Source organism: Alcaligenes sp. YSL9, assembly GCF_030515105.1.
Lineage (GTDB): Bacteria > Pseudomonadota > Gammaproteobacteria > Burkholderiales > Burkholderiaceae_B > Alcaligenes > Alcaligenes phenolicus.
The window spans coordinates 1-113,456 of record NZ_JALXJU010000004.1; the positions used below are offsets into that span (position 1 = coordinate 1).

Here is a 113,456-nt window from a genome sequence, read left to right on the forward strand (position 1 = left end):
CGTTTGTGAGCACTTGATACAAACTTGTGGCGATCCCCGAAGGGTTCGACTCGCTCATTCCAAGCGCCCACACTTATCGGCTGTTAATTGTTAAAGAGCAGTGACAGTTGCCTGTCGTTCTACTGACTAACCCGGCTGGCTCGTCGCGCTTGGCGCTTCGTGCCTTGCTGTGTTAGCAGCAGAGAAACGAGATTATGAAGCAGATCAGGCAGTGTGTCAAGCGTTTTTTTGAAGAAGTTAGAAAGTTTCAAAACCGTCCAACTTGTCCCGCTTCAACCAGAACTTTCGTTCTGTCCTACCTAGCGAACAATCAACCGTGAGGCTAACCATCCAACTTCACAAACAAGGGTAAATTCTCAAAACCGTTTCAACCTGCAAAACCGCTTAAAAACTTAACATTGCGTTCTCTGGAGCAGAACCTAGAACTTTAACACAGAATTTTCTGATTTGTCAAGCTCCGGGTTTTACACCCTGTCAGTTTCCTGACCAGTCATTCAAACTTCGGTGCGGGCCTCTTGGCCAAGGCGGTGAAACTTGTCTAACTGCTCTCTGCGGCGCTTTGAGGGAAAACCCTGTGTGCTGCAGCGAGAAAAGAACTATAGCACGAGGATTTTCCGCTTTGCAAGTTTTTTACCTGAATATTTCATGTAAAAGAGGCGGTTTACAGTAGCTTTCCACTTAGATCATTGTTATATATGATAAAACTTAAATGAAACTAAATGATACTAAAATGACTATATCTCGTTCATAGCTGGAGAGACACCAGAACTGGCAGATGAAACGCCAGGATGCCCCATCGCAGAACAGGTCGATTCCAGGCTTTTTCTCTCCAGCTCAGCATCGATTCTCTTGTTTCACGCTGAATTCCCGCCCCAAACGTATTTTCGCGGACAGACAGACAGACAGACAGACAGACAGACAGACAGACAGACAGACAGACAGACAGACAGACAGACAGACAGACAGAAAAGATAAGAATGCAGTTGCGATCCTGGGGAAGACTGCACAAAGACCCGGCTATCACCATGGGCCGCTAATCTAGAACCTGGTCTACAACACTCTATATATAGAGCGCCGGTCATCCCTCTATATATAGAGGCATACCAATCGCCCTACTTTTGACCCACAAACCCCTCTCTATATAGAGACACCCCATCCAGGCAGATAGGTAAGCCACATCTCCCCTATTACAATAGGCGGACAAATAACTCTGTATGCAGACTATGGCCCGCTCATCTTCTCAAGCCCCTGCGGCACAGCTCAGCCTGATTGGCGAAGAAATACTCTCCGGCAATCTCCTGACCGAGAACATCCTGACGCAAGCTGCCCGCCTTCCCAGCGACTGGCGTGCCACATTGGATCGCCCGGAACTGCAAGACATACTGGCAACTCTGGCCAAGTGGTTGGACAAGGAGTGCCAGGATGGTGCCTCTATTTACCCGGCCGCCCCTTTCCGCGCACTGGAACTGCTGCCATTGCAAAAAGTCAGCGTAGTGATTCTGGGCCAGGATCCTTATCACGGGCCCAATCAGGCGCAGGGATTGTCATTTTCCGTACCTGACACTTGCCCGGCCCCACCCAGTCTGCGCAATATCTTTAAAGAGCTGGAGCTGGAATATCCCGACACCACCTTGCCAAGCAGTCATGATCTGAGCAACTGGGGTCGACAAGGAGTCTTGCTATTGAATACATCGCTGACTGTAGAAGATGGTTTGCCTGCCTCTCACGCCAAGAAAGGTTGGGAGCAGATTACTGACTCCCTGCTGATGAACCTGGCCCAGCAGACTACACGCCCTATTGTTTATATGTTGTGGGGTGCTCACGCCCAAGCCAAAGAAGCACTGATTCAGCAGCACTCCCAGCATCCTTACCTGATTTTGAAGGCCAATCACCCTTCCCCCTTGGCTGCTCGCCGCCCCCCTGTTCCTTTTATTGGCTGTGGTCATTTCCAGCAAGCCAATGAGTGGCTCAAAGAGCAAGGCGTCACTCCCATACAATGGTTTGCCACCGGCGCTTGACCATCCGTTCCCCTTACCTGATCCAGAACCATGCCTTTAAGCCCTGCCAATCCAGAATTAAGCTCTCAAGAACAACATGCTCTTTGGTCGAACGAACTGCTCGAACAATATGGCTGGCAATTTCAGGGAGAAACGCCATTTGCCGTCCCCTTAAGCAGCCTGCCCTTGCTGGATGAATTGTTCAAGTTTGTGAACGAGACCATCAAGGACTCTTTTGATCGCTCTTTATTCTGCTGGACTGATCTTAAACAAGACAGCAAAGGTCTGACGGCCTGGTATCTGGGCGTCGAAGATTACGACGAAGTGCTGGAGCCTTATATAGAGAGCTTGTCTGCCAAGGCCCTGGCCCAGAGTGATGCAGTAGAAAGTCCACCGTCCGAATAAAAAGACACCGGCAAGCATTGATACAGGCAGTCAGGGATACATGCCCCAAAAACCGCTAACGACTCTCCGGCTTGCTGGCTGCCCTGGAACCTGTAAAAAAAACAGGCAGACGCGGATCAACAACACCGGAAAACCCGGAAGTCATAAAAAAACCCGGCGCCAAGGCCGGGTTCTTCAAATAAAAGCCAAGTCTTACAAAGACCTGTTCTCTTATCTTTAAGGTTGCACACCTGCTGCGTGCGCCTGCTGGTCTGCGTGATAGGACGAACGCACCATGGCACCAACCGCCGCATGGGTAAAGCCCATTGCATAGGCCTCGCGCTCAAACATCAAGAATTCATCAGGCGTCACGTAGCGCATCACGGGCAAGTGGTGGCCGGATGGCTGCAAATACTGGCCAATGGTCAGCATATCAATATCGTGAGCACGCATATCGCGCATCACTTCCAGAATCTCTTCGTTGGTCTCACCCAAGCCAACCATCAAACCAGATTTGGTTGGAATGTTTGGATGCAACTTCTTGAACTCTTGCAGCAGTTTCAAGGAGTGGTGGTAATCCGAACCAGGACGCGCCTGCTTGTACAAGCGAGGTACCGTTTCCAGGTTGTGGTTCATCACATCTGGAGGGCAGGCATTCAGGATGCCCAACGCACGGTCCAGACGTGCACGGAAGTCCGGCACCAGCACTTCAATGGTCGTAGTTGGCGAATGCTCGCGCACCTGACGGATACATTCCACAAAGTGGGCAGCGCCACCATCACGCAAATCGTCACGGTCTACGGAGGTAATAACCACGTAGGACAATTTCATGGCACCAATGGCCTTGGCCAGGTTGGCGGGTTCATTCTCGTCCAGCGGGTCAGGACGGCCATGGCCCACATCACAGAATGGGCAACGACGTGTGCACTTGTCGCCCATGATCATGAAGGTGGCCGTGCCCTTGCCAAAACACTCCCCGATATTGGGACAGGAGGCTTCTTCGCACACCGAGAACAGCTTGTGCTCGCGCAGAGTTTCCTTGATCTCGTAGAAACGGGAGTTCGGTGCAGCCGCCTTCACCCGAATCCAATCAGGCTTTTTCAAACGCTCTGCCTGCACGACCTTAATGGGAATGCGCGAGGTCTTGGCCTCGGCCTTCTGCTTTTGCGTTGCGTCGTATTCGACAACGCGAGGGCGCACAGTAGGTTTGGAATCGACGGACGTATCTGTAGGGGTGGTCATAGGCGTCTAAATAGAAAAACAGCGTGCGGGCAACATCACTAAACGATGGGCGCAGTGGTCAATTGTAGCCCCTTCGCTTTACAAGCGCCTAGAACAAGGGCGATAGTTTGTACCAGACCCCTCTAATATAGAGGCCGACTTAACGATGCAGCAACACCCGAAAATAAAACCTGCACATACTATAAGTACGGAGACTTGCATGTCACAAGAGCACCTCGCCGATCCCGTCCTGCTGGAACAGCATCAGGGACTGGCCCGCATCACCTTGAACCGGCCCGCCAAGTACAACGCGCTGTCTGAAGAAGTGTTGGACTCTTTACAACACATTCTGGACAAGCTGGCCCAGGACCCCAGCTTGCAGTGCGTCATCATTCAGGCGGAAGGCAAGGCCTTTTGTGCCGGGCACGATCTGAAACAGATGCGCTCCAAACCTGAACATGACTACTACCGGGATCTGTTCAGCCGCTGCAGCCGGGTCATGCAAGCTGTGCTAGCCTTGCCCGTGCCGGTGATTGCTCGTGTGCAAGGGCTGGCCACCGCAGCGGGCTGTCAGCTGGTTGCTACCTGCGATATGGCTGTTGCCACCGAGTCCACTCGCTTTGCAGTATCCGGCATTAATGTTGGCCTGTTCTGCTCCACCCCTGCTGTTGCCCTGTCACGCTGCGTGCCCCCAAAAGCCGCCATGGAAATGTTGATGACGGGCGAATTCATCAGCGCCCAACGAGCTCAAGAGCTGGGGCTGATCAATTACGCGGTAGCCGAAGACCAGCTGGATCAAACCGTACAGAAACTGGCCGACAGCATCATGGCCAAGAGTCCGGTTGCCGTCCGTGCGGGCAAAGCCATGTTCTACCGCCAGCGCAGCCTGGCTATTGAACAAGCCTACGACTACGCCGGTCAGGTCATGGCTGACAATATGATGAGCAATGATGCCTGCGAAGGTATTGATGCTTTTATCGAGAAACGCGCGCCGCACTGGAGCGGAACCTGAGGCGGCACTTGACGAATAAATAACAATATAAAGATGAGCGCCGCCACATGCGGCGCTTTATCGCTGCGCTATTTAAGCTACCGCTGCCTGTAGGCGCAGAGCCATCGCTTGCGATAGATAATTAGACAAATACTGTGCAACCTCGTCCATGGGGACCACGACGCCTTGCGAACGCATATCCGTTGTTTGCAGCCCTTCATAGCCACAGGGATTGATGCCGCTAAATGGGCTTAGATCCATGCCTATATTCAAGGCCAGTCCATGGTAAGAGCGGCCATTGCGAATCTTGATCCCCAATGCGGAAATCTTGGCCAACTCCTGCCTTGCCACCCCTTGCGGTACATAGACACCCGGTGCCCCCGGCTTGCAGCAAGCCCCTTCGACACCAAAATGCGTCAGACAGGCAATAACAGCCTCTTCCAAAAGGCGTACGTATTCTTTGACGTATAAGCCTACCCGGCGCAGATCAAACAGGCAGTACACCATTAACTGCCCAGGGCCGTGATAGGTAATCTGCCCGCCCCGGTCGGTTTGCACCACGGGGATGCCACCGGGATTCAGTAGATGTTCCGGCTTGCCGGCCTGTCCTTGCGTATAGACAGGCGTGTGCTCGACAAGCCAGATTTCATCAGGAGTCTCCGGCTCGCGCTGCTCGGTAAAGTCGCGCATTGCCTGCCAGATAGGTTCATAGGCGCTAGGCCGCTCAAACCACTTGATACGAACTGAGTCGGACATGAACGCCTGATCCCTGCTTTACATCACCACACGCACCAGATGATGCGCATGCAGGGCACGGTAAAGATTATCCAGTTGCTCACGCGAAACAGCGCGCACCGTGAAAGTCAGGCCCGTGTAGTTGCCTGCCTTGCTGGGACGCACCTCGATAGTGGCAGCGTCAAAGCCTGGATCATGTTCCAGCACGATAGCCAGCAATTCGTCTTGCAGGGTTTCGTGAGTCTGGCCCATGACTTTGATAGGAAAGTCACTGGGGTATTCGATCAACGATTCTTCGGGGGAAATTGTCATGCTTGCTCCGCAGCCTTGATGGCCTCGTCATAGCCTTCACGTAATTTGGCAAAGACAGGGCCGGGTCGTCCGTCGCCGACGGGCTGACCGTTAAATACAACGATGGGCAGCACCTCTTTGGTGGCTGACGTCATCATAATTTCATCGGCAGTGTCGACCTCTTCACGAGAGATCTGACGCGCCTGAAAAGCTATACCCGCCTGGGCGGCCAGCTCCTCCATCAAACTGTAGCGAATCCCTTCCAGGATCAAATTGTTGCGCATGGGTGCCAGCAAAGTACCGTCGCGCACAATCCAGATATTGCAGGAGGCCCCTTCGGTCAGAAAACTGTCTCTGAACTGAATGACCTCATCCACGCCGGCTTCAAGAGCCTGTTGCTTGGCCAAAACATTGCCCAGCAAGGAAATGGATTTTATATCGCAACGCAGCCAACGCTCATCTTCAATGGCCACCGCCTTCAAACCCGTTTCGCGCTCTTGCTGCACTCGCTTGAAGGGCGAGACCATGATGAAGATGCTGGGCGGCACATTGCTGGGGAAGGCGTGGTCGCGCTTGGCAACACCGCGGGTTACCTGAATGTAGACCATGCAGTCGGCACCCCGGCCCGAACGGGCCAGCATATCCAGCACCAGCTTTTCCCATTCACGGCGAGTGAAAGGGTTGGTGATGCCCACTTTTGCCAGACTGCGCTCCAAGCGCCCCAGGTGCCCATCAATACGAAAAGGTTTCCCGTGATAAGCAGGCACGACATCGTAAATGCCGTCGCCAAAGATAAAGCCACGATCCAGTACCGAGATCTTCGCTTCACCCAAGCGCACGAAGTCGCCGTTCAAATAAACAATGCTGTCGGGGTCAATGCCTGCAATCATAGGATTTAGCCTCGCACCAAGGAATTACTCAAACATCAAGCGCACTTTGTCGGCCATACGACCAAAAAAGCCGGCCTCGGGCACATCTTGCAGCACCAGCAAAGGCTGCTCTGCCAAAACCTTGCCATCCAGGGACAAAGTCAGTGTACCGACCTTGTCACCCTTGCTCAACGGAGCCAGCAAAGGCTGGGTATAGTTGGCAACAGGCTTGATTTCCGAGGACTTGCCACGAGGAACCGTCAACCACAAGGCTCCTTCTGTACCCAGGCCTACATTCTCGACCTCACCTTCCCAAACGCGGGCGGTGACAGCAGGATTGCTGGCGTCGTACAGTTTGACCGTTTCAAAGTTCTGGAAGCTCCAGTTCAGAAGCTTCAGGCTGTTTTCTGTACGGGCGGCGTCATTTGCCGTGCCCACCACAACCGACACTACGCGACGGCCATCGCGCAAGGCGGTCGACACCAGGCAGTAACCGGCCGATTGGGTGTGGCCGGTTTTCAGACCATCAACTGTATTGTCCAGCCACAGCAGGCGGTTACGGTTGGGCTGCTTGATATTGTTGTAGGTGTACTCTTTTTGGCTGTAGTAGTGCAGATACTGGGGGAAGCGGGCAACCAGTGCCGCGGACAACACGCCCAGATCACGTACCGAGGTCAGATGCTCGGGATCAGGCAAGCCGGTGGAGTTCTTGAAATGCGTAGCCGTCAAACCCAGCTTGGCGGCTTCTTCGTTCATCAAGGCGGCAAAAGCACCCTCGCTACCCGCAACGGCTTCGGCCAAGGCAACAGAGGCATCATTGCCCGATTGCACGATCACACCTTGCAGCAGATCATTCACGGCCACTTGCGAATTAACTTTCACGAACATGCGCGAACCTTCGGTGCGCCATGCCTTGTCCGAAATCACAACGGTCTGATCCAGCTTCAGGCGACCGGATTCCAGAGCATCAAAGACCAGATAGGCCGTCATCAGCTTGGTCAGGGAGGCAGGCTCGACCTGTTCGTTCAGCCCTTCTGCCGCGATGATCTGGCCACTATTAACGTCCATGGACAACCAGGCACGGGCCGTCAGGCTAGGTGCGGGTACAACGGACAAATCACCTGGCAAGGCAGGCGTCTGAGCGCCAAGCACTTGAGCCGATTCTGTCGGGGTAGGGGTTTGAGTCTGTGCCTGAGCCACCATAGGCAGCGCCAGGGCAAGAGCCACCACACAACGAGAGAGGACTGGAGATGCAAATTTTTGAATAGAAGTCATGGAAAAAATCGATTGCTTTGACAGTGGCGGAAAGAACCCATTATGGCAGAGCCATCTGGGCCTGTGAGGGGCAAGGCCCCTGAGTCTGAACAGGAAAACGCAACGATTTGAAAGCAAAACCCGGCTTAGGTTCCAAGCCCGGCCAAATGACGGCTGACCAACTCACGCAGCTGAATCAGCTTGCCATGAAAAAAGTGGCCGGCCTCGGGCAGCACAACCATGGGCAACTGATGCTCACGCGCAAAGTCCATGCCTTCCGACAAGGGAACGACATCGTCGGTTTCACCATGCACTAGCAAGGTATCGGCAGGAGGGCTGACATCCCGGAAGCGGAAACGATTGACCGCAGTACCAGTCAGGATGAAGGCGCCGGGCAAAGGTGCCTGGGCTTCCTGCAGGCTGGCATACACTTGAGCAGCGACTGCAGTGCCAAATGAAAACCCGGCCAACATGGATGGGCCGGAACTCCACTGCGGGAAATGTGATGGGAATTGCTCAATCAAAGCCAGCATATCGGCAGTTTCGCCGCGGCTGCTATCGAACTCCCCGGCAGACTTTCCGACACCACGGAAATCCGGGCGTACTGCCAGCAAACCATGTTGAGTGGCACTGCGCGACAAGGTTGTCACCACTTTGTTGTTACGTGCCCCACCATGCAAAGGGTGAGGATGCAGCAACAAGGCCCAACCCTTGAGCTCGCCCGCTGGCCAGTCCAGAGCACAGTCAATAACACCGGCCTGGCCGGAAAATTGGATTGTATCTACGCGTTCAGACATGCTCAGATCAAATATCACATAAGATTACGTTTAACTCATCCAGTGTACCGGATTGTCATGAATACCTCTTCTGCATTCACCCTACCCAGCCCGCGCGATATGGTGGCAGAGCTGCGTACGCGCTTGCCACATTTTCCCCAGATACGCTGGGTAGACTCGACCGAATCGACCAACGCCGATTTGCTTGCCCTGGCTCGTCAGGAATCCGGGCCGCGTGTGCGTCCCTGGTTGCTGGGCGCACATCTGCAAAGTCGTGGTCGTGGGCGTGCCGGACGCACATGGGAAAACAGCGTCGGTGCAAACCTGATGTTTTCCTGTGCCTTTGATATTTTTCTGCCTGCGCGGCAGCTGCCTACTCTTTCGCCGCTGTCCGGTCTGGCAACGACGGAAGCGCTGCGCCAGTTTCTGGAACCGGCAGTGCGTAATCGTCTGGCCATGAAATGGCCGAATGACGTGCTATGGGATCAGGCCAAGCTGTCCGGCATTCTGGTTGAGGCGACCCGCGCCAGTGCAGCGCCCAGCTCCAGTGACCATCATGTGGTGATTATCGGCATAGGCCTGAACCTGCGTGAAGCAGAGACCATCAGCCAGAACACGCAACGCGCCATTGCAGACTGGACCAGCATTGCTGAACACTCCCAGCAAGCGTCTCTGGCACGCTGTTCGGACCTTGTGGCCAAAGTCGCGCAAAGCCTGTACCTGAGCCTGAATCATGTCACAGCCCACGGTTTTGCTGATCTGCCTACACGCTACGCGCAAGTTGACGCGCTAATTGGCCAGCAAGTCCATATCATTGACAATGGCCAAGTCCTGCATACAGGCATCGTGACGGGCATCAATACCTCGGGGCAATTATTATTGCGCCACCCCGATGGTTCCGAACGCGCGGTCACAGTGGGCGAAGTTTCCGTTCGCGCTCACCGCTGATCGCTATACTGCACTCTTTTTAGCTCTGACGATCCGGCATGACCCTGCTCATCGACTCTGGCAACACCCGTATCAAACTAGGGTGGTGTCATCCTTTAAGCGGCGCGCGCGAAAGCCAGCCGGTTAGCGTGCATGCCGACCAATTGGATCAATTGGCGGTTTGGCTGGAGGCAAGCCAGGCCCCGCTGCAGGAATTCGCCCAACAAAAAGGTGTACAAGCACTAGGAGTGAATGTGGCCGGGCCACAGGTCCAAGCGCAAATTGATGCGGCCGTCAGCCGTCTGGGCTTGGGCCCGGTACGCTGGTTGCAGGCCCAAGAGCAGGCTTTTGGGCTGCACAACGATTATGAACAGGCGGGCCAATTGGGTGCCGACCGCTGGGCTTCCTTATTAGGCTTAAGCGATTTGCTAACCCAGGAATACCCGGTCGACCAAGGCGCCTTGCTGATCAGCTTTGGTACTGCTACCACGATTGACTTGCTGGGACCTGCACAAAATGGAGTGCGTCACTTTTTAGGTGGCTCCATTCTGCCCGGTCCCAGCTTGATGCTGGCTTCACTCAAGCAAAATACGGCGCAGCTCCCTGAGGCGCATGGGCAAACTGCGGCGTTCCCACGCAATACTCAAGAAGCTATCAGTACCGGGGTTGCTGCCGCACAGGCCGGAGCCGTGTTGCGACAATGGGAGAAAGGCCGTCAGTATCTGGGACACAGCCCATTGGTCTTTTTGGCGGGCGGTGGCCGCGCACTGGCGCAGCAAGAACTGTTAGAACAATTAAGTCATCATTGCCGTTTGCTCAATATAGAGCCCCCCCATCTACACGAGCTGGAAACTCCTGCCTTGCGGGGTCTGTCGCTGTTTGCGGCGCACCCGTAAGTCGATTCGAGCTTATAACCGTCCCTCTGCCCCCTCTTGCCTGTGAACTGCCGGTGACCCATAGATACGATTGGCATTAAAACGGATGAACTTAAACTCCCCTACCCGTACAATCTTGGGTTGAACTGTATTTTTCAGGGCATTTGCGATGCGACTGCTTTTCATACTGATCCTGGTGGCAAACCTGGCCTTGCTGGCTTTTGGACAAGGCTTTTTTGGCACGCCCCCCAGCGAACAAGGCCGTGAGCCTAGACAGTTTTCGCAGCGTAACCAAGATGCCATTCAACTTGGAACCCCGGCCCATCCGACGCCAGCTTCCCCTTGATCCTCGATTGACGACACTATGAAACCCATACGCAAAGCAGTTTTCCCCGTCGCCGGTCTAGGCACACGTTTTCTGCCCGCCACCAAGGCCATGCCCAAGGAAATGTTGCCAATTGTCGACAAACCACTGATTCAGTACGCTGTCGAAGAGGCTGTCGCCGCTGGAGTCACAGAACTGATCTTTATCACTGGCCGCAACAAGCGAGCCATTGAAGATCACTTTGACAGCATCCCGGAACTGGAACACGAACTGGAAGGCAAGAACAAGCTGGAGTTGCTGGATGCCGTTCAAAACATCATTCCCAGCCATGTCAGCTGTATTTACACCCGCCAGCCGCGCGCGCTGGGTCTGGGCCATGCCGTGCTGTGCGCTGCACCCATCGTGGGCAACGAGCCCTTCCTGGTCCTGCTGGCGGACGACCTGATCGACGCCACCACACCTGTATCGCGGCAACTGGTTGAGGCTGCGCATCAATACAACGGAAGTATTGTGGCAACTCAAAATGTAAATAGAAATGAAACAAATAAATATGGAATTGTTTCGGGTAATTTAGTCGACTCAAAAGCAACCCGACTTAATGGAATTGTTGAAAAGCCTGCACCCGAAGTAGCCCCTTCTACACAAGCCGTTGTAGGCCGTTATGTATTGGAAGCGGAAATATTTGACCACCTGCGACGCACTCAAGCAGGGGTAGGTGGAGAGATTCAATTAACGGATGGAATTGCCAGTCTTTTGGAAAGTCGTGCGGTATATGCATATGAATATGAAGGCACACGTTACGACTGTGGTAGCAAGTCCGGTTTCTTTCATGCTACGCTTGAATTTGGTCGTAAATACCACGGACTTTAACGAGGGGCGCAGAGGGGTCCGTTACGATAACAAGCTTGGTTGCAATTGTTGATCAAACACTGCCTTAAAACCACGCAGAGGGTCGATTTAGCTTGACTTACAGGTTAAATACCCCCTACGATTGGCGGTGCAGGATTTCAAGTTCGTCGAAGTTTGTTCAATACGGTATTGTTTCTAATACTCATTGCCCTGATTTTTACATCTTGACAATCTTTTTTGAGCAGATTGCTCGTCATTTTTAGGGAATGCAGGAAATGCAAACAGAAACCGGTATCGTGAAATGGTTCAATAACGAAAAAGGCTACGGCTTTATCTCCCCCGACAACGGTGGCAAAGATCTTTTCGTTCACCATTCCGACATCTTGGGCACGGGCTTTAAATCCTTGGAAGAAAACCAGCGCGTTTCGTACGTGTCGGCTGAAGGCCAAAAGGGTCCACAAGCTAAGAGCATCCAAAAACTGTAAATCGATCTCGATTAGTTTTTAGATCTCAAAAAAGCCCGCTAAATGCGGGCTTTTTTATTTAACTTGATTCAAATCAAGACGAGTTGTCCTCAAATCGCCACAAATTCCAAAACACGTAAAACTAAATACTTATTAGCTAATAAACAGCCACGTATTTAATCGCGGATTTGTGCCAATCCAGAAAGTACACGCTGCACTGCGCCCTCGTGCATTTGAACCCAATGCAAACCCGCATCAGCCATTTTGTGATGGCGTGCTGGATCATCTACTAGCTCCAGTGCCTGCTGCAACGCCAAGGCTGGCGTACCCGCACGTATCGCAGCGCCGGCCTGCATGGCATCTTGCATGGCTTGGGCAAAATTATGAGTATGCGGGCCCACAATCACAGGGACACCCACTGCGCAGGCCTCGATAAAGTTCTGCCCGCCCAAAGGCTGGAAGCTGCCCGCCACAATGGCGACTCGTGCCAGGCCGTAATACCAGTGCATTTCACCTAGGGTGTCGCCCAGCAGCACATCCACTTCACGACAAGCCTTGATCGCACTGGTGCTGGTATCGCCCTGCTCCAGCAACTCGCTACGCCGCACGGAACGCAAACCTAGCTGATTCAGATAATCTGCCGCTTCTTCAAACCGCTCCGGGTGACGTGGAATCACAACAAACAGGACTGGGCTATGCAGCTCGCTACCATGCTCTCGTTCACGGCGCAGGTAATGGGCAATGGCATCAATGAAATCGACATGCTCAGTCTCGCGCGTACTGGCGATCACCACCACACGCCGTCCCAAGTCACTGGCAAAGCCACGGCCACGTGCAATCTTGTCCTGTGGCAAAACTACATCAAACTTCAGATTCCCTGACACGCGCACGCCTTGTGCGCCCGCCAACTCCAGCCGCTGTGCATCAGCCAGGCTTTGTGCATAGATCAACTTGAAGGAGCGGTAGGCCTCTCGCATGACCGAACCTGCTTTCAGGCTGGTACGCAATGCACTTTCCGAGAACCGGGCACTGGCCAACATCATGGGAACACCTTGCCGGCGTGCCGCAGCCAACAGATTGGGCCACACCTCGCGTTCAATCAGCACCCCGGCACATGGCCGGTAATGGGCGAAAAAACGTCGTACCGAGCCCGGAAAGTCGTAGGGTAGCCATTGTTGCAGCAATTGCCCGCTGGCAATCTCAGCCGCAAACGCAGTCGCACCTTCTGTACGGCCCGTAACTGTCATATGGGTTAACAGGACCGTCTCACCCTGATCCAGCAAAGCACGAATCAAAGGCTGCGCCGCACGCGTTTCACCCAGGCTGACCGCATGCACCCACACCGGGGCTTTCCTGGGCGCAGGCAGCGAACCATAAAAACCAAAGCGGGGACCCGATAACACCTGCCATTCGCCACCAGCTCGACGGGCACGCAAGCCCATCCAGGCCATCAAGGCTGGAGCCAATATGCGAATAGAGGCGGTATAGAAGAATCGGTTCACCCGCTTAGCCTCAGTACGAAATCAGCAGCAGCCAAGCCACGCTCGGCGCTACCAGGAAGACGAATAGAAAATAATGTCAGGCAGACAAAGGGCCTGCACCCAGGCGGGGCTGCAGGCCCCTTAGCATCGCGTATTGTAAGCACAAAGCCGGCTGACAAAAAAAACGAATTGGCGATCAGACCCGAACTAGCCTTTTGGCGCGCCCAACAAGGCCGCCTCCGGCACTACTGTCCGCCCCAGCGCCTGATCGATGGCACAGAGCACCGTTTCCGCTGAAGGAGGATGCCCACGCTCGCCCAGGCTGGCGGTGTAGGCGGAACCTTCCAGGGGGGTACGCACTGGGGTCGAGGCTTTATAGATACCAATAGTAGGACGGCCCAAACCGGCTGACAAATGCGTCAGACCACTGTCCAGACCCACCATGACTTGCGCTCCAGCCAATTGCAAAGCGATAGGCGTCAAATCCATTCTTGGCATCACCTGAGCCTGGCTGCGACCAATAATCAGCGCCTCGGCACGGGCGGACTCGGCAGGGCTGCCCGCCAACAAGCGCAATGCCATCCCTTCCCCTTGCAGGCGATCAAAGACCTGTTGCCAGTTCTCCGGCTCCCAGAGCTTATCATCGCGGCTGGCCGACGGCATGATGATGGCGTAAGGATCCTCGTCCTTGGGGGCTTGCGCGGCCAAACCCTGCAAACCAAAATCAGGAGCGCCTTCAAACTGATAGCCAAAGGCAGACGCGGCCAAGCTGCGCTGACGGAACACAGCAGGCTGCCAGAAACCGACGCGATGACGCACATCGTAGAACAGCGAGGCCAGCGGTTCACGCGCCGACTTCCAATCCAGCCCATGACGACGGCCTTTAGTCTGCCGTACCAGCCAGATGGATTTCATCAGCGCCTGCATATCCAGCACAACATCGTATTGGCGTGATTGCAGTTGTTCGCGCAAGGCGGCGCGTTCCTGGCGTGTCTGGGCAGACCACCACTGTTTGCGCCAGCGCCGATGCGCCACCGGGATCACTTCATTTACTGCCGGATGCCAGCCCGGAATCTGAGCAAAGCTCTCTTCTACGAGCCAATCAATTTGTGCACCGGGCACATGGCGTGCAATGTCCGAGATTGCTGGCAGCATATGCACCAGATCTCCCAAAGAGGACGTACGCACAATCAGTATCTTGCAAGTCATGGGCGAATTATAGTGGTGGCCGCGTCCAATCAAACAAAGATGCAGAAAAATATCCGCCTGCTCTACTTATGCCCGCCAATTGCCATCAGGCATAATAAGACTGCCTATTTTCTGGACCGGAAACATGATTGATCTCAAACAGATCGAAGCCTTTGTATGGGTTGCCGAGCTTGGCGGTTTCCGGGCAGCTGCCGAAAAACTCAACACGACCCAACCGTCTATTTCTCAGCGTATCGCCGGACTGGAATCCAGTCTGGAGCTGCGCTTGTTTGATCGGGGTGCCCGGGGCATCAAGCTGACCGATAAAGGCCAGGAGTTGTTGTCGCACGCACAGCGCATGCTGGATCTGCGTACCGAGATGCTGCGCGCCGCCAAAGAGCAGAACGCCATCCGCGGCCTGCTGCGTCTGGGGGTGGCTGAAACCATTGTGCAGACCTGGCTGCATGAGCTGATCGACAAGCTGCATCAGGAATACCCGGCTTTGGTCATCGAGATTCATGTCGACACCACCAGCGTGCTGCGCCAGCAACTGGCCAGCTTCCAGATTGATATGGCCATGATTGTGGGCGTAGGCCAGGATCCCAAAGAACAATGCATTCGACTGTGCGCTTATCAGTTAGGCTGGGTCGCCAGTCCCGAATTGAAGTTGCATGGTCGTAAAGTCAGCGTTTCCGAGCTAGGGGTTTACCCTGTAATCACCTATCCATCCGGTAGCGTTCCCTACCTCGCCACACGCGAAGCTTTGCTGCGTGCCGGCGTCAAATCCCCACGTATTTTTGGCAGTGCATCGCTAAGCACAATCGTGCAAATGACGCGTCATGCCATGGGCCCCAGCGTGCTGGCTCCCGAGGTCATAAAAGACGAGCTTTCCGAGGGAAAACTGCGCCTTTTGAAGGTGGATCAACCCCTGCCGGCCATCGAATTTTTTGCCTGCTGGATGGATTCTCCGGACAGTCATATTGCCCGCGTCGTGGCCAATCACGCCCAAGAAATCGCCCAACAATACGTGCAGTCCGATAAGTAATCGTTATGGCCTAGGATTCAAACATACGATTGGACACAAATTATCTGATCGGTTGCAATCCGAGGCTGTGATCAACCCCCTTTGTGCGAGTGGTCATCATGAACCTGCAAACCCTGCCTGTGCTGGCGCCCGAGGCTGAAAAATGCCGCGAGCTGATCCGTCAAGAAACTCATACTGGTCCTACCGCAGGACTGGCCGCAGGCTATGTGCAGGCCAACCTGATGATTCTGCCCAAAGACTGGGCCGATGAGTTCCTGCTGTTTTGTCAGCGCAACCCCAAACCCTGCCCTTTATTGGCCGTGACGGAACCCGGTCAGTTTCAGGTGCCAACCTTGGGTGGCTCGATTGATCTGCGCACGGATTTCCCTCGTTACCGTGTCTGGCAGAACGGCGAGCTCAGCGCCGAGCCACTGAACATCGAAGATGTCTGGCGCGATGATCTGGTGTCCTTTCTGATTGGCTGCTCCTTCTCCTTTGAAGAAGCGCTGCTGGCCGACGGGATTGATGTGCGCCATATCAGCGCGGGTGTGAATGTGCCCATGTATCGCAGCTCTATCCAGACCCAGGGCACACAGCGCCTGTCTGGCCCGCTGGTGGTATCGATGCGCCCCATGCGTGCGGCCGATGCCATTCGTGCCATTCAGATCACCTCGCGCTTTCCGTCCGTGCACGGTGCCCCGGTTCATATCGGCGACCCGTCCCTGATTGGAATCAGCGACCTGCAACAACCCGACTATGGCGATGCAGTGCCAGTCGGCCCCGACGAATTACCCGTTTTCTGGGCTTGCGGCGTTACCCCTCAAGCCGTCGCCGCCCAGGCCAAGCCGCAGTTTTGTATCACGCATGCCCCTGGCCATATGTTGATTACCGATCTGCCCAACACACGGCTGGCCGCGCTTTAAGCAAGTTTTGACCGACACAAAACCGGTCACCCCTTTGGTTTCAATATGCAGCCCCTGCAAACAGGGAGCGCACTCTATCAACCATACAGCTGGACCGCTATTAGGAGCACCTTATGAAAAAAATCGTACTGACCTCCCTGGCTTTGGGCTCGCTGGCCCTGGGCTCTGCTGCCATGGCCCAGGAACTGCCCAAGACTTCTTTGAAAGTTGTCGGTGGCTTGAGCAACCTGACCGCCTACCAGAACACCGAGCAGCCCTTCTGGACCAAGAAAGTACCTGAGCTGTCCGGCGGCCAGATCACGGCCGATATCAAGGGCTTTAACGACATGGGCCTGAAAGGTCCTGAAATCATGCGCTTGATCAGCCAAGGTGTGATTCCTTTCGGTACCGCCACCCTGGCTTACTTTGCCAGCGACAACTCCATCAACGAAGCGATCGACCTCGCGGGTCTGGCTCCCGATATTGAAGTGGCCAAGAAGCTGACCGACGCGTTCACTCCCGCCTACGAACAGTTCTACGCCAAGAGCAACGTCAAGGTTCTGGGCTTTTCCACCTACCCTGCCCAAGTTCTGTTTTGCAATGGCAACTTCAATGGCCTGAGCGACCTGAAAGGCAAGAAGGTGCGTACCAGCAGCCGTACTCAGGCTGAATTCGTTCAGGCTCTGGGCGGCAACAGCGTAACCATCCCATTTGGTGAAGTGGTTCCTGCCCTGCAAAACGGTGTGGTCGATTGCGCCATTACCGGCTCCATGTCCGGCTACTCGGCCAAGTGGTACGAAGTCAGCTCCAAGCTGTACGAAATGCCCATCAACTGGAACCAGCAGATTCACGCAGCCAACCTGGGCACCTGGAACAAGCTGGACCCCAAAGTTCAAGAGTTCCTGGCCAGCAACATCAAGGCCATGACCGAAGAAATCTGGGTTGCCGCTGCCAAGGAAACACAGGAAGGCTATGACTGCAACACGGGCGCCGACGCTTGCACGCAGCCCGTCAAAGGCAAGATGACTCTGGTCAAGCCTACCGACGCTGACCGTGAACTGCTCAAGAAAGTCATGAGCGAGACCGTGGTTCCCAAGTGGGCCGAGCGTAGCGCCGCCGACACCGTGGCTGCATTCAACACCAGCCTGAGCCCGATCCTGGGCTTCGAAGCCAAGAAGTAAATCTGTACGTCCTGCCTGCCACCAGACTCACGGTGGCAGGCTGCCTGTACCCCAGGCCCCTCCCTCCTAGACCCTGTACGGGGTAGACATCATGGAAAATACCGAAAAATTCGCCATGCTGAACCGTTTGCTGTCCGCCGCCACATCCCTGTCGCGCGTCGCCATCTGGTTCGCAGGCAGCCTGACATTGATCAGCGCCCTCTACATCACCGCGGACGTCCTGTTCCGCAAATTCAGTGGCAGCTCTCTGGGCGGCTCGGATGAACTGTCCGGCTATGCCTTTGCCATCAGCATTTCCTGGGCACTGTCCTTTGCCACCCTGCAACGGGCCAATATCCGTATCGACGCCATCTACCAGCACTTACCTGTTCGTCTGGCTGCCCTGCTGGACTGGATTGCTCTGGTGGCCCTGTCTGTTTTCATTGTCTACCTGACCTTGTACGCCACCGACGTGGCCGGCCTGTCCTGGACCAACCAGTCCACCGCCAACACCGCCATGGGCACTCCCTTGTGGATTCCCCAGTTCCTGTGGGTGGGCGGCCTGATCTGGTTGTGCGTCGTTCTGGCCTTGATGCTGCTGCGCTCCAGCCTGGCCCTGATTACAGGTGACCTGGCCGGTATCCAATCCCTGTGCGGCATCCGCAGCACCCAGGAAGAAGCCTCTGAAGAAGCCGAGGCTGGCAAACGCATGGTGCAAGGAGACGCCAAATGATTACAACCGCACTGACTCTCTTGCTCGTTCTGATCGGACTGAGCATTCCCGTGGGCGCTGCCCTGGGTGTTTTGGGCCTGATTCTGGACCCGCTGTACTCCATGCTGCCCCTGACTGGCGCATTGGGTGAAATTTCCTGGGGCACCAGCAACGAATTCCTGCTGGTGGCCATTCCCCTGTTCATCATGCTGGGCGAGATCCTGCTGCGCTCGGGCATGGCTGAACGGATGTACAACGCCATGAGCCTGTGGCTGTCCTGGCTGCCCGGCGGCCTGATGCACGCCAACATTGGTGCCAGCGCCCTGTTTGCCGCCACCTCCGGCTCCAGCGTGGCCACTGCCGCCACCGTGGGTACCGTGGCCCTGCCGCAAATCAAGAAACAAGGCTATAACGAGCCTCTGTTCCTGGGTAGTCTGGCGGCTGGCGGTACCTTGGGCATTCTGATTCCGCCTTCGATCAACCTGGTGATCTACGGCGTACTGACCAATACTTCTGTGCCCAAGCTGTACCTGGCCGGCATCATCCCCGGTTTGGGCATGGCCTTGCTGTTCATGTTGGCAATTGCTGCTGCATGTATGGTCAAACCCAAATGGGGCGGTGCGAAGATCAAGGCCTCCTGGGGCCAGCGTTTTGCCAGCCTGGTGCACCTGGTTCCACCACTGGGTATTTTCCTGCTGGTCGTGGGCTCGATTTATGCCGGTATTGCCACCCCAACGGAGGCTGCTGCCCTGGGTGTGGTCGGTGCCTTGATTCTGGCTGCCTTCTCGGGCCGCATGAGCTGGAACATGATCAAGGAAGTGCTGGAAGGCACCATGAAAGCCACCGCCATGATCATGCTGATCGTGATCGGTTCGGCCTTCCTGAACTTTGTCATGGCCGCCACCGGCCTGACCAACGCACTGACCGATGCCATCACGGGCCTGGGTGTCTCGCCCATGGTCATGTTGATGATCATTGTGGTGTTCTACCTGGTGCTGGGCTGCTTCATGGAAACCCTGTCCATGATGATCACCACCATCCCTATCGTGGCTCCCATCATGATCGCCCTGGGCTTTGATCCGGTGTGGCTGGGTATTGCCATCATCATTCTGGTGGAAGTGGCGCTGATCACTCCGCCGGTTGGTCTGAACCTGTTTGTGGTCCAGAGCCTGCGCAAGAGCGGCAGCATGAACGACGTCATGATTGGCAGCCTGCCCTTTGTGATCATGCTGCTGGCCATGGTGGGCCTGCTGGCTATCTTCCCGGATCTGGCTTTGTGGCTGCCACGCCTGTTCGGTTAATCCCAATCTGTCTTTGAGTAAACGAGTACTGCTATGCGTTTGACCTTTGAACTGGCCCAGGCCACCCACACTGAAATCATCGAAGCTGATTTGCAGCACTGCATCGTGGCCGGCTGGGCTGGCCGCGATCTGGCTGCCATCGAGCACCACATTGAAGAGCTGGCCGAACTGGGCGTACCACGCCCTAGCTCGGTGCCTTTGTACTACCGCATCGCCGCCAACCAGATGATCCAGGATGCCGACATCCAGGTCGTGGGCTCCGGTTCGTCCGGCGAGACCGAAGTGTTTGTGTTCAACCACCAGGGCCGCCTGCTGGTCAGCCTGGCCTCGGACCACACGGACCGCGTGCTGGAAGCCCACAGCGTGGCCCTGTCCAAGCAGATCTGCGCCAAGCCCGTTGCCCGCGAAGCCTGGTTGTTCAGCGATGTGGCCGACTACTGGGACGAGCTGATCATCCGCGCCTACATTCAGGAAGACGGCAAGGAAGTCCTGTACCAGGATGGCCCCTTGTCCACCCTGAAGAACCCGCTGGAGCTGATCGAAGGCTACTTCCAGTCCACCACCATGCCTGAAGGCTTTGGCATGACCTGCGGTACCGTGGGTGCCATTGGTGGCATTCGCCCTGCTACCCAGTTCACCATGGAACTGTATGACCCCCGCCGCGAACGCAGCATCCGTCATACCTACGTAACCGAAATCCTGCCTGAAGTAGCCTAAACTGGCCCAGCCCGCCCCACCCATTTATTTTGCGAGTGACCCATGCTAGCGACTATTACCGAACTGCAACGTGCTCTTGATCGTGGCGAAACCACCTCGGTCGAACTGACCCAGCAAGCCCTGGACCGTATCCAGGACGAAAGCCGTGACGGCGCTGCCACGTTCATCGAAGTGTTTGCTGAACAGGCTCTGGCCGCCGCCAAAGCCTCCGACATTTTGCGCGCTGCCGGTTTGAGCCGCTCGCTGGTTGAAGGTCTGCCCATGTCGGTCAAGAACCTGCATGACATCGCAGGCTACATCACTCTGGGTGGGTCGGCTGTACTGAAAGACGCCGAACCGGCCGAACAGAACGCCACCATTGTGGAGCGCCTGCTGCGCGCCGGTGCCATTCTGATCGGCTCCACCAATATGACCGAGTTTGCCTTCTCCGGTCTGGGCATCAACCCCCACTACGGTACGCCTCGTTCCGTCTGGGACCGTGACAATGCCCGCATCCCGGGTGGTTCGTCCTCCGGCGCCGGCGTGGCCGTCGCTCAAGGCATGTCGGTTTTCTCCATTGGTACCGACACGGGCGGCTCCATCCGTATTCCTTCGGCCTTTAACGGCCTGACCGGTTTCAAACCCACCGCCGAGCGCGTTCCCAGCGAAGGCACCATGCCTTTGTCGCGCAGCCTGGACTCCAATGGCCCTCTGGCTGCCTCGGTAGAGTGTTGCGCCATTGTGGACTCCATCCTGACCGACCAGCCTTACGTGCCCGTGGCAACGCCTGCCCTGGACACCTTGCGTCTGGCCGTGCCCAAGACCTTTGTGTTTGACGGCATTGATGAAACCGTGCGTGCTGCTTTTGACCGCGCCATCGCCCTGCTGCGTGAGCAAGGTGCTGTGGTTGAGGAAATCAACTTGCCCGAGTTTGACCAACTGCCGCAAATCAACCGCAAAGGCGGCTTTGTCTGCGCCGAAGCCTGGTCCGTGCACCGCGACACCCTGCAAAGCAAGGGCGAGCAATATGACCCACGCGTGGCCTCCCGCATCCTGCGCGGCAAGGACATCGATTGCGCCGACTACATCGAACTGCAAGACACCCGCCAGGCCTGGATCAGCGCGGTGGAAAGCCGTCTGGAGCGCTACGACGCCGTCCTGATGCCTACCGTGCCCGTTGTCGCTCCCCGCATTGCCGATCTGAAAGAGTCGGACGACGTCTACTTCGCCACTAACGGCCTGGTCCTGCGCAACCCCACCCTGATCAACTTCCTGGACGGCTGCGCCCTGTCGCTGCCTTGTCATGCCGCTGATGAAGCCCCTGTGGGCCTGATGGTGGCAGCCCCTGCCTACCACGACGAACATCTGCTGGCAGTAGGTTCAGCAATCGAACGGGTATTACCCCTGCGCAAACGCTAATCCATTAAGATTTACGTTCCTTCCAGGACGGCCATCCGGCCGTCCTTGTGCTTTTCGTCAGGAGCCTGTCATGAGCACACCCCAGTCCTCCTCCTTGCCCCAGACCCTGACACCCACGGTCTTTCCCTTGGCGGGGGTGCTCATTCTGATTCTGTCTTCCTGGGCCCTGTCGGGTCTGGATGCCAGCGGCAAATGGATCATGGGCTTTGGCGTGCCCCTGCTGGTGATGTGCTGGTTTCGCTACGTCATCCATCTGGGATTAGTGCTGGCGCTGGTCTTGCCGGTCAAGGGCCGCAAGATCCTGCGCAGCTCCCGCCCCAAAGCACAAATTTTGCGTGGCACAGTGATGATGCTGTCCACCTTCTCGTTTTTCAACGCCTTGAGCTATCTGCCTCAAGCCGAAGCCACCTCCATCAACTTTCTGGCCCCTTTGCTGGTGCTGTCTGTTGCCCCCTGGATTCTGAAAGAGCCACCGCGCATCAGTCGCTGGGTAGCTGCCGGAGTCGGCTTTCTGGGCGTGCTGATCATCATCCGGCCTACCGCTGGCCTGCACCCAATAGGGGTGATGTTTGGCTTGATGACCGCCTGTCTGTTCGCCACGCAATTTATCGCAACACGTCGCGTGGCCGTGGACAATTCGCTGACCACCCTGATCTGGAGCGGTGCAGTCGGCAGCATCTGCCTGACCATTGCCTTACCCTTTTTACTGCCCGCCGCCCTGCCTGCCTTAAAAGAGCTGAGCTTTTTCCAATGGTTGATTCTGATTTCGACCGGACTGTGGGGCTGTCTGGGCCACCTGCTGCAAATCCAGGCCTATCAACGCGCCTCGGCGTCTTTGCTGGCCCCGTTTGTGTATCTGCAAATTGTGGCCGCAGCCGCGCTGGGATGGCTGATCTGGGGTCAGTTCCCGGATGTCTTTACCTGGATCGGGATTGCCGTGGTGTGTACCAGCGGCATTGTGATTGGGACTCTGGAGTGGCGGCGCCAGAACAGGTCTGGCGCCTGAGTCCAGGCGGCAAGGCTTAGCGAGACTGCCAGCCCTGCACAAAGACGGCGACGGGCTGACGCTTGGAACCGGCTTTTTGCAGCTCCAGCAAACGCAACACACCTTCACCGCAAGCCACGTCAATGCCTTGGGCACTGACGTTCAGAACCTGACCAGGTTCTGCTGAATGCTTCTGTTCTAGCGCCTGAGCGCGCCAAACCTTCACGGGCTGCCCCAAACCGGGCAGGGACAGGGTGGAGCCAGGCACTGGGTCAAACGCGCGAATACGGCGCTCCAGCTCCTTGGCCGGTTGGCCTAAATCCAGCACCGATTCAGCCTTGGACAGTTTCTCGGCGTAGGTCACGCCTTCTTCTGGCTGGGGAGTCGCCTGCAAGGTGCCATCACGCACTTGCTGCAAGGCTTCCAGCAAGGCCTGTGCACCTAGCTGCGCCAAATCGTCATGCAGGGTTGCGGCACTGTGATCATCACGAATCGCCAGCTCGCTGCGCACCAGCATATCGCCGGTATCCAGGCCTTCATCCATCTGCATGATGGTAATGCCCGTGGCCGCATCACCCGCCTGAATCGCACGCTGGATCGGTGCCGCACCGCGCCAACGAGGCAGGAGGCTGGCATGAATATTGAAGCAACCATAGCGCGGCAGCTCCAAAGTCCACTTGGGCAAAATCAGACCGTAGGCTGCCACCACCATCAGATCCGGCTGTAAATCCAGCAAGGTCTGGCGGGCCTGGGCTGCTTCCTCGGGATACTTGCCATCCAGACGCAAGCTGTGCGGCTGCAGCACCGGGATATTAGCGTTCACAGCGGCTTGCTTGACCGGGCTGGGACTGAGCTTCATGCCACGGCCAGCTGGACGGTCTGGCTGCGTCATGACCAAAGGAACATCAAAGCCCTGCGCTAACAGGGCTTCCAGGGCGATACGGGCAAAATCCGGGGTACCGGCAAAAACAATACGCATGGCGACTATTGCCCTGCCTTCAGTGCTTCACGCTGCTGCTTGCGCAGACGGCTGCGGATACGCTCACGCTTGAGCACGGACAGGTACTCCACAAATACCTTGCCATCCAGGTGGTCCAGTTCATGCTGAACACACACGGCCAGCAGGCCATCGGCTTCTTTCTCGTACCACTCGCCTTTTTCATTCTGGGCCTTGAAGCGAATATTGGCGGCGCGCTCAACCTTGTCGTAGGTATCAGGTACAGACAGGCAGCCTTCTTCGTAGACCTTCAGCTCTTCGCTTTTCCAGGTGATCTCAGGGTTGATCAGCACCAGCAATTCATTGCCGCTTTCCGATACGTCAATGACCACCACGCGCTCGTGCACGTCAACCTGCGTCGCGGCCAGCCCTACGCCGGGCGCGTCATACATGGTCTCGGCCATATCCTTGACCAGTTTGCGAATACGGTCGTCGACCTCCTGCACGGGTTTGGCAACCGTGTGCAGACGTGGGTCAGGAAATTTAAGGATAGGAAGCAAAGCCATTGTCATGTCCGAAGAAAAAGCGATAAGTCGATATAATAAAACAAGTTTCAGGGCGGCACCCGATTGCCCCGGCAGCATATGAAGCCCTAGCCCACAAAGCGGCTGTCACACTGGATACAAACGTCCGGGCCACACAGAACAAAGATCGGTTTCGTGCCACACTACCTTATGCCTGATCATTTTAGCTCGGATGAAATCTCGGAAGAATTGCGTGCCTGGTTGCGCCTGTCGCTGGAGCCAGAGCTTGCGCCCGCCCAGGCCCGGCAATTGCTGGCTGCCTGTGGACTGCCACCGCAAATCTATCAAAGCTCGGTTCAAACCCTGTCACGTCATATTCCGGCCGAACTGGCTGTGCAATTAAGCCAGGAACCACTGGACGAGCTGCAGGCGCAGATTGATCAAGCGGTGGCATGGCTCAAGCAAGCCAATCACCATATCGTGACGCTGGCTGACCCCACCTATCCCGCCTCCTTGCTGGACCTGCACGACCCACCTTTGCTGTTGTATGCCAACGGCGATCTGGGAGCCTTGCAACGCAAAGGACTGGCTATTGTGGGCGCCCGCAATGCCACCCAATCCGGCCAGGAAATCGCGACAGATTTTGCAGCTACTCTGGCAGCCAGGGGTTGGTGCATTATCAGCGGCCTGGCCAGCGGCATCGACCAGGCGGCACACAAAGGGGCGTTAAAAGTCGGCCCTTCTGCCGCAGGCACTATTGCCGTTATGGGGACGGGGCTGGACCTGGTCTACCCGGCAGCACACCGCGATCTGGCTCATCAGATCAGCGCTGACGGTCTCTTGCTGAGCGAGTTTCCTTTGGGCACCCGGGCCATGCCCCATCACTTCCCACGCCGTAATCGCATTGTGGCTGCCTTGGCCAAAGGCGTACTGGTGGTTGAAGCGGCCAAACAAAGTGGCTCCCTGATCACGGCCCGTCTGGCCGGAGAATTAGGCCGAGAAGTTTTTGCCATTCCCGGCTCCATTCACTCCCCTTTGGCTCGCGGCTGCCATGCCTTGATACGCCAAGGTGCCAAACTGGTGGAAAGCGCCCAGGACATTCTGGATGAACTGGGCAATGTGCAAGGCGACTTCAATCTGGATACGGCTCCACAAACTGGTTCAAAACCCAATCCTTATGAAGCCTTGCCCGAGGAATTACGCCCTATTCTTGAGCGCATTGACTTTGCGCCCCTCAGCCCCGAACAGCTGATGCGGCGCACAGGCCTGCTGGCGACCGAACTGCCCGCCGTTCTGGCTGAACTGGAGCTGGCAGGCTGCATCGAGCCCCTGGCAGACGGACGCTTTCAACGCTTGAAACCTTAAAGACCATAGGGCAGTTCCTAGGACGCCAGCCCTGGCCTTCAAGAGGTATCATGACGATTACGTAAGGGCCTTCCAGCCCCAGCCATCTACCCCTTCAGGAAACTTCATGTCATACCCATCACGCGTCAAGATTGTGGAGGTCGGCCCTCGGGACGGCCTGCAGAACGAAAAAGAATTCATCCCCACCGACATCAAGGTCGAACTGGTCAACCGCTTGTCCCACGCCGGTTTTGTGAACGTGGAAGCCGCGTCCTTTGTCTCGCCCAAATGGGTGCCGCAAATGGCGGACGGCGCAGATGTAATGGCTGCTATCGACCGACGTCCCGGTACGATTTATTCGGTTCTGACCCCCAATATGCGTGGTTTTGAAGGTGCCCTGGCCGCCAAGGCTGACGAAGTGGTGATCTTTGCCGCCGCCAGTGAGGCATTTTCCCAGCGCAATATCAATTGCAGCATCGAAGAATCGCTGGAGCGCTTTGCCCCGGTTGCCCAGGCTGCCAAAGAAGCCGGTTTGCGTCTGCGCGGCTCCATCAGCTGTTCTTTCGGCTGTCCCTATGAAGGCGCTGTGGCTCCCTCCAATGTGCTGAAAGTGGGCAAACGCCTGATCGAACTGGGCTGTGACGAGATCGATGTGGCCGACACCATCGGCGTAGGCACGGCCCGCCAGGTGTATGACGTCATGCGCATGGTAACCGAGCACATTGACCCGGCTCATGTGTCCGGCCACTTCCACGATACCTACGGCCAGGCCATCGCCAATATCGTTGCCTCCATGCAAGCTGGCATCCATATCTTTCACAGCTCCGTAGCCGGTCTGGGCGGCTGCCCCTACGCCAAGGGGGCAACCGGCAACGTCGCGACCGAAGACGTGCTGTTCCTGATGCAAGGCCTGGATATTGAAACCGGCATTGATCTGAACGCCGTGGTAGACACAGGGCAATGGATTTCGGCTCATTTGAAGCGCAAATCGGCCAGCAACGCCGGTAACGCTCTGGCTGCCCGCAAGCAAGGGGCCGCCGCGTGCTGATGAGCCAAGCCCCCTCGAAAGAGGAAATTGATGCCATGTTGAAGGATCTGGGCTCGCTTCCCATTCAAGGCCGTTCCTGGCCCAAATGGGTAGCAGCCAGCGCCTGGATTGTGCTGGCCCTGATCGGCGTGCGTTTCGCGCTGGTGGCCAGCTCCCCACAAGGGGCCGCCATCAGTCCCGTCCTGGCGGGCTGCCTGGTCCTGCTGTTTACCGGCCTGATTCTGATTGCCTGGCACATGTGGCACGGCGTCACCACGATTGACCAGAATGGCATACGCCAGAACTGGATCATGAAGCGGGAAGTGCACTGGCAAGACATTCACTTTGCCAAGTTTGTGCCGTTGTTCAACTCCAAGCGCCTGATCTGCTTTACCCGGCGTGGCCGCCCTGTGATTTTTCAGGGTGCCACACAGGATCTGCAAGTGGCCTTTGCCAAGATTTCGCTGGTATTGCGGCGCAAGAGCTAAGTCTCTCTGTTTGCCCCATACGGCTAACCATATGGGGATAAACCGAGAACCGTGCGTTGCAGTTAAGCAGCCTATCTATCGCCGTGTTCCAATACACGGCGATACATGCACCAAGGGTACAGGGCAGCCCATATCGCCAGGGGGCAAAAAGCACAAAGCTCATCAACGTCATCTCCCCCAGATCAAACAGTCAATAAAAAAGCAGCTCTCAAAGAGAGCTGCTTTTTGCATATCGCAAATCCCGAAAGAATTAACGAATAGGCAGACCGTAGATCAGGCCACCGTCGATCCACAAGGCGTTCAGGCCACGTTCGATTTGCAACGGGCTACCTTTACCCACATTGCGCTCGAAGGACTCACCGTAGTTACCAACTTGCTTGATGATGTTGTAAGCCCATTTCTCGTCCAGGCCCAGGTTTTTACCAGCACCGGGAGTCACGCCCAGCAAACGCTGGATGTTGGGGTTGTTGCTCTTGAGCTTCTCGTCCACGTTGGCAGCGGTTACACCCAGTTCCTCGGCGTTGAAGCTGGCCTGAATGGACCATTTCACGATATTCAGCCAGGCATCATCACCCTGACGGACGAATGGGCCCAGTGGCTCTTTGGAAATGATTTCAGGCAGTACCAGGTAATCATCGGGGTTCTCCATTTTGGAGATACGGATAGACGCCAGACCGGAAGCGTCGGTAGAGAACACATCACAGCGGCCAGCCACGAAAGCGTTAACCACTTCGTTGAACTGCTCGATCACTACAGGCTTGTATTCAACCTTGTTGGCACGCGCCCAGTCAGCCATGGTGTTTTCGTTAGACGTGCCAGTCTGCATACAAACCGTGGCACCGTTCAATTCCTTGGCGCTGGATACGCCCAGTTTCTTGGACACCAAAAAGCCCTGACCGTCGTAGAAGTTGATACCGGCGTGGATCGCACCGACAGCGGTGTCACGCTGCTGGGTCACGGTGGTGTTACGAGCCAACAGATCAATCTCACCGGACTGCAGAGCCGTAAAGCGCTGCTGCGAGTTCAAGGGCACAGCCTTGAATTTGCTGGCGTCGCCCAGGGTGGCGGCGGCTACCGAGCGACACACGTCGATATCCAGCCCCGTCCACGTGCCCTTGTCATCAGGGGCAGAAAAACCGGCAAATCCGGTGGTCACACCACACAGCACGTGACCGCGCTGTTTGACGTTGTCCAGGGTGTCGGCCTGGGCAGCAGGCATGCTGGCCATCAAGGCCAGGACTACAGCAGAAACTGGCACAAAGCGCATCGGGCTCTCCTCAAAGATATAGGTATTGACTATTTTCCAGCATAGTACCGCAGCCCGACTGCTACTTGTGTGCATATCTACATGGCTAATTAATCGTAGCTGCGTTGGTCCTCGATGACTTTACCATCCCGAGGCAAGGCTCCTGGCTCCATGAACTCCACCTGAGCACGCAATTTGGTAATTTCACGAATCGAGTCGGCCAAAGCGCTTTCCAAGCCCTCAGGCTTGGCGGAGACTTCAACTTGGAACACCATCTGATCCTGGCCGCTGGCACCACGCACCACCAAGCGCGCCTGGCCCAGTTCCTTGTGACGCAGACGAATCTGCTCCACCTGCCCCGGATGCACAAACATGCCGCGCACCTTGGTCGTCTGGTCAGCACGCCCCATCCAGCCGCGAATACGCTGGTTGGTACGACCACAAGGAGACTGGCCGGGCATGACAGCAGACAAGTCGCCTGTGCCAAACCGCACCAGCGGATAGTCGGGGTTAAAGGAGGTCACGACCACCTCGCCCACTTCGCCCGGTGCAACCGGCTGGCCTGTACCAGGACGCACAATTTCCAGAATCAGGTTTTCATTGAGCACCAAGCCTTCGCGGGCCTGGGTTTCGTAGGCAATCATGCCCAGATCGGCACTGCCATAGGCCTGATAGCCTGCCACGCCGTGCTCACTGAACCACTTTTGCAAGGAAGGCGGATAGGCTTCGCCGGAGAACAAGGCCTTGCTCAGCCCTGGCAGAGCAATCTGCATGGACTGGGCTTTTTCCATGATGATCTTCAGGAAACTGGGGGTGCCGGTATAACCATGTGGACGCAAATCGGCCATGGCCTGCACTTGCTGTTCGGTTTGACCCACGCCGCCTGGAAATACCGTGCAGTCCAGGGCATGTGCGGCGGTTTCCATCATGGAGCCAGCCGGAGTGAAATGGTAAGAAAAGCAGTTGAAAATCAGTTCCTCGCGGCGGAAACCAGCCGCGTACAGTGCGCGCGCAAAGCCCCAATAATCCGGGCGACGGCTTTCTGGCTCGTACATGGGACCGGGCGAGGCAAACACCTTGCGGGCCGCACCCCAGGCAATGGAGGAAAAGCCCCCGAATACGGACTGCGCGTAATCAGCCGATGGCCCGCCCGAGCGAGCCTGCTCACGTGCTTCCAGCTGAGCTTTCAGCAGCTCGCTTTTACGAAACACCGGAATGGCCAGCAGATCCTCGCGGCTGCGCACGGCGGCCAGATCAACCGAACCCAGTTGCTTGGCAATCGCAGGGGCCCCTTGCGCGGCCGCTTGCAAGACCTGCGGCAAACGGGACAGTAAATCGGCTTCGCGCTCGTCCGGCTCCAGGGTTTCGCGCTCGTCGTAATATTCGCTCATCTCTCCTCCAGTGGGATGAATTGGCATTCAAACACTCCCGCGCCCAGCCGACGTTCTGTCCGCAGACAGACGGATGTCGATACCAAGCTCTGCTACCACACCCCGTGTAGCCAGAAGCTGCCCAAAACTAAAAACGTCAAAAGGGGTCAGGGCGGCACCTTGTGTGCATCCCGATCGGTGGCCTGCTCCTGTGCTGATCCTGCTGCTTTCAATACAGGCCAGGCCCTGCTGATACATTGGAAATCCTTGGGAGTTACGCCAGCCAGCGCTTGCGTCGTCGATAAAATTTATTGTCGCGAAAGCTCTTGCGCTCGCCCCCGGACACACCCAGATAGAACTCCTTGACGTCTTCGTTCTCGGCCAAGGCCTGGGAGGGTCCATCCATCATGACGCGGCCGTTTTCCAGGATGTAGCCGTAGTCGGCATACTTCAGGGCCACGTTGGTGTTTTGCTCGGCCAGCAAGAAGCTGACGCGCTCGCGCTGATTCAGGTCACGCACGATCTCGAAAATTTCTTCCACCACCTGTGGTGCCAGGCCCATGGAGGGTTCATCCAGCAAGATCATGCCCGGGTCGGCCATCAAGGCACGGCCAATGGCACACATTTGCTGCTCCCCGCCCGAGGTATAGCCGGCCTGACTGGTACGGCGCTGCTTCAGACGCGGAAAATACTGGTACACCTTGTCCAGCTCGGCGCTTAAATCGCCGCGTGACAAGGTACGGGTATAAGCCCCGGTCAGCAGATTCTCTTCAATGCTCAAGTGCGCAAAACAGTGGCGCCCTTCCATCACCTGCACCACGCCGCGCTTGACCAGATCCGCCGGAGTCAGCTGATCAATACGTTCGCCACGCAGATGGATCTGGCCTTTGGTCACATCGCCACGCTCGGCGCGCAGCAAGTTCGATACGGCCCGCAAGGTCGTGGTTTTACCGGCACCGTTGGCGCCCAGCAAGGCAACAATCCGCCCTTCTGGCACACGCAAGGACACGCCCTTGAGCACCAGAATGACGTGGTTGTAAATCACTTCGATGCCATTGACGTCCAACAAGATGGGCGTCTCATCCACTTGGCCTACGGTCTCACTCATAATCTTCCCCACGCAATGCAGTGCCCAGGGCGAACCCTGGGCGCCTGGGTTTAGCCTTCGCAGGTGCGAGGCGTAATTTTCTTCTCGGCGGCGTATTTAGCCGACATTTCCTTGACTAAAGGATCGACAAACTTCTTGTCGGACTGATACCAGTCGGACACGACGTCAAACTTACTGCCGTCCCACTGCACAATACGGGCCCAGTCATCACCCATGTGGTTGTTGCACGAGGTTTTGACGGGACGCATGATGCCTTCAAAGCCCAGTTCTTTCAGGCGTGCTTCGTCCAGATTCAGGTTCTCGAAGCCCCAACGCACTTGCTCGGGGGTCATGTGCTGACCTTTGCCGAACTTCTCTTGTGCGGTGCGGATAGCCTCAACCTGCATCATGGAAATCATCATGCCGCGGGTGTGAGCCAGCGTGCCGACGTACTTGTCACCGTTTTCAGCGCCTTTGCCTTTGGCGTGCATCTCGCGCACAGCGTCATGCACCGGACCGTCCCCAGCACTGTTGTGAATGGTGATGCCCTTGTAGCCCTTGGCGGTCTGGCCCAGATCGACCACATCGCTCTCGGAAGCTGCCCACCAGATGCCGTAGATCTTGTCGCGTGGGTAACCCACAGCCTGAGCTTCACGGATGGCGGTAGGCGTCATGATCCCGGCGCTCCACAGCAGGACGAAGTCAGGACGGTTCTTGCGCACTTGCAGCCAGGTGGATTTCTGTTCCACGCCAGGGGCGGTCACAGGGTACAGATCCAGCTTGAAGCCTTGTTCCTTGGCGCGTGCCTGCAACAGGGCGATAGGCTCCTTGCCGTACGGCGAGTCGTGATAAACCAGAGCAATGCGCTGGTCCTTCAGCTTGTCCTCGCCCACTTGCTTGGCGATGTCCTGGATCATGACGTCAGCCGCAGTCCAGTAGGTACCCAGCAGCGGGAAGTTCCACTCGAATACCGCACCGTTAGCCGAGTGCGACAGGCCGTAGCCCATGGTTTCAATGGTCACGCCATCGACAAAGGCCTTGTCGGTCAGCGCGAAGGTAATGCCCGTGGACTGGGTATCAAAACCCGAAGCGCCCCCGTTCTTGCCTTTCATGCGCTCGTAGCACTCCACGCCACGGTCGGTGGCGTACGCTGTTTCACACTCTTCGTATACCAGCTTGACGCCATTCACACCGCCGTCACGTTCATTAACCAAAGCCAGATAGTCCAGCTTGCCGTCCGCCCATGGAATACCCAGTGGGGCAAAGGAGCCGGTGCGGTAGGTCAGCAAGGGAATGTACTGTTCCTCGGCTGCTACAGCGGCTGTACTCATGGTCAGCATTGCAGCGCAAGCACTCAAACCGAGCACAGCGCGTTTCAGTCGTGTTGTCATCTCCTGGTCCTCCGATAAGTACCATTTGTCTAAGTACCCCGTCCCGATGGCGGGGCTGTTGTTGTAATGAACTGCCTACCTGCTGTTAATGGGGGAAGGGCCACAAGCGCAGCTTTTCCTTACCAATACTCCAGAGTCGAGCCAAACCGTGTGGCTCCACAATCAAGAAAAATACGATCAGGGCACCGAACACCATGTGTTCAATATGCGAGGCTGTATCCACGCCAATGGACACACCAAACCAGTGCGGCACGTTGGTCAGGAACACGGGCAGCAAGACCATGAACGCGGCACCGAAAAAGCTGCCTACGATCGAGCCCAGACCCCCGATGATGACGATGAACAGCAACTGCAAGGAGCGGTTCAGGTCAAAGGCCAGCGGCTCCCAGGAACCCAGGTGCACAAAGGCCCACAAGGCACCGGCCACACCGATGATGAAAGAGCTGACGGCAAAGGCGGTGAGCTTGGCGTAGACCGGACGAATACCAATCACTTCTGCGGCCACGTCCATGTCACGAATAGCCATCCATTGGCGGCCAATCGCACCACGCACCAAATTCTTGGCCAGCAGAGCAAACACCACCACGAAGATCAGCACGAACAGGTACTTCTGCATGGGGGTTTGAACCGGCAAGCCAAAGGCGCTCAAGGCAGGCACCGACACGTTGCCCGAAGGCGAGTAGTTCGTGAAGAAAGCAATACGCAGGAAAGCCCAATCCACAAAGAACTGTGCGGCCAAGGTTGTGACGGCCAGGTACAAGCCACGGATACGCAAGCTGGGAATACCGAAAGCCACGCCTACCAAGGTGGCGAACACGCCGCCCAGCAGGATCTGCAGGACCAGTGGCAGCTCCGGAATACGGACACCAAAGTTCCAGGCGGCATACGCACCCACAGCCATGAAAGCACCCGAACCGATGGAAATCTGGCCGCAATAGCCCACCAGAATGTTCAGGCCAATCGCTGCCAAAGACAGGATCAGAAAGGGGATCAGAATAGCTTGCAGGAAGTAGTTGGATGCCATGGCTGGCACCAGCAGGAATGCCACCAGCAACAAGCCCAACACCACATAGCGATCCTGGCGGATGGGAAAAATCTGCTGGTCAGCCCGATAGCTGCTTTTGAACTGACCATTTTCGCGGTAAATCATATCGACTCCACCTCAGACGCGATCAATAATCTTCTCGCCGAACAGACCTTGTGGTCGGAACAGCAAGAACACCAGGGCCAGCACATAAGCAAACCAGATCTCGATGCCGCCACCTACATAAGGGCCCAGGTACACCTCGGACACCTTCTCGCCCACACCAATAATCAGGCCACCCACAATAGCGCCGGGCACCGAGGTCAGACCACCCAGAATCACCACCGGCAAGGCGCGCAGCGCTGCGGTCGACAAGGTGAACTGCACCCCGTATTTGGAGCCCCAGATAATGCCGGCAACCAGAGCCACCAAACCGGCTACGGTCCAGACCACCACCCAGATACGGTTCAAGGGGATACCAATGGATTGCGCTGCCTGATGATCGTCCGCCACCGCACGCAGGGCGCGGCCCACGCTGGTGTATTGGAAGAAGATGGCCAGGGCCACAACCAGCAAGGCCGCCACCACGGCCGAGCTCAAGTCTTCCAGACTGACCAGAACACCGCCTTCAAACATGGACTCCAGAATGAAAGCCGGGTCTTTGGGCATGCCCACATCAATGGAATACACGGAGCTGCCAAACACGATCTGACCCAGACCGTCGAGCAGATAGCTGATACCGATCGTGGCCATCAGCAAGGTTGTGCCTTCCTGATTCACCAGATAGCGCAGCACCCAGCGCTCAATGACGACGGCCAGCACAAACATCAAGATGGCCGAGACAATGAAAGCCAGCACATTGCCCAGGATGCCCGGCTCCATGCCCAGCAACTGCGGAATCCACTGGGACAGACGGGCCATGGCCAGCGCGGCCACCAGCACCATGGCGCCCTGTGCAAAGTTAAAGACACCCGATGCTTTGAAGATCAGCACAAAGCCCAGCGCGACCAGGGCGTACAACATCCCGCTCATCAGGCCGCCCAGCAAAGTTTCAAGAAAAAATGCCATGTCCGTTCCCCTCAATGGCCAGCGCCAAGATAGGCGCGGATGACATCCGGATTTTGTCGTACTTCGTCCGGTACTCCGTCACCAATTTTCTTGCCATAGTCCAGGACCACCACACGGTCCGAAATATCCATGACCACACCCATATCGTGTTCAATCAAAACAATCGTGGTGCCGTACTCTTCGTTCACATCCAGAATGAAACGGCACATATCCTGCTTTTCTTCGATGTTCATGCCCGCCATGGGCTCATCCAGTAGCAGAATGCTCGGTTGCATCGCCAGTGCCCGCCCCAGGTCAACCCGCTTTTGCAGGCCGTAAGGCAAGCGTCCTACCGGCGTTTTGCGGTAGGCCTGGATTTCCAGAAAGTCGATGATGCCTTCCACATATTCACGGTTGCGAATCTCTTCACGCTCGGCACCGCCCAGTCGGAAAGCCTGGGCAAACACCCCGCTTTTCATGTGCAGATTGCGGCCGGTCATGATGTTGTCCAGCACACTCATGCCCTTGAACAGAGCCAGGTTCTGAAAGGTGCGGGCAATGCCCTGCTCGGCGGTGTGACGCGAGTTCATGCGGGCATAACTCTGGTCACGCAAGACAATCTCGCCTTGTTGTGGTGCATACACGCCATTGATGACGTTCAGCATGGAGCTTTTGCCTGCGCCGTTCGGGCCAATGATGGAGCGGATCTCGTGTTCACGGATGTTGAACGAGATGTCGGTCAGCGCTTTCACACCACCAAAGGACAGCGAAATATTCTTCAAATCCAGTACCACTGGGCCAATGCGACGGCCCGGCATTTGCGCCTCACTCATCATGCGCTCCTTGCTGCTGCGTCTGTCATGCGCTCAATGTGCAGGTCTGCCGAAATGCGACCGCTGCGCCCATCCTCAAACTTCACTTCTGTCTCCACAAACTGCCTGTCCAGGCCATTGAACAGGGCGTCGACCAGAACCTTGTACTTTTGCGCGATAAAGCCGCGACGTACTTTGCGGGTACGGGTCAGTTCATCGTCATCGGGGTCCAGCTCTTTATGCAGAATCAGGAAGGCACTGATGCGCGATCCGGCCAGCTTGGGATCATTAGCCAGATCAGCATTGACCTGAGCCACACAATCCCGAATCAGGGCATAGACCTCGGGTTTGCCGGCCAGATCGGTGTAACCGGCATAGGGCAGGTTGCGACGCTCGGCCCAGTTGCCCACGGCTTCCAGATCAATATTGATAAAGGCACACACTTCCTCCTGGCCATCGCCAAAAGCCACGGCTTCCTTGATGAAGGGGAAAAACTTGAGCTTGTTCTCGATGTACTTGGGTGCAAACAAGGAGCCATCAGCCAGCTTGCCCACGTCCTTGGCACGGTCGATGATCTTTAGCTGACCATCGGTATCCAGATAACCGGCATCACCCGTGTGATACCAACCGTCCTCGGTAAAGGACTCGGCCGTGGACTCGGGATTGCGGTAGTACTCCTTGAACAGGCCGGGGCTGCGCACCTGAATTTCACCGTTATCGGCCACGCGGATTTCCACGCCTTTCACAGGTGGGCCTACGGTGTCGGCACGCACATGGCCGTCTTCCTGGACGCAGACGAATACCGAGGTTTCGGTAGCGCCATAGAGCTGCTTCAGGTTGATGCCAATGGAACGATAAAAGTCGAACAGATCGGGGCCGATGGCTTCACCAGCGGTATAGGCCACACGCACGCGGCTCATGCCCAAGGCATTACGCAAGGGGCCGTAGATCAGGATATTGCCCAGGCCATAGCACAGGCGATCCCACATCCCCACGCCGGGACGCTTGTCCAGAATCTTCACACCCACACGGTGCGCCAGAGACATGAAACGCTTGTACAAGGCGCGCTTCAGGGCACCGGCATCTTCCATGCGGATAGTCACTTGCGTGAGCAAGCCTTCCAGCACGCGGGGAGGCGCAAAGTAATAGGTCGGGCCAATATCATGCAGGTCGATGGACACGGTTTCGGGTGACTCAGGGTGATTCACCGTAAAGCCCGTGACCAGGAACTGCGTGTAGGAAAACATGTTCTGCCCGATCCAGGCGGGAGGCAGATAAGCCAGCACTTCCTCGGCATCGGTCAGCGATTCCAGTTCCTGAATGGCCAGGCCACGATCCACCAGAGCGCCGTGAGTCAGCACCACCCCCTTGGGCTTGCCGGTGGTGCCGGAGGTGTAGAACATGGCGGCAGCATGGTCAGGCGTAATAGCCTTCCAGATACGTCGCACACAGTCCGGATCCCGCGCCAATTGCAGGCGGCCCTGCTCCATGACCTGCTCGATGTATTGCAGCTGCTCTTGCTGATAATTGCGCAGACCGCGTGGGTCGTCATAGATCAGCGCATCCAGATCGGGGCACTGATCCCAGACTTCCAGCAGCTTGTCGACCTGCTCCTGGTCCTCGACCACGGCCACGCGTATGCTGGCATCCAGCAATACGTGCAGCATTTCCTGGGCTACCGCATCCTGATACAAAGGCACGGGCACAGCGCCCAGCATTTGCGCCGCCATCATGGCCAGGTACAGGCGCGGGCGGTTTTCACCGATCACCGCGACGTGCTGACCGTCTTTGACACCCAGCCCGGCCAGGCCCGCAGCCAGTTGCTCGGCCTGTTCGGCCAGCTCCTGCCACGTCCAGGTCTGCCAGATTCCCAGGTCTTTTTCGCGCATGGCAACTTTGTTGCCGCGCACCTGGGCATGGTGTTCTATCCAGGCTGGGAAGGTGCCGGGTAAACCCGCTACCTGCTCTTTATCCATCCGCACAACCATGTCTCCTCCGAATTTTCCCGGCTTGTTATGGTCCAGGAGGCTGCTTATGATTGCGGCAGAAGGCAGATGTTATGCCCTCAAGCTATTTGCAGCCTGTTAATAATCAAGTTATCGGCTGCCCGTCCCGAAGATTGTCACGGACATGACATTCGACCTTTATCGAGGGTTAATCCTCATGCATGTTGTAGATGCTTTATCGGAGCGAGCCGCCTGGTTTCGCTTGTTGACACCCGAGCTGCAAGAGCGTGTCCGCCGCGACACACTGATCACCGCATACGAGGCCGGGGCCATCGTCGAACGCAAGGGAGAACGCGCCACCGCGTGGATTGGCGTGCTCTCGGGTTTGCTCAAAGTGTCGGTGGGAAATTCCGAAGGCAAGATCGCTTCCATGACCGGGGTACCTGCCGGTGGCTGGATAGGCGAAGGCTCCTTACTGAAAAACGAAGAGCGCAAATACGATGTGGTCGCCTTGCGCGACAGCCAGGTGGCCCGCTTGCCCGCCCACAGTTTTAACGATTTGCTGGACCAGAGCATTGCTTTCAACCGCTACCTCCTGCATCAGCTCAATGAACGTGTGGCGCAATTTATCGGCAAGGCGGAATACAACAGCCTGTCTACCCCCGATGCCCGCGTGGCACGCTGTCTGGCAGAGCTGTTCAACCCGCTGCTCTACCCCGGAAAAGGTCTGCGCCTGGACATTACCCAGGAAGAGATCGGCTACCTGGCGCGTGTGTCGCGCCAACGAGCCAACCAGGCCCTGCGCCAACTGGAAAACGAAGGGCTGTTGTTGATCAAGTATGGTGGCGTCCAGGTGCTGGACCTGGACGGCCTGAAACGTTACGGCGATGAATATGCCGCCTGATTATGCGGCCACTGTGGGCCGCATCAAGGTCAATCCATACGGATGCCCGCACGCTCGATAACCGTGGCCCATTCAGCGCGTTCACGCTGGGCGTAAGCCTGGAATTCATCGGGCGTCATGGGCATGGGTTCCACCCCCATCTCGCGAATACGCTGGTCCAGCTCGGGCGTTTTCAGGGCCTGCATCAAGTCCTGGCTCAAGCGTTGACGGGCGCCTTCGTCCATCTTTGGTGGGCCCACCAAACCTTGCCAGGCATAGGCATAGAAGTCGGCAATACCCGCTTCGGCCATGGTTGGCACATCAGGCAACAGACTACTGCGCTCAGGCGTGGCAACCGCCAGCACTCGCAGTTTGCCGGCCTTGATGTTGGATAGCGCTGCGGCGGAATCCACAAAGGACATATCCACCTGGCCGCCCAGCAAATCCTGAATGGCGGGTGCAGCTCCCTTGTAAGGAACGTGCACGATCTTGGTATCCGTGCGCTGCTTGAACATCTCCAGAGCCAAATGGTGTGGAGAGCCACTGCCAGCGGACGAGGACGTCAGCTTTTCAGGTTGTTTACGCGCTGCTTCCAGCAGATCGGCCACGGTTTTATAGGGCGACTCCTGTGGCACTGCCAGCATCAGGGGGAAGCGGGCCAGACCGCCCACATAGGTGAAGGCAGCCGGGTCGTATTGCAGCTTGCTGTACAAAGAGGAGTTAAAGGCCAGCGTGCCTGAATCAGCCGTGCCTACGGTATAGCCATCGGGCTTGGCATTGCTGACGTAGGTTGCGCCAATAATGGTGGCGGCCCCCGGTTTGTTTTCCACAATCAGGGTCTGGCCCAGGCTGCTTTCCAGCTGCTTGGCGACCAGCCGGGCAATCACATCTGAACCGCCACCTGCGGGATAAGGGACTACCCAGGTGACGGCAGACTGGGGCCAGTCTGCTGCCAAGGCCGTTCCTGTCAGGCTGGCGCTTAGCAACAGCACACCGGCTCCAAAGTTCTTCCAATGCATGATGTCTCCTCCATGCGTGTAGACAGCGCTTTTGGCGCTATTTTTTTAAGTTTTAAGCATCCCGTCCGGGATGCGCAGAGACATTATGCGCGGACAGCCCTGCACAGGGCATTAGTAACGATGCGGATATCGATTAGCTGTAATCGCGTGCGCCAAACAGGGCCGAACCCACTCGCACTTCAGTGGAGCCTTCCTGAATCGCCAGCTCGAAGTCGCCGCTCATGCCCATGGACAGGCCTTGCACCTGTTCATGGCCCAACTCCACCAGACGATCGCGCCACTGGCGCAGGCTGGCAAAGCAGGCGCGGACTGCCTGGGGGTCATCGCTATTGACGGCCATGGTCATCAGGCCACGGACCTTCAAGGTATCGAGCGAACGCAGGGACTGCATGAAGGCGGGCAGTTCTTCAGGGACCAAACCAAATTTGCTGGGCTCGGGCGAGGTCTTGACCTGGATCAGCACGTCCAGGCTACGCTGCTCGTTTTGCAGGTGTCGATCCAGGGCCTGAGCCAGGGACAAACGGTCCAAAGACTGTACTTCGCTGGCTAAGCGTGCAATATCTTTAGCCTTATTGCTCTGCAGATGGCCTATCATCACCCACTGCACCGCGCGATCGGCCAGCTCTGCCTGCTTGTCTCGAATCTCCTGAACCTTGTTCTCGCCCATTCGCGACAGGCCCAAATCCAGGGCTTGAGCCAGCACGGGCACAGGAAAGGTTTTGCTTACCGGTAAAAGAGCCACCGCATCAGCAGGGCGGCCGGCCTGCAAGCAAGCCTGTTCGATACGTTGGCGCAATTGCGCCAAGCGACCAGAAAGGGAAGAGTCAGAAGAAGCCATCAATGCACACGCACCCAGATAAAACCATCGCAAACGCTGCAAACACAACAGCGGCCATTTCCGATAGCATAACTGTTGCACACGGCCACCGCTAAGCCCATCCACAGCGTGTTTGCCAGGTTCTGCGTCTGTGCGCAATCACACGTCTTCACTGTGTACTCGTATCCCGTTTCCCCAACCTTATCGAGGAGCTCATGACAGATCGTCCCACCCATGCTTTGCCGTCATACCTGAACGCCGACGACGTCGGCCCGTGGGGTATTTATCTCGAACAAGTGGAGCGAGTCACTCCGTATCTGGGCAAACTGTCCCGATGGGTTGAAACACTCAAGCGCCCCAAGCGCACGCTGATTGTCGACGTACCCATTGAACTGGATAACGGCACCGTGGCCCACTTCGAGGGCTACCGCGTTCAGCACAATACTTCCCGTGGCCCAGGCAAGGGCGGCGTGCGCTACCACCAGGATGTCACCCTGTCCGAAGTGATGGCTCTGGCTGCCTGGATGTCGATCAAATCGGCTGCCGTGAACCTGCCATTTGGCGGTGCCAAGGGCGGTATTCGTATTGACCCGCGCAACCACTCCCAGGCCGAACTGGAGCGCATCACCCGCCGCTACACCAGCGAAATCGGTGTGATTATTGGCCCCAACAAGGACATTCCAGCCCCGGACGTGAACACCAACGCCCAGACCATGGCCTGGATGATGGACACCTACTCCATGAATGTCGGTGGCACCAGCACCGGCGTGGTCACCGGCAAGCCTGTCTCACTGGGCGGTAGCCTGGGCCGTGTGGAAGCCACTGGCCGCGGCGTGTATACCGTGGGTTGTGAAGCGGCCCGCGACGCCGGTATCGACCTGAATGGCGCCCGCGTCATTGTGCAAGGCTTCGGTAACGTGGGTGGCACCGCTGCCCGCCTGTTCCAGGAAGCCGGTGCCAAGGTGCTGGCCGTACAGGATCACACCGGCACGGTATACAACCCCAACGGTCTGGACGTACTGGCCTTGCTGAACCACATGGAACAGCACAAAGGTCTGGCCGGAGCGCCCAATGCCGAGGCCATTTCCAACGAAGACTTCTGGCATATCGAAACCGATCTGCTGATCCCGGCCGCGCTGGAGGGCCAGATCAACAAGAACAATGCCGACCGCATCCGCGCCCGCATTGTGATCGAAGGCGCCAACGGCCCCACCACCCCGGAAGCCGACGACATCCTGAACGACAAGGGCGTGACCATTGTTCCGGACGTGGTGGCCAACGCCGGTGGCGTGACCGTGTCCTACTTCGAGTGGGTCCAGGACTTCTCCAGCTTCTTCTGGACCGAGGACGAGATCAACAACCGTCTGGAAATGATGATGCGCTCGGCCTACACCACGGTGGCGGCGGTTGCCAAAGAGCACAACGTCACCTTGCGTACCGCTGCCTTTATCGTGGGTTGCGCCCGCATTCTGGAATCTCGTCAGGTACGCGGCCTGTATCCATAAGGTCATAAGGCGGCGTACCCGGTTTATGCCGCTTTTTATGAGCAAAATACAGCGCTTGTGCAAAAAAAACAGGGGGAAAGCGGTAGAATCGGGGCATCCAGGATATGACACCCGTATGAAACCCTTACCCCCTTTCTCTTTGACCGCAAGGACGTTGCTGTGAATAACAATGACCTGAACGCGGCGGTCCAGGTACGCGACATCCACAAACGCTTTGGCACCAACGAGGTGCTCAAGGGTATTTCCCTGCAAGCTCACAAGGGCGATGTGCTCTCCATCATTGGAGCTTCCGGCTCGGGCAAGAGTACCCTGCTGCGCTGCATTAACCATCTGGTCGTCCCCGATCAGGGCGAAATCCAGATCGGCAATGACATTTTGCGCAGCCATCGCAATCGCAAGGGCATTTGCCAGACAGACAATCCGCGCCTGCTGGAACAAGTCCGCGCCCGCTTGGGGATGGTGTTTCAGAACTTCAATCTGTGGTCGCACCGCACGGTGCTGCAAAACGTCACCGAAGGCCCCATCCATGTCAAAGGCCGCCCGGCCCGTGAAGCGGCTGAATACGCCCGCGAACTGCTGGGCAAGGTGGGCCTGAGCAACAAATGCGATGCCTACCCGGCCGAACTGTCCGGTGGTCAGCAGCAGCGCGTGGCCATTGCCCGTGCCCTGGCCATGGACCCGGATGTCTTGCTGTTTGACGAACCGACTTCGGCGCTGGACCCGGAAATGGTGGGCGAAGTACTGCGCGTGATTCGCCAACTGGCCCAGGAAGGCCGCACCATGATCCTGGTCACCCACGAAATGAATTTTGCGCGTGACGTCTCTTCCGAGACCATTTTCATGCACAACGGCCTGATTGAAGAACGTGGCCATCCCAAAGATCTGTTCGATAGGCCACAATCCGAGCGTCTACAGCAGTTTCTACAACCAATGCAGTAAGATCATCGCTTCGTGAATACGACACAGGCTGGAAAACCAGCAGGGCCAATACGGCCCTCACCAGCCTTTCCACAAAGGAGAGCCAGACCATGAGTTTCCTCAGCAAGACCCTGATCTGTGCCAGCCTGGCCCTGTTGGGCTCCCAGGCTGCAATGGCAGACACCCTGAAAATCGGTACCGAAGGCGGTTACCCACCATGGAGCATGGTGGACGCAGCCGGTAAAGTCACCGGCTTTGACGCCGACGTGGGCGCTGCCCTGTGCAAGGAGCTGAACAGCGATTGCAAATTCATCGTGCAAGCCTTTGACAGCCTGATTCCTTCGCTGGATGCCAAACGCTTTGACCTGATCATCTCGGGCATGTCCTACACCCCCGAGCGTGCCAAGCGCGTGAATTTCAGTATTCCTTACGCCGTTGAAGACGCCATTTTCGTTCTGCCCAAGAACAGTGAACTGGTCGGCGCCGACAACGAACAAGCTATTTTTGATGGCCTGGCTGGCAAAACCATTGGCGTTCAAGGTGGCACCACTCACGGCGCTTTCCTGTCCAAGAAAGCCCCCAAGACCACCGTCAAGAACTACGAGACCCTGGACCAGATGCAAATCGATCTGGACGCCGGTCGTCTGAACGGCACCTTTGCCGACCTGACCTCCCAGTCCAAGTTCCTGCATAAAGTCGGCGAGGAAAACTTTGCCCTGTCCAAGCTGGTCATCAAAGGCTCTTCCGACCCTGAAACTCTGGGTTATGGCATTGCCGTCGGTATTCACAAAGACAATGCAGAACTGAAAGCCAAGGTTGACGCTGCCCTGTGCAAGCTGATCGACGATGGCACCGTCAAGACCGCCAGCGAAAAGTGGTTTGACATCGACATCGCCAACTACGAGATCTGCAAGAAATAAGTCGAGAAGTACCACTTGATGCTAGAGACCATTTTTAATGTGCTGCGCGAAGGCTGGGGCTGGATGTTCCTTCGCGGAGCAGCAATGACCTTGCTGATCTCCGTTTTGGGCATGGCCCTGGGCGTAGTCATTGGGATTACAGGAGCCAGCATCAAGACCAACGGGCCACGCTGGCTGCGTGGCCCCGTTAGCCTGTACACCACGGTTGTTCGCAGTATCCCCGAGCTGCTCATCATCTACCTGCTGTTTTTTGGCTCGGTCCAAGTCGTCTCCGATCTGGCCGATTTCATGCGCATGGAAGATGTGATGACGCGCTGGTTCCCCGCACTGGTCGGCATTTTGGCCATTGGCCTGATTGCAGGCTCGTACAGCGTGGAGGTGTTTCGCGGTGCCTTGCAAGCCATTCCCGAAGGCCAGATCGAGGCCGCCAAAGCCATTGGCATGTCCCCCTGGCAGCGCCTGCGCCGCATTATCCTGCCGCAAATGTTCTGGTACGCCCTGCCCGGCGCCAATAACGTCTGGCAAACCGCACTGAAAGACACGGCTCTGATCTCCCTGGTGGGTCTGGTCGAGATCATGCGGGCCGCGACCCTGGGAGCTGCCAACACGCGCGAACCCATGGCCATGTACCTGATTGCAGGCGTGCTTTATTTTCTGATTGGTGCCTGTAGTCAGGCCCTGTTTTTGCTGGCCGAACGCTATACCGGCAAAGGCATGAGAGCCCAGGCATGATTGATCTGGAATTATTCAATACCACCGTTGAAACCCTGTTCAAGGGGTTCGGCATGAGCGTCTATATCGGTCTGTGGGGCATTGTGCTGTCGCTGTTCATCGGCCTGTCACTGGCCCTGATGCGCCAGTCCCATAGCCGCATTTTGCGCAGCTTTGCCTTTAGCTACAGCACGGTATTTCGTGGCACCCCATTGCTGGTGCAGTTGTTCCTGCTGTACTACGGTGTGGGCACCCTGAGTTTTGTAAAGGACTCACCCACGTTGTGGTGGCTGTTCAGCGACGGCATGCGCTGCGCGATTCTGGCCATTGGTCTGAACAGTGGCGCCTACGTCAGTGAAGTCTTCCGGGGCGGTTTTCAGGCTGTGCCAGTGGGCCAGATCGAGGCAGCCAAGTCCATCGGCATGTCCGCCTGGATGCGCTTTCGTCGCGTGGCGTTTCCTTTGGCGATTCGCCAGGCCTTGCCCGCATACAGCAATGAAATTGTGCTGGCCATCAAAGGCACCAGTCTGGCCTCGACCATTGCCGTCATGGACCTGACCGGTCATGCCAAACGCTTGATGAACCAGAACTACGCCATCATCGAGACCTTTGTTATTGCGGGTCTGCTGTACCTGCTGATCAACTTTACCCTGCTATCGGTGGTGCACCTGGTCGAGCGCTGGTTGAAAGTGCGCCGTTAAACCGGCGCCACCCCAGGCTCTCCGCACCCCGTAGCGCAACAACTGGACGCGGAGCACCCTCACATGCCGACTCGCCCCAAACTGGCCCTGGTAGGCACCGGCGGCACCATTGCCGCCACAACCCAATCCAATCTTGGTCTGACGGACTACGACATCACCCAGGGCGTAGAAACGCTATTGCAAGCCGTGCCCGGTATCACCGAGCTGGCCGATCTGGAATGCCATCAGATTTTCAACGTGGACAGCCGGGCCATGGGCTCGCTGATGCTGCTGGAGCTGTCCCACAAGCTCAATGCTCTGCTCGCACGACCGGACATCAACGGCGCGGTCATTACCCACGGCACCGATACGCTGGAAGAAAGCGCTTTTTTCCTGCACCTGACCCTGAAAACCGACAAACCCGTGGTTATGGTGGCGGCCATGCGCCCGGCTTCGGCCTTGAGTGCGGACGGGCCACTGAATCTGTATCAGGCCGTGCAAGTGGCCTGCTCTTCGCTGGCACAGGATCAAGGTGTACTGGTACTGCTGAACGACCAGATACACAGCGCCCGTTTCCTGAGCAAGCAACACACCACTCAGACCAGCGCCTTCGGTTCACCCGATGCCGGCCCCTTGGGTCTGGTTGCAGGCGGGCAGCCGCGCTTCATGATGCGTACGCTGCTGCCCCATACGCACAGCAGCCTGTTCGATGTGCGCTCTTTGCACAGCCTTCCTAAAGTGCAGATTTTTTACGATCACCCCGATACTTTGGCCGAACTGTACCGCCACGCCGCACAAAGCGGTGTGCAAGGCATTGTGGTGGCGGCGACTGGCAACGGCAGCCTGACCCCCGGAGCCTTGGAAGGTGTCAGCCGGGCACACCGATTAGGCGTGGTGTGTGTGCGGGCTTCTCGCATCCATGCAGGACCTGTGACAGACAGTGCGTATGACCAGGATCACAACACCATTGCCGCGCATTACTTGCCTGCTCAAAAGGCCCGAATTTTATTAATGCTGTGTCTGGCTGCTCAACTGGAGCACGATGAGATAGAGGCGGCTTTCCGCGACTATTAAGGTTCGGGCTTTCGCCGTCGTCCCTTGGACTAGCTGGCTAGATAAAGGGCACCAGCAGCAAGACTGGCTGTGGCTGTGGCTGTGGCTGTTCGGCAATAGCGTACTCAAGCGCAATGCCAATAGGCTCAAGCCAATTCCAGCTGCCGCTGACTGCTGAGGCGTCTTTGCTCACCCGTTATGGGGTCCACAAAGGCAATGTGCCGAGCCAGCAACTGCAAGGGCTGGCTGAAATCGTCCGCGTCACGCTCCGGCAACAGTTCGGGGTAGAACACATCATTGATAATAGGTGCCCCCAGGCTGCTCAAATGCACGCGTAACTGGTGCTTGCGGCCACTTTTGGGACGCAGGCGGTACAAGGCCAGCTCCTGACCCTGCTCACCCTGCCAGTGGCGTTCGCAAATAATTTCGGTGCTGCTATTGGCCTCGCCCTCAACCTCACACATGACAAACTTGCCGGGCACTTCTTTCATGCAGCTGCTGTACAGCAGCCCATTTGCCAGCTTTTCCTGAAACGGCGCGACCGCTTCATATTCTTTCTCGATCCCGCCCTGCTGAAACAGGGACTGGTAGGCCCCGCGAGCCGCAGGATCACGACAAAACAGCAAGATACCCGCCGTTTCCCTGTCCAGCCTGTGAATGGGGCTGATGCCATCCTCTCCGAAGTCCCGCCGCAGACGAGTCAGCGCGGTTTCGTACAAGTAGCGACCGCCCGGCGTTGTAGCCAGAAAGTGCGGCTTGTCCACAGCAATCAGACGCTCATCTGCGTATAGAACGGGCATATCGAAAGGGACGACCGCTTCGTTTTCCACCATGCGGAAGTACCATAACCAACGATCGGGCTGATAAGGCGAACCAAAATGTTGCGGCACCCCGTCCTGATCCAGAATGTCGCCTCGTGCCAGCCTGTCCAACAGAATCTCGGGGCTGACATGGGGGAAGCGTTCCAGCAAGAACTCCTCCAGCAAGTTCCAGTGCCCGCGCGGGCACCATACTTTGCTGGGGCTGACCCCACCGCGCGAAGGGACAGGCGGCGCACTTGTTGTTGGTGTCATTACAAAAACCAAATAGAAAATGGCCCGCTATTGCAGCGGGCCAGACATCCAGAGCCATCAGTGTACTACCAGCCACCCTCAGGGCGGCTGGCTCGCTCAGCTCTGGACTGCAGTTTGTGGGATGGCATCAAGACGCATCCGCCGGCCTTGCCTTAGCCACAGCCAGAGCAAAATCAGGAACGCGGGAATATAGACCCAAAACTCGGACGGTCGATCTGGATGAGGCACTTTCACCTCCAGAATATCCCAGCCCTGCTCCCACCCGGCTCTAAGCGCTGAACTGCCAAAAGCGACCGATGCCACTTGCGCCGTATCTCCAAAAGCCATCACCGTCAGCCCTGCCTGAGACAAACGCTTGCTGGCCGCTGCCAAGCCGGTCGCCTCATCTCCTTGCGGCAAGCCGGGCAATGATACAGCCACTGTTTTCTGCAAGTCTTTACCCTCCAGATTCATCCCCGCTAGTTGCACCACCAGATTGCCTCCGTCTGGCGTGTTCTGAACAATCTGCATCAACTCTGACGCGGGGCGACTCTGATACTTTTCGCTGATATGGTCCATGAACCAATCGGGTCGGAACAGCATGAACGTCACCAACAAGAGCAAGACTGTCTCCAGCCAGCTTGTTTTGATGCGCAGCCATCCCATGGTTGCCGCTGCAAATGTCAGGGAAGCCACGGTCGCACCCACCACGACCATAATCAACTCCCAGACACTATGTATGCCAATCAACAAGAGCATGGGATTGAAGATGAACATGAAGGGCAGCACGGCTGTACGCATGGCATAGGTCACGCCCTGCACCCCTGTCTTGATCGGGTCCTCCCCTGAAATGGCAGCGGCTGCAAAAGTGGCCAAGCCCACAGGCGGGGTGATGTCCGCCATGATCCCGTAATAAAACACGAACATATGGACGGCAATCAGCGGAATGATCATGCCGCTTTGCGCCCCCAGCTCCACCACTACCGGCGCCATCAAGGTAGCCATCAGAATGTAGTTGGCAGTGGTAGGCATACCCAGGCCCAAAACCAGACACACCGCAGCGGTAAAAAACAGCATGACCAGCACATTGCCCATGGAGACCAGCTCCACAAAGGCTGTCATGCGCAGGCCCAGACCCGTCAAGGTGATAGCACCCACAATCAAGCCGGCCGTCCCGCAAGCAATGCCGATGCCCACCATATTGCGGGCACCTTCCTGCAGCCCCACCCAAACCTCACTGACGCCTTGGCGCAATGGCTGAGCCGTCGCCTGCTTGCGAAACCAGGCAATGATGGGACGCTGGGTGGCCATCTGAAACAACATGGCCACAACAGCCCAGAAGGCCGACAGGCCCGCAGACATCATTTCTACCGTCAGGCACCAGACCAGAATGCCGATAGGGATCAGGAAATACAAACCGGCTCGCACCGTTGGCCAGGGTTCGGGGCGCACCGGTGTGTTCACATTAATATCGGTGGGCAGGTCCTCGTGGTCTGCAGCCACTTTCAGTAGGAACACATACAGAACCAGCAACAGGAACAACAAGATCCAGATAGCGGCAGCACCAGCTACCGCCTGAACCCCTACGCCTATCCAGTACACCAGTCCCATCACAATTAAAGTACCCGCCGTGCCCATGCCCCAGCCGGCCAGCTTCTGCATGAACGTTCTGGGTTTGCCCGATGACATCATCGGCTGTATTCCCAGCTTGAGCGCTTCCAGATGCACGATATAAAACAACGCGATATACGAAATGACCGCGGGCAGCAGCGCATGCCGAATGATGTCGGTATAGGGAATGCCGACATACTCAATCATCAAGAAGGCCGCCGCCCCCATGACAGGCGGCATGATCTGGCCATTGACGGAGGACGCCGTTTCAATAGCCCCGGCCCGAATACCGCCGTAACCGGCTTTTTTCATCAGGGGAATCGTGAAAATACCGCCCGTCACCACATTGGCAACGGAGGACGCAGACACAATGCCATTCACCGCCGAGGACACCACGGCAACCTTGGCAGGCCCCCCACGCAAATGCCCCAGCAAGGCAAACGAGACCTGCATCATGTAATTGCCCGCCCCGCAACGATCCAGCAAAGAGCCCAGCAATACAAAAATAAAGATATAAGAAACCGAAACGCCCAGTGCGACCCCATAAACCCCTTCGGTAGTCAGCCACATATGCGAGACCAGGCGCTGCAATGAAGCACCGCGATGAGACAGCGCATCCGGCAACCAGGGGCCGAGAAAAATATAAGCGATAAAGATCAGTGCCAACACGGCCATCGGCGCGCCCAAAGAGCGACGTGTAGCCTCCAGCAACAACACCAGACCAACACTGGCCACGACCACATCCATTGTGGTCGGGATGCCGGGGCGCATGGCCAGTTCTTTATAGAAAAAGAACAAATATGAGCCGCAAAAAGCAGCGATCAGAGCCAGGACCCAGTCATGAATTGGAATACGATCCCGAGCCGACGTTTTGCGTGCAGGGAAAGCCAGATAGGCCAGAAACATGGCAATGCCCAAATGCAAGGCTCGCGCCTCAGTGTCATTGAAAATGCCCAGATTCAGGGCAAAGGGCAGCGGGGAAACGTACCAAAGCTGGAACAAGGACCAGCCTATGGCCGCCAGAAACAAAACCATGCCCGCTGCGCCCGCAACAGTGCGCCCGCCCCTGTCTACGTCTGCAACCAGCTTTTCCAGTTCTGCCGTTTCATCCTGTGTCAGGGCGACGTCCGGCCCCATTTTCTTCTGTTCTTGTTGTGTCATTTGCATATGTCTCCAGGAAAGCCTGGTTTGAAGCGCCGATGCAGCCGGGTCAAACGACCAAGCACCGATCACCTGGGCCAGGCAGCCCAGGAACTCCAAACCAGAAGCAAGACCACAGCCGGTGCGGTGGCACTTGCGACCAGGCCTGCGTAGCCAGCCTGGTCAATATCAGGCCGCCTTACAGCAGCCCTTTTTCCTTGAAGTACTTTTCAGCCCCTTTGTGCAAAGGAGCAGACAGGCCGTTCTTGACCATGTCTTCTTTTTTCAGGTTTGCCAATGCAGGATGCAAACGCTTGAAATCATCAAAGTTGTCGAACACGGCTTTGACGACGTTATAAACGGACTCTTCAGGGACATCCTCTGACGTCACAAAGGTCGCTAAAACACCATAAGTTTGGACATCGTCTGGGTTGTTGGGGTACAGACCACCCGGAATGACGGCCTTGGCATAGTAAGGATAGGTTTCGACCAGTTTTTCTACAGCAGGCCCCGTCAGAGGAACCAGCTTGGCGCCACAAGATGTGGTCGGGTCCTGAATATTGGCCGAAGGGTGCCCGACTCCATAGATGAACCCATCAATCTTGCCATCACACAGGGCTGGACCATGTTCGTCCGGGCGCAGCTCGGAGGCCAGCGAGAAAAAGCTGTTATCCAGGCCCATTGCCTGCAACAACTGATCCATCGATGCTCGTGTGCCCGAACCCGGATTGCCTACGTTAAACCGTTTGCCCTTGAAGTCGTCAAAGGTACTGATATTGGCTTCTTTGCGCGACAACACCGTAAAGGGTTCGGGATGGATGGAAAACACCGAGCGCAGCTTGGTGTAGGCACCGCCGTCCTTGAACTGCCCTTCGCCGTTATAGGCGTTGTAGCCCACGTCGGACTGCACCACCCCCAGATCCAGTTCGCCCGCCTTGATGGTATTGACGTTAAACACCGAACCGCCGGTAGACTCGACAGAGCATCGCACGCCATCGGTCCCACGGTCTTTATTCACCAACCGGCAAATAGCTCCGCCGGCCGCGTAATACACCCCTGTCACCCCACCCGTTCCGATGCTGACAAATTTTTGCTGGGCACTGGCCGGCAAAGGACTCAATAACATGGCACATAAAGCGGCGGCTGTGCTTGATGCCAACACCAGTTTCTTACCTGTTTTCTTTGCAGTGTGCTTCATCTTTTGTCTCCCTTGGGGTGGACCCCATTTGAATTGCCGGAATGCCCGGTTTACTTTCTATCGTGGTGCTCAAGGCGGATTGGTGACAGCAACATCACCATCCTGCCAATAAATCTCCTGACGGCGAAATGAGGACTCCAGCTGCGCAAGACGCTCTACCACTGTCTTGCCGCCCTGTGCAGCGATACGAGCCAGCAGATGTTCGGCTACGGTCACAGGCCCTACCAAGGAATGAAAAAAGCTGGCCATGGGCTGCTTGCCCGTATGAGGATCAAACAGCAATACATGCTTGGCACCTTGTGCAATGGGTGACAAGACGCTATCGGTCAGGGCCACCACGGTCGTGCCACGCTCCACCGCAGAGCGAACGCTGTTCACGACGGCCTTCACATACGGAGCCTGGCTGATCACAAGCAGCACGCCACCACTTTCCAGGCCAGTCTCCAGCTCCACCAATACATCTGCGGCACGGTTAAGCAACACCCCGTTGCCACACATCAGTTGATAGGCGTAATGCATCTGGAAGGCGCAGGCAAAGCTGGCGCCCGCTCCTAGAAAGCCAACCTTGGGTGCCGCCAGAATGGCTTTGGCACACGCATCCAGGCTACCTGCCGGATTAAGCCGAAGGACAGACTCCACCGCTGCCTCCTGCTGCTGGCCCAAGGCCTGGGTCTGCTGTTCGGCAGCGCGACTACCTTGCAAGGATTGAGCCCGCGAAGCCATGGTGTCGTCATTGCGATGCAAGGCTTGTTGAAACGGCGCCCGGAAACGGTCATAGCTGTCATAACCGGCAGCCCGTGCCAAACGCAGCATCGTGGCGGGAGCCACTGACAAGGCCTGAGCTTGCCTGCGCATGGACCAAAGGCTGACCTCAACAGGATGGCGTTCAACCCACTGGGCAGCCCGAAGCAACTCAGGCGTCAGTTCTGGCAAAATGCGTTGCAGTCGCAGCAAAGGTTCCATTCGGCTTCCATCGACGTTCTGCTGGAAATAAAACGAATGGTAATCTGAACCGACTAAAAAAAAACAAGTGTTTTCCTAGGGTTTGCCCGCAAACTATCCGACACGTAATCACTTGTTTGTCGGTGAAATGCGCCCCACCAGCTTCTGCCGTCAACGCTGCCGCGCTAACGTATATCAAAAAAATCGTAGCGTTTGTCTGTGTAAGAACGCTGGATATCTACCTGCTCGACCTGGGCCTGTTCAGGGCCAATATGCAGCCAGCTAACCATCTGGTCAATCGCATCCGTACTGCCCTGCAACACCAATTCAACCGACCCATTGGCCGCGTTACTGACCCAACCTTTGACGCCGTATAGATGAGCATGGCGCAGCGCACTTGCCCGAAACCCCACCCCCTGCACCCGGCCTTTAACACACACTTCTACCGTTTCACAATCCGCCATTAGCCTGCTCCCTGCTATTTGTGCCCGAAATGTGGCAGCATCCGCCCCGCATCTCAATATTCAGTTAAATTAGTCGCATCATTGTTGCATGACCGCACCCGCCCCCGATTACCTGCTTTGTGCAGCCTCTACCCTATGAATTTGCCCCGCCTTTTTACTCTATCGCTGCGCAGGGCAATGTACGTGCTAGGCATGCTGGCCGCTCTGGGTTTCGTCGCCCCCGCCGCCCATGCTGCACCGTATTCCCAGCAGCATATTGTGCGCGTGGGTATTTACGAAAACCCACCCAAACTGCTGCTGGACAGCCAAGCCAGGCCCGGCGGCATCATGGGCGAACTCCTGCTGGAGATTGCCAAGCGTGAAGGCTGGACTCTGGAAGCCGTGCAATGCGACTGGCAGCAATGCTTGAATGCCCTGCAAAATGACTTGCTGGACATTGTGCCCGGCCTGGCTTATTCCCCTGAGCGCGCCGCCCTGTACAGCTTTCACAGTCGCGCCGTGCTCGAGGACTGGTCTCAGATCTTCACAGGTAAAACCACCCATATCGGTGCTCTGAACGACTTGAATGGCAAGCGCATTGCTGTCATGAGCGGCACCCTGCAACTAACCCAGCTCTACAATATTTTGCAGAAACTGGAGCTGGGTTCCAGGCTGGTCATTACTGACTCCCAATACAATGCCCTGAAACTGGTCCAAAGCAAACAGGCCGACGCCGCCGTAGTCGGCCATTTATTTGGAGTGCGCCATGCGGGCGAGCATGGCCTGAAAACCGCCCCCATCCGGCTGGAGCCAACCAATACCTACTTTGTCACGGCCAAGGACCGCCACCTGGACCTGCTGGCCGCCATTGATACTCACATCAAGCAATGGCAAGACAATAACGACCCGTTTTACACAGAAACACTGAACCAATGGGGCCTGCGCCTGATCGAGAAACCGACCAAGCCCTGGATTATCCCCGCCTTGCTGACACTGGGTGTCTTGCTGACCATTGCCCTGCTGACCGTCACCCTGATGCGCATTGGCCTGCGTCGTCAACGCAAGAAACTGGTCCGTACCGAGCACCATCTGCATACGGTACTGGATGCGATTGATGCGTACGTCTACATCAAGGACGATCAGTTTCGTTATCAGTACGCCAACCGCAAGCTGTGCGAAGACCTGAACTACACGACCGTCAGCATTGTGGGCAAAACCGACCAGGATTTGTACGCCAACAAACAAACTATTAACGAGTTCCGCCATAACGACGAGCAGGTGCTGTACAGCGGTGAACGCCTGGCCGTGGAAGAAGTGGTACGCGACCGGAAAGGCGATATACGCGCCACGTTCTTTTCCATCAAAATGCCGGTCAAAGACCCCGAGACCCGGCAGACCAGTCTGTACTGTATCTCCACGAATATCTCGGCCCTGAAAGCCACGCAGTCAGAGAACTACCGGCTGGCTTTCTATGACCCGCTCACCGAGCTGCCCAACCGCCGCCTGCTGCTGCAGCGTCTGGAACGTCACCTGCAGACCATAGAGCCGTACAAACGACCCGGTGCGCTGTACTTCCTGGATCTGGACCGCTTCAAGCACATTAACGATGCACGAGGGCACGCGATTGGCGATGCCTTGCTGCGCAAAGTCGCGCGCCGCTTGTCCTTGATGATTGATCCCCAGGACATCGTGGCCCGCCTGGGCGGAGACGAATTCGTCATCCTGAAAATCCTGCATCCCGGCACTGTGCGCGACTGCTACAAAGAAGCACTGGAATTTGCTGAACTGGTACGCACCCGTCTGGAAGAGCCCTACAGCATCGAAGGCCACTCCTACCTGAGTAGCAGCAGTATCGGCCTGGCGCTGATCACCGACAGCACCCTGACCTCTGAGGACCTGATGCGTCAGGCCGACACCGCCATGTATCGCTCCAAGGAGAATGGCCGCAACCAGATCACCTTGTACGAACCTGGCATGCAAGAGGCGCTTGAAGAACACCTGAGCCTGCAGCACGACCTGCGATTTGCCATTGGTTCGGATCAGTTGCGCCTGTTTGTCCAATCCCAGTACGACAAGCAAAACCGCATCAGCGGGGCCGAAGTGCTGCTGCGCTGGCTGCACCCGACACGCGGCATGCTGACACCCAACCTGTTCATTCCGCTGGCCGAAAGCACGGACTTGATCACCCCCTTGGGCGACTGGATCATGGCATCCGTCTGTGATCTGCTGCTGCAGACCCAGGAATGCAGCTTCCCCATTTCCATCAACGTCAGCCCGATTCAATTCCGCCGCCCTGACTTTGCCCGCCGTACACGCCAGATCCTGGAAACCAGCGGCGCACCGGCCCATCGCCTGATCTTTGAAATCACCGAGGGCGTGCTGATGGAAGACTTTTCCTCCGCCAACTCCATGATGCGCGAGCTGAAAGACCTGGGTATCCGCTTTTCCATGGACGACTTTGGCACTGGCTATTCCAACCTGGCCGCCATCCGCCGCCTGCCTCTGTATGAGCTGAAAATGGACCGCAGCCTGATCCTGGGCGTACCCATGGAACAGGAAGCCAACGCCATTGTGCGCACGGTGCTGGCAATGGCAAGACAGCTAGGCCTGCATGTCGTGGCCGAGGGCGTGGAGAACGAGCAGCAAAAAGAATTCCTGCTGCGTCGCGGCTGCCATGCACTGCAAGGCTATCTGTTCAGCGCACCGCAATTGGTGGGGCAGTGGCTGGAAGTGATTCAGCAAGACTGCGGACCGGTGGAGCCGCAGTAAGCTCCTGCATCACCCTTCCAACAATCTTGCATTAGTCCCAAAATGGGACTAATATCAGATCATGCGAGTTATAGCCGTCAGCACCCTTCGCCAATTCTGGGAGAAACACCCCGATGCAGAGCAGCCCATCAAAGCATGGGTCGATGAAGCGACTAAGGCGCAATGGACTCAACCCACCGATATCAAGGCTCACTATCGTAGTGCCAGTATCTTGAAGAATCGGCGTGTCGTCTTCAACATCAAAGGCAACAACTACCGCCTGATTGTTGCAGTGGCATTCAAACTAGGCATCGTCTACATAAAATTTGTCGGCACTCACGAGGAGTACGACAAGGTCGACGCCGAAACTATTGAAATGGAGTAAACATGGAAATCCGCCCCGTACACACCGAGGCCGATTACAAGTCGGCTCTGAAAGAAATCTCTCGGCTTATGGAGTCTGACCCAGATCTGGGCACGCCTGATGGCGATCGTCTGGATGTGCTAACCACACTGGTATTGGCCTATGAAGCCAAACACTATCCGATTGATTTGCCAGACCCTGTAGAGGCCATCAAATTCCGTATGGAACAAGGTGGTTTGACGGCCAAAGACTTGGAGCCGATGATCGGTAAGCGCAATCGCGTCTACGAGGTCCTGAATCGCAAACGTGGCCTGACACTGCCAATGATCTGGCGCTTGCACACCACCCTTGGTATCCCAGCCGAAAGCTTGATTCGCCCCCAAACACTGATCTAAACACCATCAGGCATCAGCTTCCTTGTTCTGGCCAGGCACCTCATCCTCCGACAAGACCCAATCCAGCCGTTCGTGCTCTATATCCGTATGCAAGGGCTCAATGCCGGGCTGGGTACGTTTGGCTCTGGCCGATAGCTCGGCAAAGCGGCTGACTTTGCCGTACAAGCCTTGCTGGCCGGCCAGTGCAGTCACCGTGCTGTTGTAGTGTTTGCCCGCCTGCCCCAGGGTTTCGCCCAGCTTTTTCAGGCGCTCGGCCAGGATGGATACCTGGTTGTAGATATCACCTGCGCGCTGACTTAATTCATGGGCTTGCTCGTTGCTGCGCACCATCATCCAGATATTGGCTACGGTACGCAAAATAGGCAGCAAGGTTGTGTGCGAGACCATCAGGACGTTCTTGCCCAGGCCGTAGTCAAACAGGCCATGATGCTGCTGCAAAGCCTGCATATAGGCCGCTTCAATGGGCACGTACATGAACACGAAGCCGGGGCTGCTCAAGCCTGCCAAGGCGCTGTAATCCTTGGAGGCCAGATCATCAATATGATTGCGTAGCGCTTGCACATGCGCTTGCAGGCTTTGTTGACGTTCCTCGTCAGTCTCAGCGCGGATAGCACGGTCGTAATCCACCAGGGACACTTTGCAATCGAGCACCAGATGCTTGTCCTGCGGCAGGTGCACCACGAAGTCGGGGTATCGCAAGCGGCCTTGCTCGTCGCGGGCCTGCCATTGTGTGTCGAAGTGGACACCTCGTACCAAACCGGCCACTTCCAGCGTTTTTTCCAGCTGAGTTTCACCCCAGTTGCCAGTGGTCTTTTTGTCGCCCTTCAGCGCCACCGCCAGGGAGTGAGCCTCGGCACTCATGCGCAGGCCCATTTCCTGCATGCGCTGCAGCTCCAGACTCAAGGCAGTCTGGCCTTTGACGGATTCATCGTGCACTTGATTCACACGCAGCTGGAAGCCTGCCAATTGCTCCCGGAATGGTCGCAGCATTTCATCCAAAGTGCGCTGACTATCCTGACGCAGGGTCTGTCCTTTAGCCTCCAGAATCTGCTGGGCCAAAGACTCGAACTGCAAACGCATCTGCTCGCGGCTATGCTCCAGGTCCTCTTGTATGGCCTGATTGCGCATCTCCTGAGCCTGCAACTGGGCATCGCGGCGTATCAGCTCTTTGTCCAGCTCCACTGCCCTATCCTGCGCATCCTGAGTCTGCTCCTGAGCATGGGCCAGATCTTGTTCCAGACGTGTGCAGCGATCTTCCAGTGCCTGCTCGACAGGCGCACTCATGCGTGCCCGCAGCCACAGCCCGATCAGCAAACCCAGCGCCAAGGCGACCAGGGCAATCAGCACATCCAAGCCCCTCAAATCCAGCTCCATCCACCGTACTCCTGCCCAGCACCGCCCGCTCAGGAATGCCCTGGCGGGTCTGTCTGGCTAAGCCTGCTATTTAACCGTATAACGCTGGTAATTTATACACCCTTTTACAGTCTCTCTCGAAAGGGAGCGGGATGATTTCATCCAATCCGCATTCACATACCACCTTCAGCCATACAGTCACATCCAGATAAAACTGGACGCTAAATCCCGTATTTGGGGGACAAATCAGAAACGTCTGCTCGTTAGGATGGGGAGGTCTCTGATTTTTATGTCTTGTCATGAACTGGATCAGCAATGCACGGATCGTGGCGATTTTCTCTGTCGTCTGCCTGCATATCGCCGCCTATGCCGTCCTGAACGCCGAGTTGGGTACTGCAAACTGGTGGAGTGGCAACTTCTACGATGCTGCCACCCGCTGGTGTGTGCCGGTATTCGTCATGGTCAGCGGCGCACTCTTGCTGGAGCCTCGTCCCCAGGAAGGCATGAAGCTGTTTTATCGGAAGCGAGCATCGCGAGTCTTGCTGCCGCTGCTGTTCTGGACCGCTTTCTATCTGGGCTGGACGGCCTTCAAGCAGCATTGGTGGACGCCGGACGCGGACCCCTATCCCTATCTGGAGCGGCTGCTACAGGGTCGGCCTTATTTCCATCTCTGGTTTCTGTACATGATTGTGTTCCTGTACCTGTTCACGCCCTTTTTGCGTCGCATGGTTCAGAACACCAACTTGAAGCAGCTGGCTGCGCTGACCGGAGCGGCGTTTGTGCTGTCCGCCCTTAGCACCCTCAGTAATCCGGATTTGAACACTCACTCTGCGCCCTTCTTTACCTGGTTTCTGTCCTATCTGCCCTATTTCCTGCTCGGTTACCTGCTGCGCAAAGTGCCGGTGAATGTGCCCCGCTGGCTGACTATCACGGTGCTGCTGGGCAGTATCGTGGCAACGGCCTGGGGCTTTTATGCACTGGCTATCACGCACGATAGACAAACGGGTGCGTACTTTTATGATTACCTGAGCATCACCGTCATCCCCATGTCCATCGCGCTGATTCTGCTGCTGCGTGACTGGGATCAGCCTTTGATCAATTCGCGTATCAGTGCCCATCTGGCGGAGCTGACCTTGGGGGTGTATTTGATCCACCCCTGGCTGATCGACCTGATGTACCGCTACCTGTTCACGGCACTGGATTTCAATGCGCTGTGGTCGATTCCGGTGCTGGCGGTAGCTATTTATGGGCTATCCCTGTTGCTGACGGCGGGCTTCAAAGCGACGCCAGTTTTGCGGGCAACCGTCTAAAAACAAATACGTCAAAAAAAATGGGCAAGCTTCCAAGGGAAAACTTGCCCATCTCCATCTACTGGTACGCAATCATCGCTACTGATTACTAGCGGCCAATTACCCAGCGCCAAACGTTCAATACCACGCCCTGCTACCGTAAACCCATGACCGGCCACGGACAATTGATTGCCACGTACCCATCATCCGCTTCAAGGTCTAAGGACGAAATGGAGCATCATCAATAGGCGAAGCCTCGCCCGTCAGGTGAGCCGCCAGAATCGCCGCGCTGCCGCAAGCCAAGGTGAAGCCCAATGCGCCGTGGCCTGCATTCACCCACAAGCGACCTGCCAGCTTGCTGGCCCCCACAACCGGCTTGCCCGAAGGCGTAGCAGGGCGCAAACCGGCCCAGGTCTGCGCCTGCTCCAGCGGCAGGCCAGGGAATAGATCCTTCACCTGTTGCTTCAAAGTTGCCATACGGGCAGCGGGAATATCCAGGCCATCAAAACCAATATCTACCATCGCTGCCATACGCAGCACTTCACCCAGACGGGCGTACACAATGCGCTGTTCGTAGTCGGTCACGCTGATAGCCGGCACGGCCTGATTCAAGCCTTCCAGAGGCAGGCTCAAGCTATAACCCTTCAAGGGGTAGATCAGGGGACGGCCACCCAGCTGACGCAGCAAAGGCACCGTGCCCATACCGCTGGCCACAACAAACTGATCCGCCTGTATCTCGCCTTCAGCGGTTTGCACCGCACGAATATCACGCCCTTCCATCACGAAGCGCTGCACCGGCGTGTTCAACTTCAACTGGTAGTCGCTATCGTTTTGCATGCGCTCATGCAAGGCCACGGAAAACAGATAAGCATCGCCCGCTTCTTCGCTAGGTGTGTATATCGCCCCCTGCAAGCGCGAGCCCAACGCCTGCAAAGAAGGTTCCAGCTCCAGCACTTGGGCTGCTTCCAGCACTTGTTGTGACGATCCCATATCCGCCTGCAATTGCGCCTGTTCACGCGCATGCTGGAACGGGCCGGGACTGCGGAACACAATCAATTTGCCATTGTTTTGATGGGCAAACTCCAGATTGAAGCGCTCTTGCCAGTCGTGCAGGATATCGCGGCTCAGATAGGACAAGGTCAGCATCTGCGCGGTGGTACGGCGCACCACATCGCCTCGGCAGGCTTTCAGAAAATGCAGCAACCAGCGCCACTGCTGCGGGCTCAACGCAGGCTTGAAGCGCAGGGGCGAGTCTTTATTCAATAACCAGCGTGGCAAATCCTTGAACACACCGGGATCGGCCAGGGGGGCCACATAGCTGTAGCTCAGTTGTCCGCCGTTGGCAAAGCTGGTCTGTCCGGCTACTTGCGAACCGGCTTCCAGTACCGTGACCTTCACCCCTTTCTGGCGCAACATGAACGCGGTGCTCATTCCAATGACACCGGCGCCGATAATACATACATGCATGGAAATACCCCCTATAACTGGCCTCTATTGTCTTGGGGGTCGCTGCAGAGCGCCAATGAATAGTTGGCGCACTCCATAACCCTGGGTTATGGAATCAGCGTTCTACTCAATCCGGAAAACGGCATTCCAGCAGAGCCTGCCGGATGTGGTCCAACACACGTTCACGCGAACCAGAACCGGCATCGTCGTGAGCCGTCAAAATGCTGACTGGAATTGGCAAAGGCTCGGGCAGGCGGTGTATGGCAAGGCCTCGGCCCTGCATGGCACGGGCCGTAACCAGATCCACCAGAGCCTCGCCCACCTGTTGTAAAACCAGACCACAAGCCACGTAATGGGTCTGCACACGCATGAAGGGCGCAACATCGGGGACATAGCTTTGCAGCAGATCTTCCACCATCGCGCCAACGGGATCGTCAGCGTCCAAAGCGATGAAAGCACGCTCGGCCATCTCCTCCCAATGGCGTAAGGGTGCAACGCCCGGCAAGGTAACGTGCACCAGTTCGGTATGGGCCAGCACCTGCTGTTGCACACCGGAAGACTCGCCCTGATCAAAGCTCATCACCATATCCAGGTCGCGCGTCTCCAGAGCTTGCAAGAGCTCCCCGCTGTGGTGTGTGCGCAGCTCGAAACTCATGGCCGGGTGAGCCCGACGACAACGGCTCAAGGCCACCGGCAATAGCTCCAGACCAAAAGCCGGGCTGCTGCCAATACGCCACAAGCCTTCATGGTGGGAGCGCAGATTACGAGCCAAGCGGCTGACGTCATCCAGATTCTGATGCAGACGCGCAACGTAGGAAGCCAGAATGCTGGCCTCACGCGTCGGGATCAGGCGACCGCGCACACGGTCGAACAATCGAAAGCCCAGCTGCATTTCTGCAGTCGCCAACATTTTGCTGGCCGCAGGCTGAGAGATATGCAACAGTTGCGCGGCCTGCGTCAACGAGCCGCCACGGCAAATCGCATCAAAAATTTCCACATGCCGCCACCGCATCGACTGGCCCTCCTGCTGCGTGCTGGTCTGAAAACAAGGTATTATCCTGCAACTTGGCCTGACATAAAACGCGTCAGCCCCCGGTGCTTACTTGGTATCCTATAGCCCTTTGAGTCTTTTGCCGTGCGCCAGGCGCCGGGCGAGCTTATGGCTGCCAATCCTTATAAAAAACGCGAACCCAATATCCGTGAACAAGTCTACGGCATGCTGCGCCAGGACATTGCCTTGGGCAAAATCGGTTTTGATGTGCGGCTGGTGGATAACGAAATTGCCGCCAGCCTGAATGTCTCACGCATGCCGGTGCGCGAAGCCTTGCTGCAACTGAAAAACGAAGGGGTGCTGGAAGGAACTTCGCGCGGTTTTGTATTGCGGGTCTACACCGCCCAGGATATTGAAGATATTTTCTCGGTGCGCCTGTTGCTGGAACCGCCTGCCGCCAAGCTGGCTTGCGTCAATCAAAGCAGAGTGGGCATGCAGGCCATGGAACAGGCCTTGAACCGTATTGAAGCTACTCATCAGCAAGGCGACCCTATCGACAATATTCAGGCCAACTGGGCGTTCCGCAGCGCCTGGATCAGCATGGTGCCCAACAAGCAACTAGTCGATACGATGGCGCGCCTGCATGATCAGGCTGATCAGGCCCGGATTGCCTGCTTGCAAGACCCTCAATTCCGTCTGGAAACCATGCAGCGGGCCAAGGGGATTTGTCAGGCCTTCAGTGAGCGTCAGGAAGAGCAGGCAGCTCATCTGATTATGGAAAATCTGGTCATTTGCTGCTCGGCTTACTGCCTCAAGCAGGCGGAGCTGCTGGCTTAATGATTCAGCATAAGCAGGAAGCTGCAAGGCAGGCGGTGATTGCCGCCGCCGATGCTTCCTGCTCAATCACCGGCAATATAAAACCCCGGCTGTAACCCATATACAAGGTTTAGCCCGTCAGCCCAAGCAACTGTCTAGTGTGCTGAAGACAGTGTCCCCTCTTGGTTCCGGAACAGCCCACGCACAACAAAAAAAGGCGCCGTAGCGCCTTTTTTCTTCAAGCCGTCACGTCTTAGTCCAGCGTGATTTCCAGGGCCTTGATGGTTGGTCCCATGGCCTGAGCATCGTGCTCGATCAGATCAGCAAACTCTTTGGGAGTGGAAGGCTCGATCTGGATTCCGAAGTCCACGAATTTCTTGACCACTGCATCCTCTTTCAGGACAGCCGTCAGTTGCTCGGTCAGGCGGGCCACGTCTTCATCAGGCGTACCAGCTTTGGCCGAAATACCCCACCAGATGGTGAATGCCACATTGGGGATACCGGCTTCGGCAATGGTAGGCACATCTGGACGCAGAGGGCTGCGCTCCGTTGTCGCTGCGGCAATCGCGCGCAGGCGGCCATCTTCCAGGAAGCCACGGCTGCCCGTCAGCACGTCAAAGATAAAGTCGATCTGGCCGCTGACGGCATCAATCAAAGCGGGGCCTGCGCCCTTGTAAGGCACGTGCACCAGACGAGCGCCGGTTTCTTTACGCAGCATCTCGCCCAAAAGATGAGTGCCCGTACCCATACCAGGCGAACCGTATGTCAGCTCCTGCTTCTGGCCAGCTGCAACCAGATCCTGAACCGTCTTGAAGGGGCTGTCTTTATTGACCAGCAGGAACACCGGCGCCTTGGCAGCCAGCGTCATGGGGATCAGGTCGGTAGCCACGTCGTAATTCAGACGTTGGTACAGGTGGCGGTTCAAGGAGTAAGCACCGCTATCGGCCAGGAACAACACCGTACCCAAGGAGCTGGGGTTGGCGTTTTTCACCACGTTCATGGCAACCTGGGCACCCGCACCCGGGCGGTTTTCCACAATGACTTTCTGATCAAAGCGTGTGCCCATTTCCTGAGAAATCACCCGCGCCAACTGGTCAGCCGCACCGCCCGGTGGGTAAGGCACAACCAGCGTCACATTCTTGTTTTGAGCATGGGCCTGTGCACCCAACATCAGCGCACAACACGTTGCCAATTTAAGCCATACCTTCATTGTTCTATCCCCGTTGCCCCTGTGGGCTTATTCAAAGTCATTGTGAAGCACATTGGCTCAAACACGTGAGCCTGGCCTGCTTGTTGCTGATCGACTGTCGTCCATAAACCTGATCAACCGTCTTGCTGGCTATCCTGCTCCGGCCTGCAAAACGCCCCCTTTTCTGTCCTTGCTCCGCCCCTGGTTTGCGCGAAATACCACTGCCTGGTGAGCTCTGCTACTTCGGGTTTTTCCGGTGAAGGACAGGAATTTCAAAATAATATATTGCAGTATACTGTTTGCAGGATATTAGTAATTTCACCCATGCATATCGGCTTGCCGCCTTGATCGCGCGTTGGCCGGGAGACAGATAGATCATGCACGCCCATTCCATTCCTGCTTCTGAATTGCCGCTGTTTTCAATACCTGCCACGCAACGCACGGTACCCGCCCTGTTGCGCCTGCGCGCAGAGCGCATGGGTGATGCTCCGCTGTTTTCAGACCGCAACACTCACTACACCGGCCAGCAAACCTTGCACAGGGCCGCTGCCAGTGCCAGCCGATTGAGCCGTGCCGGTATCAAACGTGGCGACCGTGTTGCCTTGCTGTGCACCAACCGCCACGAATTCCTGGATATGGTTCTGGGTTGCGGCTGGCTGGGCGCGATTGTGGTGCCTATCAATACGGCCTCGCGCGGGGCGCAGTTGCAGCACATCTTGTGCAATAGCCAAGCCAGTTTGCTGGTAGTGGAAACGGATCTGACGCCGCTGCTGGCCGATGTGGACCTTGGCGCTACCGCCGTCCAGCAAGCCTGGTTGATTCAAGGCCAGGAAGCGGCACAAACACTGGCGGTGAGCACCTGCGATCTGCCTGCTTTGGGCGATTACTGCGAGCCTGCCGATATAGGCCCCGGCGATACGCTGGCCATTCTGTACACCTCCGGCACCTCGGGCCCTTCCAAAGGCGTTCAGTGCCCGCACGCCCAGTTCTACTGGTGGGGCATTTACACTGCCAGCAAGCTGGGCATGAAGCCTGATGATGTGCTGTACACCTGCCTGCCCATGTTCCACACCAATGCCTTGAACACATTTTTCCAGGCTCTGGTCAGCGACGCCTGCATGGTGGTGGACAAGCGTTTCTCGGCCAGCCGTTTCTTCGACAATCTGTATGAAACCGGTGCCACGATTACCTATCTGCTAGGCGCAATGGTGCCTATCTTGCTGTCCAAACCTGAGACGGCGGCAGAGAAGCTGCACAGGACGCGCATTGCCCTGGGCCCAGGTGTTCCCGAGCAGTTTCATAGCCAGTTTCTGGAGCGCTGCCACATGCATCTGCTGGATGGCTTTGGCTCTACCGAAACCAACTATGTGATGGGCCGTGGCATTCAGGAACAGCGCAATGGCTATATGGGCCGTGTGTCGGAAGGTTTTGAGGCTCTGGTCGTGGATGAGCACGACAATCCCTTGCCAGACGGTGAAGTGGGCGAACTGTTACTGCGCGCCGATGAACCCTACGCCTTCGCGCTGGGATACTACGGTCAACCGGACAAGACAGTCGAAACCTGGAAAAACCTGTGGTTCCACACGGGTGACCGCGTCGTGCGCGATGCGGATGGTTACTACCGCTTTGTGGACCGCCTGAAGGACATGATTCGCCGTCGTGGTGAGAACATTTCCTCCTACGAAGTCGAGCAGGCTTTGGCCAGCCATCCTGCGGTCCATACGGTTGCTGTCTATGCCGCCAAGTCCGAGCTGGCCGAAGACGAGGTCATGGCCATGATTGTGTTGCGTCCGGATTGCACGGTCAGCTGCGAGGAGCTGCTGCAGCATTGCGAGCGCCGTCTGCCCTACTTTGCGGTGCCGCGCTTTATTGAGTTTGCCCAGGTCTTGCCCACCACGGAAAATGGCAAGATTCAGAAGTTTGCCCTGCGTGATCGCGGCATTGGTCCCGACACCTGGGATAGAGAAAAAGCAGGCTATCAGGTTCGCCGCTGATGGCTGCCACAGGAATTCAATATGACGCCTAATTTCAATCTGGACACGGTGCGCCTGCTGGGCGCGACCGAGGTCACCTACACCCGGCGTGGTCAGTTGGGCACGTCCGAGCTGCTGGCCCAGGCTTTCAAGCAGTCTCTTGCCGCAGCAGGTCTGAAGGCCAGCGACATTGATGGTCTGGGGGTAGCCTCCTTCACCCACGCACCGGATCGGGCTATTGATCTGGCCTGGAAGCTGGGCTTGAAGGTAGGCTGGATCATGGATGACAGCAATGGCGGCGCCAGTGGTCTGAATATTCTGCAACACGCTATTCGTGCGGTTCAGGCGGGTGATGCCCGCTGTATTGCGATTGTGGCCGGGGATCATTTTCAGGCCAAGGACTTCCAGCAACTGGTCGAAAACTATAACCAGACAACTTACGATCATTTGCGCCCTTTAGGGGCTGGCAGTCCGAATCATCGCTTTGCCATGCTGACGGCGAATCAAATGCGCAAGCTGGGTTTGGAGCGGGCGGATTATGCGACCTTGGTGATGCGTCAGCGCTTGTGGGCCGGCATGAATCCGGGTGCGGTGTATCGCAGTCCCATGAGTCTGGATGATTATCTGAATGCACCTGAAGTGGCCGACCCTTTGACGCGGCTGGACTGTGTGCCGGTGGTGGATGGGGCCAATGCCTTGATTGTGATGCGCGCGGATCATCCGGCGGCGCAGAATCAGCCGGCGATTACGGTAAAGGCTTTACGCAGTTTTCATAATATTGATGATCAGCAAGGCGATGGCTTGAGCACGGGTTTGGCGGCTTTGGCTCCGGCTTTGTGGGCGGACTCGGGGCTGAGTCCGGCTGATATGGATGTCCTCAGTATTTATGATGACTACCCCGTCATGGTTCTGGCGCAATTGCAGGATTTGGGCTTCTTTCGGGCTGATAACGCCAAGCAGTTTATTCACGAGTCGATTGCAACGGGACGTGTGCCTTTGAATACCTCTGGCGGGCAATTGTCGGCTGGGCAGGCCGGGGCTGCTTGCAGTCTGCATGGACTGGTGGAGGTGATGCGTCAGTTGAGCGGTCAGGCGGGGGAGCGTCAGGTGGCGCAGGCCCGTTATGGTTTGGTCACGGGATACGGCATGGTGGAGTATCGCTATGGCATGTGTTCAACGGCTCTTGTTTTGGAGGCCTTGTGATGAGCCCTTCTGTATTTCGTTGTGTGCAGTGTGATCATCGGGTGTTTCCGGCGCGGTTCTTGTGTCCGAGGTGTCATGGGGATGAGTTTGAGGCGCAGACGTGTGCGTCTGGTGTGGTCACAGAACTGACGCGTAGTGCCATCTCTGGCGAGGAGCCAAGCGTGTATATGCTGGCAACGGTGACCAGCGATGCAGGGCCGGTGTTGATTGCTCGTGTGCTGGATGAAGCAGTACAGCGGGGGGATAAGGTCGCTTTGGCTTTGCGGGATGGCGGGATCTATGCTGATCCTGTGCGAGAGTAAAGGCACGTTCTCAACAGCTTTCTTTGGAATGGCTCGATTGGATGGGGTTGGGTTTAGATGCCCAGCGTGTAGAGATCGGGATGACGCAAGGCTTGGAGTCAGCAACTGTTCGACGCGATGAAGAAGGTGACTATAAGACGCTGATTGAGGGGCTGTCCCGGTGTTGGGGCTGGCAACTTGCCGGCGCTATGCGCCGGTACCCTGGTCAGATAATCGCTACGGGCGCACCTTGAACTCGTCCGGTGGTTTGTCCCCCGGACAAACCACAAGCGTCGGACTCAAACAGCAAGGTGCTTGCACCCCTGCGCAATTATCTGCCTGCGGCAAGTCACCTGATCCGCCCCAACACGGGGACAGCCCCTCAATCAGCTCACAGCATCTTTTATCGGACGATTGTTGATTGGAGTTTGAATGCTTCGACTTAGTGTTCTTAACGGGATCGCTGATCGTAGAAATGATTGATCGTAGAGCTGCTTGATGAAAGGGATTACTTGGAAAGATAGGAGTAGACAGTCGCTGTCCTAAGCCCATATTTGCCAATGTCTGAGTGCGCTTTAATACATACAGGTTAAAAACGTAGCGGCTTATGCGCTTAAGCCTTAAAAGCTGACTTGAACGCTGTCGGTACGCACACAACCTGCGTCCTGCTCACCTCCAAAATCGATCTCAGCAACAGGCAGAAAGATCGTTAAAGTTCTTATGCGCCGCTCCCACATAAATCACTTTGTTGCACATAGATATGCGGCAAAAAGTGATCAACGCTATCGAGCATAAAAAAACCTCAGTTTGGCATCTGCCGAACTGAGGTTTTTTTGTTTTGGAAAGCTTTTCCAGACTCTGGCTTTCTTCGCGGGACAACATCCTTATTGTCCCGCTTTCAGACTGCCTGCTCTGTCTTAGCCGATCAGTCCTGGCAGGCCCACGGCAATCCAGGGAACGAACAAGACCAGGGCCAGGATGCCAACTTCTATGACCAGGAAGGGCACGGCTGCTCGGTAGATGTGGGGCAAACGGATGGACGGGGGTGCCACGCTTTGCATCACGATCAGCAACAGACCAAACGGTGGCGTCAGCAAGCCAATTTCCAGTGCGATCAGGATCATTACACCCAGCCAGACGGTATCCACACCAGCGGCCAGAGCCAAAGGCATGAAGAAGGGCAAGGCGATCATCATCATGGAGATTTGGTCCAGCACGGTACCGATGACCAGCAGGACCAGCAACATGCACACAACCAGTTCGAAAGGCGACAGGTTGTAGTTCTTGATCATGCCCAGGAAGCCTGCGCTAGCACCGGAGAAACTCAGCAGTTGTGCGAAGGTGGTGGACGCAGCCAGGATGAACAGGATCACAACCGAGACTTTGGCGGTTTCGATCAGGCTTTTCCACAAGGCTTTCAAGGTCAGGGCACGGTAGGCGATGGTAGCGATTACCGAAGCCACCACGCCGATCGCGGCCGATTCAGTGGGCGATGCCCAGCCGGCCAACATCGAGCCAACCACCGCAATAAAGATACCCAACAACGGCACGACGTTGAACACGAAGGGTTTCCACAAGGCCCAGCCTTTCAGGCGAGTGGCTGGATCTTCGTCGCTCATGGGCGCGTCTTGCGGACGCAGGCGGCTGCGCACGACCACGTAGGCCAGAAAGCCTGCTGCCATCAACATGCCGGGCAGGATACCGCCAATCAGTAGTCGTTCGATGGAAATGCCAGCCAGGCTACCCAGCATGACGGCCAGAGCCGAAGGTGGGATCAGCATGGCGATACCGCCTACGGCCATGATGGGTCCCATGGCCATGGTGGGGTGATAGCCGCGACGCAGCATTTCTGGCAGCATCACGCCGCCCATCATGGCGGTGTTGGCAATGGACGAACCCGACAAGGTAGCGAAGGTCGTACCGCCCAGAATACTGACGATGGACAGTTTGCCCGGCACGCGCGAGATCATGCGTTCGATGGAGTCGATGGCTTTGAAGGCCAATCCAGTGTGGAACAGCACCTCGCCCATCAGGACGAATAATGGGATAGGAGTTAAGGAAAAACTGCCAATAGAGGCGGTGGTGTTACGCGCCCATTGGGCCAAACCAGCCGCCTCACCCAGAAACAGCCACGCGCCCAGCAAATTCACGGACAGGAAGGCAAAGACCACCGGTGTGCCGATGGCCATCAAGAGAAAAAGTGATCCCAGCAGCAGGATCAAGGCCATGTGCCATTCCATGCTCAGACTCCTTGCTCAACAGGACGGGAAATCAGGCGGCGCAGGAATTCCAGCGCCAACATGGATGCACCAAACAGCAAAGGCAGATTCAGCCACCACTCCGGGAACACCAAGGCTTTAAATACCATGGCCCCTTGCTCGTGAGCATCCAGAGCAACGACGGCACATTGCCAGGCCAACACACCACAAACCACCAGACCCAGCAGGTTGGAGATCAGGTCCAGCAAGCGCTGGACAGACGTGGGCAGATTGTTGAACAGCACGTCGATACGGATATGACCGCCCAGGTACAGCACCCACGGCGCTGCCACGAAGGTGGCAATGATCAGCATGTATTCGGTTACTTCCACGCTGGTGGACAGCGCGTCGTAACCCAGGTTGCGCAGCACCACGTCGGCACAAACCAGCAGGCTCATCAGCCCGAAAGTCAGCGCCGCAACGGCTCCGCAAGCGTTCATTAACAGGGCGTAAGGACGCCCCCAGGTCGTGTTGGAAGGCTGGCCTTCCGGGGCAGTTGCAGCAGACATCGCGTCTTCTCCGCAGATCAAAGTCACTGAAAGGGCGGGCATCTTGCCGCCCGTATGGCACCATCAAAAAGTGGACACTGTCCCCAAGGGCGCAATGTCCACTGTCAAAAACTACGTAATCAGCAATCTTGTTTAAGGCTGATAACCACCAAACAGTTCACGCAGTTGCGCGGCGTATTTGGGGCTGGATTTATCAATACCGGCCCAGCCTGCTTCGTAAGCCTTGGTACGCAAGGCACGAGCCACTTCAGGTTCCAGAACCAAGGCTTGCACACCGGCTTGTTCGGTGGCCGCTTTTTCATCAATTGCCATCTGGTGTTCAGTCACGTTCTGCGACTCCATCCACTCGATTTGCTTACGCATGAAAGCTTTCTGGTCTTCGTCCAGTTTTTCCCAGCTCTTCTGGTTCATGAAGAAACCCACTTCCACGTTGTAGAAGCCTGGCTCGACACGGTATTTGGTCTTTTCATGCCAGCCCATTTCCATCACACCCACGGAAGGCCAGCCATAGCCGTCAACCACGCCGCGTTCCAGCGCGGTGTAGACCTCGCCCGGTGGAATCTGCAGCGGCGTTGCGCCAATTTCGCGGAAGAAGGACAGGTACACGGGCACGCCACGCAGCTTGAAGCCCGACAGGTCTGCCGAGGTCACAGGCTTGTTGGTATAGATGTGGTATTGCAAACCATCTGTCGTACGAGCCAGCCAGGTGATGTTGGCTTTCTCGCGGTGAATCTTGTCCATCAGCTCGTAGCCGCCGTTCTGACGCAGCTCGCTCATGGGTTTTTCTGTCAGCGTCAAAGCCAATGCTTCAGGCACCAGATTGGCGTGGAATACGGCTGTGGTATTGGCGAAATCAATCACGCCGGAACGCAGCGCATTACCTACCTCGAAAGGAGGAATGGCCTCTGGACCACCAATCACGTTGATCTGCACCAGGCCCTTGCCTTCTGCGTTGACCTTATCCACAAACTGTTTGAAGCGCTTGGTAAAGAAGGTGTCCATCGTAAAGACAGATACCGCTTTCAGCGTTACTTCCGCTGCCTGCGCGCCAGCCATTCCCAAAGCCAGCAAGGCCGCTGCCACCACCCGAGTTGTTTTATTCACCATGACGGAACTTCCGCAGAAAGGTTTGTTATGAAATTTTAGTTTAGATATAAATATATCAATAATCAATTATTTATAAGTCGGGGTTTTCACTAAGCGCGCTACGGGCCCATAAGGTCTGGCGCCGATATTGCACCTGAATTCTGTATGCGGACGGCCTGCTGTATCATCACAGACTTCTAGTTTTGTTGGCTTAAAAGGTATTACCCATGACATTTTCCGCTGTGCTGTTTGATTGTGACGGTGTGCTGGTAGACAGCGAGCCAATCACGGTTCGTGTACTGCGGGATATGTTGCAAGAGGAAGGCTGGGTGATGACTTATGAGCAGTGCTATGACTGGTTCATTGGCAAGGCGCTACCCGACGAGCTGCCCACCGTGCGCAAGATGACAGGTAAAGATCTGGATATGGAATGGGTGATGGCCTTTCGCATGCGCCGCAACCACGCCCTGACAAATGAAGTCATGGCCATTCCCGGTATTCAGGACACGCTGGATGCGATCTTGCGCGACAAGCCCGGCATGATTGCCTGCGCGTCTGGCGCAGACCGCGCCAAATTGGTGCTGCAATTAGGCCAGACCGGCCTGCTGGATTACTTCGGCACCCATATCTATAGCGGCGCTGAAACGCCACGCAACAAGCCTTACCCGGATGTCTATCTGGCCGCCGCTCAAGGGCTGGGCGTTGACCCGCAACAATGCCTGGTCGTGGAAGACAGCGTGACTGGCGCAAGTGCAGGCCTGGCCGCAGGCGCCACGGTGCTGGGCTACTGCCCGGTTCCTGATAAGGAGGAGGAATTGCGCCGCCTGGGTGTGCGTGACACCTTCCGCCGCATGGACGAGCTACCCGCTTTGATCGCCAAGTTGGAGCAGGAACGGGTACAAAGCTGATTCACAGCGAAGCAATAGAAAAGGCGCTGTGTTTTAGGCAGTTTCTTCAAAAGAGGGAGATCCCACCTGTTGGAACTGCTCAAAACACAGTGCCTTTTTTGCCGCCAGACCGTCTTAAGACTCGGTGCCGCCAATAAAAAGCCCCCTCGGGCGGCAGCAAACCGAAAAGCGTAGTGTGGGGCCTTTTTTCTGTTGCCTAGTCTTCCAGATGGAAGGTGTGCAAAATTCTATGCAGCACAGGGGCAATAATCAGACCGAAAGTCGCGGCCAGTACAAGACTGATATACGCGCCATAAATGGCAAAGAATACCTTGCCAGCCCACGTTTCAGGCAAGGCCATCGGCCCCAGCCCACCGACCATCATGGCGGCATTCAAGGCCGCATCGTGCCAGTGCACATTCTCTTCAAACCACATATGGCCCAATGCACCCAGCATCAGAGAAAAGGCCACAAAAACAATACCGATAAGGGCATGCGCCAACAGGCGCTTGGCAAATTGCCACCCCGAAATCAAGGGCTGATCGCGCGACTCGTACATATCATTAAAGAGTATTAGCCTGGACCGTTAAAGAAGCTAACCATTGGCTGACCTGCAAGGACAAGGCATCTGTGGCCTGCCCAAATGCTTCAACCACCTGTGGCACGGCCGTGCCGACAACATCCTGTTGAGCGACAAAGCGACGGGTCTGAATCAACTGGCCCGAGCGCTGATCGCGCACTAACGCATCAAACTGAATCCGTACTCGTGGGGCGCCCTGAATATATTCGACCTGGAATGCTCCCAGCGTCCCGCCCACTTCCACATCAGCAATGACAGATTCGGTATCCAGCACAACCGCCCGGAACTGAGCCGAGTCACGCAAGGCATCGGCCAGTCGATTACGCAACAAGGCGGGCACATCGTCACCCCAGCGTACGCCTTTGTAGGCACTTAGCTCGTTACCTTGAGGCAGAACCGTAATGCGCGAGCTGGCCAGCAGGCGCTCGGCGTGGGGCCGGTTCACCTGAATAATCAGACTCTTATGCGAAGCGGGCGCTTGCTGGGCCTTCAAACTGGTAGCGGGAAGCTGATAATACGTCAGGGATTCGGCCTGAGGCAGGACCGAGCAGGCGGTGGACAAGACGGCCAGACCGACTAGCGATACCTGCAAGAAACGACGCACAACAGTGGGCATCATGGTGTGAACTCCTGTAATTTGTCGCGACCCAAGAGGTAGCCGGCTGGATTATCTTCCAGACGGGAGGTGACGGCACGGAAACCGGCCAGCACCTGACGCAATTCACGCAAGGCGGGTTCGATCTCGGTCAGACCCTGAGCACCCCGGCCAATAGCGGCCGAATTCTGCTCCAACAGCTTGTTCAAGCTTTGTGTGGCACGGCTGAAATCCTCCATGGATTTCTGGATGGCATTCATGGCTTGCGTACCCTGACGGTCTACCAGACCTTGTGTAGACGACAGCAGGGTGGTGGCTTGCTGGCTGGCCTGGGACAACTCCTTGACCAGGGATGGCACGCCTTCGCTAGCGGTCGAGAGCTGGCCCATCAAGGCTTCCAGCTTTTGCAAACTGGCGGACAGGGACTTGGAGTTCTCGGACGACAAGAAGGTATTGGCGTTCTCCAGCAGCTTGGAAATTTGCGTCATCAACTCTTCACCACCGGCCATCAACTGGGCCAGAGGGGAAGGCGAAGCCACAATCATGGGCAGGTTATCGCCGGTGGCTTCCAGCAAGGGGCTGTTCGGTGTCCCCCCGCTAAGTTCGATCACGGATTGGCCGGTAATGCCAGCCAGTGCCAGGCGAGCCTGGGTATCTTCGTGAATAGGGATGGCGGCCTGAATTGACACTTGCGCACGCACACGCTGCAAGTCGTTCGGGTCCAGGCGCAGCGAGCGCACCTCACCAACCCGCAAGCCGTTGTACTGCACGGCGCTGCCACGAGACAGACCACGCACACCTTCCAGAAAGACAATATCGTAATCGCGGGTCTCGGCATCTTGCCCCGCCTTGGCCAGCCAAAGCGAGAACAGGACAGCAGCCACAGCCACTACCAAGGTAAAGACCCCGATCAATACATGATGGGCACGCGGTTCCATTAACTATGCTCCTGACGACGGTTTTGGGCCTGTTCGGCGGCCCGTCCCCGTGGACCGTGGAAATACTCCCGGATCCAGTCGTTATCAACTTGCTCTACGCGCGCCAATGTGTCGTTAACCAGCACACGCTTTTGCGCCAGCACGGCCACTCGATCACAAATGGTGTAGAGCGTATCCAGATCGTGTGTAACCAGAAACACGGTCAATCCCAGCGCATCGCGCAAGGTCAAAATAAGCTGGTCAAAATCCCCCGCACCGACCGGGTCCAGCCCGGCAGTGGGTTCGTCCAGAAACAGAATTTCCGGGTCCAGTGCCAGAGCACGTGCCAGAGCGGCACGCTTGATCATGCCACCGGACAGCTCTGCCGGATATTTGGTGGCCGCGTTGGCCGGCAAACCCGCCAGAGACATTTTCATGGCGGCGATATGTTCTGCAGAAGACCGGGACAAGCCAATATGCTCGATCAGGGGCATGGCAATGTTTTCCACCACCGTCAGCGAGGAGAATAAAGCCCCTTGCTGGAACAGCACGCCTAAACGACGCTCCAGCCTCGAACGGGCTTCGGGTGACAGCGTGCCTATTTCCTGATCAAAAATGCGTACTGTACCGCCAGTAGGTGGGCGCAATCCCAGAATGGAGCGCAGCAGCACGGACTTGCCCGTGCCGGAGCCGCCCACCACGCCCACGATTTCACCGGGATACACATCCATATCCAGATGCTCGTGCACGACGTGATCGCCAAAGCGATTGTCCAGGTCACGTACTTGAATAATGGGACGAGCGTTGGCCTCTACCATCCCATCTCCATGAAGAACAGCGCTGCCAGCGCATCAATCAGGATCACGATAAAGATGGACTGCACCACCGCCGAGGTCGTGTGCTCACCCACGGACTGTGCGCTACCGGTGACTTTAAACCCTTCCTGGCAACCGATGACGGCAATCAAAAAGGCAAAGATCGGGGCCTTGGCCATACCCAGCACAAAGTGCCGCAAATCAATATCCTGATTGAAGATATTGATGAACATGGTGGGTGAAATATCCAGAATCAGGGCGCAGACCAGCCCACCGCCAAAGATCCCGGCCACCATACCCACAAAGGTCAAAATAGGCATGGCCAGCAACATGGCCAGTACACGCGGAATGACCAGAATCAGCATGGGATTCAAGCCCTGGGCGCGCAAAGCGTCGATTTCCTCGTTCGCTTTCATGGAGCCGATCTGCGCGGTAAAGGCACTGGCGGTGCGGCCTGCCATCAGGATGGCGGTCAAGAGCACTGCAAATTCACGCAAAAAGGAAAAGCCGACCAGGTTTACGGTGTAAATGGTGGCACCAAAGTCCGCCAACACCGTCGCCCCCAGAAACGCGATCACCGCGCCCACCAGAAAAGTCAGCAAGGCCACAATAGGGACGGCGTTAAAGGCCGTCTCTTCCAGCTGCGCCACAATCGACGTAACGCGCCACTGGCTGGGCCGCAGCATGTTCAGAATCAGGGTTTCCAGCGTCAGGCCGATAAAACCCAACAGCTCACGCACATTACGCGAGATGTGGACCATGGACAGGCCCACGCGTTCGAACAAATCTGTAATGCCCCAACGCGCCGGAACCAACTGCTCATGGTCCATGCGGCTCATCGCCTTGGCAACGGTTTGCAATAGTTGATGGCGCTCTTTGGACAAGCCTTGCGCACTGTCCAGCGCCGCCTGCACACGCTCGGCACCCAGCCATTCGCACAGAACTTGAGCTCCCGTGGTGTCCAGGGACTTCAGTTCACTGAAATCCAAAGACCAACGGCCCTGCTTGTCACTGAGCGAGCGCAAACTGCTTTGCAGCGCTTCGTAGTGACGCAAGGACCAATCGCCTAGCAATTGCAGCTGGCCGGAGGAATCTGTACGAACATACAGAGGCACGGACGTATTCATGCGCATAGTCTAATGGATTTGCTCTGAGAGCTTCCATAGCACCGACTACTTTTTCATGCTTTGTGGACAATTAAGCAGGCTGTAAGCAGGTCAAACAATCCGGCAACATTTCCGCTATATAAATGCGCCCATCCAAACCGGCGGACAGGCCGTGCCCGTACACGCCTTGTACCCGGCAACGTCCCACCAAGGTGCCCGAATCCGAGTCGAACAAGGACAGGCTGGCCGTTTGGTCACTAACTAACACCGCACCGTCTGTTTGCACAGCTACCGCCATGGGCTTGTGCATGGGGCGCAGCTCACCCAGATAACGGCCTTGCGCATCCAGATGCTGGACACGGTTGTTCTCCCGGTCAGCCACCCAGACCGAGCCGTCGGCGGCACAGGCCAGCATATGGGGGGTGCTGAACTGCAAGGGACCAGCGCCCGGCGCGCCTAATGCCGCCAGCCATTGGCGTTGCGGGTCAAAGCGATGGATCACCGTATTGCCGTAGCCATCAGTGACCCATAAGCCCCCGTCGGCGCACTCGACCGCATGCGTGGGATGGTTGAAAGGCTCTTGCCAGCGAGGCTGCTCGGGTTTGCCCAAACGCCATTGCTCATTGCCTTGGGCGTCCAGCGCCAGAACCTGATGCCCGTCCAGATCCGTGACCAGCACCCCACCTTGCGGCCGGGCGCTGATATGGTGCGGACACAGAATTTCCTCCAGGGACCAGCGCGCCGACACCTGCCCATCCGGAGCAAGCACCAGCACGCAGGCCGGGCGACGCAGCAAGGCGGCGATGCGCCCATCAGCCAGCACCGCCACACTGGTGATGCTGCTGATGTCCGCCTGAGTCCAGGCGCGCTCTACCTTGTAGCGCTGAGAACCCAGAGTTACGTAAGCCATTGCCATCTCCCATCCCCCTTACATGGCGTTGGGCAAGACCATGACGATTTGCGGGAATATCGTCACAATCACCGTGGCCAGAACCAGCACCAGGAAGAAGGGGAAGGCCATGCGCACCAGCTCGAACAAGTTGCGCCCGGTAATGCCCTGAATCACGAACAAGTTAAAGCCGATAGGCGGGGTGATCTGCGCCATCTCCACTGTCAAGATCAGATAAATACCAAACCAGATTGGATCAATACCCGCAGCGATCACGGCAGGCAGCAAGACCGATGTGGTCAAGACCACAATCGAGATGCCATCCAGGAATGCCCCCAGAATGATGAAGAACACCGTCAGCACTGCAATCAGCGCGTACTGGCTCAGACCCAGGGAGCCGATCCAGGCGGCCAGATTCGCAGGCAGTCCGGTAAAGCTCATGGCACTGGTCAGGTAAGCGGCGCCGATCAGGATGAAAGAAATCATGCAGGAGGTCCGTGCCGCCCCCAGCAAACTCTCCACAAAATTCTTCCAGTTAAGCGATCGTCCAAACGCAGCGATGACCAAAGAGCCGATCACACCCAGCACCGCGGCTTCGGTGGCGGTGGCGATACCGCCGTAGATAGAGCCGATCACCGCCATAATCAGCAGCACCACGGGCAAGAGCAAGCGCAGACGGCGAATTTTCTCGCCCCAGGTCAAGGTTTCGACATCAGCAGGCACACGGTCCGGGTGACGCAAGGACCAGATCGCGATGTACAGCGAGAACAGACACATCAGCATGATGCCGGGCAGCACCCCCGCCACAAACAGGCGAATGATAGAAACCTGAGCAGCAACGGCATACACAATCATCACAATGGACGGTGGAATCAGCAGGCCCAAGGTCCCTGCTCCGGCCAGGGAGCCAATGCTGATGCTGTCGTCATAGCCACGCGCTTTCAGCTCAGGCAAGGAGATGCGCCCGATGGTCGCCGCCGTTGCCGCCGAGGAACCACTGACCGCGGCAAAGATACCGCAACCAAACGTGTTCACGTGCACCAGTCGCCCAGGCAAACGCTGTACCCAAGGCCCCAGGCCGCTGAACATGTCTTCAGCCAACCGCGTTCGATACAGAATTTCCCCCATCCAGATAAACAGGGGCAAGGCCGTCAAGGCCCAACTGGCCGAAGAGTCCCAGGCCTTGGTGGCAAAGATAATGCCCGCCGGTGCATCGGCATACAAAATGATAGACAAGATACCGCAAGCGATCAGAACCAGCGCCACCCACACGCCACTGGCCAGCAAGGCAAGCAGAACAACAAACAGCACTATTGCCTGAGATAAATCAGCCATGTTCAGTTGCCTCCAGTGTTTGACCTTGCGCCGCGTGCAGCAAGCGCCGCAACAGCATCAGGGTCAACAATCCCAGACCAATCGGCATACCCAGTTGCGGAATCCACAGCGGTACCGCCACCATGCCCTGTGCCACTTCCTTGTAGATAAAGGACTCATAAACAAAATGAGCCGTCTCCCAAGTGCACCAGGCGGCCAGCACTAGGCCAATCGTGGTGGCCAGCAGCTCGTACGGGCGATGCAAACGCTCGGGAATCACCTGCAGCAAAAGCGTTACGCGGATATGATCCCCGCGCAACATGGCATAAGGCAGTGCCAGGAAAATAGACGCCGCCATAAACCAGCCCGCAAAGTCATCCGAGGCGGGTATTTGCATGGAAAACAGGCGCGCCACAATCTGCGCAGTCACCACAACCCCGATCAAACACAGGAAGAATGCGGCCAGTGCGCCGCAGACTCTGGCCATACGCTCCAGAACGATCATGGACGCACCCCTTGCTTATGGTTGACGGTAAGCGTCAAGCAACTTCTGACCATCTGCACCGGCTTTCTTCAGCCACTCTTCGGTCATGGTTTGGCCAATCGCGTGCATTTCGCTGGACAGTTTTTCGCTGAGATTACCCACTACCATGCCTTTATCCGCCATGGTTTGCGTCAACTTGGACGTTTGCTCGCGCGACATGGCCCAACCCCGTTCCTCGGCACGTGCACCCGCATCCAGCACGGCTTTTTGCACAGTTTCAGGCAGGCGCTGGAAGGCGCGCTTATTGATGATCACAAAGCTTTGTGGAATGAAGACCTGGGCGTCGTAGTAATACTTCACGTAGTCCCAAGCCTGCGAATCCACCCCGGTTGCGGGCGAAGTCAGCATGGCATCAATAATGCCGGTAGAAAACGCCTGAGGCACTTCGGGTGTTTGCACCGTGGTGGGCACTGCTCCCATCAAGGAAACCAGGCGGCTGGTAGCAGGGCTGTAGGCACGGAAACGGACACCGGCCAGATCAGACAGCTGTTCCACCGGCTTTTTGGTGTAAATGCCTTGCGGTGGCCAGGGCGAACCATAGACCAGGACGATGCCCTGCTTGTCCAGACGCTCGGCCAGGAAGGGGCGAGTGGCTTTCCACAGTTTTTCCGACTGATCAAAGGACGAGGCCAGGAACGGCACACTATCGACCTCGAACAAAGGATCTTCGTTGCCAATGGCCGCCACCAGCATTTCACCCGCCTGGACCACACCTTGCTGTACACCGCGCTTGACCTCGGGGCGCTTGAGCAGCACCGAGTTCGATTGCACGTTGATATTCAGTTCCCCGTTGGTGGCCGCCTTGATGTCGGCCGCAAACTCACGCGCGTTTTGCGTCAGGAAGTTGTTATCAGGCTGCTCGGTACTCATGTTCCAGTTGGTCGCCGCCTGCGCGGTGCCAGCCAGCGCCAGAACGCAAGCCATGGAAAGTAGTTTTTTGATCATGATGTCGCTTCTCCCAAGAATTGAGGTGATGGCCGCCTTATGAGCGGCTTGCATTCAGATCCCGTGACTGCAGATCCCACAACAAAGAAAACTCGGATACATCGTTGGTCGCCACCCCCAGATCCTGCTGCAAACGGGCAGCCAGGGTACGAGCAGCATTCAAGGTGGTCAGATCCGCCACCAGGTAGGGGTCCAGGCTGCGCTGCTGCGTATCCTCGGAAGGCAAAGGGGTCGAAAGCTCTGGGTCTGGCGTCAGCACACGCAAGGCCAGCAGGCCATCGGTCTGTTCCAGATAGGCGGCACATTGACGTGCCAGGGCTTCCCGTTGAGCCACCTCCGGCAAACGCACCAGCAAGACCACGGCTCCGGTGCCAACCCCTCCCAGCAAGGACACCGCCATCACGCGACGCTGGGTATTGCTCATGCGGGCAAAGTTGGTATTGGACCAATCCGTTTGCTGCTCAAAGGCCTTCTTGTATTCTGCCGTCCCAAAAACCCGCAGGGACTCGGTGCGATACAAGGCCAGATACTTGCGCCCGGCGCCTTGGCGCACATAACGGCGCGACCATTGAAAACCCGGTATGGCAGCGCGTTCAGCCATGTGCTCGCGCTCATACCATTGATTGAAATCCTGCTCATGCTCTGGGGCGATGTCTGTCCAGATGAACAGTTCCCCCGGCGCATCACGATCAGTGCGAAAAGTAGCAGACACGACAGCCCTCCCGAATCAAGGTCATTGCACACTCTTTGTGGGAGTGTCCAACGGCTGCCAAGCAGATTCCAAACGGTTTATTTCAGCCTGGGGCAATAAGAAAAAGCGATCAGATCAAGCGAATGGCGCGGTATATAGATTATCAAGCAAGCCCACGCTCAGTACACATGCGCAGGCAAGGGGAAAACCCTCAAAGGCTAAATCGCGAAGACACGCGTGTCTGGCGGGGGTAAAGCCAGGCCAGGATGCTGGGCAGCAAAATGGTGCATGCGCTCCAGCGCCACGCCAATCACCGCTTGAGCGGTCTGCGTTAAAGGGTCGGGCCGCCAACTGGCGACCAGGCGCAAATCAGGCAAGGCATGTTCGCAAACAATTTCCTGGTACAGACCGCTGTCCAGCTGACGGCTGACTGCCGCCAGGGGCAAGGTGGCAATGCAAGGCTGGGCTTCGATCAATTGCGTGCTGGCGGCAATTGAAGAAACGTAGTGAATCCGGGCCTGATCCACAGGCAAGGGCTCAAGCAGCTGCACCAAGGCCAGATGCGGCTGGGAACCACGAGGGAAGGTCACCAAAGGCCAGCGTTGCACCAGCTCCTGCAAACCGCTGCGTACCGGCATGGACTCATCGGCCATGCATACCCAGCCCATGCGCATGGAGCCCATGGGCAAGTTGCGTATGCCGTCCCCCATGATGGGGTCGGTCTGCAAGGCCACATCAATGGTGCCGCGCTTGAGCAAGTCGTGAAGGCGCAAGGTGGACTCGGCGGTCAGCTCAATTTCCAGCTCGGGATAGAGCGCATGCAACTGACGAATCAAATCCTTGAACCAGGTATGCACAATGGACTCGACCACGCCCAGGCGCACTCGACCACTCAAGCGGCTGGAACCTGCCAGAGCTTCACGCAAATCATGTTCCATGCCCAGCATCTGCTCGGCGTACTGCATCAATTTTCGACCTGCCGGAGTCAGGCGCAGATCGCGGTGGCCCCGCTCGAACAGGGTTTTCTGGAACTCGGCTTCCAGGGCTGCAATCCGCCCCGACACGGCGGCTTGTGTCAGATGCTGCTTGTTCGCTGCCGCACGGAAACTGCCCAAACGGGCAATCCAGATAAAGGTTTCTAAAAAGCGGATATTCATGCACCTGTCCTTTCAGGCTTCATCAGGGCGGCCAGATGATATTGGCTACGCAGCTCACCGGGAACGGACACGATCAGACCGGCACCATCACCCACAAAGGCCTGCGTGGGCAAAGCATGGCAATGGGACTGATCGGCGGCAATCCGCGCATGGCGCAGCAAGGACACATGCGGGCGAAAACGACGCGGCGGCTGCGTCCAGCCCAAAGCAGTCAGCTTGGCCCAGATCTCATCATGCCACTGCTGCAAAGCGGCCATTGCCTGAGTTTGCGACTCGTCCGGCCCGGCCCACACTACCCTTGGTTTCTCGAATACATCCCGTATGGTCAGATCCAACTTGATCGGCGGCACCGTCCATTGCGCCATCTGTGTCGCCAAAGTCTGCAGATCCGACACACGGCTGCCGTCCAGAAACGCCAGGGTCAAGTGAAAGTGATCAGGCAGCATCATCCGCCCGCCATAAATCGCATGTGCGTGCAGCGCCTGCTCCGCCAGCCAGGCGCGGGTTTGCGCGTCTGGCCACCAGCCGATGAAAGCGCGAAAAACGTGTTCGGCACCTGACTGCTTCAGGTCCAGAATGGGCAAGGGAATCGTCATCAGCAAACCCTCAAACAAGGCAGATCAGAAAGCGGGGCGTCCAGCCTAGGCCCTGCACAGGCGACGCGCCAGATCGTACACAATATCCAGAGCCGGCAATTGCGTACGGCCCGACAGGCGCACCAAGGCATAGTGACCGGACAAGGATGAAGAGAACAGGCCCAGCGGCACCAGATCACCAGCATCAATATCGCGCCGTACCGCCGCCAGCACACTCATCAAGACCATATCGCTATCCAGCACCACATCGCGCTGAATGCTGAAGCTATCACAACAAAAGCGTACAAAGCTGTCGGGATGGCCTTGGGCGCCAAACTCGGCAATCAGACGGTCGGTCAAATCATCACTGATCACGGAGCAGGCCACGGGATACTGGCTGATCGCAGCAAAGTCCAGCGACTCCAGCTGCAACAGCGGGTGGCCTTTGCGTACCAGCATATCGCCTTGCATGGCGGGCAAATACTCAATATCCAGGCCACGCACATCAGTCACCGCGCTGACGTCCAGCACCACCATATCGTAGCGTTCCCGGCGCAAACCTTCGATCAGTTCCAGCGTGCGGCCAATCACCGCGTCCACACGCAAACGCGGGTACTCGTCGAGCAGCGCCACCATGCACGGATGCAGCAAGACCGCAGCGGGGGTCGAACTTAAGCCTAAACGCAGGCTGCCTGCGTCTTCGCCCTGAAGCAGGGCCAGCTCGCGCTGCAGGGCACGGCCTTCCTGCAAAACCCGGGGAGCTCGCTCCAGCAGTACCCGACCATAAGGCGTCAAGAAAATGCGCTGACTGCTGCGATCAAACAGCGGCACACCCAGCTCCTGCTCCAGAGCCTGAATGCTACGGCTCAAGGCAGACTGGCTTAAGTGGACAGCTTGCGCGGCCCGGTGAAACGTACCGTGTTCGCAAACGGCCACAAAGTGCCGCAGCTTGCGAAAGTCCATGCTTGTCCCCTTGCTGACGCTTGAACCGGCTTATGCACAGACCGCATCAACTTGATGATTTTTTGGCGGTTGAGCCGCGCATTGTACCTGCATAGAATGGCTTGGCCACTTGGATGGCCCTACAAAAACACCGGAGACAAACATGACTGATTCCCCAACGCCGCTGGGTACACGCCGCCGCTTTTTGAAAACCACCGGACTGCTGTCGCTGGCGGGTATGGCCCCTTCCCTAGGACGTCAGGCCTTCGCAAAAACCGCTCCCGGTCCGGGCACGGCTCAAGACATCATCATGGCCGACGCGTTGACTCTGTCGGGCTGGATCGCACAACGCCAAGTCTCCTGCCACGAAGTGATGGTGGCCTATCTGGACCACATCGACCGTGTGAACCCCAAGGTCAATGCCATTGTGTCCCTGCAAGAACGCAGCGGCCTGCTGGCCCAGGCCGACAAGCGCGATCAGCAACTGAAAGCAGGTCAGTACATGGGCTGGATGCACGGCATGCCCCAGGCACCCAAAGATCTGGCGGCCACGATCGATATTGTCACCACCAGCGGTTCACCGATTTTCAAGGACTATCTGCCCAAACAAGATGCCATTGTCGTGGAGCGCGTGCGGCAATCCGGTGCCATTCTGATCGGTAAAACCAATACCCCGGAATTTGGCCTGGGGTCGCACACCTACAACTCCGTGTTCGGTACCACCGGCAATGCCTACCAGCCCGATCTGTGTGCTGGCGGCAGCAGTGGCGGGGCCGCCGTGGCCCTGGCCACCCGCATGTTGCCCGTCGCTGATGGCAGCGACATGATGGGCTCCCTGCGCAACCCCGGTGCTTTCAACAACGTCTACGGCTTTCGCCCCTCCCAAGGCCGCGTGCCCTATGGCCCGTCCTCCGAAGTGTTCTTCCAGCAAATGGGCTACGAAGGCCCCATGGGCCGTACCGTGTCCGACCTGGCCATGCTGCTGTCCACCCAGGCCGGTTTCGATGCTCGCGCCCCGCTTAGCATCGGTCAAGACCCACAACAATTCGCCGGGAAACTGCAACGCGACTTCAAAGGCACCCGCATTGGCTGGCTGGGCGACTACAACGGTCACCTGCCTATGGAAGCCGGCATCATGGACCTGTGCCAAACCGCATTGAAGAGCTTTGAAGCCATAGGCTGCACCGTTGAAGCGGCCCAGCCCGACTACTCCATGGAGCAGCTATGGCAAACCTGGCTGACGCTGCGCCACTTCACCGTAGCCGGAAGCGCACAGAGCCTGTACGCCAAACCGGAACTGCGCGCCCAAATGAAGCCTGAGGCGATCTGGGAAGTAGCGGGGGGCCTGAACCTGAGCGGGGCGCAGGTCTATCAAGCCTCCATCAACCGCAGCAAATGGTACGAAAGCCTGCGCAAGCTGTTCCAGACCTACGACTATCTGGTGCTGCCTACCGCCCAGGTCTTCCCCTTTGCTGGCACCACCCACTGGCCTGGCGAAATCGCCGGGCGCAGAATGGACACCTACCACCGCTGGATGGAAATCGTGATCGGCGGCTCTCTGGCAGGGCTGCCCGTCATGAACGTGCCTGCGGGCTTTAACGAAGCCGGATTGCCCATGGGCTTACAGATCATGGGCCCTGCCCAGGCCGATATGGCGGTGCTGCAGCTGTCCTACGCCTATGAGCAGGCCACACAGTGGGTGCAAAAGCGTAAACCTGCCTTGCTGACTTAAGCAAAGCTGATTACACACCATCCATTTACAAAACCTGACGTTTTTAACTGTTTCAAAAACGCAAAACGATAGACGCCTAAAAACTCCATACCTAAGATAAGCAGAGCGGTCCGAATCCCAGACCGGCAAACACAGAACAGGAGTAGCACGATGGGTATTATCTCCATGATTATTGTGGGCTTTATCGTAGGTTTGCTGGCACGAGCCATCATGCCTGGCGATCAAAAAATGGGATGGATAATGACCACCATCCTGGGTATTGTCGGCTCCTTTGTCGCAGGCTACCTGGGACAAACCATGGGCTGGTACGTGCCTGGTGAAGGCGCAGGCTGGATCGGTTCCATTGTGGGTGCCATCATCGTCCTGTTTGTCTACGGACTGGTCAGCAAGAAAGCGTAAAACGCCGTATAAATACAAAACAGCAGCCTTGCAGCTTATGTGACTGGCGATCCGAAACCTCACCACACACGGCTGCAAGGCTGCTACACAACAATTTGCTAGTCTGGATGAGGCTCGATTCGCCGATACCTGTCGATACGCGACTCTGACTCACAGAAAAAATAGACAATAAGTCATTGACCGCCAGCGCGTGAACACAAAAAGCCTGACGCTCCCGGAGCCAGTCATGCCCTACACCATCACCTTGAGTCGCATTTACGACGCCGTCCATGAGCCTGCCGGCAAATCGGCCCGTGTACTCACAGACCGCCTCTGGCCACGCGGCCTGAGCAAAGGCGAATTGGGCGACATCCAGTGGCTGCACGAGGCCAGCCCCACAAGTGAATTACGCAAAAGCTTTCATAAGGGCGATATTTCGCCCGAGCAATTTCAGCGTCGCTATCAGGAACAGCTAGAGCATGATCCTGATTCCTTGCTCTCCTTGATGAAGCTGGCCCGCAAAGGCGAACTGCAATTGCTAACCGCCACCCACGACCCGCAAACCTCGTACCTGACGGTGCTCAAACAGGCTGTGATTCAGGCTTTGCTTGAAGAAGATCGCATACACGACGGCAATGAACCCAGCTCGCCGGTTTGCTATGCGCACTTAATGAAAGATGAAAAGAAATAATCCGGGGTTTGTTATTCCTGCGCCTGCCCGACAGCGTTAGCATTCGGCCCATTACGCGCCCCCAGCAAACGCTGCACCAAGCTCTGCACACAGGTCTCCCGCCGCGAATCCGGCGCATAGTCTGAACGCAAGGTAGACCAGGTCGGATGTATCCGTGCCTGCGCCAGTTCCTCCGGCAGGCCTTGCGCCCGCCAGACATTCAATTCCCGCTGCAAGGCCTGATCGAAATTCTCGGCATCAATCTCGCCCAGGCGAATCGGCGTCTGTGCGGCATGACCGCGCCGCTCCAAAGCCGCAATCAAGCTTAGCTGCCGCACAGCCAGCAAACGCAGCACGGCATCATCCACGCTAAGTTCCGTCTCGCCCCGCAACTTGCCCATCAAACGCTGGCCCCACTTATCCGCGCCTTGCCACAAACCACCGGCCAAGGCGCCCAGCACCGTCCCGGTTCCCAGGCTCAGGCCACCTGTCATCACATCCAGCGTGGCGCCTGCCATGGCACCTGCGGCCACACCCTTGCCCAACTGCACGCCAAATTCCTTCAAAGCCTGGGGATCAAACAAGTCCATGCCCCAACGGCCGCCCTCGAAATGCAGCAAATCCGCCACTACATCCTGACGGCCAAAGCTGTAGCGCTTGAGCAAAGCCTGCACACTCTTGGCCTCGCGGGCCAACACCGGCTCCCTTAGCTGCTGTGCCGCCAGCTCCATGGACTCCTTGTCCGAGGGTGTACTGACACGCCAGGCCGCCACATCAATCAACAGCTCTGCCAGCAAGCGCAAGGCATCCCGACGCCGCAATACTGCCTGCTGCGCCAAATCCACCTTCAACTGCTGCAACACCCCCGCATGCGTCTCCAGCAGCACCGCCAGCTTGTCGTACAGCAAGGCCTCGCCATCCAAAGCCGGTGCCACCGTATCGAATTCCGCCAAGGCATGAAGGCCCAAGCGTGCCAAGGCACTGCGCCATTCCTGCACCCGCGCCTGCGGACTACGAACGAAATTGAGTACAGGCAGCAAAGGCCGCCCGCTATAGGCCAGCAAGGTCAGCTCGTCCTTATGCTTGCTCAAGACCGGATCGCGCGCATCCACCACATACAAGCCCGCATCGCAGGATTGCAGCTTGCGCAACACGCGCGCTTCTTGCTCGAAACGGCCCTGTGCCGCTGGGGATTCCAGAAAACGACGTACCCGCTCTGGCCCATCAATACGTTCACCGGCTTGGCTGAGCTGATCCATGAAATCCAGCAAGGCCATGCTGTCTTCCAAACCAGGGGTGTCGAACAGCTCCACCAAAGCCTCGCCGTCCACCGTCAGCCTGGCGCCTTCCACATGCCGTGTAGTGCCAGGGCTATTGCTGACCTGGCCGAACTCCGTATCTCGCGTGAGGGTGCGCAGCAAAGAGGTCTTGCCCGTATTGGTGTGACCCACCACCGCCAGCGTCAAAGCCGCAGCACTCATGATGGCTCCTTCAAAGACAAGTCAGGCCATTGATCGTGAATCTGCCCAGGCGCAAAGCCTGCCGCCACCAAACGTTCATGCCAGCTACGACGACGCGTTTGATCCGGGTCGGCCAAAGCTTTATCCAACAACACCACATCGGACTGCTGCGCCAATTGTGCCCATTCAACCAGCGTTGCCACCACCCCGCGATCCGGCGTCTGAGCGGCATCACAGACCATCAACAAATGACGAGGGCTGGCAGACTGCAAGCGGCCCAGAATATCCAGACGCTCGGCCCGCGAGTCCACCCGCCCCAGATCCTGCATCTGCGCCTGCATGAAAGCAGGGGGCCAGCTATGTTCTGGTGGCAGCTCCAACCCCACCACACACAGTGCATTGGCCGCCAAAGGTGTGCTTGGCTGGTTTTGCATGCGCGCCACTCTGTCGGGCGACGCCAATTCATCCACACCCGTCGGCTCGCTAACGGGCATCAAACGAGGACGCAGCTCTGCCAAACCCGGCAAGCTGTCGTCCAGACTCAGACGAGCCGTGTGCTTACGCCATTGCCACAGGCTCCAGGCCAAAGCCAGCACACGAGGCAGCAAACCATAAGTCACCACCGCGCCCAACAGCCAGCTGGACCACAGGGCCTGAGCCTGGGCATCGAGCATTTGCAGGCCATCGCTGCTACGTATGGTGAGGGTATCGGGCAGGGCAAAGCCCAACAAGGATGGCAGGGCGCCCAGGCCTTCAACCAGCCAGACAAAGGTATCCGGCGTCAAAAGCGTGGTTTCCCAATTGAAGTGATAGCGGCGTGAGGCCAGCAGTAGCAGCAGGGTACTCAGGGCCGACAAAAAGGCCAACACCCACAAGCTGTGGCTGATCAGACCGGCCAACCAGGATTGGCTGCCCCGGCGCGCCAGCACGGCGGCAAAAGCCTGGGGAACCAGACTGGCGTCGCCTTTGACGAAGCGGCGACTGAGCCACCACCAGGCATCACCGGCCCAACTGCCTGTGCCGCTACTTTTGCCCGACCAGGCCAGGCTGAACAACCAGAAAATAAAAGTCAGTAGGTGCAGACCCAGCAACGCACCCAAAGCCGTCACTACATTCACGGCTCGACTGCCATCGCCCAATGCACCCGCGGCTGTCCCGGCCCCGGCCAGCAAAGCCAGCACCGCCATGGCAATCAATAGAAGGCGGGCAACACGCCACCAGCGCGTCCAGGCTTGTTCCAGCCCATCGCGTCGCGCCAGCGCCAAGGCCCGAGCCGACACACGTTGGGCAAAGGGGCCGCCTGCAGCCCGCGCACGGCGCGATTCAGACAGGTCTTCAACAGGCCCCCACAGGGTCTCGCGCAAACGTATGGCTTCAACCAGAGTTTGCTGCTGCCAGGAGCCGACGGGTTCAGACGGTTTCATGGCACTGGCCATCACTTAAAGAAGTACAGGTTCGTCAGGCAAGGCATTGACTGCCGCCACGCCTGGAGTCTGCGCCGGAGCGCCTTGCTGCAAGACGGTTTCAATCGCGCTGACAGCGGCCAGCAAACCAGACAAGTACTCACGCGAGGCCAGATCTTTTTCCAACTGCTGACAGATCTGTGTCCATTGAGCCTGATCGGCCTTGATGCCCCGGTCTGCAATGATGTGGATACGGCGCTGACCCAAGGCCAGATACAGCAAGACGCCGGAGTTCAAGGGTGTGTCCCAGACACGTAAACGACCGAAGACTTCAAGGGCACGCTGGGCGCTATCGGCTTCATGGGCGGGCAAAACCGCTTCAATCGCCACGACCAGTTCACCACTATGGTTCTCTTCACCCTTGCGGATCTGCTCAGCCAGATGGCCCAACATTTCGGCATTGAAATGACGACGGCGCAGCCATTGGCCTTGTACCGATGCCCAACCCGACAATTCTTTCCAATTCACACTCATGTCGCTCCCCTGTGGCCTTACCAACTACCGGAAGCGCCACCGCCTCCGCTACCGCCACCACCGCCGCCGCTGCCTCCGCCAAAACCGCCGAAGCCACCACCGCTGCTGCCGCCATTCCCGCCAAAACCACCGGAGGAATAACCACCCAAGCCGCCAATGACACCACCCCGGCGCGAGGCACGCCCGGAACTGGACTTGCCGCCTGCCCCAAAGAGTCGGCCAATCATGCTCAAGCCTGCACCGACAACAGCGGCAAGCAGGGCCAGGCCAATACTGCCCGACACCACCAGCGTGAACACACCAGCAGCAAAGGCGGCAAACAAAGGCGAAGCAAAAAATACAATCGCGCCTACAGCCAGCAACGGCTCCCAGAACACGCCTTCTTCACCCGACGAGGTGACAGGGGCATTTTTAGGAGGAGGGGGAAGCTCTTCGCCGTTGACCAGACCCACCAGACTATCGGCTGCGGCCTGGATACCGGCATAGAAGTTGCCTTCGATAAAACGAGGCGTCATCTGCTCGCGGATGATGCGGCCTGCCTGCAAGTCCGTCACCGCGCCTTCCAGCCCATAACCGGTCTGGATACGCATGCGGCGGTCATCCTTGGCCACCAGCAGCAAGATGCCATCGTCCACTTTCTTGCGGCCAATTTCCCACTGATCAAAGACACGCAACGCGTATTGTTCGATGGTTTCTTCGCCTGTGGTAGGTACCATCAGAATCACGACCTGCGCGCCCTTTTCCTGTTCCACGGCTTTGAGCTGCTGGTTCAGAGCGTCTTTTTGATCCGGGCTAAGGGTGCCCGTGGTATCCGTTACCCACCCTGCAATGGCAGGAACAGGTTCAGGTTTGGCCTGCGCCTGCGTCCAGGGCCAGCACAGCAATAACAAGGCCATCAACAAACCACAGGCCCAGGCCAGCCTGCCAGAACGTGCAGACCCAGGCCCAGCAGTCAGTGCAAGATCGTGCACGTTCATGACTCCACCTCCAGAATTAATCAATACCCAGCAGGAGCGGGGGTCGCAGGAATATCAAACTTGACCTCGGGGTCACGCGTGATTTCGCTTTGACGATCCACACCGTAGTTTTCCTTGACCTTGTAGCCAAACAGCTTGGCGGTAATCAGGGTAGGGAACTGACGGATGAACAGGTTGTATTCCTGCACCGTCTGTACATAGCGGCCACGTTCGGTGGCAATACGGTTTTCCGTGCCTTCCAGCTGCGTCATCAAGTCGCGGAACAGGCCATCGCTTTTCAGTTGCGGGTAGTTTTCCGACACGGCGATCAGACGCGATAGTGCCGAAGACAACTGATTCTGGGCTTCCTGGAAGCGAGCCATCACTTCGGGGTTGTCCAGATCATCCACTTTCATCTGAATGGTGCCGACCTTGGCGCGCGCCTCGGTAACCTGCGTCAGCACCGCGCGCTCGTTCACCATATAGGCATTGACCGAGCTGACCAGCTTGGGCACCAGTTCGGCGCGGCGCTCGTATTGATTCAAGGTTTGCGACCAAGCGGCCTTGACCTGCTCGTCCAGGCGCTGGATCTCGTTATACCCACAACCAGACAGCAAAACCGCCACGCTGCTGATAAAGACCCATCGTATCCATGATGTCATGATTTTTTTCCTGCAAAAATAAGCAGATAAACAACAAAAACGGGTTACGACCCATTTGCTCGGGCACGTGCCAAACAGAGCCCGGCGGTCCGTGCACGCCAAGCGTAAACCGCGTACCGCAGCATAACAAGTACGTCTATGGCGGCGCTTAACAATTTCTGTCAAATCCGGCAGGGCAATCCGCCTGACCGTTTACGTTTGAAGCAGGTTGTTTTAACGCTACCGCTCAAAATGATACAAGATGGTCAATGAGGATTTTTACTAATTTCACGCTATAATGGCAGATTGCGCAGCGCACCAATCACTGCGCCTCTTGCAGCAGGCGGCGTTCTTGCCCCTGCCGTGGCATTGTCGCCATAACAAAACACCTTAGCCTGGATTGGTAGGGCCCCAAAGAGGGCTTTTGGGCTAGTCACTGGAAAATTCTTGGACTCTCAAATCACTTTTGCCTCTCTTGAGCTGGCAGAACCTCTGTTGCGTGCTGTAACCGACGCAGGCTATACCCACCCCACCCCTATTCAAGCCCAGGCCATCCCCAAGGTCATTGAAGGTGGCGACCTGTTGGCTGCCGCTCAAACCGGCACCGGCAAGACCGCAGGCTTTACCCTGCCTATCTTGCACCGTCTGCTGAACAACCCTCAGCAAAACCGTAAACCAGGCCGCCCACGTGCGCTGATCCTGGCCCCTACCCGTGAACTGGCCGCCCAGGTTGAAGAATCGGTACGTTTGTACAGCCAGCACACCCGTCTGCGCTCGATGGTCATGTTTGGTGGCGTGAACATCAACCCCCAGTTCCATGCGCTGCGCAAGCCCCTGGACATTCTGGTAGCCACTCCTGGCCGTTTGCTGGACCACGTGCGTCAACGCACCGTGGACCTGACCGGCGTGGAAATCCTGGTGCTGGACGAAGCCGACCGCATGCTGGACATGGGCTTTATCCGCGACATTCGCAAGATCATCAGCCTGATGCCGGTTGATCGTCAGACTCTGCTGTTCTCGGCGACTTTCTCGGACGAAATCCGTGAACTGGCCCGTGGTTCGCTGAACAACCCTGACGAAGTGGCCGTTGCTGCCCGCAACACCACCAACGAACTGATTACCCAGCAAGTGATTCTGGCTGACCAGGCACACAAGCGTGACCTGCTGAGCCACATCATCCGCGAAAGCGGCTGGAACCAGGTTCTGGTGTTCTGCCGCACCAAGCACGGCGCCAACCGTTTGGCCGAAAAACTGTCCAAGGACGGTATGGCCGCTGAAGCCCTGCACGGCAACAAGAGCCAGGCGGCTCGTACCCGTGCGCTGGCCGGCTTCAAGAACGGCAAGGTTGTGGTACTGGTTGCCACCGACATCGCCGCACGTGGTCTGGACATTGATCAACTGCCTTACGTGGTCAACTTCGAACTGCCTAACGTTCCTGAAGACTACGTTCACCGCATTGGCCGTACTGGCCGTGCCGGTAGCGAAGGCGTGGCCCTGTCGCTGGTAGATCGCAGCGAAATGCGTTTGCTCAAGCAGATCGAGCGCATGACCCGCAATCCTATCGAACGCATCGTGGTGGAAGGCTGGACGCCTCCTTCGCGCGCCGCTCTGGCTGAAGAAGCCAAGGAAGACACCTACGCAGAGCGCCGCTTCAACAGCGCTCCTGGCGCTCGTGCTCCTGGTGCCCGTCGCCCTAACGGTGGTGGTCAAGGTCGCTCCGCTGAAGGCCGTGGTGGCAATGGCGAAAGCCGTCCGCGCCGTCCTGGCAACGACAACCGCCCACGTCGCAGCGCCGCTCCTGGCGGTGCAGGTGGTGGCGCAGCCCGTGCTGGCCAAGGTCGCCCCGGTGGCCGTCAGGACAGCCGCGGCCCGAACCGCAGCAACCGCAGTTCTGCCCAAGCCAAAGCCTAAACCCTGAAAAGGGGCTGTGCCTGCCAAAGGCGGGCACAGCGCCCGCCTTTGAACCGAGCACACCATGGCACTGAGCACCTGGCTCGCCTTTTTCGCGGCTTCCTGGGTTATTTCGTTTTCACCTGGCCCAGGTGCGATTTCCTCCATGTCCTCCGGCCTGAAATACGGCTTCAAGCGTGGCTACTGGATGGCGATAGGCCTGAATATCGGGATCATGATCCAGATATTCATCATCAGCCTGGGATTGGGCCAAGTCCTGGCGCGCTCGGAACTGGCGTTCACCACGCTTAAATGGTTGGGTGCCGCCTACCTGATTTATCTGGGCTGGAAGCAATTGCGCACCGACGCCATGCCGGTGCAGGTCACAGGCCAGGAACCCAGCGACTTTCGTATTCGCGATTTGTTGATACGGGGTTGCCTGATCAATATCACCAACCCCAAGGGTCTGGTATTTTTGCTGGCCATCATGCCCCAGTTTCTGGACTTGAACCGGCCCATGCCGCTGCAATACCTGCTGATCGCCATGACCCTGTGCTTTACGGATCTGGTGGCCATGGGTTGCTACACGTCGCTGGCCGCTCGCATGTTGCATTTGCTGCGTCAGGCCAGCCATGTACGGCTGCTGAACCGCGTGTTCGGTTCGCTATTTATTCTGGCAGGGACGGTATTGGCCAGCGTGTCGCGTTAGCCTTGTGCACGCATCAGCTTGCCCCCAAGCCCTGCTTTACGGATAATTCGCTCACTGTTTTCCACGCGCCAGACTGGCGCTGCCACAAGGATTTTCAATGTCGTCCGGTGACATACGCTCTGAAGTCAAGAAACGCCGCACCTTTGCCATTATTTCTCACCCTGACGCGGGTAAGACCACACTGACAGAAAAACTGCTGCTGTTCGCGGGTGCGATTCAGATTGCAGGTAGCGTCAAGGCTCGTAAAGCCAGCCGTCACGCCTCCTCGGACTGGATGGAAATTGAAAAGCAACGTGGTATTTCGGTGGCCTCCTCGGTCATGCAGATGGAATACCGCGACTGCGTCATCAACTTGCTGGACACCCCCGGTCACCAGGACTTCTCCGAAGACACCTACCGTGTGCTGACCGCCGTGGACGCCGCCTTGATGGTGATTGACGCGGCCAACGGTGTGGAACCGCAAACCATTCGCCTCTTGCAAGTGTGCCGGGCCCGCAATACGCCCATCATCACTTTCGTGAACAAGCTGGACCGCGAAGTTCAAGAGCCGCTGGATGTACTGTCGGAAATCGAATCGCACCTGGGCATGGAAGTAGTGCCGTTTTCCTGGCCTATCGGGATGGCACGTCGCTTTGGCGGTGTGTTCAATCTGCGTGCCAATCACATGCGTGTGTTCAAGCCCGGTCAGGAACGTCATGGCGAGGATGAAATCATCCCCGGCCTGGACAACCCTGTGATTGCCGAACGCTTTGGCGAGCCCTTTGCAAAGGCTCAGGAAGAAATCGAACTGCTCAATGCTGCAGCGCCCGAATTCGACCTGGACCTGTTCCTAGCTGGCAAGCAAACACCCGTTTTCTTTGGCTCGGCCATCAATAACTTTGGTGTGCAGGAAGTGCTGGACGCCCTGGTGGACCTGGCACCTTCTCCAGGCCCACGCGCTGCCTTGCAGCGCGAAGTGCAGCCTGACGAGCCCAAGTTCAGTGGTGTGGTGTTCAAGGTGCAAGCCAATATGGACCCCGCCCACCGCGACCGTGTGGCCTTTGTGCGCGTCAGCTCCGGCCATTTCAAGCGCGGGATGAAACTGAAAGTGTCGCGTACCGGCAAGGAAATCCGCCCCAATAACGTGGTGTCCTTCCTGTCGCAACGCCGTGAACTTCTGGACGATGCCTTTGCTGGCGACATTATCGGTGTGCCCAACCACGGCATCCTGCAATTGGGTGATGTGCTGACCGAAGGCGAAAACCTGCAATTTACCGGGCTGCCTTTCTTCGCCCCCGAACTGTTCCAGTCCATTGAGGTCAAAGACCCATTGCGCACCAAGCAATTGCGTACCGGCCTGACCCAGCTGGGTGAAGAGGGCGCCATTCAGGTGTTCCGTCCCCATATGGCAGGCGGCATGATGCTGCTGGGCGCGGTTGGCCAACTGCAGTTTGAAGTGGTGGCCCACCGCCTGAAAACGGAGTACGGTGTGGAAGCGCGCCTGTCGTCCAGCCGCTTCAATATGGCTCGCTGGGTAACAGCCAAAGACCCCAAGGACATGAAGAAGTTTATCGAGACCAACGCGGGCAATATTGCCTATGACGTGGTCGAGGCCATTGCCTTTTTAGCGACCTCGCCTGCGCAGTTGCGCGTGGCTCAGGAGCTGAATCCGGGCATTGAATTCCACGCATTACGTGAACATGGTGGACACGTTTTCGGGGATGCCGTCTAATTCTGTCACAAGAGCAGGGCCGACATTTCGCTACAATGACGGCTCTTTTCTTTTAATTACGCGCATCCGGCCGACCGGATTGCCCCTGATTCAACCGAGACATCGCTTATGCCCTGGCGTTTTATCATTGCTGTCTTGCTGCTGGCCGCAGGTGCTTCAGTGTGGGGCGGCCTGGAACTGGGGAACTGGCTAATCGCGCACGGCCCTGAAAAGTCCATGGCGGTCAGCACCCCCGACCCGTCAGACTTGCCTACGCTCGATGCCGATGGCAAACCCTTTACCGCGCAACCGCCGCAGCCTTTACCCAATGGTCGCCTGGGAGTGCCACAAGCACCCACCCCGATCGCTTGGGAAATCGACACGTCTACGCTGACGGAAGAAAAGCCACCTATTGCCTTGGCCACCACGTCCATTTCGCTGGAGCAGGCCATTCAAATTGCCATGACCGAGCAGAACCGGGAGTTGCAAGGGATTGCTCGCGTAAACCTGGGCGGCTCCGAGCCTATCCAGCCGGTAGATGTAGGCACGCCCCCACCACCGCCACCACAGGATATTCAAGTGGCCGGCAACAATAACGGTGCCTGGCAGGCACAACTGCAGCAAGAGTTGAATGCCTGTAGCCAAAAAGGCTTTTTCGATCGCCCAAGTTGTTCCTGGGATGCTCGCAACAAGTACTGCGGTCCGAACAATGCGTGGGGCAAGGTGCCTGGCTGCCCAAGCAAGTCCTTCTAAGCTTTCTGTAGTCGCTTCCCAGGCTACGCTGCCTTTGCAATTGAAGGCTTCGTATCCAAAGCAGGAAGCTGCCAAGGACAATAAAAAAGCACCCGTTAGTAACGGGTGCTTTTTTTTGGTCTGACCACACAAAGACTTATTCGTGGTCGCCCATCTGCGATTGCAGGTAGTTTTGCAGGCCCACTTTTTCAATCAGCTCCAGCTGTGTATCCAGCCAATCGATGTGCTCTTCGGTGTCGTCCAGAATCTTCAAGAACAAATCACGCGACACGTAGTCGCGGGTGGACTCACAGTACTCGATAGCCTCTACCACGGTCTGACGGGCAGCCTGTTCCAGCTTCAGGTCACAGCCCAGCAGTTCAGGCACGTTCTCACCGATCATGATCTTGTGCATGTCCTGCAGGTTGGGCAGGCCGTCCAGCATGAAGATACGTTCGATCAGCATATCGGCGTGCTTCATCTCGCCGATGGACTCGTCATACTCGTGTTTGCCCAGCTTGTTAAAGCCCCAATGGTTCAACATGCGAGCGTGCAAGAAGTATTGATTGATTGCTGTTAGTTCGTTCTTTAGCTGCTTGTTCAGATGCTGAATTACCACTTTATCGCCAAACATGCTGTTCTCCTGTAAATCTGACGGCGCTCCCCCCAAGGAGCCGCCGAGCCCCCACAAATGCTGCTCACGCCACAGATCGCACGCAGGCGCGATGCAGGCAAAAACACAGTGGGGGATGAATGTGACAGGCTACCATGCACGCATGTGCCATGGCTTAAAAAACAGCTAAACACCCAGAAAGCGTTGCACTTTTGGGTTAGTAACAGGACCAATAACAATCATTCCCACTAGCAATAGCGGGAATGGAAAATCCTGATCAAAAACACGCGCTTAGGCGCGGCAAACAAGACGGCCGAACTCAGGGGCAGGAATCAGGCTGTCGTTGGCAGCGTAATCCACCCGGGCGGTTTCAAGACTGGCAATCATGGTCTGATTGGCATAGCGTCCGCCGGGCAAATAGTCCTGAGCCGTTTCCGCGCAGCAGCCACAGCAAGACGCCACGCCAAGCTGACCTTGCAGGTCTGCCAGGCTGGAAGCGCCGCCACGTACTGCTTCTTGTACTTGACGCTCGGTGATCGCGTTACATATGCAGATAAACATGAGAACTATTATTATCAAGAATCTTGAAAATATCAAGAGTCATTCTCATTAAGAACTGTATTACACCGATAACGCCTTGGAAACGGCTTGCAGCCTGCCCTTGCGGTCTTGGTCTGAAAACGACAGTCGCATCAATTCTGCAGTAGATGGTCCATCAACAAGCGCGCGGCGGGCGACAAGCTATAGCGGCTACGCACGCACAAGGCCACGCGGCGTGAGGTCCAGGGCTCCTTGATCACGCACAAGGCCAGGCCCAGGCTTTGTACATAGGATTCGGCCACAGAACGTGGCAACACGCCAATTCCAAGCCCCGCCTCAATCATGCGGCACTGGGCGTCGTAACTGGTCACCTGCACGCGGCAACGCCAGGTGCGCTCCAGCTCGCTGGCGGCGCGTAACAGCAACAGATTGGGGTGACTGCCGGTATGCATACCTACGTAGTCAAAATCCAGCGTGTCGGCAAAGGCCAGTTCTCCCCGTCCTGCCAAAGGATGGGTAGCGGGCACCAGCAACACCAGCTCGTCCTGGCGATAGTCGTAGTACTCCACCTCCGCACTGCCTACACCGCGTATCAGCACGCCCAGATCGGCATTGTTATCGGCCACCGCCTGGGCCACTCCCGCACTGATACGTTCCTCCAGCGACACCCGCACTTTAGGATGCCTCGCCATAAAGGAGCTCAAAGCCTGCGGCAAAAACTGCGTGATGGACGACAGGTTGGCCGCAATCCGCACGTGCCCGGTAGCCCCGCCGGCAAAGTCGCGCATCAGCGCGCCCATGGCATCCATATCGTCCAGCAGGCGCTGGGACATGGCCGCCAATGATTTGCCCGCTGCCGTCGGATACACACCCTTGTTGCTGCGCTCGATCAGGGCTGCGCCCAGTTGCTGCTCCAGATCGCTCAGGCGCTTGCTGACCGCGGCAGGCGCAATATGAAACTGCTCGGCCGCCCCCGAGATGGTGCCGCGTTCCAGCACCAATAAAAACAGCCGTAAAGATTTGGGATCGATGTTCATAAGCCAGTATTCCATCCTAGGAAGGGCGGGTCGACAAGCACTCTGCCATCATCAATTGCGATAGCACCATCGCAATTTGACGCTGTACTCACGTCATTAGCGATGACAGACTACGCACATAATACGGAACCTGATTATTTAAGTCAGGAATAGAGAGTGAGGGGAGAGACAAGATGCGCGACAGCGACAATCTGAAAGGGGGCTTTGACGGCACCCTGCCCATGGGGCAACAACCGGCTTTGGTCGTTATCGATTTTCAACGCGGCTTTACCGAGCCTGGCTTGACGCCACTGGCCTCGAACTGCGACAGCCAGATCGAACAAACCAACACCTTGATTCGCGCCATGCGTGGCAAGGGTCGCGTTATTTTCACCATCATCGGCTACGAAGCCCATCTGGCCGACGCCAATCTGTGGCTGACCAAGGCCTCGTCCTTGCGCTGCCTGCTGCGTGGTTCGACTGCCTGTGAGCTGGACCCGCGGCTGGACTACGACCCCGAACAAGACATCATCCTGTACAAGACCCAGGCTTCCGCCTTTTACGGCACGCCGCTGCCCGCCTTGCTGGCCCATCAGGGCTGCGACATGCTGATTGTGGCCGGTGCCACCACCAGCGGTTGCGTGCGTGCCAGCGTGGTGGACAGCTTGCAGTCGGGATTTGCCCCGTTCGTGGCTGAAGATGCGGTGGCTGACCGCTCGGCAGCCCAACATCGCAGCAATCTGATCGATATGGCCAGCAAGTACGCCGAAGTCCTGCCCTCGGCAGACTTGATCGCTCATCTACACACGCTTTAAACGCGCAACAAAAAAAGAAACCACAGGAGACTCTCATGAAAAAAGCCCTGACAGCGGCGATGGCCGCCTGCACCCTGGCGCTGGGCATCTCGCCCGCCCAAGCCCAAGAAGTTGAACTGACTTTCTCAACCTATTTGCCTCCGGCCTACGAATACGCCTGGAAACCCATCGAGAACTTCGTTCAGACCGTGGAAAAAGAAAGCCAGGGTCGCATCAAGATCAACGTGTTCCATTCCGGTCAGCTGTTCGATGGCTACGAGGAGCTGCCTGCCTTGTCGCGCGGTGACGTGGATATCGTCAACATGACCAGCACGTACCCCAGCGGCACCGTGCCAGCGCTGAACATCTTTACCCTGCCATTCCTGTTTGACAGCACGGCCCACCTGAAGCGTGCCCTGGATCAAGGTCTGTTCAAGCTGGGTGCCGAGCAGGAACTGCGCGACACCCACGATGCCGTGGTACTGGGCCTGGCCCCTTGGGACCCGTACGAGTTCTACAGCCGCAAGGCACCGATCAAATCGGCCGCGGACATCAAGGGCAAAGTCTGGGCATCGACCAGTTCCATGGACGCACGCGCCCTGCAACTGCTGGGGGGCTCACCTACCGGCATGCCGTCTTCCGAGCTGTACCTGGCCTTTGACCGTGGCGTGATCGACGCCACCCCACGTCCCTTGCTGACCGGCATTGGCCGCAACCTGTATGAAGTGGCCAAGTACCTGTCCATCGCCAACTTCGGTATTGATGTGTCCGTGCTGACCATCAACCGCAAAAAGTGGGAATCCCTGCCACCTGATCTGCAAGAGATCATCAGCAAGGCCGCCCGCCAGCGCGACGAAGAACAGTTTGAGCGCGTGAACGCCTTTGTAGGCCAGGCCCTGCAACGCTACGAGCAAGCCGGTGTGACCATCAACCGTGTTGAGCCCGCTCAACTGGCCGAAATGCGTCAGCAAACCCAAGCCGCCATTGATGAATGGAGCAAGCAGGTTGAGAACGGTCCCGCTTATCTGGAACTGATCGAAAAAACCCGCCAGCCCTGATCACGCGTGACTGCGCGCCGGACCACAAACCGGCGCGCATCCCTCGTGTGGAGACACCATGAATCCACTTATTCATTTTCTGGGCGCATTTGCGCGCGGTAGCAATCGGCTCGCCATTCTGGTGGCCGAAGTTGCACTGGCCGCTCTGATGATTGCCTGCACCTACGGCGTCATTGCACGCTACGTCTTTAATAGCCCCAGCATCTACATCACCGAAGTGTGCGTGTACTTGCTGCTGGTCTGCTCCTGGCTGTCCATCGGCTGGGTTCACCTGGAAAACCGCCACGTCAGTGTTGAAGCCTTCCACATGCGCTTCTCGCCACGCGGCCAGCGCCTGGCCACCTGCATTTCGCAGCTGTGCATCTTGTTCTTCTGCCTGGTGCTGCTGTGGGCCGGTATTTCCGTGGTGGAAACAGCGATTGCCCGTAACTACCGCTCGGCCTCCATGCTGCGTTTCCCCCTGTGGATTGCCTACGGCATGATCCCGCTGGGCGGCACCTTGCTGGGCCTGGCTACTCTGCGCCAGCTGTTCATCCCGAACAGTGTGGAATCCAACGACAGCATCAAGGAGTTCTGACATGGATTCCATGCTCATTTTCAGCCTGATGATGGCCTGCTTTGCCATCCTGATGGTTATCGGCACCCCCATTTTTGCCGCACTGGGTGTCGCCAGTATTTCCGGCATTCTGATGAAATCCGGCCTGGGCGGCCTGGACGTCATTCCCGCCACTTTGCACCGAGGCATGGCCAGCTATTCCCTGATCGCCATTCCGCTGTTCATTCTGATGGGTGAGGTCATTGCCCGCACCAGTATTGGCGGCAAGCTGTATCAGCTGTTCTATCTGTGGCTGAACCGCCTGCCCGGTGGTTTGGCTGTAGCCAGTGTGGGCAGCTCGGCCGTTTTCGGTGCCATGAGCGGGGTCAGCGTGGCGGGTGCCGCCACGATTGGTCGCTTTGCCATCCCAGAAATGCTCAAGCGTGGTTACTCGCCCAGCCTGTCTGGCGGCACGATTGCTGCGGCCGGTGCCCTGGCTTTGCTGATTCCACCCAGCATTGGCTTTGTGCTGTATGGCGAAATGGCGGATCAATCCATCGGCAAGCTGTTCATTGGTGCCTTGCTACCCGCCTTGATGGTCACCGTCATGATGGTGATCTATGTCGCTCTGGTTGCGATATTCAAGCCAGAGTCCGCACCGCGCAATTCGGAAGTCGTTACCTGGGCACAGAAACTGGCCGCCCTGAAAGACATCTGGGCTGCTTCCTTGCTGATTCTGCTGGTGCTGGGCACGATCTATCTGGGTATTGCTACTCCGACAGAGGCGGCCGGTATTGGTGCTGCAGGGGCATTCATCATTGCCATTGCCTACAAGGAAATGAACTGGCGCACGGCTTTGCAGATCCTGCGCTCCACCGCCGTCACCAGTGGCATGATTTTGCTGATTCTGGCCGCAGCGCTGCTGTTTGGCTACATCATGACCCGCTTGATGATTCCGCAAAAGCTGGTGGCCCTGATTACGGCATCGTCTCAGCCTGCCTGGGTCATTCTCCTGTTTGTGCTGTTGTTCCTGATTGTCGTGGGCATGTTCCTGGATATTGTTTCTCTTATCCTGATCACCACACCTGTTTTACTGCCTGTAATTGTGGCGCTGGGCTACGATCCATTATGGTTTGGCATTGTGATGATTATTGCCTGCGAAATGGCCGTCATTACGCCGCCGGTGGGTTTGAACCTGTATGTGATCAAGGGCATTGCCCCACAAATATCGCTACAGCAGATTACACGCGGGGCTCTGCCCTTTGTGGTACTGGAAATTTTGGCGATTGTGATTTTGACAATCTTCCCCGAAATCATTCTTTGGTTACCCAGAACGCTTTAAAAAATAAAACCCGCTTCATGCGGGTTTTTTTAATTTTCCATCCACGTTTTTTACGATGGCAGCATAATATTTGATTGCTTTTCTACTTTCTTTTTCTATCCCAGAATCAATAACTGGAGGAAACAGAAATGGATAAGAACAGCTTTACCGAACCCCCGCTCAAAGGCATCAAAGTCCTGGAGCTGGGTTCCTTGATTGCCGGCCCCTATGCCGGCAGCCTGCTGGCCCAGTTTGGGGCCGATGTCATCAAGATCGAACCGCCCGGCAAGGGCGACCCGCTGCGCCGCTGGCGGCAGTTGCACAAAGACACCTCCCTGTGGTGGCGCGTGCAAAGTCGCAACAAGCGTTCCATTGCGCTCGATCTGCGCCAGCCCGAAGGCCAGGAGATTGCTCGTGAACTGGCCCTGCAAAGCGATATCGTCATTGAAAACTTCCGCCCCGGCGTGCTGGAACGCTGGGGCCTGGGCTGGGAAACGCTGCACGCACTGAACCCACGCCTGATCATGGTGCGCGTCTCCGGTTATGGGCAGGACGGCCCCTACCACCGTCGTCCCGGCTTTGCCGCCATTGCAGAATGTATGGGTGGCCTGCGTTATGGCACCGGCTATCCGGATCGCCCCCCTGTGCGAGCCGGTGTCAGCCTGGGCGATACGCTGGCTTCGCTATACGGCACTATTGGTGCGCTGCTGGCCATGCACCATCTACGTCAGGAAGGCGGGCAGGGGCAGATGATTGATGTGGCCTTGTATGAATCTGTCTTTGCCATCATGGAAAGCCTGATTCCAGACTATCAACTGAACGGTCATCAGCGCGAACGTACCGGGGCCAGCCTGCCCGGTATCTCCCCCTCCAACACCTATCCCACCGGCGACGGCAAATGGGTAGTGATTGCCGCCAATAGTGACGCGATTTTCATCCGTCTGATGCAGGCCATGAACCGCCCTGATCTGGCCAGCGATCCACGCCTGTCCGACAACGCCGGACGTGTAGAACACAGCGCCATGCTGGACCAGACTATTGGCGACTGGACAAGCGCCCGCAGTCTGGAAGAAGTACTGAGCGTGCTGGATCAGGCGGAAGTCCCCAGCGGCAGCATCTACACCGCCGCCGACATTCTTGATGACCCGCATTACCAGGCCCGCGGCATGCTGGAGAAACACACCTTGGAGGACGGCCAGGAACTGACCATACCCGGCATCGTCCCCAAGCTAAGCCGCAGCCCCGGTGCCACCCAATGGTTGGGGCCGGAGTTGGGTGAACACACAGACAGCATCCTGCAAGAACTGGGCATGAGCCCGGAGCGCCGCCAAGCTCTGCGTGAACAAGGAATCGTGGAATGAGTACCGTGTTATTAACTGATGTCACCTTGCGTGACGGCCTGCAAATTGTGCCACGCTGGGTGCCTACGCCGGACAAGCTGCGTATCGCGCAAGCACTGCCTCAATGCGGCGTGCGCAAGATCGAGCTCACGTCCTTTACGTCGCCCAAAGCCATCCCATCCCTGGCGGATGCCGATGAGCTGGCCAGCCTGACCACACGCGACCCTCAGGTTTGCTACACCGCCCTGGTTCCCAATCTGCGCGGTGCGCAGCGCGCTTTGGCAGCCCATATGAACGAGCTGAACTTTGTATTTTCAGCCTCTGAAGCGCATAACCAGGCCAATCTGCGCATGAATATTGCACAATCACTGGCCCAGCTGGAGCAAGTGCTGGAAGCGGCGGGCAAAACGCCAGTCAACGTGTCCCTGTCCACCGCTTTTGGCTGCCCCTTTACCGGCGCCGTCGCCCCCGCGCACGTGATTGCACTGATGCAACAAGTGCAACGCATGGGAGCCAGCTCCGTCAGCCTGTGCGATACCACCGGCATGGGCTCGCCCGCCGATGTGGAACGTCTGACCCAGGCTGCCTTGAGCTTGTATGGTGAACAAGGCGTCACCGGCCATTTCCATGACACCCGCGGGCTGGCTCTGGCCAATGCCTGGGCCGCGTATCGCGAAGGAGGACGTCGGTTCGACGCAGCCTTGGCCGGTTTGGGCGGTTGCCCTTACGCCCCCGGTGCCAGCGGCAATGCCAGCCTGGAAGATCTGGCGCATATGTTCCAGATCAGCGGTGTGGAAACAGGCTTGAATCTGGAAGCGCTCCAGCCTTTGGCCGAAGAAATCGCAGCCCTGACGCAAGAGCCCATTCAAAGTCGCCTGCACAAAGCAGGACCAGCCTACGCCTTGAAGGTATGCCAACCATGAGCACGGCCCGCACCCTTTTTCAAAAGCTCTGGGATGCACATCGCGTTGCGACGGTAGACGATGAGCATGATCTGATCTACATAGACCGCCAGTTGTTGTACGAAGTCACCAGTCCGCAAGCTTTCGAGAGTTTGCGCTTGGCCGGACGCCATGTGCGTCGCCCGGACACCGCACTGACCACGGTGGACCACAACGTGCCCACGCGCCGCCGCAATCAGCGTCTGGAAGATCCGTTGGCGCAGGCTCAGATCGACCAGATGGAGATCAATAGCCGGGAGTTTGGCCTGCGCTACTTTGGCCTGGATGACGAGCGCCAGGGCATCATCCACGTGATCGGACCCGAGCAGGGCATGACCTTGCCCGGCTCCAGCATCGTGGCGGGGGATTCCCATACCAGCACGCATGGCGCGTTTGCGGCCTTGGCCTTTGGTATTGGCACCTCCGAAGTGGAGCATGTTCTGGCCACGCAATGTCTGGCCGCAAAACGCATGCGCAGCCTGCAAGTAGACGTGCAAGGTGAATTGCCTGCCACCAGCACCGCCAAGGATCTGATCCTGCACATCATTGCCCGCCTGGGTGCGGATGGCGGGCGAGACTGTGCCATCGAATTTACCGGCCCCGCCATCCGGGCCTTATCCATGGAAGGGCGCATGACCTTGTGCAATATGGCGATCGAAGCGGGGGCCCGTATTGGTCTGGTCGCTGTGGACGACAAGACCCTGGACTATGTGCGCGGCCGCCCCTTGGCACCAAAAGGAGAGGCCTGGGACAAGGCAGAGCAGTACTGGCGCACGCTGATCAGCGATGAGGGCTGCCAATACGATCAACACTTGCAGATCGACGCCACGCAGGTCGCCCCTACGGTTACCTGGGGCACGTCCCCCGATATGGCGGCAGCCATCGACCAGCTTGTACCTGATCCATTAGCCGCTGCCACGGGCAAACAGGCTGATGCTCAACGCGCCTTGAACTATATGGCTTTGCAGGCCGGCCAGCCGCTGGCAGGCATCACCATAGACCGGGTGTTCATCGGTTCCTGTACCAATGCCCGTATTGAAGACCTGCGCAGCGCCGCTGCCATGATCAAAGGCAAACGCGTGGCCAGCACAGTGCTGCAAGCTTTGGTTGTACCCGGCTCGGGACTGGTACGCCGTCAGGCCGAGCAGGAAGGCTTGGACCAGATTTTTACGCAAGCCGGTTTTGAATGGCGCGAGCCGGGCTGCTCCATGTGCCTGGGCATGAACGAAGACCGCCTGAACCCGGGCGAGCGCTGCGCCTCCACCTCCAACCGTAATTTCGAGGGCCGGCAGGGCGCCTTGGGACGTACACACCTGATGAGCCCCGCCATGGCTGCTGCCGCTGCAATTGCGGGCCATCTTGTCGATATCCGTAACTGGGGCGCCGCATGAACACACCTTTTACTTCTGTGCGCTCGCGCGTGATTGCGCTGGACCGCGCCAATGTAGACACCGACGCTATCTTGCCCAAGCAGTACATGACATCCTTGTCGCGCACTGGCTTTGGACAATATGCCTTCGACAACTGGCGGTACGCGGATATTGGCTACCCCGGCAAGCCACTGGCCGAGCGTAAGCCAATCAACAGTTTCTGCCTGCATCAGCCGCATGCACAAGGCGCCCACATTCTGCTGGGACGCGAGAATTTTGGCTGCGGGTCCAGCCGTGAACACGCGGTCTGGGCGCTGAAGGACTTAGGCATTGCGGTGCTGATCGCCCCTTCATTTGCCGACATCTTCCGCAATAACTGCTTTAAAAACGGCATATTGCCCATCCAGATGGCTGCGGAGCAAATTGATGGTTTATTCACCACAGCCACACAAAATCCGTGGGATGAATGGACGGTAGATCTGGAGGCCTGCATGTTGATCGGTCCCAACCAGCACATCCGTTTCCAGGTGGAGCCTGAACGCCGCCACCGCCTGCTGCTGGCGCTGGACGATATCAGCGTGACAGAGCAAAAAATGGGTCAGATCCAGGCTTACGAACAACGGCGCCGGGAACAGGAACCCTGGTTATTTAGCTAAGCATGATAGATAGAGGGGGCAGCGGCGGAAGGGGACTTCCGCCGCTGCCTGCCTTCCGCCCTGGCAGTCGCAGTCGCAGTCGCAGTCGCAGTCGCAGTCGCAGTCGCAGTCGCAGTCGCAGTCGCAGTCGCAGTCGACAAGTATCGAAACACAGCTCAAGCCTGTTCAAGTCACAAATAGAAGAATTTCTTGAGCCGCTCCCTTATTAGCCAGGAGCCATCACCGCTCCCTTGCCTTCCCCTCGCCAAGCAAAGATCACCTGTTCTTGCCAAAACTGTTCCATGGGACGCACTCCCACCCTCGTGTCAGACGAGGCCTCTATTTTGCTCAAAAATCCCTCTGAAACCCTGATTCCGGCGCGGTTTCGGAGCGAAATCGACTACTCCGCCCACTTATACCCATAAGTTTTTTAGGGTCGTTTTTATATCACAAAGGCGCCTAACTGCTTGAAGCACCTACAAGCAAATGCTACAAACGAAACATTAATGAGAATCATTTTTATTTATATTTAAATTACAGATCCATGCGCATTTCTCATCTTATTGGCCTGAGCCTGCTCAGCGCGGGCAGCAGTTGGGCTCAATCTTCCGATGCTCCCCCAGTTACATCTTTGTCCACCATTGAAGTCAAAGCCAGCGAATACATTGACTTGCCGCCCGCTTATGAAGGCAATCATGTCGCTACCGGCGGCAACCTGGGTTTGCTGGGCAACCGGGATGTCATGAACACCCCATTTAGCACCATCAACTACACCAGCGACTACATCGAAGATCTGCAAGGTCAGGAACTGCGCATTCTGATCAGCAAGAACGACCCTTCCGTGCAGACTCCCGGTGCAGGTGGAACGGGCGGCAAAGACACCATGTATATACGGGGTTTCCGTGCCGGTGACGTGTCTCTAAATGGTTTGCAAGGTTTGACCAGTGGCCGCCGCGTGATGGCCATCGCAGAGCGTTTAGAAATTCTCAAAGGCCCCTCTGCCGTGCTGAACGGCATGAATGCCAGCAATGATGTGGGCGGCTCAATCAATCTGGTGTCCAAGCGCGCCACGGATGATCCCATTAGCAACGTCACCCTGTCCTATATCCAGCCGTCCCAATTCGGGACGCATCTGGATCTGGGCCGCCGTTTCGGGGAATCCAATGAATTGGGCCTGCGCTTGAACGGCGTATTCAAGGACGGCGAGGGCGTGGTGGACCACCGCACCAATCGCGACAAGCTGATTTCTCTGGGGGCCGACTATCGCCTGGGCACAGTCAAACTGTCTGCCGACCTGTACCACCTGGAAGAATACATTTCCGGTCTGAACCGGGGCGTGCGTCTGGCCAAGGGGCTGGACAAGAACCCATTGCCCTCACCACCTAAAGGCAATGTCTTGCTGGGCGTACCGTGGGCGGCTGGCCTGACGCGTGAAACCACCGCACTGGTACGTGCAGACTGGGCTGCCAACGACAAGTTGGCGGTCTACGGTTCTGCGGGTTACAGCAAGTCCGAGATGAGCAACTACAACACCAAGGGCAGCACCTTGCTGAATGAGCAAGGGGACCTGAAACTGGCTGCGACCCGTCGCAACAATACCGGCTACAACCTGGCCGCCAATAGTGGCCTGTTCTACAACTTCGACACCGGCTCCGTGCACCACACCATCAGCGCCGGAGTGGACTGGAATCGCAAAAGCTCACGCAGCGACAACACGTCCATCAAAGGCTGGTCCGAGACCATCAATATTTACGACCCAGACTACCCCGCTCGTCCCTATGTCCCCATGAATGGGCTAAGTGCGCCTAACGTCAGCTATCTGTACAGTGCAGCGTTAGCCGATACCCTGTCTTTTGCAGATGGCAAATATCAGTTGACGCTGGGCCTGCGCCAGCAGTGGGTCAGCACCAAAGACAAAAGCGGCAAGAGCGACAACTACAGCAAGAATGCACTGACGCCCACCATTGCCGGTGTCTGGCAATTGCGTGACGACTGGATGCTGTACGCCAACTATGCCGAGGGTCTGACACAAGGAATGATCGTCGGTGACGACTACGCCAACGAAGGCCAGATCTTCGCGCCCCAGAAAACACGTCAATACGAAATCGGGATGAAGTACGACAGCGGGGATTACGCTCTGACAGCGGCCCTGTTCGACATCACCCAACCCAATAGCTACGAGAGCGCTGAACGTTTCAACGGCAAGCCCAACCTGAGCTACGACGGCCGTCAGCGCAACCGAGGGGTCGAAGTACAGGTCTTTGGTCAAATTGCCGAGAACTGGCGTTTGACCGGTGGTATTGCCTACCTGGACCCCAAGATTCGCAAGGCCAGCAACCCGAGCAACGAAGGGCGTATGGCCGTGGGCCTGTCCCGCTGGGTCGCCAAGGCCGGAATTGAATGGGATACGCCTTTTGTTCAGGGCCTGACCTTGAATGCCAACCTGCACAGCCAGTCCAAGCAATATGCCGACGCCAGCAACAGCTACTACATGCCAGGCGTGACCACCTATGACCTGGGCATGCGCTACAAAACGCGCTTTGCCGGCAAGGAAGTGACCTTGCGCGCCAGCCTGGAAAACGTGGGTAATAAGGCCTACTGGGTCGTGCCCTTGAGCAATGGCCAAGGTTCGCCACGTACCTTCCTGGCTTCAGCCACCATGAAATTCTAAGTAGACCAGCGATCCCCCTGCCATCCAGTTCTCCGTCTGGCTGGCAGGGTCCAACTCCGCTTTTGCAGGGCCTGTTCATGCGTGTATGCAGGCCCTGTTTTTTTTTGTTTTGACAGGTCTTGTCAGCTAAAACGGTGAGCCTATGGGCCCACCAAGCATCTTTGAGCTGCTATGGCGTGTCGTCCCTAAACGCCAGCCGCCGCCCGCATCTTGCGTTGTGACGCCGGTGCCAAACCTTCCGCTTCCCGGTACTTCGCCACCGTACGGCGCGCCAAAGTCAGGCCCTGAGCCTGCAAGAGGTCGGTAATCTGCTGGTCCGACAAAGGCTTGGCTGGCGACTCGTCACGAATCATCTGCGCGATCTGTGCCCGTACCGAAGCCGCCGACAGATCAGCCTTGCCATCAGCACTGGCCAAGGCCACGGTAAAGAACTGTTTAAGCTCCATCACCCCATGCGGTGTTTGCATGTACTTTTGCCGCGTTGCACGAGAAATCGTGGACTCGTGCAAATCCAGCTCGGCTGCCAGATCGGCCAATTGCATGGGTTTGAGAGCCGACACACCTTGCGTGAAAAAGTCCTGCTGCATCTGCACAATCGCTTGGGCCACCCGCAAAATCGTCACGAAACGGCTGTTAACGCTGCGCAGCAAGCCGGTCGCTTTTTGGCGCTCTGCCAGCAAGGCAGGGTGCGCTTCAATTTCATAATCGTGCAGATTCACCAATTGCAGGCGCGGCACAGCCAGAGGATTCAAGGCCGCCTGCCAATTGTCCTTGCCGCGAATCAACAGCACATCGGGTACCACATAAGCCGAGACGTTTTGCGTCCAGGCCCGCCCCGGCTTGGGGTCCAGCTTCAAGACCAGATGATGGGCGCGCTCGACCAGCTCGGCCGAATAGCGGCCGGCACAGCGCTGACGCAACTGACTGGGAGAGGCCAGAATGCCGACATGCTCGCGCACCAGATAGCGGGCGCAGTCGAGCAAGGCAGGTTCCAATTGCTGAGCCTGTTGCATCAGTTGCAAGTCCAGGCACTCGGCCAGATCCCGCGCACCGACACCGGCCGGGTCCAGGGACTGCACCTGGGCCAGCGCACAGCGCAAGTCACTTTCATCAATGTCCAGCTCGTCGGGCAGGCAGTCCAGCACCTCTTCCAGCGAGACGGGCAGGTAGCCGTTATCGTCCAGTTCATCGATCAATAACTGGGCCAAAGCGCGGTCACGGTCGCTCAAACGCAACAGTCCCAGCTGCTCGCTTAAATAAGCCGCCAGGTCCTGGGCAATGGCCGATTCGGGAGTCCAGTCAGGGTCGTCCGAATCCCCCTGATGCTTGGGAAACTCAAGGCTCGCCCACGAGGATTCCGCCTCGCCCGAAGCGGCTTCGGGCAATGGCTCGGCGGCGACATCCGTCTGCACGTCCAGACGTTCCAGCAAGGGGTTATCCAGCAAAGCCTGAGCCAACTCCTGCTCCAGCTCGGCCCCCGATAGCTGCAACACTTTAATAGACTGTTGCAATTGCGGCGTCAAAACCAGCGTTTGCTGCTGGCGTAAATCTAGTGACTGACGCGTAAGCATAGGTACAATCGTTTCCATGAAAACTGACAACGCCCAGACACCCACCGCCAACGATAGTCAGGCTCTGCGCAGCACACTGTTCAAGCTGTGCGCCACGGCCACTATTATCTGCACCGTAGTCACTATCGTGGTCGCCATTATCTGGTGGGACCTGCTCAACCGTCTTATCAGCTTTGGGCGTGGCCTGGATTACTCCGGCCTGCAGGCCTTGAGCATTCAAAACCTGGCGCTGATCAAGCAATACAACCCGTTTTTCTGGTGGACGGTAGTGGGCGTCATAACCCTCATTATTGCCTATCTTTTGTATGGCTTCGTACAAGGGGTCATGCGACGCAACCAGCAACGCATTATCGACGAGTCCACGGTGGCTCAACTGGCCCGATCACTCAGCCGTCCGGCCCGTGAAGTGATTTTGTGGTGCTGGCCCGACCAGCGCAGCCCGTTGACTGTGGGCGATTTACAACGAGCCCATAGCGAGTTGCGCTCCGGACGTTTTAGCAAAATCGAACTGGCCGAGCAGCAAAGCCGCCTGCTGCAAGCCGACTACGAACGTCACGAGCCACAAGCCTAAAGCTTGCCTTCCTGTTTTTTTTGTGTTTGACTAACGGTCATGACTCACGCACGCCAATTCTCCTACGCCTGCCAAGGTTTCAGCCCCGCCGCTGAAGCAGCCTTGTCGCGTTCCGTGCGTGAAGGCCGTTCTTCGGCCCCTGCCTCCAGCCTATCCCAGCTGCTACTACTAGCGTCCGGTTGCCGGGCCTAGTGTCCCGTGGCAGTTCGGCAGCCAATACTCAGCCACATCTACGTCATTTGTGCCGCCACCGGCCTACGTAAATGCTGCAATCGCTGGTGACGGCAAGAAGTAATCAACACTTTTTGTCCGACAGGTATCCCCATGGCAATGCTGAAAAACCCCTCTCAAAAGTATCGTCCTTTTGTCGCCTTTGATCGCGACTTCGCTGAACGCACCTGGCCTTCCAAGCGCATTACCAAAGCGCCCATCTGGATGAGCACGGACTTGCGTGACGGCAATCAGTCCCTGATCGAGCCCATGAACGTGGCTCGCAAACTGCGCTTTTTCGAGCAACTCGTCAAAATCGGTTTCAAGGAAATCGAGGTCGGTTTCCCATCCGCATCGCAGACCGACTTCGATTTCGTTCGCAAGCTGATCGACGAAAACCGCATTCCTGAAGACGTCACCATCATCGTCCTGACGCAGTCGCGCGAAGACCTGATCAAACGCACGGCTGAAGCGGCTGCCGGTGCCAAACGCGCCATCATTCACTTGTACAACGCTTGTGCCCCCGCCTTTCGCAAGATTGTTTTCAACTTGAGCAAGGACGAGATCAAGGAAATTGCCTTGACCGGTACACGCCTGGTCAAGAACGAAGTGGCCAAGTATCCGCAAACCCAATGGGGTTACGAATACTCGCCCGAAGTGTTCAGCACTACCGAGCCCGAATTTGCTCTGGAGGTGTGCAACGCCGTCGTGAAAGCCTGGGGTCCAGCCGCTGACGAACGTGTCATCCTGAACTTGCCCGCCACCATTGAGGCCACCACGCCCAATATGTACGCCGACCAGATCGAATGGATGCACAACAATCTGGAACAGCGCAGCAACGTCACCTTGAGCGTGCACCCGCACAACGACCGTGGCACTGCGGTCGCTGCCGCTGAACTGGCTGTGATGGCTGGCGCGGACCGTATCGAAGGCTGCTTGTTCGGTAGCGGTGAGCGCACCGGCAACGTTTGCCTGGTGACCTTGGCCCTGAACTTGTACACCCAGGGCGTGGACCCTGAACTGGACTTCTCGGACATCGACGAAGTGCGTCGCACCGCCGAGTACTGCAACCAGTTGCCCGTGCACCCACGCCACCCTTACGCGGGCGATCTGGTCTTTACCGCTTTCTCCGGCTCCCACCAGGACGCCATCAAGAAGGGATTGGCCCAGCAAAAAGCCGACGAAATCTGGGAAGTCCCTTACCTGCCTATCGACCCGGCCGATCTGGGCCGCAGCTACGATGCGGTGATCCGCGTCAACAGCCAGTCGGGCAAGGGTGGAGTGTCCTACTTGCTGGAACAAGAGCACGGTCTGGTCTTGCCACGCCGCATGCAAATCGAATTCAGCCGCGCCATTCAGCGCGTCACCGACTCTTCCGGCAAGGAAGTGACGCCTGCAGATGTGTACGGCATTTTCGAATCCGAATACCTGAACTGCAAGAAGCACTACAAGCTGCTCAAGCACAACATCATCAGCCAGCCTCACGCCGACAGCGGCCAGCAATTCACGATTGAAGTGGATGTGGAGCACGACGGCCAGGTTCGCACCCTGAAGGGTTCGGGCGAAGGTGCGATCTCTGCTTTTGTGAATGCCTTGGATCTGTCCATCAAGATCATGGACTACAACGAGCACGCCATCGGTTCCGGTGCTGAAACCCGCGCTGCCGCTTACGTGGAAATGCGTATCGGCGACAGCCCATCGGGCTTTGGTGTGGGCATCCACGCCGACATCGTGACTTCCTCCTTCCTGGCGATCTTGAGTGCGGTCAACCGCCACACCATCGCCCAGCAAGAAGCTGAAGCCACCACGGCTTAATACCGTCTTCATGTCGCGACTTGGGTGGTGATCCCACCCAAGCGCCCGCCCGGTTCACCATAACCGCGCCTGACCCGCTTTCGCAGCCCGGCTTATCGTCGCTCTGCCCGCAACCCGCCCACAAGGCGGGTTTTTCGTGGGCGGGCCATTAGATTGTAGCCCCACACCGTAGATAAGCCGGACTCGGCCAGGTCGGACCGGACCTGATCAGTTTGACTAGCCCGGTTGGTTCGGCTGTTCGGCTGTTCGGCTGTTCGGCTGTTCGGCACCAGAGCGTAAAGCCAATGCTCGCGGCACAGTACAGATGGCTATGCCAATATGCCTCTAAACGGCCAATCTCACCACACGGCGCTTGCCCCCTGTTTAGCCGCAATCCACTTGAAGACGGCTGAAGTCCTTGGCGCGCAGCTTGTCCTCTTCAATAAAGGCCATCAAGCGGGCACCATCTTGCCAGCACCAGTTCAACTCATCATGGGACTGCAAGGTCAGCAGTGAACGCCATGGCGACTGACTGGGATACTCGTCCTGCGTCGGCGTAGGGTCATAGCCCAGGCTGTCCCAAGAGGGGCGACCCAGCAGATAGTCGCGCGGCAAGTCGCCGCTTTCTTCCAGCTCCTCAAACCAGTCATACAGCTCGTCCATATCCACTGGCCAATCCTTGCGCAGCTCTTCATGGCGAGGAATATCAATGCAGTTTTCGAACAGCACTTCCCGACTTGCTGTACCCCAATCATGAGGGGCCTGAAGCTCGTGAAAATCAGTGGTGTCCGGCCAGTAAAAAGCCTTCAGATAGTCCTCGTCGCGCCAGAAAATGACGTCTTCCTGATCCATACCGTAAAACAGCGACAGCAGCCCGCTCGTGGGCAAATTCGCTGGGCGATCCGGTCCTTCCGGCAGCTCCGCAAAATTGATCTGGCCGACAAATAAATATTCACCGTCCGGATGCTCGGGCCAAGTAAAGCCTGGAGGAACCATAGGTTGGCCACCAAAGCGGCTTTGCAAAGGCTGACCCTGGCCTTTCCCCAAACGGATGGCAACCGCCGGTTGCGCCAGGTCCAGAAAATACTGTTTATGCGCTTGCAGCACAGGTGAGGCATCAAGGTACTTTTCTAGCGTGTTCAGATCCATGGCGCTGGGAAGGAAGAAGTTGAAGATAGTGCAGGCAAGGATAAGGGTGTCACAGCACACACGGCAACCCTTGCCGAAGAATCAGAAAGAAAAAAAACCGGCCCAAGAGCCGGTTTTTGTTTGCCTTGCCGCAGATCAGTACGTGACCGCCAAACCCGGCAAATCCACAGTAACTTGCATGGAGCCCACCGCTTGCAAGCAATGACGTGCAAATTCCTGGGCGCGCTCATCGTCTTGCGACAGCAGCGTGTAACCCAGGGCATCGGCCACGCCCATAATCTTGTCCAGCAACAGCACTTTGCCGCTGGCCCGCAGGGGTTCACAGCCAAGCTCTTGCCAGGTGCGATCAAACCAGTCACGCGATTGCTTGCCGCTGTCCGCATCAATGGTTTGTATAGGAGTGACCAGCTCTATGTGCTGGCGAGGACTAAAGATCACAAGCACCATAGCGCTCATAGACGATCTCCGAAAAAAAATAGATCAACTTTGGAGCTTAAGCAAAGAAGGCCTGCCAAATTGTCGGCAGGCCGACATTCCAGGAACTACCAGGAGCTATCAGCCGGTTCCCACATCACCGGCACGCCAGTGTTATTCGCCTGGCGCAACATATCCAGCAAAGGATAGGCGCGTTGGCTGAAACTCACGGCCTGTGAAATCGGGTGTTCCTTTTCATCGTCTTCGTCCTCGTGGGGCGAATGCTTGTTTTCCCGGTC

At 57.1% G+C, this 113,456-nt stretch carries 110 protein-coding genes (1 of these 110 running past the window's edge); 53 read left to right on the forward strand and 57 right to left on the reverse strand.

The features are described from left to right. Positions 1–1,223: 1,223 nt before the first annotated feature. Positions 1,224–2,018: a uracil-DNA glycosylase gene (locus M2Q46_RS16510; protein ID WP_226349789.1), complete on the forward strand. Its 795-nt coding sequence runs from the start codon at positions 1,224–1,226 to the stop codon at positions 2,016–2,018. A 30-nt stretch (positions 2,019–2,048) separates the two neighbouring features. After that, positions 2,049–2,402, forward strand: coding sequence for a hypothetical protein (locus M2Q46_RS16515; protein WP_302357654.1), 354 nt, complete (start codon positions 2,049–2,051; stop codon positions 2,400–2,402). A 216-nt stretch (positions 2,403–2,618) separates the two neighbouring features. Here M2Q46_RS16515 and lipA read toward each other — a convergent pair whose 3' ends face one another. Beyond that, positions 2,619–3,623 (reverse strand): lipoyl synthase, encoded by a 1,005-nt coding sequence (lipA, locus tag M2Q46_RS16520; protein WP_021447088.1) that lies wholly within the window; start codon positions 3,621–3,623, stop codon positions 2,619–2,621. 199 nt (positions 3,624–3,822) lie between these two features. On the opposite strand from lipA, the gene M2Q46_RS16525 reads away from it, so the two are divergent. Then, positions 3,823–4,614, forward strand: a complete 792-nt coding sequence (locus M2Q46_RS16525) for an enoyl-CoA hydratase (protein WP_302357655.1) — start codon at positions 3,823–3,825, stop codon at positions 4,612–4,614. A gap of 72 nt (positions 4,615–4,686) precedes the next feature. Here M2Q46_RS16525 and lipB read toward each other — a convergent pair whose 3' ends face one another. The 5 genes from lipB to M2Q46_RS16550 all read right to left on the reverse strand — a co-directional run bounded on the left by lipB (position 4,687) and on the right by M2Q46_RS16550 (position 8,539). Then, on the reverse strand, positions 4,687–5,349 hold the full coding sequence (lipB, locus tag M2Q46_RS16530) for a lipoyl(octanoyl) transferase LipB (RefSeq protein WP_302357656.1): 663 nt from the start codon (positions 5,347–5,349) through the stop codon (positions 4,687–4,689). An 18-nt stretch (positions 5,350–5,367) separates the two neighbouring features. Continuing rightward, positions 5,368–5,640: a DUF493 family protein gene (locus tag M2Q46_RS16535; protein ID WP_009460108.1), complete on the reverse strand. Its 273-nt coding sequence runs from the start codon at positions 5,638–5,640 to the stop codon at positions 5,368–5,370. After that, positions 5,637–6,509, reverse strand: coding sequence for a D-amino acid aminotransferase (locus tag M2Q46_RS16540; RefSeq protein WP_302357657.1), 873 nt, complete (start codon positions 6,507–6,509; stop codon positions 5,637–5,639). Before M2Q46_RS16540 ends, M2Q46_RS16535 begins: the two co-directional genes overlap by 4 nt. Before the next feature lie 24 nt (positions 6,510–6,533). After that, complete coding sequence (locus M2Q46_RS16545; protein ID WP_035268521.1) at positions 6,534–7,763, reverse strand: D-alanyl-D-alanine carboxypeptidase family protein; 1,230 nt, start codon at positions 7,761–7,763, stop codon at positions 6,534–6,536. Positions 7,764–7,888: 125 nt separating this feature from the next. Then, positions 7,889–8,539 carry an alpha/beta hydrolase gene (locus tag M2Q46_RS16550; protein WP_302357658.1) on the reverse strand — a complete coding sequence of 217 codons (651 nt, stop codon included), beginning with the start codon at positions 8,537–8,539 and terminating at the stop codon, positions 7,889–7,891. Between the two features lie 57 nt (positions 8,540–8,596). On the opposite strand from M2Q46_RS16550, the gene M2Q46_RS16555 reads away from it, so the two are divergent. The 4 genes from M2Q46_RS16555 (at position 8,597) to M2Q46_RS16570 (ending at position 11,979) form a co-directional block, all read left to right on the forward strand. Then, positions 8,597–9,466 carry a biotin--[acetyl-CoA-carboxylase] ligase gene (locus tag M2Q46_RS16555; RefSeq protein WP_009460113.1) on the forward strand — a complete coding sequence of 290 codons (870 nt, stop codon included), beginning with the start codon at positions 8,597–8,599 and terminating at the stop codon, positions 9,464–9,466. A 38-nt stretch (positions 9,467–9,504) separates the two neighbouring features. Further along, positions 9,505–10,341 (forward strand): type III pantothenate kinase, encoded by an 837-nt coding sequence (locus M2Q46_RS16560; RefSeq protein WP_302357659.1) that lies wholly within the window; start codon positions 9,505–9,507, stop codon positions 10,339–10,341. A gap of 343 nt (positions 10,342–10,684) precedes the next feature. After that, a complete protein-coding gene (gene galU / locus M2Q46_RS16565) occupies positions 10,685–11,515 on the forward strand; it encodes a UTP--glucose-1-phosphate uridylyltransferase GalU (protein ID WP_035268525.1) in 831 nt (276 codons plus the stop codon). A gap of 254 nt (positions 11,516–11,769) precedes the next feature. Then, the gene (locus M2Q46_RS16570; RefSeq protein WP_026483779.1) at positions 11,770–11,979 is read left to right on the forward strand and encodes a cold-shock protein; all 210 of its coding nucleotides are present in this window, start codon (positions 11,770–11,772) and stop codon (positions 11,977–11,979) included. 155 nt (positions 11,980–12,134) lie between these two features. Here M2Q46_RS16570 and M2Q46_RS16575 read toward each other — a convergent pair whose 3' ends face one another. Continuing rightward, positions 12,135–13,460, reverse strand: a complete 1,326-nt coding sequence (locus tag M2Q46_RS16575; protein WP_083055277.1) for a 3-deoxy-D-manno-octulosonic acid transferase — start codon at positions 13,458–13,460, stop codon at positions 12,135–12,137. A gap of 186 nt (positions 13,461–13,646) precedes the next feature. Continuing rightward, positions 13,647–14,648, reverse strand: coding sequence for a lipopolysaccharide heptosyltransferase I (waaC, locus tag M2Q46_RS16580; protein ID WP_247966124.1), 1,002 nt, complete (start codon positions 14,646–14,648; stop codon positions 13,647–13,649). A gap of 124 nt (positions 14,649–14,772) precedes the next feature. On the opposite strand from waaC, the gene M2Q46_RS16585 reads away from it, so the two are divergent. From M2Q46_RS16585 to M2Q46_RS16620, 8 genes are all read left to right on the forward strand, one after another. Beyond that, complete coding sequence (locus tag M2Q46_RS16585) at positions 14,773–15,672, forward strand: LysR family transcriptional regulator (RefSeq protein ID WP_009460118.1); 900 nt, start codon at positions 14,773–14,775, stop codon at positions 15,670–15,672. Between the two features lie 98 nt (positions 15,673–15,770). After that, positions 15,771–16,574 carry a putative hydro-lyase gene (locus tag M2Q46_RS16590; RefSeq protein ID WP_026483783.1) on the forward strand — a complete coding sequence of 268 codons (804 nt, stop codon included), beginning with the start codon at positions 15,771–15,773 and terminating at the stop codon, positions 16,572–16,574. A gap of 113 nt (positions 16,575–16,687) precedes the next feature. Then, positions 16,688–17,734 (forward strand): TRAP transporter substrate-binding protein, encoded by a 1,047-nt coding sequence (locus tag M2Q46_RS16595; RefSeq protein WP_009460120.1) that lies wholly within the window; start codon positions 16,688–16,690, stop codon positions 17,732–17,734. Between the two features lie 91 nt (positions 17,735–17,825). Beyond that, entirely contained in the window at positions 17,826–18,446 is a 621-nt protein-coding gene (locus M2Q46_RS16600; RefSeq protein WP_009460121.1) for a TRAP transporter small permease subunit, read from the forward strand. Continuing rightward, positions 18,443–19,726 (forward strand): TRAP transporter large permease, encoded by a 1,284-nt coding sequence (locus M2Q46_RS16605; RefSeq protein ID WP_088451446.1) that lies wholly within the window; start codon positions 18,443–18,445, stop codon positions 19,724–19,726. Before M2Q46_RS16600 ends, M2Q46_RS16605 begins: the two co-directional genes overlap by 4 nt. Before the next feature lie 33 nt (positions 19,727–19,759). After that, entirely contained in the window at positions 19,760–20,443 is a 684-nt protein-coding gene (locus tag M2Q46_RS16610) for a DUF2848 domain-containing protein (protein ID WP_009460123.1), read from the forward strand. Positions 20,444–20,485: 42 nt separating this feature from the next. Beyond that, positions 20,486–21,841, forward strand: coding sequence for an amidase (locus M2Q46_RS16615; protein WP_042484585.1), 1,356 nt, complete (start codon positions 20,486–20,488; stop codon positions 21,839–21,841). A gap of 70 nt (positions 21,842–21,911) precedes the next feature. Further along, positions 21,912–22,847 (forward strand): DMT family transporter, encoded by a 936-nt coding sequence (locus tag M2Q46_RS16620; RefSeq protein WP_137431037.1) that lies wholly within the window; start codon positions 21,912–21,914, stop codon positions 22,845–22,847. 16 nt (positions 22,848–22,863) lie between these two features. Here the strand turns inward: M2Q46_RS16620 and fmt are convergent, their stop codons facing one another. Together fmt and def are read right to left on the reverse strand one after the other, a co-directional pair. After that, positions 22,864–23,805, reverse strand: coding sequence for a methionyl-tRNA formyltransferase (gene fmt, locus M2Q46_RS16625; RefSeq protein WP_203145201.1), 942 nt, complete (start codon positions 23,803–23,805; stop codon positions 22,864–22,866). A 5-nt stretch (positions 23,806–23,810) separates the two neighbouring features. After that, the gene (gene def / locus M2Q46_RS16630) at positions 23,811–24,329 is read right to left on the reverse strand and encodes a peptide deformylase (protein WP_009460127.1); all 519 of its coding nucleotides are present in this window, start codon (positions 24,327–24,329) and stop codon (positions 23,811–23,813) included. Between the two features lie 168 nt (positions 24,330–24,497). Here def and dprA point away from each other — a divergent pair, with 168 nt between their 5' ends. The 3 genes from dprA to M2Q46_RS16645 all read left to right on the forward strand — a co-directional run bounded on the left by dprA (position 24,498) and on the right by M2Q46_RS16645 (position 27,146). Then, positions 24,498–25,652 (forward strand): DNA-processing protein DprA, encoded by a 1,155-nt coding sequence (gene dprA, locus M2Q46_RS16635; RefSeq protein WP_257112844.1) that lies wholly within the window; start codon positions 24,498–24,500, stop codon positions 25,650–25,652. Between the two features lie 106 nt (positions 25,653–25,758). Further along, the gene (locus M2Q46_RS16640; protein WP_009460129.1) at positions 25,759–26,679 is read left to right on the forward strand and encodes a hydroxymethylglutaryl-CoA lyase; all 921 of its coding nucleotides are present in this window, start codon (positions 25,759–25,761) and stop codon (positions 26,677–26,679) included. Next, a complete protein-coding gene (locus M2Q46_RS16645; protein ID WP_203145203.1) occupies positions 26,679–27,146 on the forward strand; it encodes a hypothetical protein in 468 nt (155 codons plus the stop codon). The genes M2Q46_RS16640 and M2Q46_RS16645 overlap by 1 nt, the downstream gene beginning before the upstream one ends. Positions 27,147–27,396: 250 nt before the next feature. Here the strand turns inward: M2Q46_RS16645 and M2Q46_RS16650 are convergent, their stop codons facing one another. The 8 genes from M2Q46_RS16650 to M2Q46_RS16685 form a co-directional block, all read right to left on the reverse strand. Further along, positions 27,397–28,413 carry an amino acid ABC transporter substrate-binding protein gene (locus M2Q46_RS16650; RefSeq protein WP_021447094.1) on the reverse strand — a complete coding sequence of 339 codons (1,017 nt, stop codon included), beginning with the start codon at positions 28,411–28,413 and terminating at the stop codon, positions 27,397–27,399. Positions 28,414–28,502: 89 nt separating this feature from the next. Beyond that, positions 28,503–29,783 (reverse strand): phenylacetate--CoA ligase family protein, encoded by a 1,281-nt coding sequence (locus tag M2Q46_RS16655; RefSeq protein ID WP_226349477.1) that lies wholly within the window; start codon positions 29,781–29,783, stop codon positions 28,503–28,505. Between the two features lie 253 nt (positions 29,784–30,036). Then, positions 30,037–30,870, reverse strand: coding sequence for an ABC transporter ATP-binding protein (locus tag M2Q46_RS16660; protein ID WP_035268554.1), 834 nt, complete (start codon positions 30,868–30,870; stop codon positions 30,037–30,039). Positions 30,871–30,920: 50 nt separating this feature from the next. After that, complete coding sequence (locus M2Q46_RS16665) at positions 30,921–32,240, reverse strand: ABC transporter substrate-binding protein (protein ID WP_031232792.1); 1,320 nt, start codon at positions 32,238–32,240, stop codon at positions 30,921–30,923. A gap of 85 nt (positions 32,241–32,325) precedes the next feature. After that, positions 32,326–33,390, reverse strand: a complete 1,065-nt coding sequence (locus tag M2Q46_RS16670; RefSeq protein ID WP_009460133.1) for a branched-chain amino acid ABC transporter permease — start codon at positions 33,388–33,390, stop codon at positions 32,326–32,328. Between the two features lie 12 nt (positions 33,391–33,402). Then, positions 33,403–34,332 (reverse strand): branched-chain amino acid ABC transporter permease, encoded by a 930-nt coding sequence (locus M2Q46_RS16675; RefSeq protein ID WP_009460134.1) that lies wholly within the window; start codon positions 34,330–34,332, stop codon positions 33,403–33,405. Positions 34,333–34,343: 11 nt separating this feature from the next. After that, entirely contained in the window at positions 34,344–35,129 is a 786-nt protein-coding gene (locus M2Q46_RS16680) for an ABC transporter ATP-binding protein (RefSeq protein ID WP_009460135.1), read from the reverse strand. 14 nt (positions 35,130–35,143) lie between these two features. Continuing rightward, the gene (locus tag M2Q46_RS16685; RefSeq protein ID WP_052159208.1) at positions 35,144–37,111 is read right to left on the reverse strand and encodes a long-chain fatty acid--CoA ligase; all 1,968 of its coding nucleotides are present in this window, start codon (positions 37,109–37,111) and stop codon (positions 35,144–35,146) included. Between the two features lie 175 nt (positions 37,112–37,286). On the opposite strand from M2Q46_RS16685, the gene M2Q46_RS16690 reads away from it, so the two are divergent. Beyond that, positions 37,287–37,973, forward strand: coding sequence for a Crp/Fnr family transcriptional regulator (locus M2Q46_RS16690; protein ID WP_088451464.1), 687 nt, complete (start codon positions 37,287–37,289; stop codon positions 37,971–37,973). Between the two features lie 29 nt (positions 37,974–38,002). Here the strand turns inward: M2Q46_RS16690 and M2Q46_RS16695 are convergent, their stop codons facing one another. Both M2Q46_RS16695 and M2Q46_RS16700 read right to left on the reverse strand, forming a co-directional pair. Next, complete coding sequence (locus M2Q46_RS16695; protein WP_009460137.1) at positions 38,003–38,971, reverse strand: tripartite tricarboxylate transporter substrate binding protein; 969 nt, start codon at positions 38,969–38,971, stop codon at positions 38,003–38,005. Between the two features lie 133 nt (positions 38,972–39,104). Continuing rightward, a complete protein-coding gene (locus M2Q46_RS16700) occupies positions 39,105–39,809 on the reverse strand; it encodes a YggS family pyridoxal phosphate-dependent enzyme (protein ID WP_226349478.1) in 705 nt (234 codons plus the stop codon). A gap of 194 nt (positions 39,810–40,003) precedes the next feature. Here M2Q46_RS16700 and M2Q46_RS16705 point away from each other — a divergent pair, with 194 nt between their 5' ends. The 6 genes from M2Q46_RS16705 to M2Q46_RS16730 all read left to right on the forward strand — a co-directional run bounded on the left by M2Q46_RS16705 (position 40,004) and on the right by M2Q46_RS16730 (position 45,596). Next, a complete protein-coding gene (locus M2Q46_RS16705; protein WP_026483801.1) occupies positions 40,004–41,293 on the forward strand; it encodes a Glu/Leu/Phe/Val dehydrogenase in 1,290 nt (429 codons plus the stop codon). Positions 41,294–41,452: 159 nt separating this feature from the next. Then, positions 41,453–42,232, forward strand: coding sequence for an ABC transporter ATP-binding protein (locus M2Q46_RS16710; protein WP_009460150.1), 780 nt, complete (start codon positions 41,453–41,455; stop codon positions 42,230–42,232). 89 nt (positions 42,233–42,321) lie between these two features. Further along, the gene (locus tag M2Q46_RS16715) at positions 42,322–43,131 is read left to right on the forward strand and encodes a transporter substrate-binding domain-containing protein (RefSeq protein WP_302357660.1); all 810 of its coding nucleotides are present in this window, start codon (positions 42,322–42,324) and stop codon (positions 43,129–43,131) included. 18 nt (positions 43,132–43,149) lie between these two features. Beyond that, positions 43,150–43,863, forward strand: a complete 714-nt coding sequence (locus M2Q46_RS16720) for an ABC transporter permease (RefSeq protein ID WP_009460152.1) — start codon at positions 43,150–43,152, stop codon at positions 43,861–43,863. Continuing rightward, the gene (locus M2Q46_RS16725) at positions 43,860–44,543 is read left to right on the forward strand and encodes an ABC transporter permease (RefSeq protein WP_021447100.1); all 684 of its coding nucleotides are present in this window, start codon (positions 43,860–43,862) and stop codon (positions 44,541–44,543) included. The genes M2Q46_RS16720 and M2Q46_RS16725 overlap by 4 nt, the downstream gene beginning before the upstream one ends. Before the next feature lie 63 nt (positions 44,544–44,606). Next, positions 44,607–45,596, forward strand: coding sequence for an asparaginase (locus M2Q46_RS16730; RefSeq protein ID WP_009460155.1), 990 nt, complete (start codon positions 44,607–44,609; stop codon positions 45,594–45,596). Between the two features lie 125 nt (positions 45,597–45,721). On the opposite strand, the gene M2Q46_RS16735 is transcribed toward M2Q46_RS16730, so the two are convergent. The 5 genes from M2Q46_RS16735 to M2Q46_RS16755 form a co-directional block, all read right to left on the reverse strand. After that, entirely contained in the window at positions 45,722–46,648 is a 927-nt protein-coding gene (locus tag M2Q46_RS16735) for a pseudouridine synthase (protein ID WP_302357661.1), read from the reverse strand. 96 nt (positions 46,649–46,744) lie between these two features. Then, entirely contained in the window at positions 46,745–49,399 is a 2,655-nt protein-coding gene (locus M2Q46_RS16740; RefSeq protein ID WP_302357662.1) for a TRAP transporter fused permease subunit, read from the reverse strand. Positions 49,400–49,577: 178 nt separating this feature from the next. Further along, positions 49,578–50,576 (reverse strand): TAXI family TRAP transporter solute-binding subunit, encoded by a 999-nt coding sequence (locus M2Q46_RS16745; RefSeq protein WP_009460158.1) that lies wholly within the window; start codon positions 50,574–50,576, stop codon positions 49,578–49,580. 69 nt (positions 50,577–50,645) lie between these two features. Then, positions 50,646–51,539 carry a MurR/RpiR family transcriptional regulator gene (locus M2Q46_RS16750; RefSeq protein WP_026483806.1) on the reverse strand — a complete coding sequence of 298 codons (894 nt, stop codon included), beginning with the start codon at positions 51,537–51,539 and terminating at the stop codon, positions 50,646–50,648. A gap of 164 nt (positions 51,540–51,703) precedes the next feature. After that, entirely contained in the window at positions 51,704–51,982 is a 279-nt protein-coding gene (locus M2Q46_RS16755; RefSeq protein WP_009460160.1) for an acylphosphatase, read from the reverse strand. A 177-nt stretch (positions 51,983–52,159) separates the two neighbouring features. On the opposite strand from M2Q46_RS16755, the gene M2Q46_RS16760 reads away from it, so the two are divergent. From M2Q46_RS16760 to M2Q46_RS16770, 3 genes are all read left to right on the forward strand, one after another. Then, complete coding sequence (locus M2Q46_RS16760; protein ID WP_302357663.1) at positions 52,160–54,730, forward strand: EAL domain-containing protein; 2,571 nt, start codon at positions 52,160–52,162, stop codon at positions 54,728–54,730. A gap of 61 nt (positions 54,731–54,791) precedes the next feature. Then, entirely contained in the window at positions 54,792–55,094 is a 303-nt protein-coding gene (locus M2Q46_RS16765; RefSeq protein WP_009460162.1) for a type II toxin-antitoxin system HigB family toxin, read from the forward strand. Positions 55,095–55,096: 2 nt separating this feature from the next. Next, on the forward strand, positions 55,097–55,468 hold the full coding sequence (locus M2Q46_RS16770) for a type II toxin-antitoxin system HigA family antitoxin (RefSeq protein ID WP_021447101.1): 372 nt from the start codon (positions 55,097–55,099) through the stop codon (positions 55,466–55,468). 6 nt (positions 55,469–55,474) lie between these two features. Here the strand turns inward: M2Q46_RS16770 and rmuC are convergent, their stop codons facing one another. Beyond that, positions 55,475–56,842: a DNA recombination protein RmuC gene (gene rmuC, locus M2Q46_RS16775; RefSeq protein ID WP_302357664.1), complete on the reverse strand. Its 1,368-nt coding sequence runs from the start codon at positions 56,840–56,842 to the stop codon at positions 55,475–55,477. A 278-nt stretch (positions 56,843–57,120) separates the two neighbouring features. Between rmuC and M2Q46_RS16780 the strand changes: the two genes are divergently transcribed. After that, on the forward strand, positions 57,121–58,131 hold the full coding sequence (locus M2Q46_RS16780) for an acyltransferase (RefSeq protein WP_060186540.1): 1,011 nt from the start codon (positions 57,121–57,123) through the stop codon (positions 58,129–58,131). Between the two features lie 198 nt (positions 58,132–58,329). On the opposite strand, the gene M2Q46_RS16785 is transcribed toward M2Q46_RS16780, so the two are convergent. Both M2Q46_RS16785 and M2Q46_RS16790 read right to left on the reverse strand, forming a co-directional pair. Continuing rightward, positions 58,330–59,577: a D-amino acid dehydrogenase gene (locus M2Q46_RS16785; protein ID WP_083055250.1), complete on the reverse strand. Its 1,248-nt coding sequence runs from the start codon at positions 59,575–59,577 to the stop codon at positions 58,330–58,332. A gap of 106 nt (positions 59,578–59,683) precedes the next feature. Then, positions 59,684–60,568, reverse strand: a complete 885-nt coding sequence (locus tag M2Q46_RS16790; RefSeq protein WP_302357665.1) for a LysR family transcriptional regulator — start codon at positions 60,566–60,568, stop codon at positions 59,684–59,686. 147 nt (positions 60,569–60,715) lie between these two features. On the opposite strand from M2Q46_RS16790, the gene M2Q46_RS16795 reads away from it, so the two are divergent. Further along, positions 60,716–61,384 (forward strand): GntR family transcriptional regulator, encoded by a 669-nt coding sequence (locus M2Q46_RS16795; protein ID WP_035268587.1) that lies wholly within the window; start codon positions 60,716–60,718, stop codon positions 61,382–61,384. Between the two features lie 232 nt (positions 61,385–61,616). Here M2Q46_RS16795 and M2Q46_RS16800 read toward each other — a convergent pair whose 3' ends face one another. Further along, complete coding sequence (locus M2Q46_RS16800; protein ID WP_026483815.1) at positions 61,617–62,573, reverse strand: tripartite tricarboxylate transporter substrate binding protein; 957 nt, start codon at positions 62,571–62,573, stop codon at positions 61,617–61,619. 356 nt (positions 62,574–62,929) lie between these two features. Between M2Q46_RS16800 and M2Q46_RS16805 the strand changes: the two genes are divergently transcribed. From M2Q46_RS16805 to M2Q46_RS16815, 3 genes are read left to right on the forward strand one after another with little or no spacing between them, the layout of a single operon-like run. Continuing rightward, positions 62,930–64,546: an ATP-dependent acyl-CoA ligase gene (locus tag M2Q46_RS16805; protein WP_302357666.1), complete on the forward strand. Its 1,617-nt coding sequence runs from the start codon at positions 62,930–62,932 to the stop codon at positions 64,544–64,546. A 21-nt stretch (positions 64,547–64,567) separates the two neighbouring features. Continuing rightward, complete coding sequence (locus M2Q46_RS16810; protein WP_302357667.1) at positions 64,568–65,728, forward strand: thiolase family protein; 1,161 nt, start codon at positions 64,568–64,570, stop codon at positions 65,726–65,728. Continuing rightward, positions 65,728–66,030, forward strand: a complete 303-nt coding sequence (locus tag M2Q46_RS16815; protein ID WP_152602582.1) for a zinc ribbon domain-containing protein — start codon at positions 65,728–65,730, stop codon at positions 66,028–66,030. Before M2Q46_RS16810 ends, M2Q46_RS16815 begins: the two co-directional genes overlap by 1 nt. A gap of 896 nt (positions 66,031–66,926) precedes the next feature. On the opposite strand, the gene M2Q46_RS16820 is transcribed toward M2Q46_RS16815, so the two are convergent. The 3 genes from M2Q46_RS16820 to dctP all read right to left on the reverse strand — a co-directional run bounded on the left by M2Q46_RS16820 (position 66,927) and on the right by dctP (position 69,883). Then, positions 66,927–68,249 (reverse strand): TRAP transporter large permease, encoded by a 1,323-nt coding sequence (locus M2Q46_RS16820; protein WP_035268605.1) that lies wholly within the window; start codon positions 68,247–68,249, stop codon positions 66,927–66,929. Positions 68,250–68,251: 2 nt separating this feature from the next. Beyond that, on the reverse strand, positions 68,252–68,776 hold the full coding sequence (locus tag M2Q46_RS16825) for a TRAP transporter small permease (RefSeq protein WP_035268608.1): 525 nt from the start codon (positions 68,774–68,776) through the stop codon (positions 68,252–68,254). Positions 68,777–68,908: 132 nt separating this feature from the next. Beyond that, the gene (gene dctP, locus M2Q46_RS16830; protein WP_035268610.1) at positions 68,909–69,883 is read right to left on the reverse strand and encodes a TRAP transporter substrate-binding protein DctP; all 975 of its coding nucleotides are present in this window, start codon (positions 69,881–69,883) and stop codon (positions 68,909–68,911) included. Positions 69,884–70,089: 206 nt separating this feature from the next. On the opposite strand from dctP, the gene M2Q46_RS16835 reads away from it, so the two are divergent. Then, the gene (locus M2Q46_RS16835) at positions 70,090–70,770 is read left to right on the forward strand and encodes an HAD family phosphatase (RefSeq protein WP_035268613.1); all 681 of its coding nucleotides are present in this window, start codon (positions 70,090–70,092) and stop codon (positions 70,768–70,770) included. 196 nt (positions 70,771–70,966) lie between these two features. On the opposite strand, the gene M2Q46_RS16840 is transcribed toward M2Q46_RS16835, so the two are convergent. The 13 genes from M2Q46_RS16840 to M2Q46_RS16900 all read right to left on the reverse strand — a co-directional run bounded on the left by M2Q46_RS16840 (position 70,967) and on the right by M2Q46_RS16900 (position 81,840). After that, positions 70,967–71,308: a hypothetical protein gene (locus tag M2Q46_RS16840; RefSeq protein ID WP_302357668.1), complete on the reverse strand. Its 342-nt coding sequence runs from the start codon at positions 71,306–71,308 to the stop codon at positions 70,967–70,969. A 4-nt stretch (positions 71,309–71,312) separates the two neighbouring features. Continuing rightward, the gene (locus M2Q46_RS16845) at positions 71,313–71,948 is read right to left on the reverse strand and encodes an ABC-type transport auxiliary lipoprotein family protein (protein WP_035268616.1); all 636 of its coding nucleotides are present in this window, start codon (positions 71,946–71,948) and stop codon (positions 71,313–71,315) included. Further along, complete coding sequence (locus tag M2Q46_RS16850; RefSeq protein ID WP_035268619.1) at positions 71,945–72,862, reverse strand: MlaD family protein; 918 nt, start codon at positions 72,860–72,862, stop codon at positions 71,945–71,947. The genes M2Q46_RS16845 and M2Q46_RS16850 overlap by 4 nt, the downstream gene beginning before the upstream one ends. Continuing rightward, positions 72,862–73,659 (reverse strand): ABC transporter ATP-binding protein, encoded by a 798-nt coding sequence (locus M2Q46_RS16855; protein WP_302357669.1) that lies wholly within the window; start codon positions 73,657–73,659, stop codon positions 72,862–72,864. Before M2Q46_RS16855 ends, M2Q46_RS16850 begins: the two co-directional genes overlap by 1 nt. Then, positions 73,653–74,789, reverse strand: a complete 1,137-nt coding sequence (locus tag M2Q46_RS16860; protein WP_009460199.1) for an MlaE family lipid ABC transporter permease subunit — start codon at positions 74,787–74,789, stop codon at positions 73,653–73,655. Before M2Q46_RS16860 ends, M2Q46_RS16855 begins: the two co-directional genes overlap by 7 nt. 64 nt (positions 74,790–74,853) lie before the next feature. Next, complete coding sequence (locus tag M2Q46_RS16865) at positions 74,854–75,672, reverse strand: PQQ-binding-like beta-propeller repeat protein (RefSeq protein ID WP_302357670.1); 819 nt, start codon at positions 75,670–75,672, stop codon at positions 74,854–74,856. Between the two features lie 18 nt (positions 75,673–75,690). Beyond that, complete coding sequence (locus M2Q46_RS16870; protein WP_035268625.1) at positions 75,691–76,986, reverse strand: TRAP transporter large permease; 1,296 nt, start codon at positions 76,984–76,986, stop codon at positions 75,691–75,693. Next, a complete protein-coding gene (locus tag M2Q46_RS16875; RefSeq protein WP_035268627.1) occupies positions 76,979–77,470 on the reverse strand; it encodes a TRAP transporter small permease in 492 nt (163 codons plus the stop codon). Before M2Q46_RS16875 ends, M2Q46_RS16870 begins: the two co-directional genes overlap by 8 nt. 15 nt (positions 77,471–77,485) lie before the next feature. Further along, complete coding sequence (locus tag M2Q46_RS16880; protein ID WP_009460211.1) at positions 77,486–78,454, reverse strand: TRAP transporter substrate-binding protein; 969 nt, start codon at positions 78,452–78,454, stop codon at positions 77,486–77,488. Between the two features lie 37 nt (positions 78,455–78,491). Further along, positions 78,492–79,166 (reverse strand): DUF4286 family protein, encoded by a 675-nt coding sequence (locus tag M2Q46_RS16885; RefSeq protein WP_302357671.1) that lies wholly within the window; start codon positions 79,164–79,166, stop codon positions 78,492–78,494. Positions 79,167–79,363: 197 nt separating this feature from the next. Then, a complete protein-coding gene (locus M2Q46_RS16890) occupies positions 79,364–80,302 on the reverse strand; it encodes a LysR family transcriptional regulator (protein WP_009460222.1) in 939 nt (312 codons plus the stop codon). Next, positions 80,299–80,898, reverse strand: coding sequence for an RNA 2',3'-cyclic phosphodiesterase (gene thpR, locus M2Q46_RS16895; RefSeq protein ID WP_302357672.1), 600 nt, complete (start codon positions 80,896–80,898; stop codon positions 80,299–80,301). Before thpR ends, M2Q46_RS16890 begins: the two co-directional genes overlap by 4 nt. Before the next feature lie 45 nt (positions 80,899–80,943). Continuing rightward, positions 80,944–81,840 carry a LysR family transcriptional regulator gene (locus tag M2Q46_RS16900; RefSeq protein WP_009460224.1) on the reverse strand — a complete coding sequence of 299 codons (897 nt, stop codon included), beginning with the start codon at positions 81,838–81,840 and terminating at the stop codon, positions 80,944–80,946. A 142-nt stretch (positions 81,841–81,982) separates the two neighbouring features. Between M2Q46_RS16900 and M2Q46_RS16905 the strand changes: the two genes are divergently transcribed. From M2Q46_RS16905 to M2Q46_RS16915, 3 genes are all read left to right on the forward strand, one after another. Next, positions 81,983–83,551 carry an amidase gene (locus tag M2Q46_RS16905; protein WP_302357673.1) on the forward strand — a complete coding sequence of 523 codons (1,569 nt, stop codon included), beginning with the start codon at positions 81,983–81,985 and terminating at the stop codon, positions 83,549–83,551. 150 nt (positions 83,552–83,701) lie between these two features. After that, positions 83,702–83,950, forward strand: a complete 249-nt coding sequence (locus M2Q46_RS16910) for a GlsB/YeaQ/YmgE family stress response membrane protein (protein ID WP_026483834.1) — start codon at positions 83,702–83,704, stop codon at positions 83,948–83,950. A 226-nt stretch (positions 83,951–84,176) separates the two neighbouring features. After that, positions 84,177–84,620, forward strand: a complete 444-nt coding sequence (locus M2Q46_RS16915) for a DUF488 domain-containing protein (protein WP_302357674.1) — start codon at positions 84,177–84,179, stop codon at positions 84,618–84,620. A gap of 11 nt (positions 84,621–84,631) precedes the next feature. Here M2Q46_RS16915 and M2Q46_RS16920 read toward each other — a convergent pair whose 3' ends face one another. The 5 genes from M2Q46_RS16920 to M2Q46_RS16940 are packed head-to-tail and all read right to left on the reverse strand — an operon-like array spanning position 84,632 to position 89,614. Next, positions 84,632–86,080, reverse strand: a complete 1,449-nt coding sequence (locus tag M2Q46_RS16920; RefSeq protein ID WP_254500088.1) for a DUF3482 domain-containing protein — start codon at positions 86,078–86,080, stop codon at positions 84,632–84,634. Continuing rightward, the gene (locus M2Q46_RS16925; RefSeq protein WP_302357675.1) at positions 86,077–87,483 is read right to left on the reverse strand and encodes a DUF2868 domain-containing protein; all 1,407 of its coding nucleotides are present in this window, start codon (positions 87,481–87,483) and stop codon (positions 86,077–86,079) included. The genes M2Q46_RS16920 and M2Q46_RS16925 overlap by 4 nt, the downstream gene beginning before the upstream one ends. Positions 87,484–87,498: 15 nt before the next feature. Further along, the gene (locus M2Q46_RS16930) at positions 87,499–87,996 is read right to left on the reverse strand and encodes a TPM domain-containing protein (RefSeq protein WP_035268642.1); all 498 of its coding nucleotides are present in this window, start codon (positions 87,994–87,996) and stop codon (positions 87,499–87,501) included. A 17-nt stretch (positions 87,997–88,013) separates the two neighbouring features. Further along, the gene (locus M2Q46_RS16935) at positions 88,014–88,973 is read right to left on the reverse strand and encodes a YgcG family protein (RefSeq protein WP_239054975.1); all 960 of its coding nucleotides are present in this window, start codon (positions 88,971–88,973) and stop codon (positions 88,014–88,016) included. Between the two features lie 20 nt (positions 88,974–88,993). Then, positions 88,994–89,614 carry a LemA family protein gene (locus M2Q46_RS16940; RefSeq protein WP_009460247.1) on the reverse strand — a complete coding sequence of 207 codons (621 nt, stop codon included), beginning with the start codon at positions 89,612–89,614 and terminating at the stop codon, positions 88,994–88,996. A gap of 426 nt (positions 89,615–90,040) precedes the next feature. Here M2Q46_RS16940 and M2Q46_RS16945 point away from each other — a divergent pair, with 426 nt between their 5' ends. The 4 genes from M2Q46_RS16945 (at position 90,041) to M2Q46_RS16960 (ending at position 94,635) form a co-directional block, all read left to right on the forward strand. Then, entirely contained in the window at positions 90,041–91,504 is a 1,464-nt protein-coding gene (locus tag M2Q46_RS16945; RefSeq protein WP_009460248.1) for a DEAD/DEAH box helicase, read from the forward strand. 64 nt (positions 91,505–91,568) lie between these two features. Further along, the gene (locus tag M2Q46_RS16950) at positions 91,569–92,192 is read left to right on the forward strand and encodes a LysE family transporter (RefSeq protein WP_009460249.1); all 624 of its coding nucleotides are present in this window, start codon (positions 91,569–91,571) and stop codon (positions 92,190–92,192) included. Between the two features lie 97 nt (positions 92,193–92,289). After that, positions 92,290–93,903: a peptide chain release factor 3 gene (locus M2Q46_RS16955; protein ID WP_257723376.1), complete on the forward strand. Its 1,614-nt coding sequence runs from the start codon at positions 92,290–92,292 to the stop codon at positions 93,901–93,903. Between the two features lie 108 nt (positions 93,904–94,011). Next, entirely contained in the window at positions 94,012–94,635 is a 624-nt protein-coding gene (locus M2Q46_RS16960; protein WP_009460251.1) for a hypothetical protein, read from the forward strand. Between the two features lie 136 nt (positions 94,636–94,771). On the opposite strand, the gene bfr is transcribed toward M2Q46_RS16960, so the two are convergent. From bfr to M2Q46_RS16975, 3 genes are all read right to left on the reverse strand, one after another. Further along, positions 94,772–95,248, reverse strand: coding sequence for a bacterioferritin (gene bfr / locus M2Q46_RS16965; protein WP_302357676.1), 477 nt, complete (start codon positions 95,246–95,248; stop codon positions 94,772–94,774). A gap of 270 nt (positions 95,249–95,518) precedes the next feature. Next, positions 95,519–95,806, reverse strand: coding sequence for a (2Fe-2S)-binding protein (locus tag M2Q46_RS16970; protein WP_223253970.1), 288 nt, complete (start codon positions 95,804–95,806; stop codon positions 95,519–95,521). Positions 95,807–95,919: 113 nt separating this feature from the next. Continuing rightward, on the reverse strand, positions 95,920–96,804 hold the full coding sequence (locus M2Q46_RS16975) for a LysR family transcriptional regulator (RefSeq protein ID WP_026483843.1): 885 nt from the start codon (positions 96,802–96,804) through the stop codon (positions 95,920–95,922). A 173-nt stretch (positions 96,805–96,977) separates the two neighbouring features. On the opposite strand from M2Q46_RS16975, the gene M2Q46_RS16980 reads away from it, so the two are divergent. From M2Q46_RS16980 to M2Q46_RS17020, 9 genes are all read left to right on the forward strand, one after another. Beyond that, positions 96,978–97,598, forward strand: coding sequence for an isochorismatase family protein (locus M2Q46_RS16980; RefSeq protein ID WP_009460255.1), 621 nt, complete (start codon positions 96,978–96,980; stop codon positions 97,596–97,598). 35 nt (positions 97,599–97,633) lie between these two features. Further along, entirely contained in the window at positions 97,634–98,635 is a 1,002-nt protein-coding gene (locus M2Q46_RS16985; RefSeq protein WP_302357677.1) for a TRAP transporter substrate-binding protein, read from the forward strand. A gap of 58 nt (positions 98,636–98,693) precedes the next feature. Further along, positions 98,694–99,212: a TRAP transporter small permease gene (locus tag M2Q46_RS16990; protein WP_026483845.1), complete on the forward strand. Its 519-nt coding sequence runs from the start codon at positions 98,694–98,696 to the stop codon at positions 99,210–99,212. 1 nt (position 99,213) lies between these two features. Then, complete coding sequence (locus M2Q46_RS16995) at positions 99,214–100,512, forward strand: TRAP transporter large permease (protein ID WP_302357678.1); 1,299 nt, start codon at positions 99,214–99,216, stop codon at positions 100,510–100,512. A 128-nt stretch (positions 100,513–100,640) separates the two neighbouring features. Further along, the gene (locus tag M2Q46_RS17000) at positions 100,641–101,852 is read left to right on the forward strand and encodes a CaiB/BaiF CoA-transferase family protein (protein ID WP_115634793.1); all 1,212 of its coding nucleotides are present in this window, start codon (positions 100,641–100,643) and stop codon (positions 101,850–101,852) included. Next, entirely contained in the window at positions 101,849–102,754 is a 906-nt protein-coding gene (locus M2Q46_RS17005; protein ID WP_137431062.1) for a hydroxymethylglutaryl-CoA lyase, read from the forward strand. Before M2Q46_RS17000 ends, M2Q46_RS17005 begins: the two co-directional genes overlap by 4 nt. After that, a complete protein-coding gene (leuC, locus tag M2Q46_RS17010; RefSeq protein WP_302357683.1) occupies positions 102,751–104,163 on the forward strand; it encodes a 3-isopropylmalate dehydratase large subunit in 1,413 nt (470 codons plus the stop codon). Before M2Q46_RS17005 ends, leuC begins: the two co-directional genes overlap by 4 nt. Then, a complete protein-coding gene (gene leuD / locus M2Q46_RS17015) occupies positions 104,160–104,798 on the forward strand; it encodes a 3-isopropylmalate dehydratase small subunit (RefSeq protein ID WP_302357685.1) in 639 nt (212 codons plus the stop codon). The genes leuC and leuD overlap by 4 nt, the downstream gene beginning before the upstream one ends. 523 nt (positions 104,799–105,321) lie before the next feature. Then, complete coding sequence (locus tag M2Q46_RS17020; RefSeq protein WP_060186555.1) at positions 105,322–107,448, forward strand: TonB-dependent siderophore receptor; 2,127 nt, start codon at positions 105,322–105,324, stop codon at positions 107,446–107,448. A 185-nt stretch (positions 107,449–107,633) separates the two neighbouring features. Here the strand turns inward: M2Q46_RS17020 and rpoN are convergent, their stop codons facing one another. After that, a complete protein-coding gene (gene rpoN / locus M2Q46_RS17025) occupies positions 107,634–109,019 on the reverse strand; it encodes an RNA polymerase factor sigma-54 (protein WP_115634785.1) in 1,386 nt (461 codons plus the stop codon). Between the two features lie 16 nt (positions 109,020–109,035). Here rpoN and M2Q46_RS17030 point away from each other — a divergent pair, with 16 nt between their 5' ends. The 3 genes from M2Q46_RS17030 to leuA all read left to right on the forward strand — a co-directional run bounded on the left by M2Q46_RS17030 (position 109,036) and on the right by leuA (position 111,615). Further along, a complete protein-coding gene (locus M2Q46_RS17030) occupies positions 109,036–109,590 on the forward strand; it encodes a hypothetical protein (RefSeq protein WP_009460264.1) in 555 nt (184 codons plus the stop codon). 39 nt (positions 109,591–109,629) lie between these two features. Then, the gene (locus M2Q46_RS17035) at positions 109,630–109,782 is read left to right on the forward strand and encodes a hypothetical protein (protein WP_155624357.1); all 153 of its coding nucleotides are present in this window, start codon (positions 109,630–109,632) and stop codon (positions 109,780–109,782) included. A gap of 138 nt (positions 109,783–109,920) precedes the next feature. Continuing rightward, positions 109,921–111,615, forward strand: a complete 1,695-nt coding sequence (gene leuA, locus M2Q46_RS17040; protein WP_035269943.1) for a 2-isopropylmalate synthase — start codon at positions 109,921–109,923, stop codon at positions 111,613–111,615. Positions 111,616–111,978: 363 nt separating this feature from the next. On the opposite strand, the gene M2Q46_RS17045 is transcribed toward leuA, so the two are convergent. The 3 genes from M2Q46_RS17045 to M2Q46_RS17055 form a co-directional block, all read right to left on the reverse strand. Next, positions 111,979–112,743 (reverse strand): YwqG family protein, encoded by a 765-nt coding sequence (locus tag M2Q46_RS17045; RefSeq protein WP_060186556.1) that lies wholly within the window; start codon positions 112,741–112,743, stop codon positions 111,979–111,981. A 135-nt stretch (positions 112,744–112,878) separates the two neighbouring features. Beyond that, positions 112,879–113,199 carry a hypothetical protein gene (locus M2Q46_RS17050; RefSeq protein WP_009463574.1) on the reverse strand — a complete coding sequence of 107 codons (321 nt, stop codon included), beginning with the start codon at positions 113,197–113,199 and terminating at the stop codon, positions 112,879–112,881. A gap of 86 nt (positions 113,200–113,285) precedes the next feature. Continuing rightward, positions 113,286–113,456 carry the 3' end of a DUF1840 domain-containing protein gene (locus M2Q46_RS17055; protein WP_009463576.1) on the reverse strand. It continues 177 nt past the right edge of the window, so only the last 171 of its 348 coding nucleotides appear in the window; the start codon falls outside the window, past its right edge; it ends in the stop codon at positions 113,286–113,288.

Bases quoted from the DNA above. Each gene is read 5' to 3' on its own strand.
- M2Q46_RS16510 (WP_226349789.1), top strand. From the start codon at position 1,224: ATGGCCCGCTCATCTTCTCAAGCCCCTGCGGCACAGCTCAGCCTGATT.
- M2Q46_RS16515 (WP_302357654.1), top strand. From the start codon at position 2,049: ATGCCTTTAAGCCCTGCCAATCCAGAATTAAGCTCTCAAGAACAACAT.
- lipA (WP_021447088.1), bottom strand. From the start codon at position 3,623: ATGACCACCCCTACAGATACGTCCGTCGATTCCAAACCTACTGTGCGC.
- M2Q46_RS16525 (WP_302357655.1), top strand. From the start codon at position 3,823: ATGTCACAAGAGCACCTCGCCGATCCCGTCCTGCTGGAACAGCATCAG.
- lipB (WP_302357656.1), bottom strand. From the start codon at position 5,349: ATGTCCGACTCAGTTCGTATCAAGTGGTTTGAGCGGCCTAGCGCCTAT.
- M2Q46_RS16535 (WP_009460108.1), bottom strand. From the start codon at position 5,640: ATGACAATTTCCCCCGAAGAATCGTTGATCGAATACCCCAGTGACTTT.
- M2Q46_RS16540 (WP_302357657.1), bottom strand. From the start codon at position 6,509: ATGATTGCAGGCATTGACCCCGACAGCATTGTTTATTTGAACGGCGAC.
- M2Q46_RS16545 (WP_035268521.1), bottom strand. From the start codon at position 7,763: ATGACTTCTATTCAAAAATTTGCATCTCCAGTCCTCTCTCGTTGTGTG.
- M2Q46_RS16550 (WP_302357658.1), bottom strand. From the start codon at position 8,539: ATGTCTGAACGCGTAGATACAATCCAATTTTCCGGCCAGGCCGGTGTT.
- M2Q46_RS16555 (WP_009460113.1), top strand. From the start codon at position 8,597: ATGAATACCTCTTCTGCATTCACCCTACCCAGCCCGCGCGATATGGTG.
- M2Q46_RS16560 (WP_302357659.1), top strand. From the start codon at position 9,505: ATGACCCTGCTCATCGACTCTGGCAACACCCGTATCAAACTAGGGTGG.
- galU (WP_035268525.1), top strand. From the start codon at position 10,685: ATGAAACCCATACGCAAAGCAGTTTTCCCCGTCGCCGGTCTAGGCACA.
- M2Q46_RS16570 (WP_026483779.1), top strand. From the start codon at position 11,770: ATGCAAACAGAAACCGGTATCGTGAAATGGTTCAATAACGAAAAAGGC.
- waaC (WP_247966124.1), bottom strand. From the start codon at position 14,648: ATGACTTGCAAGATACTGATTGTGCGTACGTCCTCTTTGGGAGATCTG.
- M2Q46_RS16585 (WP_009460118.1), top strand. From the start codon at position 14,773: ATGATTGATCTCAAACAGATCGAAGCCTTTGTATGGGTTGCCGAGCTT.
- M2Q46_RS16590 (WP_026483783.1), top strand. From the start codon at position 15,771: ATGAACCTGCAAACCCTGCCTGTGCTGGCGCCCGAGGCTGAAAAATGC.
- M2Q46_RS16595 (WP_009460120.1), top strand. From the start codon at position 16,688: ATGAAAAAAATCGTACTGACCTCCCTGGCTTTGGGCTCGCTGGCCCTG.
- M2Q46_RS16600 (WP_009460121.1), top strand. From the start codon at position 17,826: ATGGAAAATACCGAAAAATTCGCCATGCTGAACCGTTTGCTGTCCGCC.
- M2Q46_RS16605 (WP_088451446.1), top strand. From the start codon at position 18,443: ATGATTACAACCGCACTGACTCTCTTGCTCGTTCTGATCGGACTGAGC.
- M2Q46_RS16610 (WP_009460123.1), top strand. From the start codon at position 19,760: ATGCGTTTGACCTTTGAACTGGCCCAGGCCACCCACACTGAAATCATC.
- M2Q46_RS16615 (WP_042484585.1), top strand. From the start codon at position 20,486: ATGCTAGCGACTATTACCGAACTGCAACGTGCTCTTGATCGTGGCGAA.
- M2Q46_RS16620 (WP_137431037.1), top strand. From the start codon at position 21,912: ATGAGCACACCCCAGTCCTCCTCCTTGCCCCAGACCCTGACACCCACG.
- fmt (WP_203145201.1), bottom strand. From the start codon at position 23,805: ATGCGTATTGTTTTTGCCGGTACCCCGGATTTTGCCCGTATCGCCCTG.
- def (WP_009460127.1), bottom strand. From the start codon at position 24,329: ATGGCTTTGCTTCCTATCCTTAAATTTCCTGACCCACGTCTGCACACG.
- dprA (WP_257112844.1), top strand. From the start codon at position 24,498: ATGCCTGATCATTTTAGCTCGGATGAAATCTCGGAAGAATTGCGTGCC.
- M2Q46_RS16640 (WP_009460129.1), top strand. From the start codon at position 25,759: ATGTCATACCCATCACGCGTCAAGATTGTGGAGGTCGGCCCTCGGGAC.
- M2Q46_RS16645 (WP_203145203.1), top strand. From the start codon at position 26,679: ATGAGCCAAGCCCCCTCGAAAGAGGAAATTGATGCCATGTTGAAGGAT.
- M2Q46_RS16650 (WP_021447094.1), bottom strand. From the start codon at position 28,413: ATGCGCTTTGTGCCAGTTTCTGCTGTAGTCCTGGCCTTGATGGCCAGC.
- M2Q46_RS16655 (WP_226349477.1), bottom strand. From the start codon at position 29,783: ATGAGCGAATATTACGACGAGCGCGAAACCCTGGAGCCGGACGAGCGC.
- M2Q46_RS16660 (WP_035268554.1), bottom strand. From the start codon at position 30,870: ATGAGTGAGACCGTAGGCCAAGTGGATGAGACGCCCATCTTGTTGGAC.
- M2Q46_RS16665 (WP_031232792.1), bottom strand. From the start codon at position 32,240: ATGACAACACGACTGAAACGCGCTGTGCTCGGTTTGAGTGCTTGCGCT.
- M2Q46_RS16670 (WP_009460133.1), bottom strand. From the start codon at position 33,390: ATGATTTACCGCGAAAATGGTCAGTTCAAAAGCAGCTATCGGGCTGAC.
- M2Q46_RS16675 (WP_009460134.1), bottom strand. From the start codon at position 34,332: ATGGCATTTTTTCTTGAAACTTTGCTGGGCGGCCTGATGAGCGGGATG.
- M2Q46_RS16680 (WP_009460135.1), bottom strand. From the start codon at position 35,129: ATGCCGGGCCGTCGCATTGGCCCAGTGGTACTGGATTTGAAGAATATT.
- M2Q46_RS16685 (WP_052159208.1), bottom strand. From the start codon at position 37,111: ATGGTTGTGCGGATGGATAAAGAGCAGGTAGCGGGTTTACCCGGCACC.
- M2Q46_RS16690 (WP_088451464.1), top strand. From the start codon at position 37,287: ATGCATGTTGTAGATGCTTTATCGGAGCGAGCCGCCTGGTTTCGCTTG.
- M2Q46_RS16695 (WP_009460137.1), bottom strand. From the start codon at position 38,971: ATGCATTGGAAGAACTTTGGAGCCGGTGTGCTGTTGCTAAGCGCCAGC.
- M2Q46_RS16700 (WP_226349478.1), bottom strand. From the start codon at position 39,809: ATGGCTTCTTCTGACTCTTCCCTTTCTGGTCGCTTGGCGCAATTGCGC.
- M2Q46_RS16705 (WP_026483801.1), top strand. From the start codon at position 40,004: ATGACAGATCGTCCCACCCATGCTTTGCCGTCATACCTGAACGCCGAC.
- M2Q46_RS16715 (WP_302357660.1), top strand. From the start codon at position 42,322: ATGAGTTTCCTCAGCAAGACCCTGATCTGTGCCAGCCTGGCCCTGTTG.
- M2Q46_RS16720 (WP_009460152.1), top strand. From the start codon at position 43,150: ATGCTAGAGACCATTTTTAATGTGCTGCGCGAAGGCTGGGGCTGGATG.
- M2Q46_RS16725 (WP_021447100.1), top strand. From the start codon at position 43,860: ATGATTGATCTGGAATTATTCAATACCACCGTTGAAACCCTGTTCAAG.
- M2Q46_RS16730 (WP_009460155.1), top strand. From the start codon at position 44,607: ATGCCGACTCGCCCCAAACTGGCCCTGGTAGGCACCGGCGGCACCATT.
- M2Q46_RS16735 (WP_302357661.1), bottom strand. From the start codon at position 46,648: ATGACACCAACAACAAGTGCGCCGCCTGTCCCTTCGCGCGGTGGGGTC.
- M2Q46_RS16740 (WP_302357662.1), bottom strand. From the start codon at position 49,399: ATGACACAACAAGAACAGAAGAAAATGGGGCCGGACGTCGCCCTGACA.
- M2Q46_RS16745 (WP_009460158.1), bottom strand. From the start codon at position 50,576: ATGAAGCACACTGCAAAGAAAACAGGTAAGAAACTGGTGTTGGCATCA.
- M2Q46_RS16750 (WP_026483806.1), bottom strand. From the start codon at position 51,539: ATGGAACCTTTGCTGCGACTGCAACGCATTTTGCCAGAACTGACGCCT.
- M2Q46_RS16755 (WP_009460160.1), bottom strand. From the start codon at position 51,982: ATGGCGGATTGTGAAACGGTAGAAGTGTGTGTTAAAGGCCGGGTGCAG.
- M2Q46_RS16760 (WP_302357663.1), top strand. From the start codon at position 52,160: ATGTACGTGCTAGGCATGCTGGCCGCTCTGGGTTTCGTCGCCCCCGCC.
- M2Q46_RS16765 (WP_009460162.1), top strand. From the start codon at position 54,792: ATGCGAGTTATAGCCGTCAGCACCCTTCGCCAATTCTGGGAGAAACAC.
- M2Q46_RS16770 (WP_021447101.1), top strand. From the start codon at position 55,097: ATGGAAATCCGCCCCGTACACACCGAGGCCGATTACAAGTCGGCTCTG.
- rmuC (WP_302357664.1), bottom strand. From the start codon at position 56,842: ATGGAGCTGGATTTGAGGGGCTTGGATGTGCTGATTGCCCTGGTCGCC.
- M2Q46_RS16780 (WP_060186540.1), top strand. From the start codon at position 57,121: ATGAACTGGATCAGCAATGCACGGATCGTGGCGATTTTCTCTGTCGTC.
- M2Q46_RS16785 (WP_083055250.1), bottom strand. From the start codon at position 59,577: ATGCATGTATGTATTATCGGCGCCGGTGTCATTGGAATGAGCACCGCG.
- M2Q46_RS16790 (WP_302357665.1), bottom strand. From the start codon at position 60,568: ATGCGGTGGCGGCATGTGGAAATTTTTGATGCGATTTGCCGTGGCGGC.
- M2Q46_RS16795 (WP_035268587.1), top strand. From the start codon at position 60,716: ATGGCTGCCAATCCTTATAAAAAACGCGAACCCAATATCCGTGAACAA.
- M2Q46_RS16800 (WP_026483815.1), bottom strand. From the start codon at position 62,573: ATGAAGGTATGGCTTAAATTGGCAACGTGTTGTGCGCTGATGTTGGGT.
- M2Q46_RS16805 (WP_302357666.1), top strand. From the start codon at position 62,930: ATGCACGCCCATTCCATTCCTGCTTCTGAATTGCCGCTGTTTTCAATA.
- M2Q46_RS16810 (WP_302357667.1), top strand. From the start codon at position 64,568: ATGACGCCTAATTTCAATCTGGACACGGTGCGCCTGCTGGGCGCGACC.
- M2Q46_RS16815 (WP_152602582.1), top strand. From the start codon at position 65,728: ATGAGCCCTTCTGTATTTCGTTGTGTGCAGTGTGATCATCGGGTGTTT.
- M2Q46_RS16820 (WP_035268605.1), bottom strand. From the start codon at position 68,249: ATGGAATGGCACATGGCCTTGATCCTGCTGCTGGGATCACTTTTTCTC.
- M2Q46_RS16825 (WP_035268608.1), bottom strand. From the start codon at position 68,776: ATGTCTGCTGCAACTGCCCCGGAAGGCCAGCCTTCCAACACGACCTGG.
- dctP (WP_035268610.1), bottom strand. From the start codon at position 69,883: ATGGTGAATAAAACAACTCGGGTGGTGGCAGCGGCCTTGCTGGCTTTG.
- M2Q46_RS16835 (WP_035268613.1), top strand. From the start codon at position 70,090: ATGACATTTTCCGCTGTGCTGTTTGATTGTGACGGTGTGCTGGTAGAC.
- M2Q46_RS16840 (WP_302357668.1), bottom strand. From the start codon at position 71,308: ATGTACGAGTCGCGCGATCAGCCCTTGATTTCGGGGTGGCAATTTGCC.
- M2Q46_RS16845 (WP_035268616.1), bottom strand. From the start codon at position 71,948: ATGATGCCCACTGTTGTGCGTCGTTTCTTGCAGGTATCGCTAGTCGGT.
- M2Q46_RS16850 (WP_035268619.1), bottom strand. From the start codon at position 72,862: ATGGAACCGCGTGCCCATCATGTATTGATCGGGGTCTTTACCTTGGTA.
- M2Q46_RS16855 (WP_302357669.1), bottom strand. From the start codon at position 73,659: ATGGTAGAGGCCAACGCTCGTCCCATTATTCAAGTACGTGACCTGGAC.
- M2Q46_RS16860 (WP_009460199.1), bottom strand. From the start codon at position 74,789: ATGCGCATGAATACGTCCGTGCCTCTGTATGTTCGTACAGATTCCTCC.
- M2Q46_RS16865 (WP_302357670.1), bottom strand. From the start codon at position 75,672: ATGGCTTACGTAACTCTGGGTTCTCAGCGCTACAAGGTAGAGCGCGCC.
- M2Q46_RS16870 (WP_035268625.1), bottom strand. From the start codon at position 76,986: ATGGCTGATTTATCTCAGGCAATAGTGCTGTTTGTTGTTCTGCTTGCC.
- M2Q46_RS16875 (WP_035268627.1), bottom strand. From the start codon at position 77,470: ATGATCGTTCTGGAGCGTATGGCCAGAGTCTGCGGCGCACTGGCCGCA.
- M2Q46_RS16880 (WP_009460211.1), bottom strand. From the start codon at position 78,454: ATGATCAAAAAACTACTTTCCATGGCTTGCGTTCTGGCGCTGGCTGGC.
- M2Q46_RS16890 (WP_009460222.1), bottom strand. From the start codon at position 80,302: ATGAATATCCGCTTTTTAGAAACCTTTATCTGGATTGCCCGTTTGGGC.
- thpR (WP_302357672.1), bottom strand. From the start codon at position 80,898: ATGACGATTCCCTTGCCCATTCTGGACCTGAAGCAGTCAGGTGCCGAA.
- M2Q46_RS16900 (WP_009460224.1), bottom strand. From the start codon at position 81,840: ATGGACTTTCGCAAGCTGCGGCACTTTGTGGCCGTTTGCGAACACGGT.
- M2Q46_RS16905 (WP_302357673.1), top strand. From the start codon at position 81,983: ATGACTGATTCCCCAACGCCGCTGGGTACACGCCGCCGCTTTTTGAAA.
- M2Q46_RS16910 (WP_026483834.1), top strand. From the start codon at position 83,702: ATGGGTATTATCTCCATGATTATTGTGGGCTTTATCGTAGGTTTGCTG.
- M2Q46_RS16915 (WP_302357674.1), top strand. From the start codon at position 84,177: ATGCCCTACACCATCACCTTGAGTCGCATTTACGACGCCGTCCATGAG.
- M2Q46_RS16920 (WP_254500088.1), bottom strand. From the start codon at position 86,080: ATGAGTGCTGCGGCTTTGACGCTGGCGGTGGTGGGTCACACCAATACG.
- M2Q46_RS16925 (WP_302357675.1), bottom strand. From the start codon at position 87,483: ATGAAACCGTCTGAACCCGTCGGCTCCTGGCAGCAGCAAACTCTGGTT.
- M2Q46_RS16930 (WP_035268642.1), bottom strand. From the start codon at position 87,996: ATGAGTGTGAATTGGAAAGAATTGTCGGGTTGGGCATCGGTACAAGGC.
- M2Q46_RS16935 (WP_239054975.1), bottom strand. From the start codon at position 88,973: ATGAACGTGCACGATCTTGCACTGACTGCTGGGCCTGGGTCTGCACGT.
- M2Q46_RS16940 (WP_009460247.1), bottom strand. From the start codon at position 89,614: ATGACATCATGGATACGATGGGTCTTTATCAGCAGCGTGGCGGTTTTG.
- M2Q46_RS16950 (WP_009460249.1), top strand. From the start codon at position 91,569: ATGGCACTGAGCACCTGGCTCGCCTTTTTCGCGGCTTCCTGGGTTATT.
- M2Q46_RS16955 (WP_257723376.1), top strand. From the start codon at position 92,290: ATGTCGTCCGGTGACATACGCTCTGAAGTCAAGAAACGCCGCACCTTT.
- M2Q46_RS16960 (WP_009460251.1), top strand. From the start codon at position 94,012: ATGCCCTGGCGTTTTATCATTGCTGTCTTGCTGCTGGCCGCAGGTGCT.
- bfr (WP_302357676.1), bottom strand. From the start codon at position 95,248: ATGTTTGGCGATAAAGTGGTAATTCAGCATCTGAACAAGCAGCTAAAG.
- M2Q46_RS16975 (WP_026483843.1), bottom strand. From the start codon at position 96,804: ATGAACATCGATCCCAAATCTTTACGGCTGTTTTTATTGGTGCTGGAA.
- M2Q46_RS16980 (WP_009460255.1), top strand. From the start codon at position 96,978: ATGCGCGACAGCGACAATCTGAAAGGGGGCTTTGACGGCACCCTGCCC.
- M2Q46_RS16985 (WP_302357677.1), top strand. From the start codon at position 97,634: ATGAAAAAAGCCCTGACAGCGGCGATGGCCGCCTGCACCCTGGCGCTG.
- M2Q46_RS16990 (WP_026483845.1), top strand. From the start codon at position 98,694: ATGAATCCACTTATTCATTTTCTGGGCGCATTTGCGCGCGGTAGCAAT.
- M2Q46_RS16995 (WP_302357678.1), top strand. From the start codon at position 99,214: ATGGATTCCATGCTCATTTTCAGCCTGATGATGGCCTGCTTTGCCATC.
- M2Q46_RS17000 (WP_115634793.1), top strand. From the start codon at position 100,641: ATGGATAAGAACAGCTTTACCGAACCCCCGCTCAAAGGCATCAAAGTC.
- M2Q46_RS17005 (WP_137431062.1), top strand. From the start codon at position 101,849: ATGAGTACCGTGTTATTAACTGATGTCACCTTGCGTGACGGCCTGCAA.
- leuC (WP_302357683.1), top strand. From the start codon at position 102,751: ATGAGCACGGCCCGCACCCTTTTTCAAAAGCTCTGGGATGCACATCGC.
- leuD (WP_302357685.1), top strand. From the start codon at position 104,160: ATGAACACACCTTTTACTTCTGTGCGCTCGCGCGTGATTGCGCTGGAC.
- M2Q46_RS17020 (WP_060186555.1), top strand. From the start codon at position 105,322: ATGCGCATTTCTCATCTTATTGGCCTGAGCCTGCTCAGCGCGGGCAGC.
- rpoN (WP_115634785.1), bottom strand. From the start codon at position 109,019: ATGCTTACGCGTCAGTCACTAGATTTACGCCAGCAGCAAACGCTGGTT.
- M2Q46_RS17030 (WP_009460264.1), top strand. From the start codon at position 109,036: ATGAAAACTGACAACGCCCAGACACCCACCGCCAACGATAGTCAGGCT.
- M2Q46_RS17035 (WP_155624357.1), top strand. From the start codon at position 109,630: ATGACTCACGCACGCCAATTCTCCTACGCCTGCCAAGGTTTCAGCCCC.
- leuA (WP_035269943.1), top strand. From the start codon at position 109,921: ATGCTGAAAAACCCCTCTCAAAAGTATCGTCCTTTTGTCGCCTTTGAT.
- M2Q46_RS17045 (WP_060186556.1), bottom strand. From the start codon at position 112,743: ATGGATCTGAACACGCTAGAAAAGTACCTTGATGCCTCACCTGTGCTG.
- M2Q46_RS17050 (WP_009463574.1), bottom strand. From the start codon at position 113,199: ATGAGCGCTATGGTGCTTGTGATCTTTAGTCCTCGCCAGCACATAGAG.